This window comes from Microbacterium wangchenii, assembly GCF_004564355.1.
Lineage (GTDB): Bacteria > Actinomycetota > Actinomycetes > Actinomycetales > Microbacteriaceae > Microbacterium > Microbacterium wangchenii.
In genome coordinates this window covers 902,507-1,016,521 of record NZ_CP038266.1, presented here as the reverse complement: position 1 = coordinate 1,016,521, position 114,015 = coordinate 902,507, and the positions used below count along the sequence as shown (strand labels likewise).

The 114,015-nt window shown below is 71.3% G+C and carries 103 protein-coding genes and 2 riboswitches (2 of these 105 only partly in view); of the genes, 68 read left to right on the top strand and 35 right to left on the bottom strand.

All coding sequences use genetic code 11. From position 1 onward, the window contains the following. Both E4K62_RS04745 and E4K62_RS04740 read left to right on the top strand, forming a co-directional pair. On the top strand, positions 1-369 hold the 3' portion of the coding sequence (locus tag E4K62_RS04745) for a Maf family protein (RefSeq protein ID WP_135064207.1). It extends 288 nt beyond the left edge of the window; the window shows 369 of its 657 coding nt (coding positions 289-657); its start codon lies beyond the left edge, outside the window; its stop codon occupies positions 367-369. Positions 370-447: 78 nt separating this feature from the next. Next, a complete protein-coding gene (locus E4K62_RS04740) occupies positions 448-2,214 on the top strand; it encodes an acetyl/propionyl/methylcrotonyl-CoA carboxylase subunit alpha (RefSeq protein WP_135064205.1) in 1,767 nt (588 codons plus the stop codon). 49 nt (positions 2,215-2,263) lie between these two features. On the opposite strand, the gene E4K62_RS04735 is transcribed toward E4K62_RS04740, so the two are convergent. Beyond that, a complete protein-coding gene (locus E4K62_RS04735; protein WP_374108135.1) occupies positions 2,264-3,715 on the bottom strand; it encodes an NAD(P)H-quinone dehydrogenase in 1,452 nt (483 codons plus the stop codon). Between the two features lie 76 nt (positions 3,716-3,791). On the opposite strand from E4K62_RS04735, the gene E4K62_RS04730 reads away from it, so the two are divergent. Genes E4K62_RS04730 through E4K62_RS04720 form a run of 3 tightly spaced genes read left to right on the top strand, consistent with a single transcriptional unit; the run spans position 3,792 to position 6,920 of the window. Then, positions 3,792-4,625: a purine-nucleoside phosphorylase gene (locus tag E4K62_RS04730; protein ID WP_135064200.1), complete on the top strand. Its 834-nt coding sequence runs from the start codon at positions 3,792-3,794 to the stop codon at positions 4,623-4,625. Continuing rightward, positions 4,622-6,319: a phospho-sugar mutase gene (locus E4K62_RS04725; RefSeq protein ID WP_135064198.1), complete on the top strand. Its 1,698-nt coding sequence runs from the start codon at positions 4,622-4,624 to the stop codon at positions 6,317-6,319. The genes E4K62_RS04730 and E4K62_RS04725 overlap by 4 nt, the downstream gene beginning before the upstream one ends. Before the next feature lie 10 nt (positions 6,320-6,329). Then, a complete protein-coding gene (locus E4K62_RS04720; RefSeq protein ID WP_135064196.1) occupies positions 6,330-6,920 on the top strand; it encodes a GNAT family N-acetyltransferase in 591 nt (196 codons plus the stop codon). Between the two features lie 21 nt (positions 6,921-6,941). Here E4K62_RS04720 and E4K62_RS04715 read toward each other — a convergent pair whose 3' ends face one another. After that, a complete protein-coding gene (locus E4K62_RS04715) occupies positions 6,942-8,867 on the bottom strand; it encodes a BglG family transcription antiterminator (RefSeq protein ID WP_135070914.1) in 1,926 nt (641 codons plus the stop codon). A 195-nt stretch (positions 8,868-9,062) separates the two neighbouring features. On the opposite strand from E4K62_RS04715, the gene E4K62_RS04710 reads away from it, so the two are divergent. From E4K62_RS04710 to E4K62_RS04675, 8 genes are all read left to right on the top strand, one after another. Further along, positions 9,063-9,404: a PTS sugar transporter subunit IIB gene (locus E4K62_RS04710; RefSeq protein ID WP_135064193.1), complete on the top strand. Its 342-nt coding sequence runs from the start codon at positions 9,063-9,065 to the stop codon at positions 9,402-9,404. Between the two features lie 19 nt (positions 9,405-9,423). Next, a complete protein-coding gene (locus E4K62_RS04705) occupies positions 9,424-9,699 on the top strand; it encodes an HPr family phosphocarrier protein (protein ID WP_135064190.1) in 276 nt (91 codons plus the stop codon). Positions 9,700-9,712: 13 nt separating this feature from the next. Beyond that, positions 9,713-11,404 (top strand): phosphoenolpyruvate--protein phosphotransferase, encoded by a 1,692-nt coding sequence (gene ptsP / locus E4K62_RS04700; RefSeq protein ID WP_135064187.1) that lies wholly within the window; start codon positions 9,713-9,715, stop codon positions 11,402-11,404. After that, entirely contained in the window at positions 11,401-13,011 is a 1,611-nt protein-coding gene (locus tag E4K62_RS04695) for a PTS mannitol transporter subunit IIBC (RefSeq protein WP_167747738.1), read from the top strand. The genes ptsP and E4K62_RS04695 overlap by 4 nt, the downstream gene beginning before the upstream one ends. Positions 13,012-13,121: 110 nt before the next feature. Next, complete coding sequence (locus tag E4K62_RS04690; protein ID WP_135064184.1) at positions 13,122-13,559, top strand: PTS mannitol transporter subunit IIA; 438 nt, start codon at positions 13,122-13,124, stop codon at positions 13,557-13,559. Beyond that, positions 13,556-14,713: a mannitol-1-phosphate 5-dehydrogenase gene (locus E4K62_RS04685; protein ID WP_135064181.1), complete on the top strand. Its 1,158-nt coding sequence runs from the start codon at positions 13,556-13,558 to the stop codon at positions 14,711-14,713. The genes E4K62_RS04690 and E4K62_RS04685 overlap by 4 nt, the downstream gene beginning before the upstream one ends. Then, a complete protein-coding gene (locus tag E4K62_RS04680; protein ID WP_135064178.1) occupies positions 14,710-15,477 on the top strand; it encodes an alpha/beta hydrolase in 768 nt (255 codons plus the stop codon). Before E4K62_RS04685 ends, E4K62_RS04680 begins: the two co-directional genes overlap by 4 nt. A gap of 389 nt (positions 15,478-15,866) precedes the next feature. Next, complete coding sequence (locus tag E4K62_RS04675; RefSeq protein ID WP_187270393.1) at positions 15,867-16,784, top strand: type IV toxin-antitoxin system AbiEi family antitoxin domain-containing protein; 918 nt, start codon at positions 15,867-15,869, stop codon at positions 16,782-16,784. Between the two features lie 99 nt (positions 16,785-16,883). Here the strand turns inward: E4K62_RS04675 and E4K62_RS04670 are convergent, their stop codons facing one another. The 8 genes from E4K62_RS04670 to E4K62_RS04635 all read right to left on the bottom strand — a co-directional run bounded on the left by E4K62_RS04670 (position 16,884) and on the right by E4K62_RS04635 (position 26,265). Beyond that, on the bottom strand, positions 16,884-18,005 hold the full coding sequence (locus E4K62_RS04670) for an adenosine deaminase (RefSeq protein WP_135064175.1): 1,122 nt from the start codon (positions 18,003-18,005) through the stop codon (positions 16,884-16,886). A 22-nt stretch (positions 18,006-18,027) separates the two neighbouring features. Further along, on the bottom strand, positions 18,028-19,338 hold the full coding sequence (locus E4K62_RS04665; protein WP_135064172.1) for a thymidine phosphorylase: 1,311 nt from the start codon (positions 19,336-19,338) through the stop codon (positions 18,028-18,030). Continuing rightward, positions 19,335-19,757, bottom strand: a complete 423-nt coding sequence (locus E4K62_RS04660) for a cytidine deaminase (RefSeq protein ID WP_135064169.1) — start codon at positions 19,755-19,757, stop codon at positions 19,335-19,337. The genes E4K62_RS04665 and E4K62_RS04660 overlap by 4 nt, the downstream gene beginning before the upstream one ends. Before the next feature lies 1 nt (position 19,758). Further along, positions 19,759-21,042, bottom strand: a complete 1,284-nt coding sequence (locus E4K62_RS04655) for an ABC transporter permease (RefSeq protein WP_135064166.1) — start codon at positions 21,040-21,042, stop codon at positions 19,759-19,761. After that, a complete protein-coding gene (locus E4K62_RS04650; protein WP_135064163.1) occupies positions 21,039-22,301 on the bottom strand; it encodes an ABC transporter permease in 1,263 nt (420 codons plus the stop codon). Before E4K62_RS04650 ends, E4K62_RS04655 begins: the two co-directional genes overlap by 4 nt. Beyond that, positions 22,298-23,794: an ABC transporter ATP-binding protein gene (locus E4K62_RS04645; RefSeq protein ID WP_135064160.1), complete on the bottom strand. Its 1,497-nt coding sequence runs from the start codon at positions 23,792-23,794 to the stop codon at positions 22,298-22,300. Before E4K62_RS04645 ends, E4K62_RS04650 begins: the two co-directional genes overlap by 4 nt. A 90-nt stretch (positions 23,795-23,884) precedes the next feature. Next, positions 23,885-24,961: a BMP family lipoprotein gene (locus tag E4K62_RS04640; protein ID WP_167747737.1), complete on the bottom strand. Its 1,077-nt coding sequence runs from the start codon at positions 24,959-24,961 to the stop codon at positions 23,885-23,887. A gap of 185 nt (positions 24,962-25,146) precedes the next feature. Beyond that, positions 25,147-26,265 (bottom strand): mannose-1-phosphate guanylyltransferase, encoded by a 1,119-nt coding sequence (locus E4K62_RS04635; protein WP_135064154.1) that lies wholly within the window; start codon positions 26,263-26,265, stop codon positions 25,147-25,149. A gap of 237 nt (positions 26,266-26,502) precedes the next feature. Between E4K62_RS04635 and sdhC the strand changes: the two genes are divergently transcribed. The 15 genes from sdhC (at position 26,503) to E4K62_RS04560 (ending at position 40,955) form a co-directional block, all read left to right on the top strand. After that, entirely contained in the window at positions 26,503-26,937 is a 435-nt protein-coding gene (sdhC, locus tag E4K62_RS04630) for a succinate dehydrogenase, cytochrome b556 subunit (RefSeq protein ID WP_135064151.1), read from the top strand. Further along, on the top strand, positions 26,937-27,383 hold the full coding sequence (locus E4K62_RS04625; protein ID WP_135064148.1) for a succinate dehydrogenase hydrophobic membrane anchor subunit: 447 nt from the start codon (positions 26,937-26,939) through the stop codon (positions 27,381-27,383). The genes sdhC and E4K62_RS04625 overlap by 1 nt, the downstream gene beginning before the upstream one ends. A 32-nt stretch (positions 27,384-27,415) precedes the next feature. Continuing rightward, positions 27,416-29,224, top strand: coding sequence for a succinate dehydrogenase flavoprotein subunit (sdhA, locus tag E4K62_RS04620; RefSeq protein ID WP_187270394.1), 1,809 nt, complete (start codon positions 27,416-27,418; stop codon positions 29,222-29,224). Between the two features lies 1 nt (position 29,225). Then, a complete protein-coding gene (locus E4K62_RS04615; RefSeq protein WP_135064145.1) occupies positions 29,226-30,017 on the top strand; it encodes a succinate dehydrogenase iron-sulfur subunit in 792 nt (263 codons plus the stop codon). Positions 30,018-30,168: 151 nt separating this feature from the next. Then, positions 30,169-31,344 (top strand): YihY/virulence factor BrkB family protein, encoded by a 1,176-nt coding sequence (locus tag E4K62_RS04610; RefSeq protein WP_135064142.1) that lies wholly within the window; start codon positions 30,169-30,171, stop codon positions 31,342-31,344. A 123-nt stretch (positions 31,345-31,467) separates the two neighbouring features. Further along, positions 31,468-32,316 carry an exodeoxyribonuclease III gene (locus E4K62_RS04605; RefSeq protein ID WP_135064140.1) on the top strand — a complete coding sequence of 283 codons (849 nt, stop codon included), beginning with the start codon at positions 31,468-31,470 and terminating at the stop codon, positions 32,314-32,316. A gap of 341 nt (positions 32,317-32,657) precedes the next feature. Further along, the gene (trpS, locus tag E4K62_RS04600) at positions 32,658-33,662 is read left to right on the top strand and encodes a tryptophan--tRNA ligase (protein WP_135064137.1); all 1,005 of its coding nucleotides are present in this window, start codon (positions 32,658-32,660) and stop codon (positions 33,660-33,662) included. A 129-nt stretch (positions 33,663-33,791) separates the two neighbouring features. Next, positions 33,792-34,355, top strand: coding sequence for a GNAT family N-acetyltransferase (locus E4K62_RS04595; RefSeq protein ID WP_135064134.1), 564 nt, complete (start codon positions 33,792-33,794; stop codon positions 34,353-34,355). 27 nt (positions 34,356-34,382) lie between these two features. Continuing rightward, positions 34,383-35,246: an Fpg/Nei family DNA glycosylase gene (locus E4K62_RS04590; RefSeq protein WP_135064131.1), complete on the top strand. Its 864-nt coding sequence runs from the start codon at positions 34,383-34,385 to the stop codon at positions 35,244-35,246. A gap of 60 nt (positions 35,247-35,306) precedes the next feature. After that, a riboswitch (FMN riboswitch) is annotated at positions 35,307-35,462 on the top strand. A gap of 53 nt (positions 35,463-35,515) precedes the next feature. Continuing rightward, positions 35,516-36,556, top strand: a complete 1,041-nt coding sequence (gene ribD, locus E4K62_RS04585; protein ID WP_135064128.1) for a bifunctional diaminohydroxyphosphoribosylaminopyrimidine deaminase/5-amino-6-(5-phosphoribosylamino)uracil reductase RibD — start codon at positions 35,516-35,518, stop codon at positions 36,554-36,556. Then, on the top strand, positions 36,556-37,185 hold the full coding sequence (locus tag E4K62_RS04580; RefSeq protein WP_135064125.1) for a riboflavin synthase: 630 nt from the start codon (positions 36,556-36,558) through the stop codon (positions 37,183-37,185). Before ribD ends, E4K62_RS04580 begins: the two co-directional genes overlap by 1 nt. Further along, a complete protein-coding gene (gene ribA / locus E4K62_RS04575; protein WP_135064122.1) occupies positions 37,182-38,462 on the top strand; it encodes a GTP cyclohydrolase II in 1,281 nt (426 codons plus the stop codon). The genes E4K62_RS04580 and ribA overlap by 4 nt, the downstream gene beginning before the upstream one ends. After that, positions 38,459-38,932, top strand: a complete 474-nt coding sequence (gene ribH, locus E4K62_RS04570) for a 6,7-dimethyl-8-ribityllumazine synthase (RefSeq protein WP_135064119.1) — start codon at positions 38,459-38,461, stop codon at positions 38,930-38,932. Before ribA ends, ribH begins: the two co-directional genes overlap by 4 nt. Positions 38,933-39,004: 72 nt before the next feature. After that, positions 39,005-39,355 carry a Fe-S protein gene (locus E4K62_RS04565; protein ID WP_135064116.1) on the top strand — a complete coding sequence of 117 codons (351 nt, stop codon included), beginning with the start codon at positions 39,005-39,007 and terminating at the stop codon, positions 39,353-39,355. 154 nt (positions 39,356-39,509) lie between these two features. Beyond that, positions 39,510-40,955, top strand: coding sequence for an MFS transporter (locus tag E4K62_RS04560; RefSeq protein ID WP_135064113.1), 1,446 nt, complete (start codon positions 39,510-39,512; stop codon positions 40,953-40,955). Positions 40,956-41,473: 518 nt separating this feature from the next. On the opposite strand, the gene E4K62_RS04555 is transcribed toward E4K62_RS04560, so the two are convergent. The 3 genes from E4K62_RS04555 to E4K62_RS04545 are packed head-to-tail and all read right to left on the bottom strand — an operon-like array spanning position 41,474 to position 44,087. Further along, positions 41,474-42,298, bottom strand: coding sequence for an ABC transporter permease (locus E4K62_RS04555; protein WP_135064110.1), 825 nt, complete (start codon positions 42,296-42,298; stop codon positions 41,474-41,476). Further along, positions 42,295-43,149 (bottom strand): ABC transporter permease, encoded by an 855-nt coding sequence (locus E4K62_RS04550; protein WP_135064107.1) that lies wholly within the window; start codon positions 43,147-43,149, stop codon positions 42,295-42,297. Before E4K62_RS04550 ends, E4K62_RS04555 begins: the two co-directional genes overlap by 4 nt. After that, on the bottom strand, positions 43,146-44,087 hold the full coding sequence (locus E4K62_RS04545) for an ABC transporter ATP-binding protein (RefSeq protein WP_135064104.1): 942 nt from the start codon (positions 44,085-44,087) through the stop codon (positions 43,146-43,148). Before E4K62_RS04545 ends, E4K62_RS04550 begins: the two co-directional genes overlap by 4 nt. A 114-nt stretch (positions 44,088-44,201) precedes the next feature. Between E4K62_RS04545 and E4K62_RS04540 the strand changes: the two genes are divergently transcribed. After that, complete coding sequence (locus E4K62_RS04540) at positions 44,202-44,417, top strand: AsnC family protein (protein ID WP_135064101.1); 216 nt, start codon at positions 44,202-44,204, stop codon at positions 44,415-44,417. Positions 44,418-44,440: 23 nt separating this feature from the next. Next, positions 44,441-46,327 (top strand): ABC transporter ATP-binding protein, encoded by a 1,887-nt coding sequence (locus tag E4K62_RS04535; RefSeq protein ID WP_135064098.1) that lies wholly within the window; start codon positions 44,441-44,443, stop codon positions 46,325-46,327. 102 nt (positions 46,328-46,429) lie between these two features. Here E4K62_RS04535 and E4K62_RS04530 read toward each other — a convergent pair whose 3' ends face one another. Next, a complete protein-coding gene (locus tag E4K62_RS04530) occupies positions 46,430-48,316 on the bottom strand; it encodes a phosphoenolpyruvate carboxykinase (GTP) (protein ID WP_135064095.1) in 1,887 nt (628 codons plus the stop codon). 117 nt (positions 48,317-48,433) lie between these two features. Between E4K62_RS04530 and E4K62_RS04525 the strand changes: the two genes are divergently transcribed. Next, on the top strand, positions 48,434-49,876 hold the full coding sequence (locus E4K62_RS04525) for an XRE family transcriptional regulator (protein ID WP_135064092.1): 1,443 nt from the start codon (positions 48,434-48,436) through the stop codon (positions 49,874-49,876). 8 nt (positions 49,877-49,884) lie between these two features. Here the strand turns inward: E4K62_RS04525 and E4K62_RS04520 are convergent, their stop codons facing one another. The 3 genes from E4K62_RS04520 to E4K62_RS04510 form a co-directional block, all read right to left on the bottom strand. Next, on the bottom strand, positions 49,885-50,169 hold the full coding sequence (locus E4K62_RS04520) for a hypothetical protein (protein ID WP_135064089.1): 285 nt from the start codon (positions 50,167-50,169) through the stop codon (positions 49,885-49,887). Positions 50,170-50,258: 89 nt separating this feature from the next. Continuing rightward, the gene (locus E4K62_RS04515; RefSeq protein ID WP_135064086.1) at positions 50,259-51,338 is read right to left on the bottom strand and encodes a winged helix DNA-binding domain-containing protein; all 1,080 of its coding nucleotides are present in this window, start codon (positions 51,336-51,338) and stop codon (positions 50,259-50,261) included. A gap of 66 nt (positions 51,339-51,404) precedes the next feature. Continuing rightward, positions 51,405-53,321: an FAD-binding monooxygenase gene (locus E4K62_RS04510; RefSeq protein ID WP_135064084.1), complete on the bottom strand. Its 1,917-nt coding sequence runs from the start codon at positions 53,319-53,321 to the stop codon at positions 51,405-51,407. Positions 53,322-53,467: 146 nt separating this feature from the next. On the opposite strand from E4K62_RS04510, the gene E4K62_RS04505 reads away from it, so the two are divergent. Continuing rightward, positions 53,468-54,175 carry an IclR family transcriptional regulator gene (locus E4K62_RS04505; RefSeq protein WP_135064081.1) on the top strand — a complete coding sequence of 236 codons (708 nt, stop codon included), beginning with the start codon at positions 53,468-53,470 and terminating at the stop codon, positions 54,173-54,175. A 398-nt stretch (positions 54,176-54,573) separates the two neighbouring features. On the opposite strand, the gene E4K62_RS04500 is transcribed toward E4K62_RS04505, so the two are convergent. Beyond that, complete coding sequence (locus E4K62_RS04500) at positions 54,574-55,860, bottom strand: multidrug effflux MFS transporter (protein WP_135064078.1); 1,287 nt, start codon at positions 55,858-55,860, stop codon at positions 54,574-54,576. 164 nt (positions 55,861-56,024) lie between these two features. Here E4K62_RS04500 and E4K62_RS04495 point away from each other — a divergent pair, with 164 nt between their 5' ends. The 9 genes from E4K62_RS04495 (at position 56,025) to E4K62_RS04455 (ending at position 65,147) form a co-directional block, all read left to right on the top strand. Then, positions 56,025-56,987: an AraC-like ligand-binding domain-containing protein gene (locus tag E4K62_RS04495; protein WP_167747736.1), complete on the top strand. Its 963-nt coding sequence runs from the start codon at positions 56,025-56,027 to the stop codon at positions 56,985-56,987. 136 nt (positions 56,988-57,123) lie between these two features. Beyond that, positions 57,124-57,558, top strand: coding sequence for a carboxymuconolactone decarboxylase family protein (locus E4K62_RS04490; protein WP_240742818.1), 435 nt, complete (start codon positions 57,124-57,126; stop codon positions 57,556-57,558). Beyond that, positions 57,555-58,952, top strand: a complete 1,398-nt coding sequence (locus E4K62_RS04485; RefSeq protein WP_135064072.1) for an aldehyde dehydrogenase family protein — start codon at positions 57,555-57,557, stop codon at positions 58,950-58,952. Before E4K62_RS04490 ends, E4K62_RS04485 begins: the two co-directional genes overlap by 4 nt. A gap of 7 nt (positions 58,953-58,959) precedes the next feature. After that, positions 58,960-59,877 carry a fumarylacetoacetate hydrolase family protein gene (locus E4K62_RS04480; RefSeq protein ID WP_135064069.1) on the top strand — a complete coding sequence of 306 codons (918 nt, stop codon included), beginning with the start codon at positions 58,960-58,962 and terminating at the stop codon, positions 59,875-59,877. Next, positions 59,874-60,323, top strand: a complete 450-nt coding sequence (locus tag E4K62_RS04475) for a nuclear transport factor 2 family protein (protein ID WP_135064066.1) — start codon at positions 59,874-59,876, stop codon at positions 60,321-60,323. Before E4K62_RS04480 ends, E4K62_RS04475 begins: the two co-directional genes overlap by 4 nt. Before the next feature lie 11 nt (positions 60,324-60,334). Further along, positions 60,335-61,288 carry a VOC family protein gene (locus tag E4K62_RS04470; RefSeq protein ID WP_167747735.1) on the top strand — a complete coding sequence of 318 codons (954 nt, stop codon included), beginning with the start codon at positions 60,335-60,337 and terminating at the stop codon, positions 61,286-61,288. Further along, positions 61,275-62,249 carry a ketopantoate reductase family protein gene (locus E4K62_RS04465; protein WP_135064060.1) on the top strand — a complete coding sequence of 325 codons (975 nt, stop codon included), beginning with the start codon at positions 61,275-61,277 and terminating at the stop codon, positions 62,247-62,249. The genes E4K62_RS04470 and E4K62_RS04465 overlap by 14 nt, the downstream gene beginning before the upstream one ends. Beyond that, positions 62,246-63,505, top strand: coding sequence for an alpha-hydroxy acid oxidase (locus tag E4K62_RS04460; RefSeq protein WP_205805881.1), 1,260 nt, complete (start codon positions 62,246-62,248; stop codon positions 63,503-63,505). The genes E4K62_RS04465 and E4K62_RS04460 overlap by 4 nt, the downstream gene beginning before the upstream one ends. Further along, positions 63,498-65,147, top strand: a complete 1,650-nt coding sequence (locus E4K62_RS04455; protein ID WP_205805880.1) for a thiamine pyrophosphate-binding protein — start codon at positions 63,498-63,500, stop codon at positions 65,145-65,147. The genes E4K62_RS04460 and E4K62_RS04455 overlap by 8 nt, the downstream gene beginning before the upstream one ends. A 13-nt stretch (positions 65,148-65,160) precedes the next feature. Here E4K62_RS04455 and E4K62_RS04450 read toward each other — a convergent pair whose 3' ends face one another. Further along, positions 65,161-65,622 (bottom strand): DUF3237 domain-containing protein, encoded by a 462-nt coding sequence (locus tag E4K62_RS04450; protein WP_135064057.1) that lies wholly within the window; start codon positions 65,620-65,622, stop codon positions 65,161-65,163. A gap of 36 nt (positions 65,623-65,658) precedes the next feature. Then, positions 65,659-66,552, bottom strand: a complete 894-nt coding sequence (locus E4K62_RS04445) for an NAD(P)-dependent oxidoreductase (protein WP_135064054.1) — start codon at positions 66,550-66,552, stop codon at positions 65,659-65,661. Positions 66,553-66,715: 163 nt separating this feature from the next. Between E4K62_RS04445 and E4K62_RS04440 the strand changes: the two genes are divergently transcribed. The 11 genes from E4K62_RS04440 to E4K62_RS04390 all read left to right on the top strand — a co-directional run bounded on the left by E4K62_RS04440 (position 66,716) and on the right by E4K62_RS04390 (position 77,167). Continuing rightward, positions 66,716-67,027 (top strand): EthD family reductase, encoded by a 312-nt coding sequence (locus E4K62_RS04440; protein ID WP_135064051.1) that lies wholly within the window; start codon positions 66,716-66,718, stop codon positions 67,025-67,027. Beyond that, positions 67,024-67,821, top strand: a complete 798-nt coding sequence (locus tag E4K62_RS04435; protein WP_240742817.1) for an SDR family oxidoreductase — start codon at positions 67,024-67,026, stop codon at positions 67,819-67,821. Before E4K62_RS04440 ends, E4K62_RS04435 begins: the two co-directional genes overlap by 4 nt. Positions 67,822-67,854: 33 nt before the next feature. Next, the gene (locus E4K62_RS04430) at positions 67,855-69,573 is read left to right on the top strand and encodes a dihydroxy-acid dehydratase (RefSeq protein WP_135064048.1); all 1,719 of its coding nucleotides are present in this window, start codon (positions 67,855-67,857) and stop codon (positions 69,571-69,573) included. Beyond that, complete coding sequence (locus E4K62_RS04425; protein WP_135064045.1) at positions 69,570-70,457, top strand: NAD(P)-dependent oxidoreductase; 888 nt, start codon at positions 69,570-69,572, stop codon at positions 70,455-70,457. Before E4K62_RS04430 ends, E4K62_RS04425 begins: the two co-directional genes overlap by 4 nt. 10 nt (positions 70,458-70,467) lie before the next feature. After that, entirely contained in the window at positions 70,468-71,466 is a 999-nt protein-coding gene (locus tag E4K62_RS04420; protein WP_240742816.1) for a thiamine pyrophosphate-dependent enzyme, read from the top strand. Beyond that, complete coding sequence (locus E4K62_RS04415) at positions 71,463-72,488, top strand: alpha-ketoacid dehydrogenase subunit beta (RefSeq protein WP_135064042.1); 1,026 nt, start codon at positions 71,463-71,465, stop codon at positions 72,486-72,488. The genes E4K62_RS04420 and E4K62_RS04415 overlap by 4 nt, the downstream gene beginning before the upstream one ends. Next, positions 72,481-72,813: a biotin/lipoyl-containing protein gene (locus tag E4K62_RS04410; protein WP_135064039.1), complete on the top strand. Its 333-nt coding sequence runs from the start codon at positions 72,481-72,483 to the stop codon at positions 72,811-72,813. The genes E4K62_RS04415 and E4K62_RS04410 overlap by 8 nt, the downstream gene beginning before the upstream one ends. Continuing rightward, the gene (locus E4K62_RS04405) at positions 72,813-73,565 is read left to right on the top strand and encodes an alpha/beta fold hydrolase (RefSeq protein WP_135064036.1); all 753 of its coding nucleotides are present in this window, start codon (positions 72,813-72,815) and stop codon (positions 73,563-73,565) included. The genes E4K62_RS04410 and E4K62_RS04405 overlap by 1 nt, the downstream gene beginning before the upstream one ends. A gap of 100 nt (positions 73,566-73,665) precedes the next feature. Continuing rightward, positions 73,666-74,331, top strand: coding sequence for a TRAP transporter small permease (locus tag E4K62_RS04400; protein WP_135064033.1), 666 nt, complete (start codon positions 73,666-73,668; stop codon positions 74,329-74,331). Beyond that, positions 74,328-75,875 (top strand): TRAP transporter large permease, encoded by a 1,548-nt coding sequence (locus E4K62_RS04395; protein WP_135064031.1) that lies wholly within the window; start codon positions 74,328-74,330, stop codon positions 75,873-75,875. The genes E4K62_RS04400 and E4K62_RS04395 overlap by 4 nt, the downstream gene beginning before the upstream one ends. Positions 75,876-75,955: 80 nt before the next feature. Then, positions 75,956-77,167, top strand: coding sequence for a TRAP transporter substrate-binding protein (locus E4K62_RS04390; RefSeq protein ID WP_135064029.1), 1,212 nt, complete (start codon positions 75,956-75,958; stop codon positions 77,165-77,167). A 52-nt stretch (positions 77,168-77,219) separates the two neighbouring features. On the opposite strand, the gene E4K62_RS04385 is transcribed toward E4K62_RS04390, so the two are convergent. From E4K62_RS04385 to E4K62_RS04380, 3 genes are all read right to left on the bottom strand, one after another. Beyond that, a complete protein-coding gene (locus tag E4K62_RS04385; RefSeq protein WP_135064026.1) occupies positions 77,220-79,214 on the bottom strand; it encodes an acetoacetate--CoA ligase in 1,995 nt (664 codons plus the stop codon). A gap of 63 nt (positions 79,215-79,277) precedes the next feature. Further along, positions 79,278-79,403 carry a hypothetical protein gene (locus E4K62_RS18975; RefSeq protein ID WP_261799175.1) on the bottom strand — a complete coding sequence of 42 codons (126 nt, stop codon included), beginning with the start codon at positions 79,401-79,403 and terminating at the stop codon, positions 79,278-79,280. Between the two features lie 62 nt (positions 79,404-79,465). Next, positions 79,466-80,938, bottom strand: a complete 1,473-nt coding sequence (locus E4K62_RS04380) for an NAD-dependent succinate-semialdehyde dehydrogenase (RefSeq protein WP_135064024.1) — start codon at positions 80,936-80,938, stop codon at positions 79,466-79,468. A 256-nt stretch (positions 80,939-81,194) separates the two neighbouring features. Here E4K62_RS04380 and E4K62_RS04375 point away from each other — a divergent pair, with 256 nt between their 5' ends. Continuing rightward, the gene (locus E4K62_RS04375; protein WP_135064021.1) at positions 81,195-82,844 is read left to right on the top strand and encodes a thiamine pyrophosphate-binding protein; all 1,650 of its coding nucleotides are present in this window, start codon (positions 81,195-81,197) and stop codon (positions 82,842-82,844) included. Positions 82,845-82,856: 12 nt separating this feature from the next. On the opposite strand, the gene E4K62_RS04370 is transcribed toward E4K62_RS04375, so the two are convergent. After that, positions 82,857-84,248: an MFS transporter gene (locus E4K62_RS04370; RefSeq protein ID WP_135064018.1), complete on the bottom strand. Its 1,392-nt coding sequence runs from the start codon at positions 84,246-84,248 to the stop codon at positions 82,857-82,859. Positions 84,249-84,372: 124 nt separating this feature from the next. Between E4K62_RS04370 and E4K62_RS04365 the strand changes: the two genes are divergently transcribed. From E4K62_RS04365 to E4K62_RS04340, 6 genes are all read left to right on the top strand, one after another. Beyond that, positions 84,373-85,842 carry a fumarylacetoacetate hydrolase family protein gene (locus E4K62_RS04365; RefSeq protein ID WP_135064015.1) on the top strand — a complete coding sequence of 490 codons (1,470 nt, stop codon included), beginning with the start codon at positions 84,373-84,375 and terminating at the stop codon, positions 85,840-85,842. Next, positions 85,839-86,555: a GntR family transcriptional regulator gene (locus E4K62_RS04360; protein WP_240742815.1), complete on the top strand. Its 717-nt coding sequence runs from the start codon at positions 85,839-85,841 to the stop codon at positions 86,553-86,555. The genes E4K62_RS04365 and E4K62_RS04360 overlap by 4 nt, the downstream gene beginning before the upstream one ends. Positions 86,556-86,568: 13 nt before the next feature. Further along, positions 86,569-88,086, top strand: coding sequence for a 5-carboxymethyl-2-hydroxymuconate semialdehyde dehydrogenase (gene hpaE, locus E4K62_RS04355; protein ID WP_135064009.1), 1,518 nt, complete (start codon positions 86,569-86,571; stop codon positions 88,084-88,086). A gap of 25 nt (positions 88,087-88,111) precedes the next feature. Then, complete coding sequence (gene hpaD / locus E4K62_RS04350) at positions 88,112-89,278, top strand: 3,4-dihydroxyphenylacetate 2,3-dioxygenase (RefSeq protein ID WP_135064006.1); 1,167 nt, start codon at positions 88,112-88,114, stop codon at positions 89,276-89,278. Between the two features lie 302 nt (positions 89,279-89,580). Then, positions 89,581-90,366 carry a fumarylacetoacetate hydrolase family protein gene (locus tag E4K62_RS04345; protein ID WP_135064003.1) on the top strand — a complete coding sequence of 262 codons (786 nt, stop codon included), beginning with the start codon at positions 89,581-89,583 and terminating at the stop codon, positions 90,364-90,366. Beyond that, positions 90,351-91,130, top strand: a complete 780-nt coding sequence (locus tag E4K62_RS04340; RefSeq protein ID WP_135064000.1) for an HpcH/HpaI aldolase family protein — start codon at positions 90,351-90,353, stop codon at positions 91,128-91,130. Before E4K62_RS04345 ends, E4K62_RS04340 begins: the two co-directional genes overlap by 16 nt. A gap of 39 nt (positions 91,131-91,169) precedes the next feature. On the opposite strand, the gene E4K62_RS04335 is transcribed toward E4K62_RS04340, so the two are convergent. Beyond that, positions 91,170-93,746 (bottom strand): CaiB/BaiF CoA transferase family protein, encoded by a 2,577-nt coding sequence (locus E4K62_RS04335; RefSeq protein WP_135063997.1) that lies wholly within the window; start codon positions 93,744-93,746, stop codon positions 91,170-91,172. Between the two features lie 260 nt (positions 93,747-94,006). On the opposite strand from E4K62_RS04335, the gene E4K62_RS04330 reads away from it, so the two are divergent. From E4K62_RS04330 to E4K62_RS04315, 4 genes are all read left to right on the top strand, one after another. Continuing rightward, positions 94,007-95,152 carry a thiolase family protein gene (locus tag E4K62_RS04330; RefSeq protein ID WP_135063993.1) on the top strand — a complete coding sequence of 382 codons (1,146 nt, stop codon included), beginning with the start codon at positions 94,007-94,009 and terminating at the stop codon, positions 95,150-95,152. Beyond that, positions 95,149-95,556, top strand: a complete 408-nt coding sequence (locus E4K62_RS04325; RefSeq protein WP_135063990.1) for a Zn-ribbon domain-containing OB-fold protein — start codon at positions 95,149-95,151, stop codon at positions 95,554-95,556. The genes E4K62_RS04330 and E4K62_RS04325 overlap by 4 nt, the downstream gene beginning before the upstream one ends. Positions 95,557-95,585: 29 nt before the next feature. Next, positions 95,586-96,887 carry an MFS transporter gene (locus E4K62_RS04320; protein WP_167747734.1) on the top strand — a complete coding sequence of 434 codons (1,302 nt, stop codon included), beginning with the start codon at positions 95,586-95,588 and terminating at the stop codon, positions 96,885-96,887. A gap of 84 nt (positions 96,888-96,971) precedes the next feature. Further along, complete coding sequence (locus E4K62_RS04315; protein WP_205805879.1) at positions 96,972-98,708, top strand: GAF domain-containing protein; 1,737 nt, start codon at positions 96,972-96,974, stop codon at positions 98,706-98,708. Between the two features lie 379 nt (positions 98,709-99,087). Here E4K62_RS04315 and E4K62_RS04310 read toward each other — a convergent pair whose 3' ends face one another. From E4K62_RS04310 to E4K62_RS04300, 3 genes are read right to left on the bottom strand one after another with little or no spacing between them, the layout of a single operon-like run. Next, positions 99,088-99,726, bottom strand: a complete 639-nt coding sequence (locus E4K62_RS04310) for a pyridoxine/pyridoxamine 5'-phosphate oxidase (RefSeq protein WP_135063982.1) — start codon at positions 99,724-99,726, stop codon at positions 99,088-99,090. Further along, positions 99,719-100,516 (bottom strand): creatininase family protein, encoded by a 798-nt coding sequence (locus E4K62_RS04305; protein WP_135063979.1) that lies wholly within the window; start codon positions 100,514-100,516, stop codon positions 99,719-99,721. Before E4K62_RS04305 ends, E4K62_RS04310 begins: the two co-directional genes overlap by 8 nt. Then, a complete protein-coding gene (locus tag E4K62_RS04300; RefSeq protein ID WP_135063976.1) occupies positions 100,513-101,829 on the bottom strand; it encodes an FAD-binding oxidoreductase in 1,317 nt (438 codons plus the stop codon). The genes E4K62_RS04305 and E4K62_RS04300 overlap by 4 nt, the downstream gene beginning before the upstream one ends. Before the next feature lie 88 nt (positions 101,830-101,917). Between E4K62_RS04300 and E4K62_RS04295 the strand changes: the two genes are divergently transcribed. After that, positions 101,918-102,517 (top strand): helix-turn-helix domain-containing protein, encoded by a 600-nt coding sequence (locus E4K62_RS04295; protein ID WP_240742814.1) that lies wholly within the window; start codon positions 101,918-101,920, stop codon positions 102,515-102,517. Positions 102,518-102,584: 67 nt separating this feature from the next. On the opposite strand, the gene E4K62_RS04290 is transcribed toward E4K62_RS04295, so the two are convergent. The 4 genes from E4K62_RS04290 to E4K62_RS04275 all read right to left on the bottom strand — a co-directional run bounded on the left by E4K62_RS04290 (position 102,585) and on the right by E4K62_RS04275 (position 106,811). Further along, positions 102,585-103,781: a substrate-binding domain-containing protein gene (locus E4K62_RS04290; protein ID WP_205805878.1), complete on the bottom strand. Its 1,197-nt coding sequence runs from the start codon at positions 103,779-103,781 to the stop codon at positions 102,585-102,587. Positions 103,782-103,829: 48 nt separating this feature from the next. Then, entirely contained in the window at positions 103,830-104,702 is an 873-nt protein-coding gene (locus tag E4K62_RS04285; RefSeq protein ID WP_135063970.1) for an ABC transporter permease, read from the bottom strand. Further along, complete coding sequence (locus E4K62_RS04280; protein WP_135063967.1) at positions 104,699-105,475, bottom strand: ABC transporter ATP-binding protein; 777 nt, start codon at positions 105,473-105,475, stop codon at positions 104,699-104,701. Before E4K62_RS04280 ends, E4K62_RS04285 begins: the two co-directional genes overlap by 4 nt. Positions 105,476-105,554: 79 nt before the next feature. Then, positions 105,555-106,811: an amidohydrolase family protein gene (locus tag E4K62_RS04275; protein ID WP_135063964.1), complete on the bottom strand. Its 1,257-nt coding sequence runs from the start codon at positions 106,809-106,811 to the stop codon at positions 105,555-105,557. Positions 106,812-107,019: 208 nt separating this feature from the next. On the opposite strand from E4K62_RS04275, the gene E4K62_RS04270 reads away from it, so the two are divergent. Next, positions 107,020-108,006, top strand: a complete 987-nt coding sequence (locus tag E4K62_RS04270; RefSeq protein WP_135063961.1) for a PDR/VanB family oxidoreductase — start codon at positions 107,020-107,022, stop codon at positions 108,004-108,006. Here the strand turns inward: E4K62_RS04270 and E4K62_RS04265 are convergent. Next, on the bottom strand, positions 107,995-109,323 hold the full coding sequence (locus E4K62_RS04265) for an amidohydrolase family protein (protein ID WP_135063959.1): 1,329 nt from the start codon (positions 109,321-109,323) through the stop codon (positions 107,995-107,997). The genes E4K62_RS04270 and E4K62_RS04265 overlap by 12 nt on opposite strands. A 55-nt stretch (positions 109,324-109,378) precedes the next feature. Between E4K62_RS04265 and E4K62_RS04260 the strand changes: the two genes are divergently transcribed. Further along, the gene (locus tag E4K62_RS04260) at positions 109,379-110,176 is read left to right on the top strand and encodes a transglutaminase-like domain-containing protein (RefSeq protein ID WP_135063956.1); all 798 of its coding nucleotides are present in this window, start codon (positions 109,379-109,381) and stop codon (positions 110,174-110,176) included. Positions 110,177-110,213: 37 nt separating this feature from the next. After that, positions 110,214-110,858 (top strand): hypothetical protein, encoded by a 645-nt coding sequence (locus tag E4K62_RS04255; protein ID WP_135063953.1) that lies wholly within the window; start codon positions 110,214-110,216, stop codon positions 110,856-110,858. A gap of 105 nt (positions 110,859-110,963) precedes the next feature. Here E4K62_RS04255 and E4K62_RS04250 read toward each other — a convergent pair whose 3' ends face one another. Beyond that, positions 110,964-111,845, bottom strand: a complete 882-nt coding sequence (locus tag E4K62_RS04250; RefSeq protein ID WP_135063950.1) for a bifunctional methylenetetrahydrofolate dehydrogenase/methenyltetrahydrofolate cyclohydrolase — start codon at positions 111,843-111,845, stop codon at positions 110,964-110,966. A gap of 180 nt (positions 111,846-112,025) precedes the next feature. Further along, the gene (gene glyA, locus E4K62_RS04245; RefSeq protein WP_135063948.1) at positions 112,026-113,300 is read right to left on the bottom strand and encodes a serine hydroxymethyltransferase; all 1,275 of its coding nucleotides are present in this window, start codon (positions 113,298-113,300) and stop codon (positions 112,026-112,028) included. Between the two features lie 39 nt (positions 113,301-113,339). Then, positions 113,340-113,425: riboswitch (ZMP/ZTP riboswitch) on the bottom strand. A 93-nt stretch (positions 113,426-113,518) separates the two neighbouring features. Here glyA and E4K62_RS04240 point away from each other — a divergent pair. Then, positions 113,519-114,015, top strand: the start of a protein-coding gene (locus E4K62_RS04240) for a beta-N-acetylhexosaminidase (RefSeq protein ID WP_135063945.1). It continues 1,009 nt past the right edge of the window; 497 of the gene's 1,506 nt are visible here — the first part of the coding sequence; it begins with the start codon at positions 113,519-113,521; its stop codon lies off the right edge, out of view.

The following is a 114,015-nucleotide window of genomic DNA, read 5'->3' as shown; positions in this document are numbered from 1 at the left end:
TACACCGCGGATGCGGCGGCCGTACGGTGGCAGGCGATGCGGGGCCGCACGGGCGTGCTGCACTCCGGGCACAGCGTCATCCGTCTGTCCCCCGACACGCCGGCGGCGGAGGCGCACGCGGTGGCCGAGGCCGCCGTGAGCTTCCGCGCCGACGTCACCGACGACGAGATCGCGGCGTATGTGGCCACCGGCGAGCCCCTGCACGTCGCGGGCGCCTTCACCGTCGACAGCCTCGGCGGGGCGTTCATCGAGCGGGTCGAGGGCGACCCTTCGACGGTCGTCGGGATGTCGCTGTCCACGGTGCGCGGGCTCATCCGCGACCTCGGCGGGGAGTGGACCGCGCTGTGGAACCGTGCGACCCCTTCGTAGACTCCCCCACACGTTCTTCGCCGTTTCTTGTGCAGGTGGCGCAAAAGCGCACCGCGGGCCGTGAGTAGGCTGACACCCATGCCGGAAATCGCCAAGGTGCTGGTCGCGAACCGCGGCGAGATCGCAGTCCGAGTCATCCGCGCCGCCCGCGACTCCGGTCGCGCCAGTGTGGCGGTGTACGCCGACCAGGACCGCGACGCCCTCCACGCCCGCCTCGCCGACGAGGCGTACGCCCTCTCCGGAGCCACGAGCGCCGAGACCTATCTGTCCATTGAGAAGATCCTCTCGATCGCGCGACGCTCCGGCGCCGACGCCGTGCACCCCGGTTACGGATTCCTCGCCGAGAACGCCGGCTTCGCCCGCGCCGTCATCGCGGCGGGGCTGACCTGGATCGGCCCGTCGCCGGAGGCCATCGAGGCGCTCGGCGACAAGGTCACCGCGCGCCATGTCGCCGAGAAGGTCGGCGCCCCGCTCGCCCCCGGCACGCCCGGTCCCGTCGCCGGCGCCGACGAGGTCGTCGCCTTCGCCGAGCGGGTCGGACTCCCCATCGCCATCAAGGCCGCCTTCGGCGGCGGCGGACGCGGCCTGAAGGTCGCCCGCACGCTGGAAGAGGTGCCCGAGCAGTTCGAGTCGGCCACCCGCGAGGCGGTCACCGCCTTCGGGCGCGGCGAGTGCTTCGTGGAGAAGTACCTCGACCGCCCGCGGCACGTGGAGACCCAGTGCCTCGCGGATGCGGCGGGCAACGTCGTGGTCGTCTCCACGCGCGACTGCTCGTTGCAGCGCCGGCACCAGAAGCTCGTCGAGGAGGCCCCCGCGCCGTTCCTCACCGCGGAGCAGAACGAGATCCTCTACACCGCGTCCAAGGCGATCCTGCGCGAAGTGGGCTACGTCGGCGCCGGCACGTGCGAATTCCTCATCGGCGCCGACGGGACGATCTCCTTCCTCGAGGTGAACACGCGGCTGCAGGTCGAGCACCCCGTGTCGGAGGAGGTCACCGGCATCGATCTCGTGCGCGAGCAGTTCCGCCTCGCCGAGGGCGCGGAACTGGGCTACGGCGACCCCGAGCCGGTCGGCCACTCGATCGAGTTCCGCATCAACGGCGAAGACCCCGGGCGCGGCTTCCTCCCCCAGGCCGGCCCCATCCACGTCTTCAAGACCTTCGGCGGACCCGGCATCCGACTGGATTCCGGGGTGACCGCCGGTGACACCGTGTCGGGGTCGTTCGACTCCCTGCTGGCGAAGATCATCGTCACCGGCCGCGACCGCGCGCAGGCGCTGGAGCGGGCGCGCCGGGCGCTGGACGAGTTCGAAGTCGCCGGGCTCCCCACCGTGCTCCCCTTCCACCGCCGTGTCGTGCGCGACCCCGCCTTCACCGCCGAGGACGGCCGGTTCGGCGTGTTCACGCGCTGGATCGAGACCGAGTTCGACAACGACATCCCGCCGTGGGACGGCGAGCCCGAGCCCGTCACGGCCCCGCCGGCGCGTCATACGGTCGTCGTGGAGGTCGGGGGCAAGCGCCTCGAGGTGAACCTCCCCGAGCGCATCGCGACCGCCCCGCACGCGCCGGGCCGCCCCGCGGCGGTGCCGCCGTCACGACGTTCGCACGCCGCATCCGCCGTGACGGGAGCCACCGGCGACGCGGTGAAGGCGCCGATGCAGGCCACGATCGTCAAGGTCGCCGTCGAAGAGGGCCAGTCCGTCGTGCAGGGCGACCTGGTGGTGGTGCTGGAGGCGATGAAGATGGAGCAGCCCATCCAGGCGCACAAGGACGGCATCGTCGGCCTGATCGACGCCGCTCCCGGCACGACGGTGGCCGCCGGTCACCTCCTGCTGACGATCGCCTGACGTTCGCCTGACATCCGCCTCGCGGCGCCGCGACCGCGGATGCGGCGGCTCAGAGCTCCTCGGCGTCCTGACGGTCGACGATGTGCATCGCCCGCGTGGCGTCGGTGATGCTCCCCGACAGCGACGGGTAGACCGCGAACACGCGGGAGACCTGGTCGACCGTGAGGCGCCGCTCGACGGCGATGGCCAGCGGATAGATCAGCTCGGACGCGCGCGGGGCGACGATGACGCCGCCGATGACCGTTCCGCTGCCCTGACGTGCGATGACCTTGACGAATCCGTCGGTGATGCGCTGCATCTTCGCGCGCGGGTTGGCCGAGAGCGGCAGCTTGCGCACGACGCCGTTGATGCGGCCGTCGGCGATGTCCTGCTCGGTCCACCCGACGGTGGCGATCTCGGGGGCGGTGAAGATGTTCGCCGCGATCCGGCGGTGCTCCAGCGGGATCACGACATCGCCCAGCGCGTGGAAGACGGCCGTGCGCCCCTGCATCGAGGCCACCGATGCCAGCGGCACGAAAGTCGTGCAGTCGCCGGCGGCGTAGATGTTGGGCACCGACGTGCGGGCGACACGGTTGACCTGGATGTGCCCCGAATCGGTCAGCTGCACGCCGGCCTCCTCCAGGCCGATGCCGGCGGTGTTGGGCACGGCGCCCACGGCCAGGAGGCAGTGGCTGCCTTCCACGGTGCGGCCGTCCGAGAGGGTGACCACGACGCCGTCGCCGGTGTTCACGACGCTCTGCGCACGCGACTTGGACAGCACCGTCATCCCCCCGCGGCGGAAGACGTTCTCCAGCACCGCCGCGGCATCCGGGTCCTCCCCCGGCAGCACCTGGTCGCGGCTGGAGATCAGCGTCACCTGCGAGCCGAGGTTCATGTACGCCGACGCGAACTCCGCTCCCGTGACACCCGATCCCACGACGATGAGGTGCTTGGGGAGCGCCCGCATGTCGTACAGCTGCGTCCACGTCAGGATGCGTGTGCCGTCCGGCCGCGCGGAGGGCAGCTCGCGCGGCGACGCCCCCACCGACACCACCAGCGTGTCGGCCTCGACGCGGTCGAAGTCGGTGCCGCCGGCCTCGTTGGAGACGATCACCGCCGAATCGCCGTCCAGGCGCCCGTGCCCGGAGATGACACGCACGCCGGCCTCCACGAGCGCCGACCGCATGTCCTCGGACTGCTGCCGTGCCAGGGAGAGCACGCGCCGGTTGACGGCGGCCATGTTCACCGCCACCTGCGGCGTCAGCGGCCGTCCGTCGCCGTCCTTGGCGAACACCTGCACGCCCAGATCGCTCGCTCCCGCGATGGCGACGGCGGCGTCCGCGGTCGCGATGAGGGTCTTGGAAGGCACGACGTCGGTGATGACGGCGGCACCGCCGATCCCCTGCCGTTCGACGACGGTGACCTCCGCGCCGAGCTGCGCGGCTGCCAGCGCCGCCTCGTAGCCGCCGGGTCCGCCACCGAGGATGGCGACGCTCTGGGTGCGCTCGAAGCTGAGGGACATGGCATCCATTCTGTCTGGTCTGCGGCCCCGTCCCGTCCGTGTGGCACAGCGGTGCGCTCGTTCCTAGAGTGGGGGGATGCCACACACAGCGGGGAACCCCCTCGACGACCCCACCGCCGATCCGTTCGAGATCGCCGCACGCGCCGCCGCCGACATCGCCCGCCACACCGGTGTCGAGCGCCACGACATCGCCGTGACGCTCGGAAGCGGATGGGGCCGGGCCGCCGATCTGCTCGGCGAGACCGTCGCCACCGTCCCCGCCGACGAGGTCACCGGCTTCAGCAGGCCCGCCCTCGCGGGCCACGTCGGCACGCTGCGCAGCGTCCGCACGCCCGCGGGCCGCTCCGTGCTCGTGATCGGCGCCCGCACGCACTTCTACGAGGGCCACGGGGTCCGCCGCGTCGTGCACAGCGTGCGCACGGCGGCGGCCACCGGCGCCGGCACCATGGTGCTCACCAACGGCGCCGGCGGCATCCGCGAGACGTGGCGCCCCGGCCAGCCCGTGCTCATCAGCGACCACATCAACCTCACGGCGGCCTCGCCGCTGGAGGGCGCCACCTTCATCGACCTCACCGACCTGTACTCGCCGCGCCTGCGCGAACTCGCCCGGACGATCGATCCCACCCTCGACGAGGGGGTGTACTGCCAGTTCCGCGGGCCGCACTACGAAACGCCCGCCGAGGTGCAGATGGCCAAGACCATCGGCGGTCACATCGTGGGCATGTCCACGGCGCTGGAGGCCATCGCCGCGCGCGAGGCCGGCATGGAGATCCTCGGCATGTCGCTCGTGACGAACCTCGCCGCCGGCATCCAGACCACGCCTCTCAGCCACGAAGAGGTGCTCGAGGCGGGCCGGGAGGCCGAGCCGGTGATCTCCTCCCTGCTCGCCCGCATCATCGAGGCGCTGTGAACGGCGTCCCGCAGGAGCCGCTCGCCGCCGCGCGGGCGTGGCTCGCTCAGGATCCCGACCCGCAGACGCGCGCCGAGCTGAGCGACCTGCTCACCCGCGCGGAGGCGGAGAACGCCGCTGCCGCCTCGGAGCTGGTGGACCGGTTCTCGCGCCGGCTGGCGTTCGGGACGGCGGGGCTTCGCGGAGCCCTCGGGGCAGGCCCCACCCGCATGAACCGGGTGCTCGTGGCGCAGGCCGCCGCGGGTCTGGCCGCCTACGTCCGCGAGCGGTCGGCGCCCGGCGAGACGCCCGTCGTGGTGGTCGGCTACGACGGCCGCCGCAACTCCGACGTGTTCGCCCGCGACTCCGCCGAGATCTTCGCCGGTGCGGGCCTGCACGCCGTGCTGCTGCCGCGGATGCTGCCGACCCCGGTGCTCGCCTTCGCCGTGCGCCACCTCGGCGCCGCCGCCGGCGTCATGGTGACCGCCAGCCACAACCCCCCGCAGGACAACGGGTACAAGGTGTACCTCGGCGGCGCCGACGACGGCGCGCAGATCGTCTCCCCCGCTGACGCCGAGATCGCCGCGCACATCCAGGCCGTCGCCGATCGCGGTGACATCGGTGCGATCCCGCGCTCGGTGGGGTACGCCAACGCGGCCGAGGAGGTCGTCGACGCCTACGTCGCCGCCACCGCCGCCGTCGCGCCGGCACCCCCTGGGGCGGCCGGGCTGAACTGGGTGTACACGGCCATGCACGGCGTGGGGTGGGAGACCCTGCGGGCCATCCTCGCGGCAGCGGGCTACCCCGAGCCGACCGTCGTGGCCGAGCAGATCGAGCCCGATGGAGCGTTCCCCACCGTGGCCTTCCCCAACCCCGAGGAGCCGGGTGCGATGGACCTGGCGTTCCAGACGGCACGGGCGGTGGGAGCCGAGCTCGTCCTGGCCAACGATCCCGACGCCGACCGGATGGCCGTCGCCATTCCCGACGCCTCCGCCGAGGGCGGCTGGCGCCGGCTGAGCGGCAACGAGGTGGGGCTGCTGCTCGGGCGCCGCGCCGCGCGGGCCGCGGCGGGCACCGCGGGCGCCTCGCTGGCGTGCTCGCTGGTGTCCTCCCCCGGACTGCAGGCCATCGCCGAGCGCTACGGGCTGGATTTCCACGCGACGCTGACCGGTTTCAAGTGGATCTCCCGCGCGCCCGGCATGGTCTACGGCTTCGAGGAGGCCCTCGGCTACCTCGTCAACCCCGGGACGGTGCGCGACAAGGACGGGATCTCCGCCGTCGTGGCCCTGCTCGACCTCGCCGCCCGGGCGCGCGCAGAGGGCTCCGACCTGCAAGGGCAGCTGGACGACCTGCGCGAGGAGTTCGGCGCGTTCGCGAGCGACCAGATCTCCATCCGGGTCTCGGACGTATCGGAGATCGCCGCCATGATGGCGTCGCTGCGCGCCGACCCGCCCGCGCACGTGGGCGACAGCACCGTCGCACGCATCGACGACCTGCTCACCGGCGTCGACGGGCTGCCCCCGGGCGACGTGCTGCGCATGTGGCTCGACGACGGCGCGCGCCTGATCGTCCGCCCCAGTGGCACCGAGCCCAAGCTCAAGATGTACCTCGACGTGCACGGGTCGTCCGAGGAGGAGGCCGGTGCACGACTGACCGCCCTCGCCGACGGCGCGCGGGCGCTGCTGGAGGAGCGCCGGCAGCGGCCGCCGTCGTAGGATCTGCGGCATGGATCTGGCCGACCCGGTGGTGCTGGAGAACGCGCACGTGCGGCTGGAGCCGCTGACCCCTGCCCACGCCGACGACCTCGCCGCCGCCGCGCGGGGCCTCGAGCACGCGTGGTACACCACGATCCCCGCACCGGATGCGGTCGCCGACGACATCGCGCGGCGCCTGCGGTGGCGGGACGAGGGCGTCATGAACCCGTGGGCGGTGGTGCACGAGGGCGTCGCCGTGGGCGAGACCACCTTCTGCAACATCGACCAGGCCAACCGGCACGTCGAGATCGGCCACACGTGGCTGGGCCTGCCGGTCCAGCGCACGGCCGTGAACACGGCCGCCAAGCTCCTGCTGCTGACGCACGCCTTCCAGGCGTGCGATGCGATCGCCGTGGAGTTCCGCACGCACTGGCACAACCGGCAGTCCCGCGCCGCGATCGAGCGACTCGGCGCGAAGCAGGACGGCGTCCTGCGCAACCACCGCGTGGGCGCGGACGGGATCCTGCGCGACACGGTGGTGTACTCCATCCTCCCCGGGGAGTGGCCCGCCGTGCGCCGCGGGCTCCAGGCGCGCCTGGATCGGGGCGACGCGTCGGCCTGACGCGCGCAGCGGGGCGCCGGCTCAGCCGTCGATCACGGCGACGAGCTCGTCGAGGAACGCCGTGAAATCCGTGGCGCGCCGCACGATGCGCTGCACGCTGTCGCGCTCGGAGAACACCTCGACGAACTGCTCGAACACCGTCTGGAACGCCTCGCGATCCGCCTCGGAGAAGGCCACGAACGCGACCACCTGCACGCGCCCCTCCCCCCACGGGATCGAGGGGTCGGCGATGCCGATCGCGATCTGCGTGCGGGATGCGGTCATGCCGATGGCGTGCGGGACGGCGAGGGCATCCGTGAACGCCGTCGACGACAGCCGCTCGCGCTCGATGGCGCGCTGGACGTAGTCGTGGTCGATGACGCCCTGCCGCACGAGCATGCCCCCGAGCTGACGGATGACCCCGGCCTCTCCCCCGTCCGGCTCCAGGCCCCGCACGAAGGCGGAGGAGTCGAAGTAGCGCTCCAGCTCGCCGCGGAGCCGCCGCAGACGCCGGCCGCGACGGATGCGCGCGGCGGCGGCCTGCACGCGGTCGATGTCGGAGTCGGTGAGGAACGGCTGGATCCGCACGATGCGCTCCCCCGGTTCCGGCGGGTCGATCGTGGTGAGGATCAGGTCGGTGTCGATCGCCGACCAGTCCGGATCCACGCGCGTCTCGACCCCGACGACCTCGATCGCCTGACCCAGGGAGCGGTCGACGCTCGAGCGCAGCAGCTCGTGCAGCTCGTAGTACCCCGGGCACACGATGGTCGCCGTCAGGAGCGTTTCCTCGCGCCGACTGCGCTCCAGGCGACCGCCCACGTGCATCGCGATGTAGGCGATCTCGTCGTCGACGATGGGGATGCCCAGGCTCTCGTGCAGCTGGCTGGCGATGAACACGGCCACTTCGAAGATCATCGGATAGGTCGATTTCAGCGACCGCGTCAGCGGATTGCGCGACCACGCCTGCGCGTGGGAGCGGTGCAGGAGGTTCTGCACGTGCAGGGCCAGGCGCAGGATGAACCCCTCGTGCGCGATGTCGACGAGGAATTCGGATGCCGCGCGCTCGACCACCGTGCGCACCGCGCTCTCCACGCGCGGATCCAGCCGCGTGCGCGCGTCATCCGCGGCGGGTGCCCCGGGGGCCACGACGCGCGTGAGGACGAGCGTCGCCAGATGCTGCTGGTCCCCGGCGCCCAGACGCACGCCCAGGTGCCTCTGGGCGAGCCGGTCCAGGAGCTCGGCGACCTGCGCGTGCGCGGGGGGCATCTCCCCCGCCGTGCCGTCCATGGCGCGATCGCGGGCGATGCGGTCGGCGGCGATGGCGATGTGCATCACGACGTCGCCGATGCCGTACTCGTTGACGTAGTAGCCCAGTGCCGTCAGCTCCGCGGCCAGATCGGCCTTGAACGGCCCGAACGCCTCCGCCCCCACCGACCCTTCGCCCAGCGTCCGGCGCAGCGCCTCCAGATCGAAGGAGCCGGCATCCATCTCGTCGTGCGCCAGTCGGCTGAGCAGGCGTCGCTGGGCCATCTCCGTTCCCCGCAGCCGCGCGATCGACGCCGAGCGCTCCAGCGTCAGTTCCGTCCCGCCCAGCAGCCCCCGCACGCGGGCGAGGTCGGCCTCCAGCGTTGCCGGGCTCACGTGCAGCGCGTCGGCGGTCTCGAACACGTCGATGCCCTCGGCACGGCCCAGCAGCGCGCGCACGAGCGTGTGGAGCCGGTCGCGCGGAGTCCCCGCATCCGCGGCGGGCCCCGCACGCAGAGCCGCCGCCGCATCCGGCCCGGCCCGGTAGCCGAGAGGACCGGACTCCACCGCCGTCCCCCCGCCGGCGCGCGCGTTCAGCGCCGTGACGTACGAGCGGATGCTGCGCGGGGTGACCCCCAGCAGATCGGCGAGCGCGGCGGCCGTCGCCCACCGTCCGTCGCGCAGAAGCAGGCTCAGAAGCCGGTCCTGACGGGCTCGCGTCATGGCGTCGCCGTCCTCGCTGCCGTCACGATCGTCCTCCACGGCCGGGTACGGGGCCGTCACCAGTCAATCATGGCGCCGCACGCGCCGAGCAGGGTCGGAGGCCCCGGCTCGATCCGTCGTTCCGGGGGGTGGGAAAGGGACCTGGTTGTCCGGCCCGCGCCGACGAAGAACAATGGCCGGGGAGGAGGCTGGTCGATGAGGATCCTGGTGATCTGCGGAGCGGGTGCGTCGAGCACGTTCGTGGCTCAGCGCGTGCGCCGCGCCGCCCACGAGCAGGGTCTGCCGTACTCGGCGGTCGCCGGGACCACCGGTTCGCTCGCGATCGACCTGGACTCCGCCGACATCGTCCTGGTGGGCCCGCACCTGGCTGCCGAACGCGAGCGGATCGAACGCAGCGCCGCCGCCCTCGACGTCGCCGTGGCAGTCCTCCCCGACGACGTCTTCAGCGACCTCACGGGAGAGCGCACCCTCGACCTCGTGCGCGCGACCCTCGCCGACCGAGCCGACCCCCTCTCCACCACGGAAACGAACGCGTAAACGCGAGAAAGCAGGAAGCATGCCCTCCCTCACCCGCACGGTGCGGATCGGATCGTCCCACGGACTGCACGCCCGCCCGGCGAAGATGTTCGCCCAGGCGGCCAAGGACTCCGGCATCCCCGTCACGATCGCCAAGGACTCTGGCGCCCCCGTGAACGCCGCGAGCATCCTGGGGGTCATCGCCCTGGGCATCGAACAGGGCGATTACGTCACCCTCACCGCCGACGGCGAGGGTGCCGAGGCCACGCTGGACACGCTGGCCGACCTGCTCAGCACCGACCATGACGCACAGTGAGGGGACCGCGGAGATGACCGAGCTTCGTGGCGTGGGGATCGGACTGGGCGTCGCCCAGGGCCCCGTGGCACGCATGGCCGAGCCCTTCCCCCCACCCGAGGACGTCGCCAGCACGCGGTCCGCCGAGGACGAGGGGGCGCGCGTCCGCGACGCGGTGAGCGCGGTGGCCCGAGAGCTCGAGGAGCGCGGTGCCCAGGCCGGTGGCGCGGCGCGCGACGTGCTCGAAGCGCAGGCGATGATGGCCGAGGACCCCGCCCTCCTCACCGAGGTGGACACGCGCGTGGCCGACGGCAAGACCGGCGAGCGGGCGGTGTGGGAGGCGTTCGCGTCGTTCCGCGACCAGCTCACGGCACTCGGCGGCTACCTCGGCGAGCGCGCCGCCGACCTGGACGACGTCGCCCAGCGCGTCATCGCGCGCCTGCGCGGCGTTCCCGCTCCCGGCATCCCCGACCCGGGGCACCCGTTCGTGCTCGTCGCGAAAGACCTCGCCCCCGCCGACACCGCGCTGCTGAACCTCGACATGGTGCTCGCGTTGGTGACCACCGAGGGCGGGCCGACCTCGCACACGGCGATCCTCGCGCGGGAGAAGAACATCGTCGCCGTCGTGGGGGCCGCCGACGCGGGTTCCCTCGCCGACGGCACGGTCGTGATCGTCGACGCCGCCGCGGGAGTCGTCACGGTCGCCCCGAGCCAGGAGGAATTGGACCGCGCGGAGAACCGCGCCGCCGAGCGCGCGTCCGCGGCGGCCGCCCCGGTCACCCCCGGAGCCCTCGCCGACGGGACCGCCGTGCCGCTGCTGGCGAACCTCGGCAAGCCGCAGGACGCCGTCCAGGCCGTCGAGCTGGGCGCGGAGGGCGTGGGCCTGTTCCGCACCGAGTTCCTCTTCCTCAGCGCCAACGCCGCCCCCACGGTGGCCGAGCAGCGCGACGCGTACACGCGCCTGCTCTCCGCGTTCCCCGGGAAGAAGGTCGTCGTGCGGGTGCTGGACGCCGGCGCCGACAAGCCGCTGCCGTTCCTCAACGACTCGCACGAGGAGAACCCCGCGCTGGGCCTGCGGGGTCTGCGGGCGCTGCGGGCCAGTGAGGACATCCTGCGCGAGCAGCTGACCGCGCTGGCCGAGGCGGATGCCGCCACCCGCGCGACGCCGGAAGGCCCCGCCGACCTGTGGGTCATGGCGCCGATGGTCTCCACGGTCGAGGAGACCGAGTACTTCGTCGCCCTGGCGCGGGAGTACGGGGTCAAGACGGCCGGGGTCATGGTGGAGGTGCCCTCCTCGGCGCTGCTGGCCGACCGCATCCTCGCCCACGCCGATTTCGCCTCCATCGGCACGAACGACCTCACGCAGTACACCCTCGCCGCCGACCGCCTCCTCGGCTCCGTCGCGGCGTTCCAGGACCCGTGGCATCCGGCCGTCCTGCGCCTCGTGCGCGAAGTCGGGGACGCCGGCGCCGCCCTGGGAAAGCCCGTGGGGATCTGCGGTGAGGCGGCAGCCGATCCGCTCCTGGCCGTCGTCCTGGTGGGCCTGGGCGCGACCACGCTGTCCATGGCGCCCACGGCTCTCGCCGACGTGCGCGCCAGCCTGCTCTCCCACACCCTCGACGACGCCCGCCGCGTCGCCGAGGCCGCCTTGGCCGCAGACGGCGCGGCCTCCGCTCGCGAGGCGGCACGAGCCGCCTCCGCTTCACAGAAAGTGACACAGCCATGACAACGGCGTCCGCACCCGCGACGCGTTCAGGAGGCGGCGCGCGCGTCGCCGTCCAGCGCTTCGGCACCTTCCTCTCCGGCATGATCATGCCGCTGATCCCCGCGCTCATCGCGTGGGGCATCTTCACGGCCTTCTTCATCGAGAAGGGCTGGACGCCCAACGCGCAGCTCGCCACGATCGTGGGGCCCTTCATCCACTACCTGCTGCCGATCCTGATCGCCTACCTCGGCGGTCACATCGTGTACGGCGTGCGCGGCGGCGTGGTCGGCTCCATCGCGACATTCGGCGTCATCGCCGGCTCGGACTACCTGATCGCCCAGATCAACGAGACCCTCCCCGCCGACAACCAGCTCGGCGAGATCAACATGTTCATCGGCGCGATGATCATGGCGCCCATCGCCGCGTGGACGATGAAGCAGCTCGACAAGCTGTGGGACGGCAAGATCCGTGCCGGCTTCGAGATGCTGGTCAACATGTTCTCGGCCGGGATCTGGGGCTTCGCGATGGCGATCCTCGGGTTCTACCCGCTGGCATGGCTCATCAACGGCCTCATGGACGTGCTCGGCGCGGCGGTGGGCTGGCTCGTCGAGACCAACCTCCTGCCACTGACGAGCGTGCTCATCGAGCCGGCGAAGGTGTTCTTCCTCAACAACGCCATCAACCACGGCGTGCTCACTCCGCTGGGCATCGAGCAGGCGTCGCAGGACGGCTCGTCGATCCTGTTCCTCCTCGAGGCCAACCCCGGCCCCGGCGTGGGCCTCCTGCTGGCCTTCACGTTCTTCGGCATCGGCGCCGCGCGCGCGTCGGCACCCGGAGCCGCGATCATCCAGTTCTTCGGCGGCATCCACGAGGTGTACTTCCCGTACGCGCTCATGAAGCCGGTGCTCATCGTCGCCCTCATCGCCGGCGGCGCCACCGGCGTCACCACCAACATGCTGCTGGGCGGTGCGCTGCGCGCGCCCGCGGCGCCGGGAAGCATCGTCGCGGTGGTGGCGCAGACCGCCAACGGATCGTACTTCGCCGTCATCCTCTCGGTCGTACTGTCGGCCGCGGTGACGTTCCTGATCGCGTCGGTGATCCTGCGGGCCTCGCGCAAGCGCGACCTGCTGGCCGAGGCCGACCAGTTCTCCGAGGCGGTGTCCAAGACCGCCGCGAACAAGGGCAAGTCCTCCGCCGCACTGGACGCGCTGCGCGCCTCCGACGGCAAGGACCGCGCCACCGTGCGCAGCGCCGAGGACGCCGTGGACCGGCTCGAGACCGAGGAGGGCACCGGCGGACAGCTCGACGGCGGTCGCGTCGTGACCACCAAGCCGGTGCGCAACATCGTGTTCGCGTGCGACGCGGGCATGGGCTCCTCCGCGATGGGCGCAAGCGTGCTGCGCAACAAGATCAAGAAGGCCGGAGTGGCCGACGTCACGGTCGTGAACAAGGCGATCGCGAACCTCGATGACTCCGCCGACCTGGTGATCACGCAGAACCAGCTCACCGACCGGGCACGCCGGCAGAGCCCGGATGCGATCCATGTGTCGGTGGACAACTTCATGAACTCCCCGAAGTACGACGAGGTGGTCGAGCTCGTGCGCGACCAGCACGACGAGTCCCACTGACACGACAGCCGCGGGGCCGGGCCGGCGTGATGCCCCCGGCCCCACGGCCTTTCCGTCCGCGCTCCCGGCTGGGAGGGTGGGATCACGACGATCAATCGAAAGGCAGGACCATGACACGGGAAGTCCTCGGAATCGGGCAGGTGCGCATCCACTCCGGCAGTGCCACGCGGGAGGAGGCGATGAAGGAGGCCGCCGACATCCTCGAGGCCGCGGGCGCCGTCACGAGCGGCTACTTCGACGCCATGCAGCAGCGCGAGGAGACCGTCTCGACCTACATGGGCAACGAGCTGGCCATCCCCCACGGCACCAACGAGACCAAGCAGACCATCCTGGAGTCGGGACTGTCGGTCGTGCGCTACGACGGCGGCGTGGATTGGGGCGGCGAGCCGGTGACGTTCGTCGTGGGCATCGCCGGCAAGGGCGATGAGCACCTGGAGATCCTCTCCCAGATCGCCATCCTGTTCTCCGACGAGGACGAGGTGGAGCGGCTGAAGAAGGCGCAGACCCCCGAGGAGCTGTACACGGCGCTCTCGGCGGTCAACCAGTGAGCACCGCCGTCCACTTCGGCGCCGGCAACATCGGGCGCGGATTCGTCGGGCTGCTGCTGCACCAGGGCGGGTACGACCTCGTCTTCGCCGACGTGTCCGAGCCTCTCGTGGACGCCATCAACGCCGCATCCGAGTACACCGTCCACGAGGTGGGCGAGGGCGGCGTCGACACGGTCGTCACCGGCTTCCGGGCCATCAACAGCGCCACGGATGCGCCGGCGCTCGTCGAGGCGATCGCTTCGGCCGACATCGTGACGACGGCCGTCGGACCCACGATCCTGAGGTTCGTCGCGCCGCACATCGTGGCAGGTCTGGGGCTGCGCGACCCCGCCGCGGCGCCGCTGAAGGTCATGGCGTGCGAGAACGCGATCGGGGCCACCGACACCCTGCGGGAGGAGATGGCCGCCGCGGCCGGCGACGCGTGGGACGCCGTCTCCGCACGCGCCGTGTTCGCCAACACGGCCGTTGACCGCATCGTCCCCGCCCAGGAGCCCGGCGGCGGCATCGACGTGACCGTCGAGCCGTTCTACGAGTGGGCGATCGAACGCGGCCCCTTCGGCGACGAGCCGCCCCACATCCCCGGCGCGCACTTCGTCGACGACCTCGCGCCCTACATCGAACGCAAGCTCTTCACGGTCAACACCGGGCACGCCGCGACGGCGTACTTCGGCGCCGCGGCCGGCATCGAGCGGATCTCCGACGCCCTCGCCGAACCCGCCATCGCCGGCAAGGTCGACGCGGCGCTGCGGGAGACCTCCGAGCTGCTCATCCGCAAGCACGACCTCGATCCGGCCGCCCAGCACGAGTACCGGGAGACGATCCTGCGGCGTTTCCGCAATCCCGCGCTCCCGGACACCGTGTGGCGCGTCGGACGGCAGCCGCTGCGCAAGCTCTCCCGCCACGAGCGGTTCGTCGGGCCTGCCGCCGAGGCGATCGAACACGGGCTCCCCGTCGACGCCCTCGTCGCGGCCATGGCGGCAGCGCTCGCCTTCGACGACCCCGAGGACGCCCAGGCCGTGGACATGCAGCGGATGCTGCGCGAGCTGCCGGCGGCGGAGTTCACCGAGGCCGTCACGGGCCTCGAGCCGCAGCATCCGCTGTTCCCCCGCATCCAGCGCATCGTGGAATCCCGCCAGGCCGAGATCCCTTCGTGACGGCGGGCGGCTCCCCCGCGTCTCCGCGACGCCGCGGCCGGCGCATCCTCGCGTGGGTTCTGGGGGCCGTCGGGGGCGTTGCCGTGCTGTCGCTGGCAGGCGTCGTCATCTGGAGTCAGGTCGGGGTGTACCGCGCCGAGCCCCGGCCGGTCGCCGACGTGCGGGCGGACTCCGCGATCGCGGTGACCGACGGCGCGGCCGGGATCGTGCTGGCTCCAGCAGGCGGCGGGAGCGGCGACGGGCTCGTCTTCATCCCCGGCGCGAAGGTCGATCCGTGGGCGTACGCCCCGACCCTCGCCGGGGCGGTGGCCGAGGAGGGGCTCACGGTCGTCATCACGCGGCCGTGGCTGGGCGTCGCGTTCTTCGACCCGCGGGCGCTGTCGGCGTTCACCGAGCTCGCCCCCGACGTGTCGTCGTGGGCGGTGGGTGGGCACTCGCTGGGCGGAGTGCGCGCGTGTCAGCTCGCGACGGAGGCGGACGCTCTGGTGCTCTTCGCCTCGTACTGCGCGGCCGACCTCAGCGGCAGCGGGCTTCCGGTGCTGAGCATCTCCGGGTCGGAAGACGGCCTCTCCACGCCCGAGAAGATCGCCGACGCCGCGGCGACCCTCCCCTCCGGCACGGTGTTCGTGGAGATCCCGGGCGCCTCGCATTCCTCCTTCGGCGCCTACGGGCCGCAGGACGGCGACGGCACGCCGGCCGTCTCCGACGCCACGATGGCCGCTGCGCTCACCGCCGCCCTCTCCGCCTTCCTCCCCGTCCCCTGACGCCTCCTCCCTCCGCCGCCCTCCTCTGCCTCTCGGCCTCCGCACTTCCCGAACTCCTCAATTCCGGCGCGGATCGGCCCGATCCGGCCTTTCCGCACCCCCTGCGGGCGCGGATGTGAGGAGTTCGGCACGGGGCGAGCCGCGTCACCCCCCCGTCCGCCTCCGCGCGCCGCGCCCCCGCGCGACTGCGTCGACGTCTCGACGCATCCCGAACTCCTCAGATTCGCGGGCGAAGAGACCGATACGGTCCTTCTCCGCCCGCCTCCCACCCGTTCTTGAGGAGTTCGGGAAGTGGCGGGGACTCCTCCCCAGGTACGGTTCGAGCGCCCTCATCCACGAATGCGTGCCGTCCCCCACCCCGAAGGGCGTCGCCGCGGTTGGTTGGGGGGATGACGACAGCAGATCCCGAGGTGGTGCCGGTCCTCGCGGCGCGGTTCTGGCGGACAGCGGAGCTGCGGGCCGCCGGCTGGACCAAGGTGCAGCTCCGTGCGATGGTCGACCTCGGTCGCCTGATCCGGGTGCGCCAAGGTCGCTACGCTCCCGGCGATCTGCCCGCCCCGCTCCTGGAGGCAGCACGCCTGGGCGGGCGGCTGGACTGCGTCACTCTGCTCGCCCTCCTCGGCGTGTTCGTCCGTTCCGTCGCGACGCTGCACGTGCAGTTCGACAACGGCGCGAGCCGGCTCCCACCTCGCCCCGTCGAGGCGGTGCCGCACTGGCGTCCCTCCACCGGGGCATCGCACACCCTCGCCGCCGACATCATCGAGGCCCTCGCCCAGGCCGTACGGTGCCAGGCTCCCCGGGATGCCGTCGCCACCCTCGACTCCGCGTGGCATCTCGGTGTGGTGGATGAGGCCGACATCGCCGGCATCTTCGCCCGGTTGCCCCTCCGCTATCGGGCCCTCCGCGGCCTCCTGGACAAACGGAGCGAATCCGGTCCGGAGACCCTGATGCGCCTCCTCCTCCGGGCGCTCGGATGCCGCGTCGACGTGCAGGTGCGGATCCCCACGGTGGGCCGGGTCGACCTCGTGATCGACGGCTGGCTCATCGTCGAGTGCGACAGTCGCGCCTATCACGAAGGGTGGGAGGCGCAACGGCGCGATCGTCGCCGCGACCTGGCCGCCGCGGCGCTCGGCTACACCACCGTGCGCCCCGTCGCCGAGGACATCCTGTTCCGGTACGAGGACGTCGTCGCCGCGATGAAGGCAGTCCTCGCGGCTCGGGACGCCTCCGGCTTCCCCGAACTCCTCAAGACTTCGCGCCGCCGCGGGGAAAACCGGCCGAACCGGCGGTGGATGCGTCGCCATTGAGGAGTTCGGGCGAGAGCGGCAGCAGCGGGCAGCAGCGGGCCGGCAGCGCGGGCCGGCCGCACCCGCACCGGCCCGACCGGCCGCAGCCACCGGGCCGGGTCAGCGGCGGCGGGCGAAGGCGTCGGAGATGATGTCGATCAGCTCCTCGCGCTCCTCGATCGGCAGGAACGAGGCGGCAGCGGCGTTCAGCTGGAAGGCCTCCACGTCATCCAGCCCGTAGTCGAAGGCCTCCGCGAGCAGCGCGAGCTCGCGCGTGAGCGACGTGCGACTCATCGTGCGGTTGTCGACGTTGACCGTCACCGCGAATCCGAGCTGGTACAGCAGGTCGAACGGGTGGTCCTCCAGCGTCGTTCCCCACGCCGCGACGGCACCGGTCTGCAGATTCGACGACGGCGACAGCTCCAGCGCGATCTCACGGTCGCGCACCCACCGCGCGAGCTCGCCGAGGTGCACTCGCACCTCGTCGCCCTCACGGTCGATGACGTCGAGGTCCTCCGCGATGCGCACGCCGTGCCCGAGCCGCAGGGCGCGGCCGTCCAGCAGCGCCGAACGGATGCTGTCGAGCCCGGCGCCTTCGCCGGCGTGCACCGTCACGGGGAAGAACTCCTCCGCGAGGTGGTCGAACGCCGCCCGGTGGCGGGCCGGGAGGAAGCCGTCCTCGGGCCCGGCGATGTCGAACCCGACGACGCCGCGGTCGCGCCAGTCCACCGCGAGGCGTGCGATCTCCAGTGACCGGTCGGTGTGACGCATCGCGGTGAGCAGCTGGCTGACGCGGATGTCGCGGCCGGCGTCCTGCGCGGCGTCCTCACCCTCTTCGATGCCCTCCTGCACGGCCTCGACGGCCTCCTCGAGGGTGAGCCCGCCGGTCACGTGCTGTTCGGGTGCCCACCGGACCTCGCCGTAGATGACGCCGTCTGCGGCGAGATCCTCGACGAATTCGCGCGCGACGCGCGTGAGCGCCGCGCGGGACTGGGTGACCCCGACGGTCACCTCGAAGGTCCTCAGGTATTCCTCGAGCGAGCCGGAATCGCCCTGCTCGGCGAACCAGTCGGCGAGGCCGTCGACGTCGGATGCGGGCAGTTCGAGCCCTGCGGCATCGGCGAGGTCGAGCACGGTCGCGGGACGCACGCCGCCGTCGAGGTGGTCGTGCAGCGACACCTTGGGCAGCGCGCGCAGCGACCGCCCCTGGATGCGGGTGTCGCCGTCGGGATCGATAGCCATGGGTTCCTCCGGGGGGCGGTGGTCAAGCGGTGATGCGTTCGCGGACGCGGGGGGCGGGCTCGAGGGGGTCGTCGCCGATGCTCCACGCATCCGTGAGCGCGTCCAGGGCACGGCCGAAGCGCGCGCCGTCGTCGGCGAGCAGCGTGAACAGCGGCTGCCCCGGGGTGACGGTGTCGCCGGGCTGGACGTGCAGGTCGATGCCCGCCGCGTGGATGACCGGGTCCTGCGCACGCGCTCGGCCCGCACCCAGCCGCCAGGCGGCGATGCCGAAGGGGAGGGCGTCGACGCGGGTCAGGACCCCGCCGCGATCGGCGGTGACGGTGTGGGTCTCGCGCGGCTGCGGGAGGGCCGCATCCGGGTCGCCGTCCTGGGCGCGGATCATCCGGCGCCACACGTCCATCGCACGTCCGTGGGCCAGCGCCTTCTCCACGTCGGCGTCGGGGCGGCCGGCGAGGGCGAGCATCTCGCGCGCCAGGGCGACCGTCAGCTCGACCACGTCGGCAGGGCCGCCGCCGGCGAGCACCTCGACCGATTCGCGCACCTCGTTGGCGTTGCCGATCGTACGGCCCAGCGGCGTGCTCATGTCGGTGAGGAGGGCCGTGGTGGCAACGCCCGAATCGGTGCCCAGCGCGACCATCGTGCGGGCGAGCTCCCGCGCCCGGTCGGGATCGGGGATGAAGGCGCCGGAGCCGAATTTGACATCCAGCACGAGCGCGTCGGTGCCCTCGGCGATCTTCTTCGACATGATGCTGGAAGCGATCAGCGGAATGGCCTCGACGGTGCCGGTGACATCCCGCAGCGCGTAGAGCTTCTTGTCGGCGGGCGCGAGGCCCGACCCGGCGGCGCAGATCACGGCGCCCACGTCGGCCAGCTGCGCGAGGATCTCGTCGTTGGACAGCGCGGCGCGCCAGCCGGGGATCGACTCGAGCTTGTCCAGGGTTCCACCGGTGTGCCCCAGTCCGCGCCCGGACAGCTGCGGCACGGCCACGCCGAAACTGGCGACCAGCGGAGCCAGGGGCAGGGTGATCTTGTCGCCCACGCCGCCGGTGGAGTGCTTGTCGACGGTGGGCTTGCCCAGGGAGGAGAAGTCCATGCGCTCCCCCGAGGCGATCATCGCGTCGGTCATCACACGGATCTCGTCGCGGTCCATGCCGTTCAGCAGCACCGCCATCGTGAACGCCGACATCTGCGGGTCGGTGACGTACCCGCGCGTGTAGGCGTCGATCATCCAGCGCAGCGCGGGCTCGGGCACCGTCCCGCCGTCGCGCTTGGCGCGGATGACGTCGATGGCGTCGTGCGGCTCCACCGGGGCGGATGCTGCCGGATCGGTCATCTCCCGGCGTCCTCGCTGCGCGTCTGCCGGACGTCGAGGTCACGCGGCCCGAACGCGTCGGGCAGCACCTCGTCGATCGTGCGGATGCCCGATACCGTCTCCAGCAGCATCCCCGGGATGGCGTGCTCGAACAGCAGCTGCCGGCACCGGCCGCACGGCATGATGGTCTGCCCCTCGCCGTTGACGCACACGAAGGCCACCAGCTGGCCGCCGCCGGACATGTGCAGGTCGGACACGAGCCCGCATTCGGCGCACAGGCCCACGCCGTACGAGGCGTTCTCCACGTTGCAGCCCGAGACGATGCGACCGTCGCTGACGAGCGCGGCGGCACCGACCTTGTAGCGCGAGTAGGGGGCGTAGGCCCGCTGCATGGCGTCGGTCGCGGCCGAACGCAGCTCGTCCCAGTGGATGTCGGTCACGTCACTCCTTGATGTACGGTTTGCCGGCGGCCCTGGGGCCGATGACCCGGCCGGCCACGATCGCCACGGCCACGATGGTCACCACATAGGGCACCATCTCGATGATGTCGGTGGGAACCTGGGATCCGGCCTGACCGGCCCAGATGCGGAAGTTGCTCGCGAACCCGAACAGCAGCGCCGCGATCGCCGCGCCCCACGGGTTCCACCGCCCGAGGATGACGGCGGCCAGCGCGATGAACCCCTGGCCTGCGCTCATCTCCCGGACGAAGGCGCCCACGGAGCCGATCGTGAGGGTGGCCCCGCCGAGGCCCGCGACCAGGCCCGCCACGGTCACCGTCCAGAATCGCCAGCGGTTGACGTTGATGCCGACCGTGTCCGCCGCCAGGGGGTGCTCCCCGAGGGCGCGGATGCGCAGGCCCCACGTGGTGCGGAAGAGCACGAACCACGCCAGCGGCACCAGCAGGAACATGATGTAGGTCGTCAGGCGCTGCTCGAACAGCACCGGTCCGAGAACGGGGATCTCGGACAGGAGCGGGATGGCGATGCGCGGCAGCGTGCCGGGGTCGTTCAGCGTGGCGGAGTTGGGTGACAGCACCGCCGAGTAGAGGAAGTTGGTCACCGCGGTGACCAGGCCGATGAGCACGACGCCGACGACCACCTGATCGACGAGGTAGCTGATGGCGAACCAGGCGAGCACCATCGCGATGAGGGCGCCGGAGACCATCGCCGCCACCAGCGCCAGGATCTGGTTGCCGGTGGCCGAGGCCACCATGGCCGCGGTGCACGCGCCCGCCAGCAGCTGGCCCTCGATCGCGATGTTCACGATGCCGACGCGTTCGCCGATGACACCGGCGATCGCCCCGAACACCAGCGGCGTGGACAGGGCGATCGTGCCGGTGAGGAGGAAGATCACCGGCACCGAGCCGCCCGCGCCCACCCACGACACGAGCGCGACGAGGAACGCCAGGCCCACGATGAGGGTCACCCACACCGGCACCTTGCGGCGGCGCGCCGCGAGCCAGAACGCGAACGCCGCCGCGGCCACGGCCAGCACGCCGGTCACCAGCCCCATCACGCGCGCGGAGGCGACGAAGGGGTCGAGCTGGACGGCGTCGCCGCGGCTGGACCACGTGAACGACACCGACTCGTCGGTTCCGAGGAGGCCGAAGAAGACCAGTGTGATGAGGGCGAGGGCGCCGAGGAGGATCGGCGTTCGCCACGCGCGCGGGGCGAGGGAGGCCGTGTGCGGCGCGGCGGCGGGGGCGACGGGCGCGGTCGTGGTCACTGTCCCGCCTCCTTCGCCTCGAGCTGCGGTTTGCGGCCGGTGTTCAGCTCTGTGACCTCGCGGGGCACCGGCAGGAACCGGAAGATCGCCCGCACGAGCGGCGGCGCGGCGATGAACAGCACGATGAGCCCCTGGATGACGCCGAGGATCTCGGGGGCCACGTCGGCCAGCTGCATGGTGGGGCCAGCGGCCCGCAGCATCCCGAACAGGAGCCCGGCCAGCAGCACGCCGCCGGCACGCGAGCCGCCGAGCAGCGCCACGGTGATGGCGTCGAAGCCGATGCCGGCGTCGATGGTCGGGCCGAAGTTGCCGTCGCGGCCGAGGGCCTGGTTGAGCCCCGCCACCCCGATGAACATGCCCGACAGCACCATCGCGACGATGTACATGCGCTTGACGTCGACGCCGGCGGTGCGGGCCGCATCGGGGTTCAGCCCCACCATCCGCAACCGGAAGCCGAGCGACGAGCGCTCCATGAGCCACCAGAACACTCCCACGGCCACGATGCACAGCACGAAGCTCCACCGCAGGTCGAACTCCGCGAAGATCCGCGGGAAGACGGCGGTGGGATCCGGCGGCCGGGTGGTGGGGTTGTTGCCGGAGTCCATGTCGTGCAGCACCGGCGTGCGCATCAGGAAGGTCGCCAGCGACACCGCGATGTAGTTCATCATGATCGTCACGATGACCTCGTGGGCACCGGTGGCCGCCTTGAGGAACCCGGCGATGCCGGCCCAGATCGCGGCACCGACGAGCCCGAAGAGGATCGCCACGACGAGGTGCAGTCCGTAGGGCAGGTGCAGCTGGAACGACGCCCACGCCGCCCAGATCGCGGCGATGACCATCTGGCCCTGGCCGCCGATGTTGAACAGGCCCGCACGGAAGGTCAGCGCCACACCCAGCCCCGCCGCGATGAGCGGGCCGGCGAAGCGCAGCGATTCCAGCAGCGGACGGATCGCCGACTCCGCCGAGGACGCCGTGTAGTTGTAGATCGAGCCGCGGAACAGCGCCGCATACGCGTCGCCGATCGCCTGGCCGGCCGCCTGGAGGAAGTCGGTGGGGCGGGAGAAGAAGTACGGCAGCGTGCGCCCGACGTCTTGGTTGGTGACGACGATCAGCACCGAGGCGACCACCAGCGAGAGCACGATCGCCGCCGCGGTGCGGACGATTCCGCCCGAGGCGATGTCGTGCAGCACGTCGCCCAGGGAGGGGCGGGTGCGCGGGGGCTGCTCGGTCGCCGCCGGGTCCGTCTGCGCCTGGCTCATTCGTGCACTCCTGCCATGAGGCGGCCGAGGCGCTCACGCGGGGCGTCGGCGGGGACGATGTCGATGATCGCGCCGCGGTACATGACCGCGATCCGGTCGGCGAGGGCGACCACCTCGTCCAGCTCGGTGGAGATGATCAGCACGGGGATGCCCGAGTCGCGGATCTGCACGATGCGCTCGTGGATGAACTCGATGGACCCCACATCCACCCCCCGCGTGGGCTGGGAGGCCACGAAGAGCTTGAGGTCGCGCCCCAGTTCGCGGGCCAGCACCACCTTCTGCTGGTTGCCGCCGGACAGGCGCCCGACCAGGACGTCGCGGTGCGGCGTGCGGATGTCGAATTCGGCGATCGCCTCGTCGGCGAACCGGTCGCGGTGGGCGAAGTCGATGGCCGGGCCCTTCGTGAACGGGCCGGCGAAGGAGCGGTCGAGCATGAGGTTCTCGGCGACCGTGAACTCGGCGACGAGCCCGTCGACCTTGCGGTCTTCCGGGACGAATCCCACACCGCTGTCCAGCACGTGACGCACGTGCGCGGAGGAGAGCTCCTGACCGTCGAGGCGGATGCTGCCCTGCACGCGGTCGCGCAGGCCCACGAGGGCCTCGGTGAGCTCGGTCTGGCCGTTGCCCTGCACGCCGGCCACGGCCAGCACCTCGCCGGCGCGGATCGTGAACGACACGTCGTCGAGCAGGCGTTCGCCGGCCGGACCGAAGACGGTGAGGTTCTCCACCACGAGGGCCTCGGCGCCCAGCCGGGGCGGGTCCTTGTGCACGGTGAGCTCGACGGCGCGCCCGACCATGAGGGCGGCGAGCTCGTCGTTGGTGGCGGTGGGGGCGGCTTCGCCCACCACCCGGCCGAGCCGGATGACGGTGATCGTGTCGGCGACGGCGCGCACTTCGCGGAGCTTGTGGGTGATGAAGACGATGGAGGTGCCGCCGTCGGCGAGGCGGCGCATCGTCGCCATCAGCTCGTCGGTCTCCTGCGGGGTGAGGACGGCGGTGGGCTCGTCCAGGACGAGCACGCGAGCATCACGGGCGAGGGCCTTGATGATCTCCACGCGCTGCTGAGCACCGACGGGCAGGTCGCCGACGACCGCATCCGGGTCGATGTCGAACCCGAACCGGTCGGAGATCTCCCGCACGAGAGCCCGTGCCGCCGGCAGGTCCAGGACCCCGCCGCGGCTGGGCTCATGGCCGAGGATCACGTTCTCTGCCACGGTGAAGACGGGGATCAGCATGAAGTGCTGATGCACCATCCCGATGCCGGCGGCCATCGCCTGGCCGGGCCCGGAGAAGTGCTGCGGGACGTCGTCCAGGAGGATCTCGCCCTCATCGGGCTGATAGAGACCGAACAGCACGTTCATGAGGGTCGACTTGCCGGCGCCATTCTCCCCCAGCAGGGCGTGGATCTGCCCTGACTCGACGGTGAGGTCGACGGCGTCGTTGGCCACGAGCGGTCCGAACCGCTTCGTGATCCCGCGGAGCTCGAGTTTCATGGTGCGACCCATCCTGCCGGAACCGGCGTGAAACGGCACACGCCGAGGCGGACTCTGCCGCCCCGGCGTGTGCCAGGGTGTGACGAGGGGTCAGGCGCCCGCGAGCGGGTCGATCGTCCCGTCGATGATGGCCTGCTTGAGCTCGTCGAGCTTGTCCTTCAGCTCCTGCGGGATCTCGCTGTCGAAGTCGCCGAAGCCGCTCAGGGCGGTGCCGTCGTTCTCCAGCGTGCCGACGTAGGGCTCCGCGGTGAACTCGTCGCTCTCGATGATGGCGGTGATGACGTCCAGCACGGGCTGGGTCATGCGCTTCTCCACCGAGGTGAGGGTGATGTCGGCGAGCTCGGGCTGCGTGACGGCGATGTCCTTGTCCACGCCCAGCATGACGCCGGTGCCGGCCTCACGGATGGCCTCCGCCGTGGCGGTGAACAGCGTGCCCGCGACGGGGAAGAGGACGTCCGCGCCGGCGGCGAGCTGACCCTCGGAGAAGGTCTTGGCGACGCCGGTGTTGGAGAAGTCGCCGACGAAGTCGCCGGTGCCGGTGGCCGGATCCCAGCCCACGATGGTGATCGGGGTGCCGGTCTCCTGCTCGTAGTACTTCGCGCCGTTGTAGTACCCGGTCATGAACGAGGTGACCGACTCGATGTCGTCACCGCCGTAGGTGCCGATGGTCTTCGTGGTGGAGTACGCCGCCGCGAGGTAGCCGGCGAGGAAGCTGGACTCCTGCATCGCGTAGGTGATGGGCTTGAGGTTCTCCTGGCCCTGGTTCCATCCGTCGATCCACACGAAGCGCGCTTCGGGGTTGTCGTCCGCGACGTCGAAGATGACGTCGTTGATGGAGAAGTTGAAGCCCACCGCGAAGGTCACGTCGCAGCCGGCTTCCACCATCTGCGTGAGGTTCGGGGTGAAGTCCTCGTTGCTGGCCGACTCCGCGTCGGCGATCTTGATGCCGAGCTCCGACTCCGCGTCGAGCAGGCCCTGGTAGGCGGCTTCGTTGAAGCTCTTGTCGTTCCAGCTGCCCTCGTCGGAGACGGCGCAGGCGAGGAAGTCGGTGCTTTCCGCGCCGGCGTCGCCTTCCTCAGGCGCGGGCGCGCATGCCGAGAGCAGAAGGCCGGCGGCTCCGATGAACGCCATCGCGGCGGCCGTCCGCTTGGGGGTGAATGCAGACACTGCAGTCCTCTCTGAGATGTCCGGGCGCGCAAACATCAGGCCCCCGGTCGGGATACCCAGAACGTTACGTCGCGAGACGCGCGACCACACACTCTGATAGGCGCGCGCGCCAGAAGAGTTACAGATTTGCGATCGTTTCGAAACCTGGCCGCCGCATTCGGCCGGTCGACGGGTCCGCGACGGCGTCAGAGCACGTCACCGCGGCCGGTGAGCTTCAGCGCGTCGACGACGCCCTTGACCCGCTGCGCGTGCTCGCTCGTGGTGACCAGGAGCGCGTCGGCGGTGTCGACCACGACGATGTCCTGCACGCCGATGAGGCTGATGATGCGTTCGGTCTGCGACACCACGATGCCGCTGGAGGCATCGGCGAGCACCCGCGCGTGGCTGCCCAGGATCGCCAGCTCGTTCTTGCCGCCGTGGGAGTTGAGCTTGGCCAGGCTCGCGAAATCGCCCACGTCGTCCCAGTCGAAGTGACCGGGGATGACCGCGAGGCGGCCTTTCTCGGCCGACGGCTCGGCGACGGCGTAGTCGATCGCGATCTTCTTCAGATCCGGCCACACCCGATCGACCACCGGACCGCGGCGCTCGCGGTCGTCCCAGGCCTCGGCGAGCTCGAGGAGACCCGCGTGCAGCTCGGGCTCGTTGGCGGCCAGCTCCGCCAGGAGCACGTCGGCGCGGCTGATGAACATGCCGGCATTCCACAGGTACGCACGGTCGGCGTAGTAGGTGCGCGCGGTCTCCAGGTCGGGCTTCTCCACGAACCGCTCGACCAGCGCCGCCTCGGGCGCTCCGTCGACGTCCAGCTCACCGTCCTTGCGGATGTAGCCGAAGCCGACGGAGGGCTCGGTGGGCTGGATGCCGATCGTGCAGATGTATCCCGCGCGGGCCACGGCGACGGCCTGCTGGACGGCGAACTCGAAGGTGCGCGTCCCGCGGATGACGTGGTCTGCGGCGAAGGATCCGATGATCACGTCCGGCTCACGGCGATGCAGGATCGCCGCGGCCAGCCCGATGGCCGCCGACGAGTCGCGCGGCTCGGATTCGAGGAACACGTTGTGGTCGGGGATGCCGGGCAGTTCGCGCTCCACGGCGGCGCGGTGGGCACGCCCGGTGACCACGGCGATCCGGTCGGGGCCGGCCAGCGGCTCCAGGCGGTTCCACGTGTCGCGCAGGAGCGTCTGGCCCGACCCGGTCAGGTCGTGCAGGAACTTCGGGGCCTCGGCTCGCGACAGCGGCCACAGGCGGCTGCCGATCCCTCCGGCGGGAATCACGGCGTAGAAGTCGTCGATGGGCTGCTGAGGCATGCGAACAGGCTAGCCGTGCCGGTTCGCCGCGCCGTGTCATCCACGTGACGGCGCCGTGACGGAGCATCCGCGGGTCGTGCGCGGGTATCTCGACATCGAGATAGTTAGGCCTGCCTAATCCCCGTGATTATGCCCCCGGTCGTAGGATGATCGAGCGCCCGTGTGTCGCAGGAGCTTCCCGCTCCGCGGGGCTACGGACCACCCCCGCCAAGCCGTGTTCGATCAGGGAGGACGCTCGTGCCTGAACCAGCGCGCGTGACGCTATCGGTGGCCGAGACCACCTCGAAGGTTCCGCGGGGCACTCTGTACCGCGGCCGAGAAGGCATGTGGTCGTGGGTCCTGCACCGCATCACCGGCGTCGCCATCTTCTTCTTCCTCCTCGTGCACATCCTGGACACGGCGCTCATCCGCGTCTCCCCCGAGGCGTACGACGCGGTCATCGGAACGTACAAGAACCCGATCATGGGCATCGGCGAGGTCGCCCTCGTCGGGGCGATCGCGTACCACGCGTTCAACGGCCTGCGCATCATCCTGGTGGACTTCTGGGGCTGGGCGACCCGCCACCAGCGCCAGCTGTGGTGGATCGTGCTGGGCGTGTGGCTCGTCACGATGCTCGCCTTCACGCCGCGTCACCTGATCAACGTGTTCGCCGACTTCGGAGGGGCGCACTGATGACCGCTCAGCTGGCCTCGACCATCCCCGCACCGCGCACGCGCAACAAGGGCTCGAACCTGGAGAAGTGGGGCTGGGTCTACATGCGCGCCTCCGGCGTGCTGCTGATCGTCCTCATCTTCGGTCACCTGTTCGTCAACCTCATGACCGGTGACGGCATCCACCAGATCGACTTCGCCTTCGTCGTCGGCAAGTTCGCCTCGCCGTTCTGGCAGTGGTGGGATGTGCTGATGCTGTGGCTGGCCCTCATCCACGGCGCCAACGGCATGCGCACGATCGTCAACGACTACGTCACCTCCCCCACCGTCCGCCGCGTGCTCGTGTGGGCGCTGTGGCTGTCGTCCGGATTCCTGATCCTGCTCGGCACGCTCGTGGTCTTCACCTTCGACCCCTGCATCGGCGTCACCGAGTCCAGCTCCCTGTGGGCCATGTGCCAGGGCGCCTGACCCTCCGACTGAAGAACGAGAGCATCCAACCCGTGAGCATCCCCAGCACCGCCGATTCCGTCGTCCGCGACGGCGTGCACTACCACCAGTTCGACATCGTGATCGTGGGCGCCGGCGGCGCCGGCATGCGCGCGGCGATCGAGGCCGGGCCCGGCGCGAAGACGGCCGTCATCTCCAAGCTCTACCCGACGCGCTCGCACACCGGCGCGGCACAGGGCGGCATGGCCGCCGCCCTCGCCAACGTCGAAGAGGACTCGTGGGAGTGGCACACGTTCGACACCGTCAAGGGCGGCGACTACCTCGTCGACCAGGATGCGGCGGAGATCCTCGCCAAGGAGGCCATCGACGCGGTCATCGACCTGGAGAACATGGGTCTGCCGTTCAACCGCACCCCCGAGGGCAAGATCGACCAGCGCCGCTTCGGCGGGCACACCGCCGACCACGGCAAGACCCCCGTGCGCCGCGCGTGCTACGCCGCCGACCGCACCGGCCACATGATCCTGCAGACGCTGTTCCAGAACTGCGTCAAGCTGGGCATCAACTTCTTCAACGAGTTCTACGTCCTGGACCTCATCACGGTGAAGGACGCCGCCGGCGCCACGCAGGTCGCCGGCGTCGTCGCGTACGACCTGGCCACGGGCGAGCTGCACGTCTTCCAGTCCAAGGCCGTCATCTTCGCCACCGGCGGCTTCGGCAAGATCTTCAAGACCACCTCCAACGCGCACACCCTCACCGGTGACGGCGTCGGCATCGTGTGGCGCAAGGGCCTGCCGCTGGAGGACATGGAGTTCTTCCAGTTCCACCCGACCGGTCTCGCCGGTCTCGGCATCCTCCTCACCGAGGGTGCCCGCGGCGAAGGCGCGATCCTCCGCAACGCCAGCGGCGAGCGGTTCATGGAGCGCTACGCCCCCACGATCAAGGACCTCGCGCCGCGTGACATCGTGGCCCGCTGCATGGTGCAGGAGGTGGCCGAGGGCCGCGGCGCAGGACCCCACCGCGACTACGTGCTGCTGGACTGCACGCACCTGGGCGCCGAGGTGCTGGAGACCAAGCTCCCCGACATCACCGAGTTCGCCCGCACGTACCTGGGCGTTGACCCCGTCGTCGAGCCCGTTCCGGTCATGCCGACCGCGCACTACGCGATGGGTGGCATCCCCACCAACGTCGAGGCGGAGGTGCTCGCCGACAACACCACCGTCGTGCCGGGCCTGTACGCCGCCGGCGAGTGCGCGTGCGTGTCGGTGCACGGCTCGAACCGCCTGGGCACCAACTCGCTGCTGGACATCAACGTCTTCGGCAAGCGTGCCGGCCGCAACGCCGTGAAGTACGTCCAGACCGCCGACTTCGTGCCGCTGCCGGAGGACCCGGCGAAGGAGGTGCGCGGCATGATCGAGGGCCTGCGCGCCAACCCCGGCACCGAGCGGATCGCCGTGCTGCGCAAGGCGCTGCAGGACGAGATGGACAAGGGCGCGCAGGTGTTCCGCACCGAGGAGTCGCTCGCCCACGTGCTCGATGTCATCGCCGACCTGCGTGAGCGGTACCTCAACGTGCACGTCGATGACAAGGGCAAGCGCTACAACACCGATCTGCTCGAGGCTGTGGAGCTCGGCTTTCTCCTCGACCTCGCCGAGGTGGTCGTCTACGCCGCGCAGAACCGCAAGGAGAGCCGCGGCGGCCACATGCGCGACGACTACCCCAAGCGCGACGACGAGAACTACATGAAGCACACGATGGCCTACCTCACGGGCGACCCGCACTCGTCGCATCCCGCCGACCACATCGAACTCGGCTGGAAACCCGTGGTCATCACGCGATACCAGCCGATGGAGAGGAAGTACTGAGATGGCCACCGCCACCGCCACCATCGACGTCGCCAACGATCCGCAGAGCGTCGAGCAGGCACCCGAGCCCACCGGCATCCAGTCGTTCCTGGTGACCTTCAACATCCGCCGCTTCGACCCGGAGGTCGACAGCGAGCCGCGCTGGGTCGACTACGACGTGGAGCTGTACTCCACCGACCGCGTGCTCGACGCCCTGCACAAGATCAAGTGGGAGGTCGACGGCTCGCTGTCGTTCCGCCGCTCGTGCGCGCACGGTATCTGCGGCTCGGACGCCATGCGCATCAACGGCCGCAACCGCCTCGCGTGCAAGACCCTCATCAAAGACCTCGACATTTCGCAGCCGATCTACGTCGAGGCCATCAAGGGCCTGCCGCTGGAGAAGGACCTCATCGTCGACATGGAGCCGTTCTTCGCCTCCTACCGCGAGGTGCAGCCCTTCCTCATCGCGGGCTCCAAGCCCGAACCGGGCAAGGAACGCGTCCAGTCGATCGTGGACCGCGAGGTGTTCGACGACACCACCAAGTGCATCCTGTGCGCCGCGTGCACCTCGTCGTGCCCCGTGTTCTGGACCGACGGACAGTACTTCGGCCCGGCCGCGATCGTCAACGCGCACCGCTTCATCTTCGATTCGCGCGATGACGCCGCCGAGGTGCGCCTGGACATCCTCAACGACAAGGAAGGCGTGTGGCGCTGCCGCACGACCTTCAACTGCACGGAGGCGTGCCCCCGCGGCATCGAGGTCACCAAGGCGATCGCCGAGGTGAAGCAGGCGGTCCTCAGCGGCAAGCGCTGACCTTCACGTGGACGCCGGCCGGGCTCGCCCGGCCGGCGTCGGCGTTCCCGGTGGCGTGCGGCGTCGGCGTCCCTGCGGCGTGTGGCATCGGCGTTCCCAGCGGCGTACCGGGACCCCGGGCGCATCCGATGCCGCTCGCTATCCTGGCAGCGTGACCGACTCGTCCGCCGCATCCGCCGGCGCGGACCCCGCGCCCCTCCCGGGCTCCCTGCGGCAGCGTTTCGACCAGCCGCTGGAACGGGCCACGGCGATCACACGGCGGACGCTGGAGTGGTTCCCCATCCGGGTGTGGCGGCATTTCCTGCAGCACAACGGCTTCCTGCTGGCCGCGGGCATCTCCTATCAGTCGCTGTTCGCGATCTTCGGGGTCATCTACCTCGCCTTCGCGGCCGTCGGGGCGTGGCTGGGCGGCAGCTCCGATGCCATCCGGGCACTGATCGACATCATCAACGGCTACATCCCCGACCTCATCAGCGACTCCGGACTGGTCAAGCCCGAGCAGGTGCGGTCGGTCGCCACCGGCAGCACCGGACTCCTGACGGTCACCGGCGCCGTCGCGGCGGTCGTGGTCGTCTGGACGGCGATCGGATTCGTCACCTACACGCGCCGCGCGGTGCGCGACACGTTCGGGCTGCCGTTCGATCGCCGCAACTACCTGCTGCTCAAGGCGCGCGACTTCCTGGCGGCCACCCTGTTCGGTCTGGCTCTGCTGCTGGGCGCGGGCCTCGGTTCGATCACCACCGGCGCGGTGGACCTCCTGTTCCAGCTGGTCGGCTGGGACGACTACGGCGCATGGTCGGCCGTGCTCACCCGCGCCGTGTCGCTGGTGGTGGCGTTCGGTCTCAACACCCTCGCCCTCGCGTCGCTGTTCCGCTTCCTCACCGGGGCGTCGCTGCGCTGGCAGCGCATCTGGCCGGGCGCGCTGCTGGGCGCCGCGGCCATCGTCGTGCTGCAGCTGGGTGCGGGCCTCCTCCTCGTCTACACCCCGGCCAACCCCCTCCTGGCGACGTTCGCGGTCTTCATCGGATTCCTCCTGTGGTTCCGCCTCAACGGCATCGTGCTCCTCGTGTCGGCCGCGTGGATCGCGGTGGCCGCGGCCGACCGGTTCGAGAGCATCGAGAGCGAGGCGGATGCCCGCGCCACCGAGCGCGCGGCGCTCGTGATCGCCGCCCGGGTGCGGGTGCGCGAGGCCGAGCGTGCGGCCGCGGACGCACCGTGGTACGCCCGGCGCGCGGCGCGACGGCGCGTGGCCCAGGCGGAGGCCGAACTGCGGGAGGCCGAGCGCAACGCCCCCGCCGTGCCGGACTCCGCCCTGCCCTGGGATTGAGCCGCGCCGCCGTGTGCGCTCGGCCGCGGAGCGGTCGGCCGCGGGCTGCTCGGGCGCGGGCACTCGGTACCATCCGCTCGGCGTCGAGACTCGGTGTCGGGGGGCGCGGCTAGGCTCGTCGTCGTGCCTCGTCGCGTCCGCATCGTCTCCATCAATGTCAACGGCATCCGCGCCGCCGCCCGCAAGGGCATGAACGAATGGCTCGCCGAAGCCGGCGCCGACATCCTCGCCCTCCAGGAGGTGCGGGCCACCACGGCCGAGCTGCAGGCCGCCCTCCCCGGGTGGGAGGTCGTCCACGACGAGGCGCTGGCCAAGGGGCGCGCGGGCGTCGCCATCGCGAGCCGCCTCCCGCACGCCCGGATGAGCACGGTCCTGGGGCCCGAGCCCCTCGATTCGGCGGGGCGGTGGATCGAGGCCGACTTCGACATCGACGGCGAGAGCCTCGCCGTCGTCAGCGCCTACGTGCCCACCGGTGAGGCCGAGACGCCGCGGCAGGACGCCAAGTGGGCGTTCCTGGACGCGATGGAGCGGCGCATGCCGCAGTTGGCGGCGGAGCATCCGCTGGCCCTGATCATGGGCGACCTCAACGTCGGCCATCAGACCTTCGACATCCGCAATTGGAAGGGAAACGTCAAGAAGGCCGGCTTCCTCCCGCGGGAACGCGCCTACTTCGACCGCTTCCTCGGAGACGCCGGGGCCGATGTGACCGGCGCCGACGGCACGACCGGGACGGGCCTGGGCTGGGTGGACGTCGGCCGTCGCTTCGCCGGCGACGTCGACGGCCCGTACACGTGGTGGTCGATGCGGGGCCGCGCGTTCGACAACGACACCGGCTGGCGCATCGACTATCACCTCGCGACCCCCGCCCTGGCTGAGCGCGTGGTGGACTACCGCGTGGTGCGCGCTGCCTCGTGGGACACCCGGTGGAGCGACCACGCCCCCGTCATCGCCGACTACACCCTCGGCCACTGACCCTCCGCCGCCGCGGTCGCTGACCCATCCCGACCCGGCGCGCCGCGCGGTCCGCTGATCCGCCCGGTCCGCTGGCCGCCGCTGCCGAAACTCCTCAATCTCGCCGTTTCCGCCGCCGGTTCGGCGGCTTTCGGCCGCCCTCCCCGCCGTTCTTGAGGAGTTCGGGCGACTGCGACTGCTGTACGGGGCGCAGGCACCGGGGAGGTCAGCCGGGGAGCGAGCATCCCCGGTGCGCCTGGGGCGCGGCCATCTCGGGCGAGCGGGCGGGCGGGAGCGGGAGGGCGGGAGCGGGGCGGGACGGACGTACCGGGGGCGACACCTGCCGCGACTAGAATCGGCGGGTGACCAAGCCCCGCCTGTACTCCGGCATGCAGCCATCCGCCGACTCGCTCCACATCGGCAACTACATCGGCGCGCTCATGCAGTGGCGGGACCTGCAGGACTCCTACGACGCGTTCTTCTCCGTCGTCGATCTGCACGCGCTGACGCAGCCGAACGCCCCGGGCGAGCTCCGGGAGAAGACGCGACGCACCGCGGCGCAGTACATCGCCGCCGGGATCGAGCCGTCGCGTTCGACGCTGTACGTGCAGTCGCACGTCCCCGCTCACACCGAACTCGCGTGGATCCTGTCCACCCTCACCGGCTTCGGCGAGGCCGGGCGGATGACGCAGTTCAAGGACAAATCGACGCGGTACGGCGCCGACGCGACCAACGTGGGGCTGTTCACCTACCCGGTTCTCATGGCCGCCGACATCCTGCTGTACCAGACCGACGTGGTTCCCGTCGGCGACGACCAGAAGCAGCACATCGAGCTGACCCGCGACCTGGCCGAACGGTTCAACTCCCGCTACGGCGAGGCCTTCACCGTGCCGACGCCGGTGATCCAGCGCGACACCGCACGCATCTACGACCTGCAGAACCCCTCGGCCAAGATGTCGAAGTCCGCCGAATCGGATGCGGGAGTCCTCGGGCTGCTGGATGACCCGTCGGTGACGGCGAAGAAGATCATGCGCGCCGTGACCGACAGCGAAGGCAGCGTGCGCTTCGACCGCGAGGCCAAGCCCGGGGTGTCGAACCTGCTCGTCATCTACGCCGCCCTCACCGGCCGACAGATCGCCGCCCTGGAGGACGAGTACGCCGGCCGCGGCTACGGCGACTTCAAGAAGGATCTCGCACAGGTCGTGGTGGACGAGTTCACCCCCGTGCGCGACCGCGCCCTGGCGATGCTCGACGATCCCGCCGAACTGGACCGGGTGCTCGCCGCGAACGCCGAGCGTGCCGCCGCCGTCGCCGACCGGACCCTCGCCGACGTCTACGACCGCATCGGACTGCTCCGCCGCGTGTGATCCGCGTCGGCGTGTGAGCGCGCGTCTCCCAGAAAGGTGGCGCGCCGCCGCCGTGTGAGCGCGTCCACACGTGACGCGGCAGCGCACCCGCGCGCGACCTGCCGGCCGATGCGGCGGTAGGGTGCCCGCATGGAGCCCGTGGAGCTGCGCACGCCGCGAACCGAGCTGTCGCCGCCGACGCGCCACGACGTGCCGGCGATCTTCCAGGCGTGCCAGGATGCCGACATCCAGCGCTACACGGCGGTGCCCTCGCCGTACCTGCTCGAGCACGCCGAGGCCTTCGTCGACGCGGTGCCCGGCCGCTGGGCCGATGGCATCGAGGCCACGTGGGCGATCCGCCTCGACGACCGCCTCGTGGGCATGCTGGGGATGCACCGCCTCACGACCGGCTCCCCCGAGATCGGGTACTGGATGACGCGCGGCGCGCGGGGACGGGGCCTGCTCACCGAGGCCGCCGCCGCGGTGGTGGAGTGGGCCCTGGCGCCGGACGGCCTGGGCGCCGCACGCCTGGAGTGGCGCGCCGTCGTGGGCAACCGGGCGTCGGCCCGGGTGGCGCGCGCACTGGGCTTCCGCTACGAAGGGACCCTCCGCCACGCGCTGGTGAACTCCTTCGGACGTGACGACGCGTGGATCGCGGGCCTCCTCCCCGGCGATGACCGCACCCCGCAGCCGTGGAGCGTTCTCGGAGACTGAGGCCGCGATCCGTGGCAGGATGACCGCATGCCGGAGATGCCCGAGGTGCAGGGGCTCGCCGACTTCCTCCGGGGACGAGTCGTCGGCCGCACCATCACACGCGCGACGGTCACCGCCATCGCGGCGCTGAAGACCTACGACCCGCCGATCACCGCTCTCACCGGCACCACGGTGTCCGATGTGCAGCGGCACGGGAAGTTCCTCGATGTGGCCACCGACGGCGGCGTCCACCTCGTCTTCCACCTCGCCAAAGCGGGATGGCTGCGCTGGTACGACGCGCTCCCGGCCACGGTGATCAAGCCCGGCAAGACCCCTATCGCCCTGCGCGTCGGCTTCGACGACGGCTCGGGGTTCGACCTGACCGAGGCCGGCACGAAGAAGTCGCTCGCCGTCTACGCGGTCCGCGATCCGGCCGAGGTCCCCGGCATCGCACGTCTGGGGCCCGACCCGCTCGACCCGGGCTTCACGCGCGACGACCTGGCCCGGCTCCTGGCCGGGCGCCGCACGCAGATCAAGGGCGTGCTGCGCGACCAGTCGATCATCGCCGGGGTCGGCAACGCCTATTCGGACGAGATCCTCCATGTCGCGAAGATGTCTCCCTACGCCCTGGCCTCCACCCTCGAAGACTCCGACATCGACCGCCTGTTCGAGGCGATGACGGCAACCCTCGCCGATGCCGTGGCCGCAGCATCCGGCAAGCCGCCGGCCGACCTGAAGGACGCCAAGCGTCGCGGCATGCGCGTCCACGGCCGGCGCGGTGAAGCCTGCCCGGTGTGCGGCGACGAGGTGCGCAGCGTGTTCTTCGCCGACAACTCCCTCGAGTACTGCGCGACGTGCCAGACCGGCGGGAAGATCCTCGCCGACCGGCGGCTGTCGCGCCTGCTGAAGTGAGCGGGCGAGACGGATCGGGAATGATCCTGGTGTCGGCGCGTTGACTAGTATCGAGTTATCAACGTGCTCCGGGGTCGGTGAGAATCCGAACCGGCGGTGACAGTCCGCGAGCCCGAGTGTCCGCCTAGCGGGGACGAAGGCCGATCCGGTGGAAATCCGGAACCGACGGTGATGCGACGGTCCTCCGTCGCGAGTCCGGATGGGAGGCAGCACGGTCGGCGCGACGCGCCGCCCTGCCGCAGCGACCCCGGACCGACCGGAGGATCGACATGGCGGATGCCGCGGAACGCGAGGCGATGGCGCGAGCTCTCGAGCTCGCCGCGCGCGGCCCGGTGGGGGCCAACCCCCAGGTAGGCGCGGTCATCCTCTCCCCCGACGGCGAGGTGCTCGCCGAGGGCTGGCACCGCGGAGCAGGCACAGCGCACGCCGAGGTCGACGCACTCTCGAAGCTGCCGGTGGGGCGCGCCCGCGGGGCGACGGCCGTCGTGACGCTGGAGCCGTGCAACCACACCGGACGCACCGGACCGTGCGCGGTCGCCCTCCTGGAGGCCGGAATCGGCCGCGTCGTGTACGCCCTCGACGACCCCAACGCGGTGTCCTCCGGCGGCGCCGAACGCCTTCGCGCAGCCGGCGTGTCCGTGGAGAGCGGCGTCGACGCGGACCGCGTGCGCGAGCTCCTCGACGGCTGGCTCACCGTTCAGCGCCTCGGACGTCCCTTCGTGACCGTCAAGTGGGCGCAGAGCCTCGACGGGCGCGCGGCAGCCCCCGACGGCACGAGCCAGTGGATCACCGGGCCCGCCGCACGCGCCGACGTCCACCGCCGCCGCGCCGAGGCGGACGCGATCGTCGTGGGCACCGGCACTGTCCTCGCCGACGATCCCGCGCTCACCGCCCGTCGCCCCGACGGCGCCCTGCACGAGAAGCAGCCGCTCCCCGTCGTGCTCGGCGACCGTCCGGTGCCCCCTGACGCAGCGCTCCGCCGCCATCCGCGACAGCTCATCCAGCGGCCGGGGAAGGACCTGCCCGCCGTGCTCGCCGAACTGCGCACACTCGGCGCGCAGCGCGTCTTCGTCGAGGGCGGCCCCACCATCGCCAGCGCGTTCCTGCGCGAAGGCCTCGTCGACGAGGTGCTCGCCTACGTCGCCCCCACCCTCATCGGCTCCGGCGCCGACGGCACCGACCGTCCGGCTCTCGGCCGCCTCGGCGTCGACACGATCACCCAGCAGCGCCGCCTGGTCGTCTCCTCCGTCGAGACGCTCGGCGACGACCTGCTGATCACCGCGCATCCCGCCATCGAAGGAGCACTCTGATGTTCACCGGAATCGTCGAAGAACTCGGCACCCTCACCGCAGTCGAACCGTCCGGTGACGGCGTGCGTCTGACCGTACGGGCACCCGGTGCGGTCACGGATGCCGGGCACGGCGACTCGATCGCCGTCAGCGGCGTGTGCCTCACGGTCGTGGACCAGGGCCCGGACTGGTTCACCGCCGACGTCATGCAGCAGACGCTCGAGATGTCCACTCTGGCCGGCGCCGCACCAGGGCGCACCGTCAACATCGAGCGCGCCACCCCCGCGCACGGTCGCCTGGGCGGCCACATCGTGCAGGGCCACATCGACGGCACCGGCACCGTCGTGGACGTGCGGCCCGGCGAGCGCTGGCAGGTCGTGCGCGTCGCCGTGCCCGCGCACCTCGCGCCGCTCATCGTGGACAAGGGCTCCATCGCCATCGACGGCGTCTCCCTCACCGTCAGCGCCGTGAGCGAGCCCGACGCCGACCAGCCGTGGCTGGAGGTGTCGCTCATCCCCGAGACCCTCGCCGCGACCACCCTGGGCGGAGCATCCGTCGGCGATGCCGTGAACCTGGAGACCGACATCCTCGCCCGTCACGTCCAGCGACTCCTCGCTTTTCCCACACCCACCGAAGGAGGCTCCCGATGAGCCTTGCCACCATCCCCCAGGCCCTGGACTCCCTGCGAGCCGGCCGCCCCGTCATCGTCGCGGACGATGAGGATCGCGAGAACGAGGGCGACGTCATCCTCTCGGCCGAGCTCGCCACCCCCGAATGGATCGCGTGGACCGTGCGCTGGTCCAGCGGATTCATCTGCGCGCCCATGCCCGGCGAGTGGGCCGACCGCCTCGACCTGCCGCCCATGGTCGCGGTGAACCAGGATGCGCGCGGCACCGCGTACACCGTGAGCGTCGACGCCGCCGACCGCAACAGCACCGGCATCAGCGCCTCCGACCGCGCCCACACGCTCAACGTGCTGGCCGATCCCGGCGCGGGCCCCGCCAGCCTCATCCGTCCCGGCCACGTCCTCCCGCTGCGGGCGGTGGACGGCGGCGTGCGCGAGCGCAGCGGACACACCGAGGCGGCCGTGGAACTCATGCGCCTCGCGGGGCTCCAGCCGGTCGGAGCGATCGCGGAGGTCGTCGCCGAGGACGGGAGCATGATGCGTCTGCCCGGCCTCATCGAGCTCGGGGCGCGGGACGAGGTCCCCGTCATCACGATCGAGCAGCTGATCGCCTACCTGGATGAGGAGGAGCCGGTCGCCGCCACGACGGCGGGCGAGCGCCACACGCGGCGGGTCAGCCTTCGCGCGGAGGCGCACGTGCCCACCTCCCACGGCGCGTTCCGCTTCCTGGCGTACAAGGACCGCGTCACCGGCACCGACCATGTCGCCGTCGTCTCGGGAGATCTCACCGAGGACGCACCGCTCGTGCGCGTGCACTCGGAGTGCCTCACGGGAGAGGCGTTCGGCTCGCTGAAGTGCGAATGCGGCCCTCAGCTGGACGCCGCGCTGGACGCGATCGACGAGGACGGCGGCGTCGTGGTCTACATGCGCGGACACGAGGGCCGCGGCATCGGCCTCATCAACAAGCTCCGGGCGTACAGCCTGCAGGAGCAGGGCCTGGACACCGTCGACGCCAACCTCGCGCTGGGACTCCCCGCCGACGCGCGCGATTACGCCGCCGCGGCCGGGATCCTCGCCGACCTCGGGGTGAGCCGCGTGCGCCTGCTGACCAACAACACCGACAAGGTCGCGCAGCTGCGCGAACTCGGGCTGGAGGTCGTGGAGCAGGTGCCGCTGCTGGTGGGGGTCGGACCGAACAACCACCAGTACCTCGAGACCAAGCGCGACCGCATGGGGCACATCATCGCGGAGGCCGACCTGACCGAAGCGCTGCAGCAGATGAAGGAAGGGGCCGAGGCATGAGCGGCAAGGGATCGCCGGAGACCGGCAGCATCGACGGGAGCGGACTGGACGTCGTCGTGATCGCGGGCACGTGGCACGAGGTCATCACCGACGGACTGATCGCCGGCGCCCGTCGCGTGCTCGACGCATCCGGTGCGTCCTGGCGACTGGTGCGCGTGCCCGGCTCGTTCGAGCTTCCCGTCGCCGCGCAGGTCGCGCTGGAATCCGGAGCCGACGCGGTGGTGGCCCTCGGGGTCATCATCCGCGGCGGGACCCCGCACTTCGAGTACGTGTCGTCGGCCGCGACCGACGGACTGACCAGCGTCGCGCTGAACACCGGGCGCCCGGTCGGGTTCGGCGTGCTGACCCTCGACGACGAGCAGCAGGGGCTGGATCGTGCCGGCCTCCCCGGCTCGAAGGAGGACAAGGGCGCCGAGGCTGCCGAAGCCGCGCTGCGTACCGCCCTCGTCCTGCGGGATCTTCGCGGCTGACGGCCTCCTTCCGGGGGTGCTTGGGCGACGCCCCGCTGGCGCGGCACCGCGGATGACCCTACGGTTACCGGCATGGAGATCCTCCGTTCCGTCGTCGTCCTGCTCCACCTCGTCGGCTTCGCCGTCCTGTTCGGCGCGTGGGTGACCGAAGCGGTGTCACGCCGCATCCGGTTCACGCGCGTCATGGACTGGGGTCTGACCATCGCGGGCGTGGCAGGGCTCATCCTCGCCGCGCCGTGGGGCATCGACTACGAGTTGAACTACGTCAAGCTGGGGATCAAGTTCGCCATCCTGGTGGTGATCGGCGCCCTGCTGGGCATCGGATCGGCGCGCCAGCGACGCACCGGGTCCCTTCCCCCGGTGATGTTCTGGCTCGTCGGCATCCTCACCCTCGCCAACGCGGCCATCGCCGTGCTGTGGTGAGCCCGCGCGTAGACTTGATCGGTCGTGCCGGCGATCCTCCGCACGCACTCGGTGACCCTGTGTCGAGCCCGGGCGCACCACCCCGCGCCGGTGCCTTGACCCACCGCCGTGATGTCGCACAACGACGGCTCCCGCGCCTCCCCGACAGGTACCCATGACCACCGCCAATCCCCCCGCCCCCGCCCCGGCCAACCCGCGCTCGCGCGTCATCACCGCGAGCCTCGTCGGCACGACGATCGAGTTCTACGACTTCTACGTCTACGCCACCGCCGCGGTGCTCGTCTTCCCGATCCTCTTCTTCCCCACCGGTAACGAGACCACCTCGCTGCTGTCGTCGTTCGCCGTGTTCGGCGCCGCGATGGTCGCCCGTCCCATCGGGGCGGTCGTCTTCGGACACTTCGGCGACCGGTTCGGACGCAAAGCCACCCTCGTCGCCTCCCTCCTCACCATGGGCATCGCGACGTTCCTGATCGGCCTGCTGCCCACCAACAACGACATCGGATGGTGGGCTGCGCTCATCCTCCTGTTCCTCCGCCTCGCACAGGGCTTCGCGCTCGGCGGGGAGTGGTCCGGCGCCGCCCTGGTGGCCACCGAGAACGCCCCCCGCGGCAAGCGTGCGTGGTACGGCACTTTCCCGCAGCTGGGCGCCCCGATCGGGTTCATCATCGCCAACACCGTGTTCCTGGTGATCAACTTCGCGCTGCCGCACCCCGACGGTCCCGCGCAGCGATCCGAGGAGTTCCTCGCATGGGGATGGCGCGTGCCGTTCCTGTTCTCGGCCGTCATGGTCATCATCGGCCTGTGGGTGCGCCTCAAGCTCGTCGAATCCGACACCTTCGCGCGCGCCGAGAAGACCGGAGCCATCCGCAAGTTCCCCCTCGGCGAGGTCGTGCGCCGGCACTGGCGCCAGCTGCTGCTGGGCACGTTCATCATGCTCGCCACGTACGTGCTGTTCTACCTGATGACCAGCTTCACGCTCTCGTACGGCACGAAGGCCACCACCGAGGGGGCACGCGCGGCCGCCGAGGCGGCCGGGCAGCCCTTCGACGCGGCGGCCTACGTCCCCGGGCTCGGGTTCGGCTACACCGACTTCGTCATCATGCAGATCATCGGCGTGGTCTTCTTCGGTATCTTCACGCTGCTGTCGGGCCCCGTCGCCGACGCCATCGGACGCCGCAAGCTCCTGCTGTGGGTGACCGCCGCGATCGCCGTGTGCGGCGTGATGTTCAACGTCTTCCTCATGCCGCAGCTGGATCCGCAGTTCACCGGCGCCCTGACCCAGGCCTTCCTCGTCCTCGGTTTCCTGCTGATGGGGCTCACGTTCGGGCCGATGGGCGCGGTGCTGCCCGAACTGTTCCCCACCAACGTGCGCTACACCGGCTCGGCGATCTCGTACAACGTGTCGTCGATCCTCGGCGCCGCCGTGGCCCCGCTGATCTCCGTCGCGCTGTGGGCTGCCGCCGACGGGCAGCCGTGGCTGGTCGGGCTGTATCTGACGGGTTCGGCGATCCTGACGTTCATCGCGCTCGTGCTCTCCAAGGAGACGAAGGACGTCGACTACGACGAGAACATCGGTCTGGGCGCCACCGGCTCGCTCTGACGTGCGCGGGCGGATGCCGCGGGGCCTCGCTCCGCGGCATCCGCCCGCCGCCCCGGGGTCCTGCCGCTGCCACCCCGCCGCGCCGCCGCCGCTGTCCTGTCGCGGCCACCAGCTTCCCGAACTCCTCAAGACCACGCCGGACGGCGCCGATCTGGGCCGGTTTCGGCCCATTCGTCCGCGTTCTTGAGGAGTTCGGGAGGCCGGAGGACCTACGGCCGACCAGTCCGGAACGCGGCGCAGGCCTCCGCTCCGCGGATCCGTCTGCGGCTTCACCCCCGGCGCAGCCACCCGCCGCCCACCTCGCCGTCGGAACCCGGCCGCCACCCACTCGCCCGAACTCCTCAAATCCGGCGCCGATACCGCCGGTTCGGGCCCTCGGAGCCGCGCGAGCCCGCGGTTTTGAGGAGTTCGGAAACGCAGGGCACACCGAAACACCCACGCGTCACAGCCTCCGCCGCCGCCGACGCGCCCCGGGCCCAACGCCACCGCCGCCGCCGCCGCGGCCGGCCGGCCGGGCGTCAGTCCAGGAAGAGGGCGCGCAGCCGCTTGGTCGTGAAGACCAGGCCGATGCCGATCATGACGACGTAGTACAGCACGTGCCACAGCATGCCGGCGCTCAGCGCCCCGGTCGTCAGCCCCCGGATGAGCTCGACCCCGTGCCACAGCGGGAGCGCCTGCACGATCACCTGCACGGGCTCGGGGTACACCGTGATCGGGTAGAAGGTGGCCGAGAACAGGAACATCGGCAGCAGGACGAAGTTGATCCAGTCCATGTGCTGGAACGTCTTCATGTAGCTCGTGATCGCCATGCCGACGCTGGCGAACCCGAAGGCGATCAGCAGCACGGCCGGCAGGGCGAGGATCGCGGTGGGCGCCAGGTTCAGCCCGAGCACCTGCATGATGATCATGAAGCCGGTGGCGTACAGCAGCCCACGCAGCAGGGCGTACAGGATCTCACCGAGCGCGACATCCAGCGGACCCAGCGAGGTCGACAGCATCCCCTCGTAGAGCCGGCCGTAGTTGAGCTTGAAGAAGACGTTCCACGTCGAGTCGTAGATCGCCCCGTTCATCGCCGACACCGCCAGCAGCGCGGGTGCGATGAAGGCGGCGTAGGGGACGTCCAGGCCGGCGGAGGTCTGCACGTCGCCGACGAGGGAACCGAGCCCGATACCCATCGAGGCGAGGAAGAAGACCGGTTCGAAGAATCCCGACAGCACGACGATCCAGCTCGACGAGCGCGCGGCGAGGAGTCCGCGCTGCACGACGGCCTGCGGATTCCCCGCCCACAGCGCCCGCACGCCGCCGCGGCGGCGGGTGGTGTCGGATGCGGCGGCGAGGGTCACTTCGCCAGCCTCCGTTCGAAGATGCGCCGGCCGAGCAGGTAGCCCACCGCCGCGAGCACCAGCAGATACGCCAGGTGGACGCCGGCGGCCGCCCCGTCCACCGGACCGTACGTGAGCATCCGGCCCAGCTCGGACGCATGCCACAGCGGCGAGATCCACCCGATCCACTGCAGCCACCCCGGCAGCGTCTCCAGCGGGTAGAAGGTGCCCGAGAACAGGAACATCGGCATGAAGATGAACCGCTGCACGAGGGCGAACTGGCCCTTGTCGTCTTCGATGGATGCCGCGTACGCCATCAGCGGGATGCCAAAGCTCACGCCCGCGAGCACGCCCACCGGGATCGCGATCCAGCCGAGAGAAGGATCGGGCACGGCGCCGAACACCCAGATGAACAGGTAGTACGCGGCGACGGCGATGAACATGCGGGCCGTCGCGCCGAGGATGACGCCGTTGGCGATCTGCGGCGACGACAGCGGGGAGGCGTTGAAGCCGTAGAAGTACCTGCGCCACTTGAACCCCGCCATGACCGGGTAGGTGAACTCCTCGGAGGCGACCGAGATCGCGGCCGTCATGAGCAGGGCGGGCGCGATGAAGACGAGGTAGGGCACCGCCCGACCGCCGTCGTCGATGTCGGTCTGGATGAGGGCGGCAAGCCCCAGCCCGAGTCCCAGCAGATACAGGATCGGCTGCCCGAGTGCGCCCACGACGATCGTCCAGCCGTAGGCCCGCATCGCGCGCACCATGTGCTCGGTGACGTACCACGATCCGCGCGCGCGCGGCTTGCGCCCCCACTCCAGCGCCTCGGCGCGCAGCTCGTCCAGCGAGGGGTGGGTGCGGGTCGCGTCGCTCATTCGATCAGCGACCTTCCGGTCAGGCGCAGGAAGACGTCCTCCAGGCTCGAGCGGCGCACCAGCGAGGTGATCGGCTGCAGGCCCAGCCCGGTGATGCGTTCGAGGGCGGCTTCGCCGTCGCCGGCGTAGACGAGCACCCGGTCGGGCAGCACCTCCACGCGGTCGCCGATCCCCTGCACCTGCGCGGCGACCTGCTCGTTGCGGTCGGATCCGAAGCGCACCTCGAGCACCTCCCGGCTGGAGTGCTCGCGGATGAGGGAGGCCGGAGTGCCCTCGGCCATGATGCGGCCCTTGTCCACCACGATGATCCGATCGCACAGCTGCTCGGCCTCATCCATGTAGTGCGTCGTCAGTACGAGCGTCGTGCCGCGCTCCTTGAGGCGGAACAGGCGGTCCCACAGCACGTGGCGCGCCTGCGGATCCAGACCCGTCGTCGGCTCGTCCAGCAGCAGGATGCGCGGGTCGTTGATGAGGCCGCGGGCGATCGTGAGGCGCCGCTTCATGCCGCCGGAGAGCTGATCCACCTTGCTCTTGGCCTTGTCCTCCAGCGCCGCGAAGGCGAGCAGCTCGTCGGCCTTCTGCGCGCACACCTTGCCGGGCAAGCCGAAATAGCGCCCGTAGATGTAGAGGTTCTCGCGGGCGTTGAGCTCGCCGTCGAGGTTGTCCTGCTGCGGCACGACGCCCAGGCGCGAGCGGATCTCCGGACCGTACGCGTCGGGGTCCAGGCCCAGGATGCTGAGGTCTCCGCCTGTGCGGGTGGACACGGCGCCGATCATCTTCATGGTCGTGGACTTGCCCGCGCCGTTGGGTCCGAGAAGTCCGAAGGACTCTCCGGGGGCGACGTCGAAGGACAGCCCGTCGACGGCGAGGAAGTCGGGCTTGCCCTTCGTCCGGTAGGCCTTCACGAGGTCGCGGGCATGGATCACCGGTTCTGGCACCGGACCACCCTAGCCACGCGCTCCGACATCCGCACGAGACATCCGCACACGTCAACGTATGTTGACCTCCCGTCCCGCGTCAACTATTGTTGACCAACGACGAGAGGAGCGCTCATGAGCGGAGACGGCATCCGGACCGCCATCGGGGCGATGCCCGAACCCGAGCCGATCCGCGAACTGCGGCGCCTCGCCGAGGTGCGCCGAGAGCTCGCCCGCGCCGAAGAGGTGCAGGTCCGTCGCGCTCGCAACCAGGGATTCTCCTGGCAAGCCATCGCCGGAGCCCTCGGCGTGAGCAAGCAGGCCGTGCACAAGAAGTACGGTCGAAAGTGACCCCCACCCGATCGAGGAAACCCATGTCGACCTCATCCCCCGCCCGCGCGCGCCGCGGGCGTCGCGCCCAGCCCGAAGGCCCGCGCGCCACCCTCGGCCAGCTGCTGCCGTTCATCTTCGAGCACAAGCGCGTGCTCGTCGTCGTGGCCGTCCTCAGCGTCCTCGGCGCCGTCGCCACCCTCGCCCAGCCGCTGCTGGTGGGCGAAGTGATCTCGCGGGTGCAGGACGGCTCGGACCTCGGGAGCCTCATCTGGATCCTCGTCGGTTTCGTCGTGGCCGCCTCCGTCATCTCCGGCTACCAGCACTACCTCCTGCAGCGCACCGGCACCGCGGTGGTCTATTCGAGCCGGCGCCGCCTGATCGCCCGCATCCTGCACCTGCCGATCAGCGAGTTCGACGCGCGCCGCACCGGCGACCTCGTCTCGCGCGTGGGCACCGACACGACGCTTCTGTACGCCGTGCTCACCCAGGGTCTCGCCGATGCCGTGGGCAACGTCCTCATCTTCGTGGGCGCGCTCATCGCGATGGCGGTCATCGACATCGTCCTCCTCGCGCTCATCGTCCTGGTGATCGGTGTGTCGGTGCTGGTGGTGGTGCTCCTGAGCGGGCGGATCCGCACCGCCTCCACCGAGCAGCAAGTGAAGGTCGGCGAGCTCGCCTCCGCCGTGGAGCGCGCGGTGGGATCGATCCGCACGGTGCGCGCCTCCGGAGCGACCGAACGCGAGACCGAATCGGTCACGGGCCTGGCCGGCGAGGCGTACGCCGTGGGCGTGCGGATCGCGAAGGTCTCCGCGCTCGTGGTGCCCATCGCGAGCGTCGCGCTGCAGGTGTCGCTGCTGGTCGTGCTGGGCGTCGGCGGATTCCGCGTGGCCTCCGGCGCGATCGAGATCGCGAGCCTGGTGACCTTCATCATGTTCCTGTTCATGCTGATCGCGCCGCTGGGCTCGACGTTCGGGGCGATCACCTCGGTCAGCCAGGCCCTCGGCGCCCTCGGCCGCATCCAGGAGATCCTCGAGCTGCCCACCGAGACCGCGTCCGACCAGCCGGATGCCACGGCCGCGTCCGATCCGGGAGCCCCCGCCATCGCGTTCCGCGACGTGCGCTTCCGCTACCCCGAGCACGTCGTGCAGGCGCGCGAGGCCGCCGCCAAGGAGGCGCGCGCGGTGCTGGAGGGTGCGCACCTCGAACGGGCGGCGGACGAGGTCGCCGCAGCGGAGGACGAGGCCGACCGCGACGTGCTGCGCGGGGTGTCCTTCGACGTGCCGCGGGGTGCCAGGGTCGCGCTGGTCGGGCCCTCGGGAGCGGGCAAGAGCACCGTGCTCTCCCTCATCGAGCGGTTCTACGATCCCACCGGCGGCGCGATCCTCATCGACGGCGTCGACGCCCGGCGCCTGGACCGCGACACGCTCCGCGCGCGCTTCGGGTACGTCGAGCAGGACGCCCCGACCCTCGCCGGCACGATCGCCGACAACCTGCGCCTGGCCTCCCCCGAGGCGACGGATGCCGACTGCGAGCGCGTGCTGCGTGCGGTGAACCTCGGCGACGTGCTCGAGCGCGATCCGCTGGGCCTGCACGCCCCCGTGGGCGAGGCCGGCGTCATGCTCTCGGGCGGCGAGCGTCAGCGTCTCGCGATCGCGCGCGCACTCCTGGCCGCTCCCCCGATCCTGCTGCTGGATGAGTCCACGTCGTCCCTGGACGGCGTGAACGAGCAGCGGATGCGGGAGGCCATCGACGCCGTCGCGGCGGGCCGCACGCTCCTGGTGATCGCCCACCGCCTGTCCACGGTCGTCGACAGCGACCTCATCGTGGTGCTCGACCACGGCCGCGTCGTGGGCCAGGGCACGCACTCGGAGCTCGTCGCATCCACGCCCCTGTATCGCGAGCTCGCCCGCCACCAGCTGCTCGTCTGAACGCCGCGGCGTGAGACATCACATCCCGGCCGAGACACCACGCGTCGCGTGGTGTCTCGGCCGGGATGTGGTGTTTCGAGCGGGCAGGGGGCGGCAGGGGCGTCAGGCGCGGGTCTGCTTCAGGCGGTAGCGCAGGGAGGCCAGCTCCGCGTTGAGGGCGGCGGGGATGCGGCCGCCGAAGGTCGCGTAGAACTCCTCGGTCAGGTCGGCCTCCTGCAGCCACGAGTCGGTGTCGACGGCGAACAGCTCCTGCAGGTCGGCCTCGGGCACATCGATGCCGTCGAGGTTGAGGTCCTCGGCGCGCGGGATGCGGCCGATGGGCGTCTCCACCGCCCCGGCCTGACCCTCGATGCGGCGGATGATCCAGTCGATCACACGGGCGTTCTCACCGAAGCCCGGCCACAGGAACCGGCCGTCGGCGCCCTTGCGGAACCAGTTGACCTGGAAAATGCGCGGCGCACGGTCGAACCGCAGCTGCTGGCCGACCTTCAGCCAGTGGGCGAAGTAGTCCGCCATGTTGTAGCCGCAGAACGGCAGCATGGCGAAGGGATCGCGGCGCAGCTCCCCGACGGTCCCCTCGGCGGCGGCGGTCTTCTCCGACGAGATCGTGGAGCCCAGGAACACCCCGTGCGTCCAGTCGGTGGCCTCCACCACGAGCGGGACGTTGGTGGCGCGGCGCCCGCCGAACAGGATGACATCCAGCGGCACACCCTGGGGCGCGTCCCAGTCGGCGGCGATCTGCGGGCACTGGGCCGCCGCGACGGTGAAGCGGGAGTTGGGGTGCGCGGCGGGGCGGCCGGACTCCGGCGTCCAGGGGTTCCCCTCCCAGTCGGTCAGGTGCGGCGGGGCGTCATCGGTCAGACCCTCCCACCACACATCGCCGTCGGGGCGCAGCGCGACGTTGGTGAAGATGGTGTTGCCCCACATCGTCTCCACCGCCGCGACGTTGGTGGACTCCCCCGTCCCGGGGGCCACGCCGAAGAAGCCGGCCTCGGGGTTGATGGCCCACAGGCGCCCGTCCTCGCCGGGGCGGATCCACGCGATGTCGTCGCCGAGGGTCTCCACGCGCCAGCCGGGGATCGTGGGGCGGAGCATGGCGAGGTTGGTCTTGCCGCACGCCGAGGGGAACGCGGCCGCGACGTGGTACGCGCGGCCGGCAGGATCGATCACGCGGATGAGGAGCATGTGCTCGGCGAGCCACCCCTCGTCGCGGCCGATGACCGAGGCGATGCGCAGCGCGAAGCACTTCTTCGCCAGGATGGCGTTGCCGCCGTAGCCGGAGCCGAACGACCACACCTCGAGGGTGTCGGGGAAGTGCACGATGTACTTCTCGTCGTTGCACGGCCACGCCGCATCCGTCTGCCCCGGTGCCAGGGGCGCCCCCACCGAGTGGACGGTCCTGACCCACGGGTCGCCGTCGGCGATGCGCTGCAGCGCCTCGGTGCCCACGCGCGTCATGATGCCGATCGAGGTGACCGCGTAGGCGCTGTCGGTGATCTGGACGCCCAGGTGCGACAGCGGTCCGCCCACGGCGCCCATCGAGAAGGGCACGACGTACATCGTGCGGCCACGCATCGACCCGGCGAAGACGCCGTCCAGGGTCGTGCGGATCTCGCTCGGGGCGATCCAGTTGTTGGTGGGCCCGGCGTCCTCCTCCAGCTCGGAGGCGATGAAGGTCCGCGACTCCAGGCGAGCCACGTCGCCGGGGTGCGAGCGCGCCAGGTACGACCCCGGACGCCACTCCGGATTGAGCTTGAGCAGCGTTCCCTCGTCCACGAGCTGACGCAGGAGCGCATCGTTCTCGGCGCGGGAGCCGTCGACCCAGTGGATGCTGTCAGGCTGGGTCAGCGCGGCGATCTCATCGACCCATGCGGCCAGGGCCTCCATGCCCGGGCCGCGCACGTCGGGCCGCGCGCCGAATCGGCGCATCGGCGCCTCGGGGGTGGCGATGCGGGCGGGGCGGCGGGTGGGGATGTCGGCGAGAGCCATCGGTGCTCCTTGGTCGGCGTTCAGAACGGGAGGCTTCCTCCACTCTGGCGCGAGATCACCCGGTCTTTCCACACATCTGCGCGTCAAAACTTCCGATTCTTTCGCTAGGCTCAAGGAATGCCTCCTGCTGCGATCGAACTCGCGACGCTCGGCCACCGCATCCGGCACCACCGGCTGGCGGCGGGCTACACCCTGGACGAACTGGGTGCCCTGACCGGCGTCGCGGGCAGCCAGCTGAGCCTCATCGAGAACGGCAAACGCGAGCCCAAACTCTCCCTCCTGCAGGAGATCGCCCGCGCGACGGGCACAGAGGTCGCCGACCTGCTCTCGGCCGAGCCACCGAACCGCCGCGCCGCCTTGGAGATCGAGCTCGAACGCGCGCAGGCCGGCTCGGTGTTCCGGCAGCTGGGCATCCCGCCCGTCAAGGTGACCAAGGGCGTCAGCGACGAGACGCTCGAATCGATCCTCGGCCTGCACCGTGAGCTGCAGCGGCGCGAGCGGGAGGCGATCGCCACGCCCGAGGAGGCGCGGCGCGCCAACACCGAGCAGCGCCTGCGGATGCGCGAGCGGGGCAACTACCTCCCCGACATCGAACGGCTCGCCGAGAAGCAGCTGAAGGCCGCCGGCCACGTCACCGGCGCCCTCACCCACCGCACGGTGAGCATCATGGCCGAGCAGCTGGGGTTCGAGCTCATCTACGTCAACGACCTGCCCCACTCGGCGCGCTCGGTGACCGACCTGGAGAACGGCCGCATCTACCTGCCGCCCGCCTCCATCCCCGGCGGCCACGGCCTCCGCTCGATGGCGCTGCAGGCGATGGCCCACCGCCTGCTCGGGCACGAGCGCCCGAACGACTACGCCGATTTCCTGCAGCAACGACTGGAGATCAACTACTACGCCGCGTGCTGCCTCATGCCCGAGACGACGTCGGTCGCGTTCCTGCGGCAGGCCAAGAAAGACCGCAACCTCGCCGTCGAAGACTTCCGCGACGCGTTCGGGGTCACCCACGAGGCCGCCGGCATGCGCCTGACCAACCTCGCCACCGAGCACCTCGGCATCCGCCTGCACTTCCTGCGCGTGGACGGATCGGGCGCGATCTCCCGCGTGTATGAGAACGACGACCTGCCGCTGCCGGTGGATGTGACCGGTTCCGTGGAGGGACAGGTGGCGTGCCGCCGGTTCTCGGCACGACGCGCCTTCTCGGAGCAGAACCGCACCACCGAGCACTACCAGTACACCGACACCCCCGCCGGCACCTTCTGGTGCTCGACCCAGACCGGCTCCACCTCGGAGGGGGATTTCTCCATCACCGTGGGTGTGCCCTTCGACGACGCCAAGTGGTTCCGAGGGCGTGAGACGCAGGAGCGCGCCGAGTCGCGCTGCCCCGAGGAGTCGTGCTGCCGCCGCCCGCCCGCCGACGTCGCGGCGCGCTGGGCGGGGAAGGCGTGGCCGAGCGCCCGAGTGCACCGGCACATGTTCTCCCCCCTCCCCCGTGGCGATTTCCCGGGCGTCGACGACACCGAGGTGTTCGCGTTCCTGGAGCGCCACGCCGGGAGCTGACGGCGCGGTCAGCCGGCGGCGCCGGCGGCCTGCCTCTCGGCGGCCGAGTTCGGCGTCCAGGCGAACCAGCCGTCGTCGGTGGCGACGGCCGTCCACTCCCCGCACACGTACGCCTCCGTGACCGCGTACACGTCGGGGCTGTCGTCGAAGGCCCACGCCGCGGCGCTCATGCGGTGCCCGGGCGTGCACAGCTCCGGGTCCAGCGCACTGCCGCTGACGAACTGCACGACGGCGTCGGGATCCTTGCGCGTCGAGGTGCGCGTGCGGATGTCCGCCGCGTCGGCGGGATCCACTGCGCCCCCGGCCCGAGCGCCTCCCTGGCGTCGGCCGCCTCGTCGTACGCGTCGTCGGCGAAGTGGTGGACGAGGTCGTTGATGATCCCTCAGCCCGGGCGCCCCACGAACGCCGCGTACCGCTCCAGCGCAGCAGCCACCTCCGCGGCATCCGCGTCGGCGAACAGCTCCGGCTCGGGATGCTCCGCATGACGGTCCACCGCGAGGGAATGCGTCCACACCCCGACCACCCGCCCGCGGTCGACGAGGATCGGACGCACGATGCCGTTCTTGGCCGGGCCCACCGCGGCGAGGAACTCCGGCGCGCAGGCCCGGGTGCGGTCGGCGTAGGAGATGTAGTACTCCTCGAACGGCGGCAGGGCGAGGACGGGGGGCGCGGATGCGGCGCGCCGCGGCGGGGCGTGGGCGGCGACATGGAGCGGGTCGGTTCCGTCCTCGACCGCGACGACGCGCTCCCCCGCCGCCGCCATCGCCTGCCGCGCCGTCCCCAGCGGCAGGCCCGCCCACCACGCCAGGTCTCGCGCGCCGGCCGGAGCGTGCGCCGCGACGAAACGCGCTGCCAGCTCCGCGAGCGGATCGGCCGGGAGGTACGGGTCTCGGATCCAGTCCTCAGCGAGCACGAGGTACTGCTCGCGTGAGGGTCCGCCCTCCCGGGACACCACGGGTCCCCACACGATCACGCCGCGCAGCGCGAGCACGTGCAGCACATGGATGCCCCGCTGCCCCGCGGGGTCGATGCCGCCGGCGGCGAGCATCGCGAGGAACTCCGCGCGCGTGAGGCGGGAGCCCCCGGCCAGCGCCGCGCGCGTGAGCGCTTCCGCACGGGCGAAGTCGTCCGCATCCAGCGCCAGCTCGCGGTGGCGCGGGGCGGCCTGGCGGAACTGCCGCTCGCCGGTGAGGGACAGCATCCACGCCAGGTCCTCCGCGGGCAGGATGTGCAGCGTCCCGCGCAGAGGCCAGGCCCGGACCAGCTCGCCCCGCTCGAACGCCGCGTCGACCTCGCCCAGCGTGACCGCCCCGCGACTGCGGACGGCGAGCGCCCAGCGGCCGCCCCAGAACTCCTGCGCCTGCACGGCCAGCATGTGCCGCGCCGCGTCCACCGGCGAGGCGGCGGGCGCCGCGAGCCGGTGCGCGCGGAGCCGGTGGGCGAGAAGGTCGAGGGCGGCCATGGTGCCAGTGTGCCCGCCGTCGCGGACATCTCGCGTCCTCGACGGCGGGCACGCAGGCGCCGCGAGCTACACCGCCGCGGGTGCCGGCGCCCGGTCCTGCGCGAGCATGTTGCCGGCGAAGAAGCGCGCAAGCTCTTCCGTCGCCGTCAGGGGCAGCACGTGCGCGACGTACTGGTCGGGGCGGACGACCACGACGCATCCGCCACGATCGATGCCGCGCTCCTCGAAGATGTCGCCGGCGTCGGGGTCGATGCCGTAGACCTTCTCGTAGTCGGTCACCGCGAACGGGCCGACCTTCGGCAGGAAGATACGCGGGACGCGGTCGAGCTCGACGCCGTCGAGGGGCTGCTGGTAGACGACCTTGACGTCGAAGACGCTGTCGATGTCCGCGCCGGCAGGCGTGAACCGCGCCACCGGGGACTCCGGCGACGTCGCGAGCCACTGCGCCCACTCGGCCAGGGCCGAGGGCTCCCCCGCCGGCGAGGCGTCGGCGAACGCGTACAGGCGCCACCGTCCGTCGGCGCGATGGTGGTGGCCCAAGTGCACGGGGTTCGCGTCGGAGATGCGCATCGCGCGGGCGGATCGGAAGCGCTTGCCGATCGGGAAGCCGGTCGCGAGCTCCTGGTGCTCGCCGGTGCCGACGAGGATCGAGGGCTCGTACTGCGTCATGAACCCGGCGGGGAACTCCGCGGTGTCGACGTAGAACTTCGCCAGCGCGTCGGGGCTTTCGAACTCCTCCGGCTTGCGGGCCATCATCGACGACCACTCGCGGTCGAAGTCGATGAGGTTCTGCGCGATCACCTGACGCTCGCCGGAGTAGGTGCTCAGCAGCGATGCGGGGCTCCGGCCCTCGAGCACCTGTGCGAGCTTCCAGCCGAGGTTGAACCCGTCCTGCATCGACACGTTCATGCCCTGCCCGGCCTTGGCGCTGTGGGTGTGGCACGCGTCGCCGCAGATGAACACGCGCGGGTCGCGCTGCCCGGTGAGCTCGGCCGGCACGTCGTCGAACCTGTCGGTGACGCGGTGGCCGACCTCGTACACGCTGTGCCACGCGACGTCGCGCACCTCGAGCGTGTACGGGCTCATGATGCGGTTCGCCTTCGCGACGATCTGCTCGAACGAGGTCTTGCGCACCGCGCCGTTGTCGTCCTCGGGCACTTCGCCGAGGTCGACGTACATGCGGAAGAGGTGCCCGCCCTCCCGGGGGATCAGCAGGATGCTGCCGTCGCTGGAGGACTGGATCGCGCACTTCGTGCGGATGTCGGGGAAGTCCGTCTCTGCCAGCACGTCCATGACGCCCCACGCGTGCAGCGCCTGGGCCCCCACGTGCTTGCGCCCGATCGCCTCGCGCACGCGGCTGCGGGCTCCGTCGCATCCGACGACGTACTTCGCGTGGACGACGCGTTCGACACCGTCCTGCGACCCGGCCGTCCCGCGCAGCGTCACGGCGACGGGATACTCGCCCTCGCCGACCTCGAGCCCGACGAACTCCCATCCGTAATCCGGACGCACGCGCGCCGGTCCGTGAGCGGCGTACTCGGCGAAGTAGTCCAGCACGCGCGCCTGGTTGACGATGAGGTGCTTGAACTCGCTGATGCCGTGCGCATCGTCCTTCGTGCGCTGGCCGCGCACGATGCGGGCGGGATCCCGCGGATCGGGCGCCCAGAAGTTCATCGCGGTCAGCCAATACGCCTCGGCCACGATCCGCTCGGCGAATCCGAAGGCCTGGAAGGTCTCCACGCTGCGGGCCTGGATGCCGTCGGCCTGGCCGATCTCCAGACGCCCCGGGCGCCGCTCCACCAGTCGCGTGGTGATCGAGGGGAACATCGACAGCTGCGCGGCCAGCAGCATCCCCGCAGGGCCGGAGCCGACGATGAGCACGTCGGTGACGTCGGGGAGGTCGTCGGGCCGGTTCAGGCCGGTCCCGGCCGCCGGCAGGACGCGCGGGTCTCCCGAGACGTACCCGTGATGGTGGAACTGCATCGTCGTCGATTCCTTCCCTGACAGCGTCGTCGAGGTCGCACCTCGAGGGGCTTGTTCGATTATCGAATACGTGATTCGATTATGGATCACGTCAGGATACCGCGGCCGGTGCACGGCGTACACCCCGCCCCAACGGAAGGATCGTCATGCCCGCCTCCCCTCCCGCCCCGCCGTCGCAGACCCTGAGCCGCGGCGTGCGCATCCTGGAGGCGCTGGCCGAAGCGCCCGGGGCGCTGACGACGGACGAGATCGCCCGCGAGATCGCCGTCCACCGGTCGATCGCGTACCGGCTGATCCGCACGCTCGAGGAGCACGGCCTCGTCGAGCGCGACGACACCGGACGTGTCGCCCTCGGGGTGCGGCTGTCGGCGCTGGCGGCGGGGGTGTCGCGCGACCTGGTGTCCGGCGCCCTCCCCGAACTGACCGCGGTCGCCAACGAGCTGCGCATGACCGCGTTCGTGGGCGTCATCGACGGCAGCGAGTGCGTCACCCTGACCTCGGTGGAGCCGCAGACGGCGGTGGCCTCGATGGCGCAGCGCCCCGGTGCCCACCATCCCCTGTCCGCCGGCGCGACCGGCAAGGCGCTCCTGTCGATGCTGCCGGAGGGCGAGTGGCCCGTCCCCCCGACCCCCGCGCTCGTCGCCGAGGTTGCGGCCATCCGCGAGCGCGGCTACGGCGTCAGCTCGGACGAGGTGATCCCCACCGTCCGCGCGGTCGCCGTTCCCGTGCGGCTGCGGGGCGGACGCCCCGTCGCGCTGGCGGTCATCTACGTCGGCGAGGTCGACGACACGGCCGCGATCGCCCGCCGACTGCAGCGCTCGGCCGACGCCCTGCGCGCAGCGACCGGAGGCTGACGGCCGGCACTGCTGCTTCCCGGCCCTGCTGCATCCAGGCCCCGGTGCTTCCCGAACTCCTCAAGACCGGTCCGGAGGCGGCCGCTCCCGGCCGGAATCGGGCTGCGACGGCAGAGTTCCGAGGAGTTCGGGAATGCGGAGAGGCAGACCACAGCCGAATCCGACCCCAGGCGCGGGCTCGGACCTGGGATGAGCGCATCGGATGGCGTGCGGCGCATCTCGGCCGCTGCCCTCCCACCACCGCTTCCCGAACTCCTCAAGACCGGGGCAGAACCGACACCCAGGGCTGGATCCGCGGTGCTTCCAGGCCGGTCTTGAGGAGTTCGGGAAGGCGGCCGGGAGCCGCCACCGCCCCGCGCATAGAGCGCCGCAGCTGTCAGCCTGGTCGGCGCCACACCCTACGCGGGCTCGGTGAGATCCGGCTCCGAGTCCCCAGCGTCCCGTGTGCGCGGCGCCCGGCGCGCCGACATCGCCGCGACTCCGACCAGTCCCAGGGTCACGATCGTCGCCGCGGCCTGGGCGATGCCGAGGACCACGCCGGAGGTCTCCACGACGCTCACGACGATCGCGGGAACGACCGAACCGAGCGCGAGTTGCGAGCCGCCGGCGATCGCGGCGGCGGTTCCGGCGCCTTTCGCGAACGGCTGCAGAGCCAGCCCGATCGCGAGCGGCATGCAGATGCCGGCCGCGAAGACCGTGAACCACATGCCCGCATCCAGCACCCACAGGGGGCTGCGCAGCGCCGAGCTGAACGCCACCGTGAGGGCGGCGGCGAGGTTCAGCAGGAGGGCCAGAACGAGCACCCGGATGCCGCCGAGGCGGCGACTGAGCCATGGGCCCACCTGCGCTCCCAGGAGGACACCGACCGCGTTGAACGCGAACAGCATCGAGTACCCCACGACGTCCATACCGCGCTCGCGCTGGAGCACGATCGGCACGGAGCTGAGATAGAGGATCATCGAGGTCGACGCGCCCACGAGGATCAGGACGCTCGTGACGAACTGCCGGTTGCGCAACGGGGCGATCCACGCCTCCCGTCTCTCGGTCGACGCGCCGCGCACGCGCAGTTCAGGCCGCAGCGTCTCGGGGATGCCGACGGCGCTGGCGACGGCGAGCAGCACGCCGATCGTCATGAGCAGGAGGAACGTCGAGCGCCAGCTGCCGACGCTGAGCACGAACCCGCCGACGAGGGGGCCGATCACCGGAGCGATGCCGAAGACGACGGCGAGGATGCCGAAGACGCGCGTGAGCTCGGCGCCGGAGTACAGATCGCGCGCGATCGCCCGGCCCACCACGATGCCGGCCGCCCCGGCGAAGCCCATCAGGACGCGACCGGCCAGGAGCACGCCGATGTTCGGTGCGAAGGAGCACAGGAGCGCCGCGACGGCGAATCCGACCGAGCCGAGGATGACGGGCCCCCGGCGCCCGACGCGGTCGCTGATGGGTCCCCACGCGAACTGCCCGACCCCCAGGCCGACGTTGTACGCCATGAGGGTGAGCTGGACCAGGCCCGTCTCGGTGCCGAGGTCGTCGATCACCTGCGGCAGCCCCGGCGTGTACATGTCGGTGCCGAGCGGTCCGCCGGCCACGAGCACGCCCAGGAGGGCGAGGACGGCGAACCGGCGGCGGCGCGACCACGTGCGCACATCCAGCCGCCGCGGCCTGGCGCCCCCCACCGAGTCCATCGCACCTGTCTACCGGCATCCGGCGGTGCCGGGCGAATCGCATCGGCTCGGGCACGAATGCTGGCGGCCGTCGGCCGGGCGGAGTTATGCTCCCCCTCGAGGTGCTCATCGGCGAGCCTGCTCAGGAACGCGTGGGCCCTCTTTCGTCTTGCGGGGAGAACACAATGGCGCGCGCTTCCACCACCGAGTACACCGGCGTCGAGACGGCGACCGCGCGATCCATCGGCGAATGGCGGGAGGTCGCGGGCAGCCGCTTCGTGCCGCTGCACGTGATCGGCGGCCCCGGTTTCACCGGCAGCATCCGCTGGCGCATCGTGGAGGGCACGTGCCTGAGCGAGATCGCGGCGAGCGCGCATCGGGTGCTGCGCACCCCCGCGCTGATCTCCCCCGACGACCCCAAGCACTACAAGATCACCCTGCAGGTGGAGGGCACGGGGCTCGTCGCCCAGGACGGGCGGCAGAGCGTCCTGCGCCCGGGCGACCTGGCGATCTACGACACCAGCAGGCCGTACACGCTGGAATTCAGCGGCGACGTGCACTGCCTCGTGATGGCGTTCCCGCAGGACGCGTTCGACGTCCCGGAGTCCCTCATCCGCCGCATCACCGCGGTGCGGCTGTCCGGCGACTCCGGAGTGGGGGCGCTGATCTCGCCGTTCATGCGTCACCTCTCCGAGAACCTCGACACCCTGGACGGGGTCGCCGGGATGCGGATCCTGCACAGCTCACTGGACCTGCTGACCGCCCTGGTCTACGCGCAGCTGTCCGAGGACCAGGACCACTGGGGCCAGACGCGCCAGGTCGAGATGCGCCGGCTCAAGCTGTACATCGACGCGCACCTGCACGAACCCGACCTCAACGCCGTCGAGGTGGCCAAGGCCCACTACATGTCCGTCCGGCAGCTGCAATACCTCTTCCGGGGAGAGGACCTCACCGTCTCGGGCTACATCCGCTCGCGGCGACTGGAACACTGCCGCATGGCGCTGAGCGATCCCGCCCAGGCGTCGCTGTCGATCCTCGAGATCGCCCAGCGCTGGGGCTTCCCCGACGCCAGCCACTTCAGCAAGGTGTTCCGGGCGACCTACGGCATCACCCCGCGCGAGCTGCGGATGGCGCGCCTGGGCGACTGATCGATCCTGCGCCGATGCGGCAGTCGCGTGCACCGCGCGACCAGCGGCCGCAGCCCCCGCGGACGAGACTCGAGTGGTCCGACGGTGCCTTCTCGCTCTCGGATGAGACGACCTGAACCGACCAGGAGGCGACACGGTGGTCATCCGCGACGAACTGTACGACATCGGCATCCGGCAGCGCCGCGCGATGTTCGGCCCCCAGGGCGCCGAGGGCCGCGTCGACACGACGACCGACCTCAACGACAAACTCGAGGACTTCGTCACCCGCTTCACCTTCGGCGACGTGTGGCAGCGGCCGGGGCTCTCCCTCGCCGCCCGCAGCGAGGTGACGTTCGCGATGCTCCTGGCCAGCGGGAAGGAGCACGAACTGCGCGTGCACACCGAAGGCGCCCTGGAGAACGGCGTCTCACCGGTCGCACTGCGCGAGATCGTGCTGCAGGGGCTGCTGTACTGCGGCATCCCCGCCGCGGTGCTGGGGGTGCGCGTGCTCCGCGAGGTGTTCGACGCGCGCGGCATCGGCGACGTCCTCGACGGCGAAGCCGAGGCGACACGCAGAAAGGAGCCATCATGACGACACTGCTGGAAGACATCTCGGTGACGGCGCAGGAGGGTCGCGCGGTGCCGGATGCGGCCACCGGCGAGCCCATCGGCTACGTCGCGGCGCGCACCCGAGCCGACCTCGACGACGCCGTCGCGACCGCGCGGGCGGCGCAGCCCGCGTGGGCGGCCCTCGGCCACGCGGAGCGCAGCCGGCTCCTGCACGCGTCCGCCGACGAGATCGACGCACACGCCGAGGAGCTCGCGCAGATCATCGCGAAAGAGCAGGGCAAGCCCCTCAACGGCCTCGGCGCCCGCTTCGAAGCCGCCGGCTGCGCCGCCTGGATCCGCGCCGCCGCCGACCTGCCGCTGGAACCAGAGGTGATCTTCGAGGGCGAGGGCACTCGGAGCGAGCTGCACTACGTGCCGCTGGGGGTCGTCGGCGCGATCAGCCCGTGGAACTGGCCGGCGCTCATCGCGATCTGGCAGATCGCGCCGTCGCTGCGGATGGGCAACGCCGTGGTGGCCAAGCCGAGCGAGTACACGCCGCTCAGCGTGATGGCGGTGGCGGAGCTGATGAACCGGCAGCTTCCTCCCGGCGTCCTCACCGTGGTGCCCGGCGACCGCGAGGTGGGCGCGGCGATCGCCGCCCATCCCGGCATCGACAAGATCATGTTCACCGGGTCCACGCGCACCGGGCGGGAGATCGTCAAGAGCTCCGCGCACAACCTCGCGCGCCTGACCCTCGAGCTCGGCGGGAACGACGCGGGCATCGTCCTGCCGGGGGCGGATGTGAAGGCCCTCGGCGAGAAGCTCTTCTGGGGAGCGTTCATCAACTCCGGTCAGACCTGCGCCGCCCTCAAGCGCCTCTACGTGCACGACTCCCTCTACGACGAGGTCGTCGACGAGCTCGCCCGCCTGGCCGAGGCGGCACCGCTGGGGCCGGGCATGGACGAGCGCAGCGCGCTGGGCCCGCTCTCCACCCGGCAGCAGTTCGACATCGTGTCGGGCCTCGTCGAGGACGCGCGTGACCGCGGGGCGCGCATCGTCACGGGAGGAGAGGCGGCGCCCGACCTCGGCGCCCACTTCTACCGCGCGACGATCGTCGCCGACATCGACGACGACGCCCTGCTGGTCTCTGAGGAGCAGTTCGGGCCGGTCCTCCCGATCGTGCGCTACACCGACCTCGACGACGTCATCGCGCGCGCCAACGCCTCCGATCAGGCCCTGGGCGCATCGGTGTGGGGCGACCCGGAGCAGGCGCGGCTCATCGCCGAGCGGATCCAGAGCGGCACCGTCTGGATCAACCAGCACGGCACGATCAATCCCGTGGTGCCCTTCGGCGGGACGAAGGGGTCGGGATACGGACTGGAGTTCGGCGTGCACGGCCTCAAGGCCGTGGCCGGCACCAAAGTGATCACCGTCTGACCGCCCGATGAGATTCGGGACGATCGAGGACGGCGCCGCCACGACGGTGGTCGTCCAGGCCTCGCCGGAAGAGGCGGCGGCGATGCCGTACCCCGACCTGGACGTCATGCTCGCAGTCCCCGAGGCCCAGTGGCGCGCCGCAGCGGCCGCCGCGCTGGCATCCGGCGACGTCCGGCCCGTCGCATCGCTGTCGTGGCTGCCGCCGGTGCGCCGCCCCGGGAAGGTGCTGTGCGTCGCGCTGAACAACAGCGCCAATCCCGACCGGATCATGCGCGGTCCGTCCACGCCGGCGATGTTCGTGAAGCCGTCCTCCTCGCTCGTCGGGCACGGCCGACCGATCGTGGTCAAGGAGGCGTACGGGCGGGTGCACCCCGAACCCGAGCTCGCGGTCGTGATCGGGCGAGGTGGGGCCGACATCGCCGTCGAGGATGCCCTCGCGCACGTGTTCGGCTACACGATCATCAACGACCTGACCTCCCCGACCATGCGGGACGCCGACACCTTCCACTACCGCGCGATCCACCCCGACCCCGACAGCGCCGACGGCATCCGGTACGTCGACAGCTGGGTGAGCTATCCGGCGCGATACAAGGGCTCCGACACCTTCGGACCGCTCGGCCCGTGGGTGAGCACGCGCGATGAGATCCCGGATCCGCACGCCCTGCGGATCACGTGCACCCATGACGGCGCCCTCGTCACCGACGACAACACGGCCAACCTGCGATTCTCCGTCGCCGAGGTCATCTCCTTCGCCTCGGAGTACCTGACCCTCGAGGCCGGCGATGTCATCGCGATGGGCACGGCCCTGAAGCGCTCCGCGCGCGGCGGCGCGGTGCAGAACGTCGACCTGGCCCGCCTGGGCGGGGTCATCGAGGTCTCGATCCAGGGGATCGGCACACTGTCGAACCCCGTCCAGCGGCGATGACGCCGCTGGACGCCGAGGCGCGGGCCTCGATCGGTGACCTCAACGCGCGCTTCGCGTGGGCGCTGGACCTGCACGACTTCGATGCGCTGCGCACGATCCTGGCCGAGGACGTGCACTACATCAGCATCGGGCGGGAATTCCACGACGCCGAGGCGGTCATCGCCTCCTTCCGTGCGCGGACGGGGGCGCGTACGACGCGCCACGGGCTCGGCAACCTGCTGCTCGAACCCGCCGGAGGCGACGAGGTGAGAGGCCGCTCGAGCTGGCACACCTTCGCTAGCAACGACGACCCGCCTCCCCCGGGCGTCCCGGTGTTCATGGTGGCCGATTTCTCCGACCTCTACCGCCGCACCGCGCTGGGATGGCGCATCGCCGAGCGGATCATCACGCCCGTGTTCCGCGATCCCGCGCTCGCCCCCGCGGCAGCGATCCCCCATCCGTCCTGAAGGAGTGCCGCGTGCCCGACTCGCCCCGCCATGAACTCGCCCACCTGGGCCACCATGCACTGCTGACCCCCACGCTCGAGGAGACGCTGGCGTACTTCGTCGACCTGCTCGGGATGGACGAGGTCGAGGAGCGCGACGGGTCGCACTACCTGCGGGCCTTCGGGGATTACGAGCGGTGGAGTCTGAAGCTCACCCCCTCCGAGCAGGCCGGTCTGGAGTACGCCTCCTGGCGGACCGCGAGCGCCGACGCCCTCGAGCGGCGCGTCGCGTGGCTGGAGGAGAACGGGCACGGCGGGGCGTGGGTGCCGCAGGATCTGGGCGACGGCCGCGAGTACGAGTTCGCCGACCCGGACGGGCACGTCTTCCGGCTCTACTTCGACACCGAGGGCTATGTCGCCCCTGAGGGCAAGCGCCCCGTCATCCCGGTGAACTTCCAGGCCTACGCCGGCCGGGGCGCGAGCGTGCGGCACGTCGATCATCTCAACCTGCTGGCCCGCGACGTGCGCGCCAACCGCCGGTTCTGGGAGCAGGGCTTCGGGCTGCGGACGTACGAGATCATCCAGCTGCCCGATGGGGCCGAGGCGGGCGCGTGGATGAGCGCGACCATCCAGGGGCACGAACTCATCTACACCCAGGAGCGCACCAGCGGGTCGGCGCGGCTGCACCACTTCGCCTACCTCGTCGACACCCGCGAGGAGGTGCTGCGCGCCGCGGAGATCTTCGCCGATGCGCGCATCCACATCGAGGCGGGCCCGTCGCGCCACACCGCGATCCAGGGGTTCTACCTCTACACGCGCGAACCCGGCGGCAACCGCATCGAGGTCGCCAACGGCGGCTACCTCGTCTTCGCCCCCGACCGCGAACCGTACGTGTGGACGGCGGAGGAATGGGCGACCAAGCCGGGGTGGGGGGCACCCATCCCACCCGAGTTCCACGTCTACGGCACGCCGGATGTCGCCAGGTGACCGGGGCGCGCCCGCGCCGGGGACGGCGTCGGGTGCGGGGAGCGTCGCATCCGTCGTCGTCGCGGGTGCCGGCGCGATGGGTCGCCTGTTCGCCGCCCGCCTGACCGAGACGGGAACGGCCGTGACGCTCGTGGACGTGGATGCGGATCTGCTGCGGGCGCTGTCGGAGCGCGGCGTCCGCCTGGAGGACGACGCGGGCGTGCGCGAGGTCCCGGTGCCGGCGTGCCGCGCCGAGGACCTCAGCGGCGCGGCGGATCTGTACATCATCTTCACCAAGGGCATGCACACGCGCCCCGCCGTCGCCTCCATCGCCCGCTTCGCCGGCACCGGCGCCCGCGTGCTGACGCTGCAGAACGGGCTGGGCAACCCGGAGACCATCGCGGAGGTCTTCCCCGCCGACCGGATCGTCACGGGGGTGGCCGCCCTGCCCGCGGACGCGGAGGGCCTCACCGGGGTGCGCTCGCTGGGCGGAGGGCATCTGGAGCTCGGCGCGTTCCACGCCGCCGGGGCGGCGGCGGTGGACCCGGTCGCCGCCGTCCTGGCCTCCGCCGGATTCGACGCGCGGGCCACTTCCGACATCGACGCGGCCGTGTGGGAGAAGGTCGCCTTCAACACCGCTCTCAACGTTCTGGCCGCCCTCACCGGGGCGGCCAACGCCGGGATGGACATCCCGCCGGGGCGGCGCCTCATCGCCCGCGTCGTCGACGAGGTCGTCGCCGTGGCCCACGCCCACGGCGTGGGCGTGGACGCCGCACGCATCCACGCCGCCACCCAGCACGCCCTCACCGTGCACGGGGAGCATCGCGCATCGATGCTGCAGGACGTCGCAGCCGGCCGCGCGGCCGAGGTCGAATCGATCCCGGGCGCCGTCATCGAGCGGGCCCGGGCTGCCGGCGTGCCCGTGCCGGCGCTGGAAGCGCTCACCGACGCGCTGCGGGTCGTGGTGGCAGGAAGCCGATGACCGGGACCTGGCGGGCGTCGATCGCCCACGCCGTGCGGATGGTGCGGCTGCGCGGCGGGCTGCCGCGCCGGTCCGTGCGCTCCGCGGTGGACGTCGCCGAGCTGCGCGAGCGGGCTCGACGGCGCCTTCCCGGGCCGGTCTTCGACTACCTCGACGGCGGCGCCGGCGACGAGGTGGCCGCGCGACGCAACGGGGACGCCTTCGCCGGGGTGCGGCTCGTCTCCCGCATCCTGCGCGACGTCAGCACCGTCGACACGAGCGTCGACATGCTGGGGCGGCGGGCGGACTCGCCCCTGATCCTCGGCCCGGTCGGGCTCACGCGCGTCTTCCACCCGGAGGGCGAGGCTGCGGTGGCGCGCGTGGCGGCCGCGCACGGGATCCCGGCGGCGCTGTCCACCATGGCCTCGACCGCGCCGGAGGCGATCGCCCGGGCGGCGCCGTCGCTGGATCGCTGGTTCCAGCTCTACCTGTGGCGCGATCGAGACGCCGCGCGCGCCATCATCGAGCGGGCCCGCCGGGCCGGTTTCCGGGTGCTGATGCTCACCGTCGACGTGCCGGTGGCGGGAGAGCGACTGCGCGACGTGCGAGCGGGGCTGCAGTTCCCGCCGAGTGTCCCCCTGCGCACGGCGGTGGGCTTCGCGCGGCATCCGCGATGGGTGTGGCGCGTCCTGACCACCGAGCCGATCGACTTCGCCACCGGCGGCGCCGCGCGCACGGATTTCGTCGCGCAGACCAACGCTCTCCTGGACCCGGCGGTGACCTTCCGCGACCTGGAGTGGCTCCGGGGTCTGTGGGACGGCCCGATCGTGGTGAAGGGCGTGCTCTCGCCCGAGGACGCCGTGGCCCTGCGCGCGCACGGGGTGGACGGCCTCGTGGTGTCCAATCACGGCGGGCGGCAGCTGGAGGGCGCGATCGCCCCGATCGAGGCGCTGCCGGCGATCCGCCGCGCGGTCGGGCCGGAGATGTTCGTGGCCGTGGACGGCGGCATCCGATCCGGCGCGCACGTCGCGGCGGCGCTCGCCCTCGGAGCCGACGCGGCGCTGGTGGGCCGCGCCTACCTGTACGGATTGGCCGCCGGCGGCGAGGCCGGCGTGGACCACGCGCTGGGCATCGTCGAGGCGGGACTGCGACGGACGCTCGCGCTGCTGGGCGCCGCGTCCCCCGCGGAGGTCACGGCGGAGATGGTGCGGGTGGAGACGGCTCTTCGCGTGCCGTCGCACATCGGACTCAAGAGATCGGAGAAGAACCATGAGTGAGCGGTTGAGTGTGGCGGACGCGGTGGGCCGGACGCTGGCGGAGCTGGGGGTGGCGTACGCCTTCGGCGTGGTGGGAAGCGGCAACCTCCGGGTGACGAACGCCCTGGTGGACGGCGGGGTGCCCTACGTCGGCGCGCGGCACGAGATGGGCGCCGCCTGCATGGCGGACGCGTACTCCCGCGCGACCGGACAGGTCTCGGTGCTGTCGGTGCACCAGGGCTGCGGCCTCACGAACGCGCTGACCGGCATCGCCGAGTCGGCCAAGGCGCACACGCCGGTCCTCGTGCTCTCCGGCGATACCGCCGCGGGCGATGTCCGCTCGAACTTCTTCATCGACCAGGATGCCGCCGCGGCCGCCGTGGGGGCGATCCCGATGCGCATCCACTCCGCACGCACCGCGACCGCCGATGCCGCGCGCGCCTACCGCGTCGCGCTGTACGAGCGCGCCACGGTCGTACTGTCGATGCCGATCGACCTCCAGGACGAAGATGCCCCCGATCCGGCGGCGCCCGAACCGGTGGCCGCCCCCACGCCGGCGGGGCCGTCGCCGGAATCGGTCGCCGCGATGGTGCGGATGCTGTCGCACTCCGAGCGACCCGTCGTGGTCGCCGGGCGCGGCGCGCACGGTGCTCGCGAGCCGCTCCGGGCCCTCGCGGAGGCGACCGGTGCCCTCCTGGTCACCTCCGCCGCCGGACGCGGGCTGTTCGTGGGCGACGAGTGGGCCCTGGACATCATGGGCGGTTTCGCCACCGAGGGTGCGGCCGACCTCATCCGCGACGCGGACCTCCTCCTGGCCTTCGGCGTGGCGCTGAACGACTGGACCACGCGCGGCGGCGACCTCACGCGGCACGCGGCCATCGTCCAGGTGGACGACCGCGCGGAGGCGATCGGCGCCCACCGCCCGGTCGCCCTCGGGGTGATCGGGGATGCCGCGGCGGTGGCGGAGGCGGTGACGGCCGACGTTCGCCGCACCGGCGCGCCGCGCACCCGGTATCGCACTCCCGAGGTCCGCGAGCGCGTCGCCGCCGCGCGGTACTGGTCGGATCAGCCCGTCGACCCTGAGCGGGTCGACGGCCGGGTCGATCCCGCCGAGGCGATCAATGCCCTCGATCGGATGCTGCCTCTGGAGCGGCTCGTCATCACCGACGGGGGCAACGTCAACTGCTACGCGGGCGCGCACCTCCGGGTGCCCGACGTGCGCGGCTACAGCATCCCCCTGGCGTTCCAGTCGATCGGTCTCGGCCTGGCCAGCGCGATCGGCATCGGCTGCTCCCAGCCCGAGCGCCTGCCCGTGCTCGGCACCGGCGACGGCGCGTTCCTCATGACGTCGGTGGAGCTGGAGACCGCGGTGCGCCTGGGGATGCGGATGGTGATCATCGTGTTCAACGACTCCGCCTACGGCGCCGAGGTGCACCTGTTCCCGGACGAGGTCCCCCGGATGGGTCTGATCCGGTTCCCCGACACCGACATCGCCGCCATCGCGCGCGGCTACGGGTGCGACGCCATGACGGTGACCAGCCTGGCCGATCTGGACGAGGTCGCGACGTGGCTCGAGGACGACTCGGTGCGACGTCCGCTCGTGATCGACGCCAAGATCACCGGTGTCGCCTCATGGATGATGGCGCGCGACAGCGGTCACTGACCGGGGCGCGGACTCAGGTCACGCGGTACGCGCGGTAGCGGACGGCGTCCGCCTCGCGGATGGCGGAGGCGACGAAGACGGACTGCTGGAGGTGCTGCAGCCGCGGTGCCTCTGTCTCGACGTACACGGCCACGCGGAAGTAGTAGCGACTGGGATCCACCGCTTCGCCCCGCAGGAGAGCTTCCAGCGTGGCGGGGTCGCCGCTGCGCACGCCGGCGGTGCGCAGGTGCACGTACTCCCCGTCGGCCGTCCGCGCCGTGTAGCGCGTGTCGATGTCGACCGATCCGTCCTCGCGGAGGATCTGCCAGTCGGCGCCGCCGGGGAGGATCTCGGCGTCGAAGAGCCCGCGGATCGTGCCGCCGGCCACCGGGATGATGCGGCGATGCCCGGCGCGGGTCATGCCGTGATCCTGCAGGGGGCCCAGTGCGGCGTCGACGTCGAAGGCCGGCTCCAGGCCGGGCACCGAAGGCTCCATTGACTGCTCCGTTTCGCGATCGGTGAGGGCGCGGGGTCAGCGGCTCTCGCCGCTCCAGTGCCGGTAGGCCTCGGTGTGGTCCACACCGCCGAGCGCATCCAGGGCTTCCCCGAAGGCCGCCGTGACAGCTTCGCACACGGGCGCGTCGCGACCGAGGCCGCGCTGGAGTTCGCGCGCGATGCGGATGTCCTTGGTGATCAGGGGCAGCGCGAAACCGCTGGCGTACCGCTCTTCCACGACGTGCGGACCGAAGACGTGCGTGGAGGAGAAGCTCTGCCCCGTCGAGTCGTTGAGGATGTCGACCATGAGCTGCGGATCCAGGCCGAACTGCCGTCCGGCGATCAGCGCCTCCGATGTGGCGGCGAACGCGGCGCCGGCGACGAAGTTGTTCAGCGCCTTCATCGCATCGCCGGTCCCCAGGGCGCCGGTCCGGTACACCGATCTGCTCATCGGCTCCACGACGCGTTCGGCGAGGGCCGCCGCCTCCTCGTCGTCGGCGCCCATCATGATCGCCAGCGTCCCCTTGGCCGCGCGCGGGACGCCTCCGGAGACGGGGGCGTCGACGAGGCGCACGCCGAAGGCGGCGAGCGCGCGACCGGTCTCGACGGTCTCGGCGGGATCGGATGAGCTCATGTCGACGATCACCGTGCCCTCGCGCAGGGGGATCGCCAGCGCCCCGTCGTCGTCGAGGAAGACCGAGCGGACGATCGCACTGGTGGGCAGCATCGTGACGAGAACGTCGCAGGCGGCCAGGTCGGCGGGGTCCAGGACGGCGGCGACACCCAGTTCCGCGGCCACCGTGCGCGTGCGCTCGGGGTCGGCGTCATGGACCCGCAGGTCGAAACCGGCACCGGCGAGGTTGCGCGACATGGGCGTGCCCATCATCCCCAGTCCGACGAAGCCCACCACGAGCGTCCTGTTCTCCACCATCGCCGCGTGCTCCGATCCACTTCGTTCGCTTTCGCACAAGTCTGGGGCGGCGCGCGCAGGCGGACTGGTCCACCGGCGCACATCTGTGCCTCCTCCGTGCAGTCCGGGTGTCGGTCGGCGCTGCCCGGGCCACGATGGAGGGGTTCCCGTCGAAAGGTCCGACATGCACAAGCTCGTCGTGCTGTATCCGCAGCCGCCCGACCCCGCCGGCTTCGAGAGCTACTACCGGAGCACGCACCTGCCGTTGGCCTCGCGGATGCCCGGCATGCTCGACCACCGCTTCTCCACCGCCATCAGCGCCCAGGGCGAAGCCAGCCCCTACTTCGCGGTGTACGAGGCCGACTTCCCCGACCGCGCGACCATGGCCGCCGCGCTGTCGTCACCGGAGGGCCGGGCGGTCGCGGCCGACGTGCCGAACTACGCTCCCGAGGGCACGCTCGTCCTCGACTACGAGACCGAGACGCCGCCGGAATGAGCGCAGGCAGCACCGCGGGCCCGGTCGGAGGCGACGGGATGCAGCACCTCCCGCGCCGCGTGATCGTCACCGGTGCCGCCGGCGGTATCGGTGCTCGCGTCGTGGAGGCCTTCGTCCGCCGCGGCGACACCGTGTGGGGGTGCGACCTCGGCGACGCGGCGGCGAACCACGATCCCGGTGTCACGATGCGCGAGTGCGACATCTCCGACCGCTCCGCCGCGCGCGCGTTCGTCGCCGAAGCCGTCTCGGCCATGGGCGGCCTCGACGTCCTCGTCGACAACGTCGGCATCGGCGGGCCCACCGCGCCGATCGAGGACATCTCCGCAGCCGACTGGCGGCACGTTCTGGCGGTCAATCTCGACGGCACGTTCTGGATCACCCAGGCCGCCGTCCCCGCGATCACCGAGTCCGGACGCGGCGCCATCGTCGTGATGTCCTCCCTGGCCGGCCGCGTCGGATACCCGCAGCGGCTCGCCTACGCCACCAGCAAGTGGGGCCTGGTCGGATTCGCCAAGACCCTGGCCCTCGAGCTCGGCTCCGCCGATGTCACCGTCAACGCCGTGCTCCCCGGCGCTGTCGCCGGCGGCCGCATGGAAGAGGTCCTCGCCGGGCGGGTGCGCACGAGTGGGCGGACGCTCGCGCAGGAGCGGGAGGCGGCGCTGGCCAATCAGTCCCTCAAGCGCTTCGTCACCGCGGAGGAGGTGGCCGAACTGATCGCGTTCCTCACCTCGGATGCGGCGCGCTCGATCAGCGGCCAGGCGTTCCCCATCGACGGCGATTCCAAGGGTGCGTGATCCCGCCGGCGGGTGAACGGGGAGAGGACGAGGATGTCGCAGGAGCACATACACCGGCTGGACGGGCGGATCTTCGGCGACCCGGGCGCCGACGGCATGGTGCACCGCGCGTTCCTCCGCGCGGAGGGTTACACGGCCGAGGAGGTCCGGCGCCATCCGGTCATCGGCATCTGCACGAGCTGGAGCGAGCTGAACCCGTGCAACTCGGGCTTCCGCGACCTCGCCGCGGCCGTCAAGCGGGGCGTGGAAGCCGCGGGCGGGCTCGCGCTGGAATTCCCCACCATCTCGATCAGCGAGCCGTTCAGCCGCCCCTCCTCGATGTACCTGCGCAACCTGCTCGCGATGGACGTCGAGGAGACGATCCTCGCGTCGCCGATCGACGGCGTCGTGCTGCTGGGCGGATGCGACAAGACCGTCCCCGGCGTGCTCATGGGCGCCATCAGCGCCGGCACGCCTGCGGTGCTGGTCACCGCCGGCCCGCGGCCGGTCGCGTGCTGGCAGGGCGAGCCGACGACCGTCGACGCCCAGTGGGACGTCATCGATCAGCGCCGCGTGGGCGCCCTCAGCGACGAGGACTGGGCCGCGTTCGAGGGCGTCATCCACTCCGGCCCCGGCACGTGCAACGTGATGGGCACCGCGACGACCATGGCGGCGATCGGCGAGCTGCTCGGCTTCGCCCTGCCCGGCTCGGCGCTGGCACCCGCGGCCGCGCCCGAGCGCGACGCCATCGCCGAGGAGAGCGGCCGGCTCATCGTCGACGTCGTCTCACGCGGCGTCCGTCCGCGATCACGGATCACGATGGAATCGCTGGAGAACGCGGTGCGCGTCACGTGCGCGCTCGGCGGCTCGACGAACGCGCTCATCCATCTGGAGGCTCTCGCGGGCAGGGCCGGACTGCGCATCGGACACGAGCGGCTTCGTGAGTGGTCGAGGTCGACGCCGTTCATCACCGACGTCAAACCGAACGGCAAGGCGCTGCTCAGCGACCTCGACGCCGCCGGTGGCATCCCGGCGGTCGCGGCGCGGATCCGCCATCTGCTGCACGAGCACGTGGCCACCGCGGAGGGCCGCACGTGGGGCGAGGTGTTCGACGGCCTGGCACCCGCGTCCGTCGACGGACCGATCGCCGATGCCGCCGAGCCGCTCACGCCCGACGGCGGGATCAGCGTGCTGCGGGGGTCGCTCGCGCCCGGCGGCGCCGTGATGAAGCTCGCCGGCGCCGCGGCGAGCGCGCGCCGGCATCGCGGCAGGGCGGTCGTCTTCGACGGTGTCGCCGACATGTGGTCCAGGATCGACCGCGATGACCTCGACGTCGACGCCGACTCGGTTCTGGTCCTGCGCGGGGTCGGGGTGAAGGGCGGGCCGGGCATCCCGGAGGTGGGACACGTGCCGATCCCCGCCAAGCTCGTGCGCGCGGGGGTCACCGACATGCTCCGGGTGACGGATGCGCGCATGAGCGGAACCTCCAGCGGCAGCGTCGTCCTGCACGTCTCCCCGGAGGCCGCCGTCGGCGGGCCCCTGGCGCTGGTGCGGGACGGTGATGAGATCGAACTGGACACGCACGCGGGACGGCTCGACCTGCTCGTGCCCGCCGAAGAGCTCGCCGCCCGCGCCCCGGTGACCGGAGGCGTCGCGCCGCCGCGGCGGGGCTGGGGCAGTCTGTACGCCCGGCACGCGCTCCAGCCCGACGAGGGCTGCGATTTCGACTTCCTCGTCGACGAGGACCTCCGCGGACGGGAGGTTCCGTCATGACGCGGATCGGCTTCACCGGCGTGGGCGCGATGGGCGCGCCGATGGTCCGGAACCTCCTCGCCGCCGGGCACGAGGTGACGGTGTGGGCCCGGTCTCCGGCGAAGCTGGCGCCCGTGCTCGAGGCGGGCGCCGTGCCCGCCCGGAATCTCGCGGAGGTCGCCGCCCAGGACGTGGTCCTCGGCTGCCTCCTGGACGGCCCGGCGATCGAAGAGGTGTACCTCGGCGGACTGCTCCCCCACGCCAGGGCCGGTCAGCTCTTCGCCGACCACGGGACCTACGCCCCGCACGTGGCGGAGCGCGTGGCCGCCGCCTTCGCCGAGCGGGGCGCGTCCTACCTCGATGCGCCCGTCTCAGGCGGGCCGATGGGCGCTGCCGCGGGAACCCTCGTGTGCGCGGTGGGGGGAGATCCGGCCGGGGTGGAGCAGCTGCGCCCCATCGCGCAGGCGTACACCGCGCGGATCGCGCACCTCGGCGGACCCGGCCGCGGCCTGGCCCTGAAGCTCATCAACAACTTCCTGGTCTCGATCAACTTCGTCGCCGCCGCCGAGACGGCCTGGCTCATCGAACGCCTCGACCTCGATCCGGACGCGGCCCAGGCGATCCTCTACGGCGGCCTCGCCGACGGCGCGACGCTCCGGCAGGGACTGACCAAGGCGCTCGCCCACGACGACGACGCCGGCGGGATGCCCCTCGGTGGGCTCGTGGAGGTGCAGCGCAACATCGCCGAGCTCCTCGGTGGCATGGAGTTCCGCTCGGGCCTGTTCCCCTACGCGCAGGAGGTGTTCGCTGCCGCGTCGCGGAGCGAGTTCGCTCGCCATCCGTCGGCGCTGACGCGCTGGCTCCCCGGCGCTCCGCCCACAGATCCATCGTCGTCCGAACAGTGAGGGAACCGCCGTGACCGAACCCACCCGCGAGCAGGAGCGGGAGATGTACCGCTTCGTCGTGCGGGCGCGCGCGCTCGACGTCGAGCTCGTCCGCTGGCACCGCCAGGGGATCATCCCCGGTTTCCCGCCCTCGATCGGTCACGAGGCCACGCAGGTGGGAGCGGCGGCGGCCATCGACACCGACCGCGACTTCGTGTTCCCGATGTACCGCGAACTGGGTCTCGCCCTCGCCCTGGGGGTGGACATGCCGGCCTACCTCGCCAACCACAACGGCGACTGGAACGGCGGATCGTTCGACCCGGTCGCTGCCCACGTCACCCCCATCCAGGCGGTGGTCGGCTCCAACGGCCCGCACGCGGTCGGATGGGCGCTGGGTCAGAGGATCGACGGATGCGACGGCGTCGCCCTCGCCTGCATCGGCGACGGCGGCACCAGCCAGGGCGACACGCACGAGGCGATGAACTTCGCCGGCGTGTGGAAGCTCCCCGTGGTCTTCCTCGTCACCAACAACCAGTGGGCGATCTCCGTCCCCGTCTCCCAGCAGGTCGCCGGCGGCTCCATCGCCGCGCGAGCGGCCGGATACGGCTTCCCCGGGGTCGCCGTCGACGGAAACGATGTGCTCGCCGTGCGCGCGGCGGTGACCGACGCGGTGGAGCGTGCCCGGCACGGCGGCGGGCCGACGCTGATCGAGTCGAAGATCTACCGCCGCGGACCGCACGCGACCTCCGACGACCCCGGCCGGTACCGCACCCTGGACGACGAGCGCCGCGACGCCGGGGACGACCCCGTGATCCGCTACCGCCGCAGCGTCCTGGAGCGGGGGGTGATCGAGGAGTCCGATGTCGCCGAGGTGGACGCCGAAGCCGCCCGGTGGCTGGAAGGCATCCGCATCCACCTGACCACGCTCCCGCCTCGCGGCGGCGAGGAGCTCTTCGCCGACGTCTACGAGGAGCTCACCGACGACCTCCTCGAGCAGCGCGCCGCGTGGGAAGAGAGCACTCGCGCATGACCACCACGATGCGGCCCGATCCGGACGGCGCAGCCTCCACCGTGCAGACCCTCTCCGTGCAGCAGGCCCTCAATCGCGCGCTCGCGGACGAGCTGGAGGCCGATCCGCGCGTCCTGGTCTTCGGGGAGGACGTCGGCGTGCTCGGTGGCGTCTTCCGCGTCACCGATGGCCTGCAGGCCCGCTTCGGGTCGGTCCGCGTCTTCGACACTCCGCTGGCCGAATCGGCCATCCTGGGCACCGCGGTGGGCCTGGCGATCGCCGGGTTCCGGCCGGTCCCCGAGGTGCAGTTCGACGGCTTCGCCTATCCGGCGTTCGACCAGATCGTCTCCCAGGTCGCCCGCTACCGCTACCGCAGCCGGGGACGGCTGCCCATGCCGATCACGTTGCGCGTCCCCAGCTACGGCGGCATCAGGGCCCCCGAGCTGCACGGCGAGAGCACGGAGGCGTTCTGGGCGCACGTCGCGGGCCTGAAAGTGGTCAGTCCCGCAGGCGCGCACGATGCCTACCACCTGCTTCGGGCCTCGATCCGCTGTCCCGACCCGGTGATCTTCCTCGAACCGAAATCGCGGTACTGGCAGAAGGGGCCGGTCGACTTCGGGAACTCCGGCGGCGCTGAGGGAGCGAGGATCGTCCGTCCCGGCAGGCACGTGACGATCCTCAGCTGGGGCGCGATGGTCGATCGGTCGCTGAAGGCGGCCGAGATCGCCGCGGAGGACGGCGTGGAGGCGGAGGTCGTCGACCTTCGGTGGCTCTCCCCCATCGACACCGCGACCATCGTGGAGTCGGTCGGTCGCACCCGCCGGGCGGTGGTGGTGCATGAAGCGGCCCGCACGGCGGGCCTCGGCGCCGAGGTCGCCACGCGCATCTCGGAGCGGCTCTTCGACACGCTGCGCGCGCCGGTGCAGCGCGTGACCGGCTACGACGTGCCGACCCCCTCCGGCGCCCTCGAGGACGAGCAGATCCCGAGTGTCCATCGCATCCTGCTGGGGATGCAGCGAGTACTGGAGTACCGACGTGGCTGAACTGTCCTTCCCGCTTCCCGACCTCGGCGAGGGTCTGGAGGATGCGGTCATCCTGGAGTGGCACGTCGGGATCGGCGATCTCGTCGAGCGCAACGACGTCCTGGTCGAGGTGGAGACGACGAAATCGGCCGTGGAGCTCCCCTCGCCCACCTCCGGCGTCGTCTCCCGCCTCGGCGCGGAGGAGGGCGAAACGGTGCGCGTGGGCGACGCGCTGATCACCTTCGAGGTGCCGGAGGAGAGCGCCGGGATCGTGGGGAGGATCCCCGCCGTCGACGCTGACGTGCCGGTCAAGCGCGTCAAGCTGCGCCCGCCCGAGGACGACTGATGCCGACGGTTCTGACGGGGGACGCGGCCATCTCGTGGGAGGAGATCGGCTCCGCGGACGGCCGGCCTGTTCTCGTCGTGCATGGATTCGCGTCGAATGGTGCACAGAATTGGCGACGAACTGGGTGGGAAAACGCGCTCGCCGGCGCCGGCCTCCGGGGGATCGCCGTCGACCTGCGCGGTCACGGCAGCAGTGCCCGGCCGGCCGGACCCGGCAACTACCGCCTGGACCTGTTCGTGTCCGACCTCGTCGCCGTGCTGGATGCCGTCGGCGCCGAGGAGGTCGGGTATCTCGGCTATTCGCTCGGTTCGCGCCTGGGATGGACCCTCGCCATGGCGCAGCCGCGACGGATCCGGCGGCTCGTCCTCGGCGGCTTCGGACCCACGTCCCCGCTCGCCGACATCGACCTGAAGGCCGCGCGCGCCGCTGTTTTCCGCGGCACCCCGATCCTCCACGGCCCGACCGCGGCTCTCGTTCAGCAGGTATCCCTCGTGCCGGGCAATGACGTCGGGGTGCTCCTGGACGTCGTGGAAGGAGTCGGCCGGGACGCGGCCGCCATCCTCCCCGCGGACCCCGCGCCCGCCGCGCCGATGTGCATCGTCAACGGCGACCGTGACATCGTCGCCGCCGGCGGGGAGGCGCTCGCCCGCGCCGTCGGCGCGGACTTCGTGCCGGTGGCGGGGCGCTCGCACACGAGCGCGGTCTCGTCCCGCACGTTCAAGGAAGCGGCGACGGCGTGGTTGACGCGCTGATGCGGACCTTCCGGGAACCGTCGCGACGCGTGCACCGTTCGTGTACCGTCAGCCTCCGTGACGCCAGGGGACCTCTCCTGGTGACGAGGAGGGCTCGAAGGTGAGTGCACCCGGTTTGAAGGACGACCCGATCCGCGTCGTGGAGAACGCCGTGATCTGGGTGGCTGCCGTCTCGGCCATGATCGCGACACTGGCGACACTGGGCATCGTCGCCGCCTTCGTGGGCTCGGTGGTCGCCAGATGGCTGGGCGATCCGTTCGATGTGACCAACCTCGTGAGCGGACTGCTCGTGACCGCGACGTTCGCGGGTATGGCGTGGACCACCGTGCGCGGCGAGCAGGTGTCCGTGCAGGTCGTCACCGAACGGCTCGGGCCGAAGGCGAACCGCGTGCTGGACATCGTCATCTGGTCCCTCGCCAGCGGCTACCTCCTGTGGCTGCTCTGGGCGTCGGTGGACCGCGCGATCACCCGCACGTGGCCGGTTCCCGAGACCGTCGTCGACGGCGTCGGCCTCGCCCCGCTGTGGCCGTGGCGCTGGGTCTTCGCCGCCGCACTGATCCCCTTCTTCCTGGTCGTGATCCTCAACCTGGTGCGGTCGGTTCTCGGCCGGCGACCCTACGACGACGTCATGCAGTTCGACGACGCCCCGCCGAGCGACCCCACCGCCCTCAGCGACCGCGACGCGCTGCGCGCGGCGAGCCTGGCCGAGCACGAACAGCAGATCGACCAGACCCCGGCACGCGGCTCGGAGGGAGGCGCACGATGATCGATTCCACCGTCGCCATCTGGCTCACGCTCGCGCTGATGTTCCTCCTCCTGGCCATCCGCGTGCCGATCGGCTTCGCGCTCGGCATCTCCGGCGCCCTCGGGCTGATGATGGTCAAATCGCCCACCGTCGCGGTCTCCGTGATGGTCAACGAGACCTTCCAGAACTCCTACAGCTTCACCCTCACGATCATCCCGATGTTCATGCTCGTCGGCCTCTTCGCCGTGCGGGCGCGCATCGCCGAGTACGCCCTGGAGATCGCCGCCTACTTCACGCGGCGCCTGCCCGGAGGCCTCGGCGTGGCCACCGTGATCGCGGCGGCGGGGTTCTCCGCGGTGTCGGGCTCGTCGATCGCGAAGGTCGCGACGATGTCCAAGCTGGCCGTGCCCGAGATGCGACGCCACGGGTACCCCGCGGGCCTGGCCACCGGCATGGTCGCCGTCGCCGGCACCGTGGGCATCCTGATCCCGCCGAGCACGTTCATCGTCATCTACGCCGTCATCACGAACACGTCGGTGGCGCCCATGCTCGTGGCCGGCCTCATCCCCGTGGCCATCTCCTTCCTCGGCTACGTCGTGTACATCATGGCCATCGGGGCGCGCCGGGTGGGCGTGGACAAGCTGCGCAAGCCGGAGGACCTCAACTTCATCGCCTCCTACGAGTCGCTGCAGCGGGAGACTCGGGCCCGCGCGCAGGCCGAGGGCAACACGCGGCGCACCGACACCGGCACGCTGACGATGAGCATCGGGCTCAGCGCGAAGACGAAGGACTGGCGGAACCTCCCCTGGCGCGGGGTCGTGTACGTCGTGGTGCTGGCCACGGTCATCATCGGCGGCATCTTCTCCGGCCTGTTCACCCCCACCGAGTCGGCGGCGTTCGGAGCGGTGATCTCGGTCATCATCCTCATCATCGAGCGGCGCAAGCTGGGGGCGAAGGGCCTGGGGCTCCAGATCCGCGACTCGCTGCTGGACACCGCAGCGACGACGTCGATGGTGTTCTTCATCATCTTCGGCTCGGTGATCTTCTCGAGGTTCTTCGTGCACGCCGGTGTCACGCAGGGGATCAAGGATGCCGTCGGCGAATGGGAGCTGGACCCGAAGATCCTGATGGCGATCCTGCTGATCTGCCTCATCCCGCTGGGGATGTTCCTCGAGGAGATGTCGTTGCTGCTGCTGAGCGTGCCGATCATCCACCCCATCGGGATGGCGCTGGCCACCGACTTCTTCCCCAACGCCCCGACGCAGGCCGCCGCCGAGCTCCTCATGAGCATCTGGCTCGGGATCCTCATCATCAAACTGATGGAGATCGGGATGGTGATGCCACCCGTGGGCATCAACTCCTTCGTGGCCGCCGGCGTGGCGAAGGTTCGCAGCGGCACCGTCTTCGTCGGCATCCTGCCGTTCATCGTGGTCGACCTGGTCGTCCTGGTGATCCTGTACCTGTGGCCGGAGCTGACCCTGTGGCTGCCGTCCTTCGTGTCCGACGCCGTCAACGCCGCCTTCCACGGCACGCCGGCGGAGATCCCCACCATTCCCGCGCCCTGACCTGAGGGTCGCTCCCGTTCCCGACCATTCCGAGGAAACCCGCACCGTCCCGATCACACTGAACACCGAGGAGAACACCGATGTTTTCACGCAACCAACGACGACTGGCCACGGCCGTCGCGGCCGCAGCGACGGCGGTGGCCGTCCTGGCGGGCTGCAGCGGCTCGCCGGCCCCCAGCTCCGGCGGCGAGGGCGGCGGCGACTATGCCGAGGGCGAATGGGAGGTCACGATCACCTCGGTCGCCGCCGACCAGTCCGTCCTCCGCCCCGCCCAGGAGTGGTACATGGATCAGGTCGAGGAGCGCACCGACGGCGCGATCACGTTCAACCGCACCACCGCGAACGAGATCTGTGCGCAGGCCGACCAGTACGCGTGCATCGAGGACGGCAGCGCCCAGCTGCTGGTCACGGTGCCCAACTACCAGCCGTCGATCTTCGTGCCGAACTCCCTGCCCGAGATCACGTTCGGCCCGACGAACTCCGCGGCGATCACCGCGGCGATGGCCGAGCTGACCGAGACCAACGAGGACGTCAAGGCGTTCCTGGACGCGAAGAACCTGTACTCGGTGTCGACGTGGTCCGTCGGCAACATCCTGGTCGGGTCCAACACGCCGCTGGAAGGACCGGCCGACCTCGAGGGTCTGACGATGCGCACCGCCGGCACCATCGCGGCGCCCAACTTCGCCGCCGCCGGTGTCGTCCCCACACAGGTGACCGCCGACGAGGCGTACAACTCCTTCTCCACCGGCCTCGTCAGCGCGGCCGCCGGCGCCATGGACTTCGTCGTGGCGTGGAAGCTCGGTGAGGTCCTCAAGCACTGGGTCGACACCGGCCAGGGCGTGTACTCCGAGTTCGCCATGTACTGGGCGAAGGACTACTACGACGAGTTCCCCGACGACATCAAGGCGACCCTGGAGGAGGTCGCGGACGAGCTGAACTCGGGCGCGGAGATCGAGGTGTGGAAGAACGGCTACGACAGCGCCGACGGCACCCACTTCGTCGGGACCGACGAGCAGTGCGAGATGATCTCGTCCATCCCCAACGTCGAGACGCTCACGGCATGGGATGAGGAGACCGTGGCCGAGTTCGAGGAGCTCGGCGCGCTCGTGGACGGCGAGACCTACACCAACGAGGAACTCTGGGTGCGCAACGCCACCGCCGCGGGCCTGACCAACGCGGAGGGCGTCCTGGAGGACTACTGGACCCTGATCGAGAAGTACGAGGCGGAGTACGACGACCCGGCCCTCTCGATCGACCCGGTGACCTCGTGCATCGAGAGCTTCAACGGCTAGACGCCACAGCCGGTCGGAGGCCGTCGCCCCTCGGGGCGGCGGCCTCCGGTCATCACGGGGTGGATGCGTCCAGGACCGGTGCCGATCGGGTCCGGGCGAACTCCGCGAACCATTCCAGTGCGCCGGCATCGGCCACGGCCCCCAGCTGAGCGACCTCCGCGAGGGGGCGGCCCTGCAGGAGCCGCTTGACCGGCACCTCCAGCTTCTTCCCCGTGCGGTTCAGCGGAATCGCCGGGACGGCGTGGATCTCGTCCGGGACATGGCGCGGCGACAGTTCGCTGCGCAGCATCCGCGCGAACGATGCCCGCCGCTCGTCGTCCAGCGACGCCCCGCCCGCCATCTGCACGAACAGCAGCAGCCGGCCGGTCTCGGCGTCTTCGCCCTCACCCTCCAGGAACACCACGAGGGCGTCCTCGGCGTCGGGTGCGGCGTCGATCACGCGGTAGAACTCGCTCGTCCCTAGGCGCACGCCGCCACGGTTCAGCGTCGCGTCCGAGCGCCCGGTGATCTGACACGAGCCGTCGGCGTGGAAGACCGCCCAGTCGCCGTGCCGCCAGATGCCGGGGTACGAGGAGAAGTACGCCTCGTGCATGCGCGACCCGTCGTCATCGCCCCAGAACCCGACCGGCATCGACGGCATGGGCCGGCGGATCACCAGCTCCCCGGGGGAATCCAGCACCGCCTCGCCGTTCTCGTCGAACGCGGCGGCGGCCACACCCAGCGCGGAGCCGGAGATCTGCCCGTCGTACACCGGGAGCAGCGGCGCGCCCTGCACGATGCCGCTGCACACGTCGGTACCGCCGGATCCGACGTTGAGGAGGACGCGGTCTCCGAACTGCTCATGCACCCAGCGGTAGCCGTCGCGGGGCAGCGGGCTGCCCACGGCGCACAGCTGCCGCAACCGGGGGAAGGAGAACTCGGTGCGGGGGTCGACCCCCGCGGCCCGGCTTCCGCGGATGTACGCCGGGCTCATGCCCAGGACGTCGGGGTTCGTCTCCTCCGCGACACGCCACAGCTCGCGGGTGTCGGGGAAGGTGGGGTCGCCGTCGTACAGCACGACGGACGCGCCCACCAGGAGCACGGAGGGAAGGGTGTTCCACACCATCCACGCGGTCGTGGAGTACCACATCAGGCGATCGCCCTCCCGCAGCCCCCAGCTCAGACCGTGGTTCTTGAGATGCTCGAGCAGGATCCCGCCGTGGCAATGAGTGATGGCCTTGGGCTTGCCGGTGGTGCCCGAAGTGAAGATGACGAAGAGCGGGTGGTCGAAGGGGACGTGCTCGAACGTGACGTCGTCCGCGCCGCCGTCGCCGAAGTCGTCGTACCGGATCGCGTCGGGCAGGACGTAGGTGGGATAGGCCACCTCGACGACCTGCTCGAGGCTCCCGATCGCCGCCGTGATCTCCGCCACCTCGGCCGTCCGGTCGATGCTCTTGCGCCCGTACCGATAGCCGCCGACGGCGAACAGCACCTTCGGCTCGATGATGCTCAGCCGGTCGATGGCACTGGAGGCGCCGAACTCCGGCGCGCACGTCGCCCACACCGCGCCCAGGCTCACCACGGCCAGTTCGATGGCGATCGTCTCCGGGATGTTCGGCAGGTACGCCGCCACCCGGTCACCCAGGCCCACCCCTGCTTCGACGAGGCCGGTGCGCACGCGCCCCACCTCCGCCCGCAGGTCGTCGACGGTCCACTCCTGCGGGGGCCGGGTCTGGGAGTACGCGACGAAAGCGCAGCGAGTGCCGTCGCCGCGGAGCACGTGCTCGGCGTAGTTCAGCCGTGCGCCGGGGAACCACACGGCGCCGGGCATGCGCTCCTCGGCGAGCACGGCCGTGTACGGCGTGCTCGAGTGCACGCCGTAGAACTGCCAGACCGACTCCCAGAACCCGTCGAGATCCGTGATCGACCAGTCGTACAGGTCGCGATAGCCGTCGAGGCGGATGCCGCGGTGCTCGGCGATCCAATCGATGAAGCTCTGCAGGACCGACTCCGACTGCAGGTCGGCCGGCAGTTCGTACAGGACCGGGGCGACCGGGTAGGCACTCATGCCGTGAACCATACCGCGGGGGTCGCGGCGACGCGGATCCATTTCCGCCGCGCGAAACGCGGGTCAGAACGGCAGCGCGAGCAGCACGACGGCGCCGACGACCGCGACGGCCATGACCGCCGCGCTCCCCCACCACCACAGGGAGCGCCCGGCGAAGGGCCCGCTTGCCCTGTCGTGCCTGCGCGTCATCGGTCCAGTATGCCTCCGGCGGCCGCCGGGCGGATGCCCCCGCATCCGCCCCGCCCCGTCGCTCAGGCGAACGGGTTGGCCGTGAGCGTGTACTTGGTCTGCAGGTACTCGTGGATGCCCTCGGCGCCGCCCTCGCGCCCGAGGCCGGAGAGCTTCCACCCGCCGAAGGGCGCGGCGGCGTTGGATACGACGCCGACGTTCAGCCCCATCATCCCCGTCTCCAGGCGCTCGATCATGCGCTGCCCGCGGGCGAGGTTCTCGGTGAAGACGTAGGACACCAGACCGTACTCGGTGTCGTTGGCGATGCGCACGGCATCGTCCTCGGTGTCGAACGGCACGATCGCGAGGACAGGACCGAAGATCTCCTCGCGGAGGATCTCGCTGCCCGGCTGCACGTCGGCGACGACGGTGGGCTGGTAGAAGGTGCCGGGGCCGTCCACGGCCGCGCCGCCGACGGTGACCGTGGCGCCGCGCTGGACGGCGTCACCGACCAGCTGCGTGGCCTTCGCGACCGCGCGGTCATCGATGAGCGGGCCGATCTGCACGCCGTCCTCGGTGCCGCGCCCGATGCGCATGCCCTGCACGCGCTCGGTGACGCGGCGCGTGAACTCCTCGACGACCGAGCGGTGCACGATGAAGCGGTTGGCCGCCGTGCAGGCCTGGCCGATGTTGCGGAACTTCGCCTGCATCGCGCCCTCGACGGCCTTGTCCAGGTCCGCGTCGTCGAACACGACGAACGGCGCGTTGCCCCCGAGCTCCATCGACGTGCGCAGCACGCCCTCGGCGGCCTGCTGCAGCAGACGCTGGCCCACGGGGGTGGATCCGGTGAACGAGAGCTTCCGCAGGCGCGGGTCGCGGATGATGCGCTCGGACACCGGTCCGGTCGTGGAGGTCGTGATGACGTTGACGACGCCGGCGGGGACGCCCGCCTCCTCGAGCAGCTTGACGAAGAACAGGGTCGTCAGCGGCGTGAGCGAGGCCGGCTTGATCACGACGGTGCACCCCGCGGCGAGGGCGGGGGCGATCTTGCGCGTGGCCATCGCGAGCGGGAAGTTCCACGGCGTGATGAGGAAGCACGGACCCACCGGGTGCTGCGTGACGATCATGCGGCCGGTGCCCTCGGGGTTGGCGCCGTAGCGGCCCTGGACGTGCGCGGCCTCCTCGCTGAACCACCGCAGGAACTCCCCGCCGTAGGCCACCTCGCCGCGCGCCTCGGCGAGCGGTTTGCCCATCTCGAGCGTCATCAGCAGCGCGATGTCCTCGCGGCGGGCCTGCAGCAGGTCGAAGGCGCGCCGCAGGATCTCGGCGCGCTCGCGCACGGGTGTCGCCGCCCAGGCCGGGAAGGACTCCGCGGCGGCGTCCATGGCCGCGGCGCCGTCGGCGACCGAGGCGTCGGCGATCGAGCGGATGACGTCGCCGGTGGCGGGGTCGGCGACGTCGAGCGTCTTGCCCCCCTCCGCCGCGCGCCACTGCCCCGCGATATACAGGCCGTCAGGGACCGATGCCAGCAGTTCTTCCTCGCGCGACACGCTCATGTTCCGTCCTCCTCGATCGATACCTTCCCCTCCATTGTGGCCACCAGCACGCATCGCCATCGATATACACCGCGTACAGCCTCGCGCGTGCGATGGACGGCGCGTCGAGGCGCCGCGCGCATCCGGTGACCGTCCTATACTTGCCACCGTCCGGCGACTCCCCCGCGCCGGTGCCCGGAAAAGGGGCACGCAGCCGCTCGGCCAGCGCGCGAGACACATACGGCCCACCCCGTCCCCCGTCTCGAAAGGCTTCGCCATGCCCTCCGTCTCCGCCCACGTCGCCGCCACGCTCTCGCGCTCTCTCGACACCGTGTTCGGCGTGATGGGCAACGGCAACGCCTATTTCCTCGACGCTCTCGAGCGCGACACCGCGGCTCGTTTCGTCGCGGTGCGCCACGAGGCGGCGGGGGTCGCGGCGGCGGATGCATACTTCCGCGCGTCGGGGCGGATCGCCGCGGCGACCGCGACCTACGGCGCCGGCTTCACCAACACCCTCACCGCGCTGGCCGAAGCCGTGCAGGCCCGCACGCCGCTCGTCCTCCTGGTCGGCGACGAGCCGACCTCGGGCCTGCGGCCGTGGGGCGTGGACCAGATCGCCCTGGCCGACGGCGTCGGCGCCCGCACGTACACCGTGGGGCACCGGGATGCCGCGGCCACCGTCGCGATCGCCATCGAGCACGCCCACACGTATCGCGTCCCCGTGGTCCTCGCGATCCCGTACGACCTCGCCACGCGCGACGCCGGCCCCGTCCCCGCCACGGCCGATCCGGTGCCCGACCCGCAGCTGCCGCCGCGCACCCCGTTCGCCGAGGCCGTCCTCGACGGGATCGTCGAGGCGCTCGCCGGCGCCCGCCGCCCCGTCCTCCTCGGCGGCCGCGGCGCGTGGCTGGCCAGCGCCGGGGCGGTGCTCGGCGACCTGGCCGAGGCGACGGGGGCGCTCACGGCGAGCACGGCGCTCGGGCGGGGGCTCTTCCCCGACGCGCGCTTCGACCTCGGCGTCGCCGGCGGCTTCGGCGCACCCGGCGCGATGGCGCTCGTGCGGGAGGCCGACGTGGCGGTGGTCTTCGGCGCCGCGCTGAACCAGTTCACGATGCGCTTCGGCGAGCTCTTCGCCCCCGGCGCGCGCGTCTTCCAGGTGGACGTGGCGCCCACCGCGACGCATCCGAACGTCGGGGGCTATGTCCGCGGTGACGCCGCCGAGGTCGCCGGCGAGATCCTGCGGCGCCTTCGTGCGCGCGGCGCGCGCCCCTCGGACTGGCGCCACAGCGTCGACGTGGCGGCGGCACGCCAGCAGGAGCCGGGGGCCGGGACCGGACCGGATGGCCGCCTGGATCCCCGGTCGGCGGCGCTGCGCCTGGCCGAGCTGCTCCCCGAGGACCGCGTGATCGTCTCGGACGGCGGGCACTTCCTGGGCTGGTCGAACATGTACTGGCCCGTGGCATCCCCCGACCGCATGATCATGGTCGGCACCGCCTATCAGTCGATCGGGCTGGGCTTTCCCAGCGTCCCCGGCGCCGCCGTGGCGCGCCCCGAGTCGACGATCGTGCTCACGACCGGCGACGGCGGCGGCCTCATGGCCCTCGCCGACCTGGAGACCGCCGTGCGGGTGGCCGCCGGCCGGGGCATCGCGGTCGTGTGGAACGACGCGCAGTACGGCGCCGAGGTGAACAACTACGGCGTGAAGGGTCTCGCCCTCGATCCGATGCTCATCCCCGAGGTGGACTTCGCCGCCGTCGCGCGCGGCTTCGGCGCGGAGGGCGTCGTCGTACGCACCGTCGCCGACCTGGATGCGGTGGCCGAATGGACGGCCCGCTCCCCCGAGGAGCGCCCGTTCCTGCTGCTGGACCTGCGCGTCAGCGGCGCGGTGATCGCCCCGTTCTGGCAGGAGATCGCCCACGCCGGCTGACGCCGCCCCGGATCAGGCCTTGGCTGCGCCGTAGATCGGGCTGCGGGCCTGCAGCTCCTCGTGGTCGGGACCCAGCGGGATGCCGCTGCGGTCGCGCAGGAGCAGCGTGGCAATCAGCCCCAGCAGGGTCATCCCGGCGAGGTACCACGTGACCGCGTCGGTCGATCCGGTCGATTGCACGAGCGCCTGCGCGATCGTCGGAGCGAACGCACCGCCGAGGATCGCACCGATGGCGTAGGAGATCGACACTCCGGAGAACCGGATCGAAGCGGGGAAGAGCTCGGCGTACAGCGCCGCCTGCGGGCCGTACGTGAAGCCCAGGCCGGCCGTGAGCACGACCAGCCCGAGGGTCAGCAGGCCGATGCTGCCGGTGTTCACGAGCGGGAAGAGCAGCACGACGCCCACCAGCTGCGCGATCCACCCGATGATGTACGTGTTGCGGCGGCCGAGTCGGTCTCCCGCCCATCCCGCGATCCACGTGAACACGAGCCACGACACGGCGGAGATGGTGACGGCGCCCAGGACATCGGCGGTGGGCAGGCCCACGGGACCCTCCGGGTCGGTGGCGTAGCGCTGGATGTAGCCGCCCGTGGTCATGTAGCCGACGGCGTTGTTCCCGGCGAAGACCATCGCCGCGATGATCACGAGCAGCGCGTGCTTGCGGAACAGCTGCACGATCGGCATGCGTGTCTGCTCCTTGCGCTCGGAGAGCTCGAGGAACACCGGGCTCTCCTCCACACGGCGGCGCACGTAGTGGCCGATCAGGATCAGGACGAACGACAGCAGGAACGGGATGCGCCAGCCCCACTCCAGGAACGCGTCCCCGGGGGCGATGATGGCCATGAGCCCGAGCATGCCGCTGGCCAGCAGGAGCCCGAGCGGCACTCCGAGCTGCGGCGATGCGCCGAACAGGCTGCGGCGGGTCTTCGGGGCGTGCTCGACGGCCATCAGCACCGCGCCGCCCCACTCGCCGCCGGCAGAGATGCCCTGCAGGATGCGCAGCACGATGAGGAGGATCGGCGCAGCGATCCCGATCGCCTGGTAGGTGGGGAGCAGACCGACGAGCGTCGTGGCCACGCCCATCAGGACGAGCGTGAGCATGAGCACGAGACGGCGGCCGTACTTGTCGCCGAGGTGGCCGGCCAGGAAGGCGCCGAGGGGGCGGAAGAGGAAGCTGATGCCCACGGTGATGAACGACAGGATCTGCGCGAAGCCCTCGCCGGCGGGGGCGAAGAACAGCTGCCCGAAGACGAGGCCGGCCGCCGAGGCGTAGAGGAAGAAGTCGTACCACTCCACCGTTGTCCCCACGACCGTGGCGAACACGACGCGGCGCCGGTCGGTGGGGCTGGAGATGGTTCCGGTGGAGGTGAAGCCCTCGGGGCCGGTGGGGACGGGTCTGCTCATGTCGGAACTCCTTCGGACGCCGCTGTCGGGGGGAAGACGTCTGTGTCGGGATGCGGCGGCATCTTGCCCGCCTGGCATGAATGATATACGATTTGAGATACGACGCAAGAGCGAAGGAGCTCGGATGACCCCGACGGACCTGAACGATCCCCGCATCCCTGCCCTGGCCCGCCGCCCCGGCAAGATCATCGCGGTGCACCTGGCCTACGCATCCCGGGCCGACCAGCGCGGGCGCCGCCCCGCACACCCCTCCTACTTCTTCAAGCCGGCCAGCTCCCTGGCCCCCACCGGCGCGAGCATCGAGCGCCCGCACGGCACCGAGCTGCTCGCCTTCGAGGGCGAGATCGCCCTGATCATCGGCGAGCCCGCGCGCCGCGTGCGCGCGGAGGAGGCGTGGGACCACGTCGCCGCCGTCACGGCCGCCAACGACTTCGGCCTGTACGATCTGCGCGAGAACGACAAGGGCTCCAACGTCCGCTCAAAAGGCGGCGACGGGTACACCCCCATCGGGCCGGGCCTGCTCGACGCCCGCGACGTCGACCCGGCCGGGCTGCGCCTGCGCACGTGGGTCAACGGCGACCTCGTGCAGGACGACACCACGGCCGGGCTCATCTTCTCCCTCCCCCAGATGGTCGCCGACCTCTCGCAGCACTTCACGCTGGAAACCGGCGACGTCATCCTCACCGGCACGCCGGCCGGCTCCAGCGTCGTCGTCCCCGGCGACCGCGTCGAGGTCGAGGTCAGCGCCGGCGACGCCTCGACCGGGCGCCTGGAGACCACCGTCGTGCAGGGGGCGCACGCGTTCGACGCGTCACTGGGGTCCCTCCCCGCCGTCAACGACACCCAGCGCGCGGAGGCGTGGGGTTCGCGGGAAGCGGCCGGCCTGCCCGCAGCCCCCGTCCTCTCCCCCGAGCTGCGCGACAAGCTCACGCGCGTCCCCGTCGCGGGCCTGTCACAGCAGCTGCGCAAGCGCGGGCTGAACAACGTCACGATCGACGGCGTGCGTCCGATGCATCCGGGCAGCAAGCTCGTCGGCACGGCGCGCACGCTGCGCTTCGTCCCCGGCCGCGAAGACCTCTTCGCCGCCCGCGGCGGGGGGTACAACGCGCAGAAGCGCGCCTTCGACTCCGTCGGCGAGGGCGAGGTCATCGTCATCGAGGCCCGCGGCGAGACCGGCTCCGGCACGCTCGGCGACATCCTGGCCCTGCGCGCCCAGGCCCGCGGGGCGGCAGGCATCGTCACCGACGGCGGCGTGCGCGACTACGACGCCGTCGCCGAGATCGGGCTGCCCGTCTTCTCCCGCGGGGCCCACCCCGCCGTCCTCGGCCGCAGGCACGTGCCGTGGGATGTCGACGTGGCGATCGGATGCGGCGGCACGACGGTCGAGCCCGGCGACATCATCGTCGGCGACGGCGACGGCGTTCTCGTGATCCCCCCGGCCCTGGCCGAGGAAGTGGCAGACGCCGCCCTCGCGCAGGAGGAGGAGGACGCGTGGATCGCCGCTCAGGTGAAGGCGGGGCATCCCGTCGACGGCCTGTTCCCGATGAACGCCGAATGGCGCGCGCGCTACGACGCGGAGCGGAGCGGCCGGTGACCCTGCGACAGGATCCCGAGGCGGACGCCCACGCGCCGGACACGTCGCGCAGCAAGTCGCAGCAGGCCTACTCCTGGATCAAGGAGCGGATCACCGGACAGCAGTTCACCGCCGGCTACCGCCTCGTCCTCGGGTCGATCGCCGGCGAATTGGGGATGAGCGTCGTCCCCGTCCGCGAGGCGATCCGCCAGCTCGAGGCGGAAGGCCTCGTCACCTTCGAGCGCAACATCGGCGCGCGCGTGTCGATGGTCGACGACTCGCAGTACCGCTTCAGCATGCAGGCCCTCAGCATCCTCGAGGGTGCCGCCACCGCGCTGTCGGCCCGCGCCCTCACGGTCGACGACGTCCGCCGCGCGCGCGCCATCAACGAGCAGATGATCCGCACCCTCGAGAACTTCGACCCGCGCGCGTTCACGAGCCTCAACCAGGAGTTCCACGCGACGCTGTTCGAGCGGTGCGCGAACCCGCGCATGCTCGACCTGGTCCGCGCCGAGTGGGCGCGCCTCGGGCATCTGCGCGAGTCGACCTTCAGCTTCGTGCCCGGCCGCGCCGCCGAGTCGGTGCGCGAGCACGAGAACATCCTCGCCCTCATCGAGGCGGGGGCACCCCTCGCCGACATCGAGCACGCCTCCCGCCGGCACCGCTCGGCCACCCTCGACGCCTATCTGACCCACGAGCACCCCGGCGAGGCCCTCGGCCTCCCGACGTCCTGAACAGGAGAACGCCATGACCGACCCGCGCCACATCCCCACCGACCTGCCCACGCGCATCCAGCACTACATCGACGGTCAGTTCGTCGACTCCGTCGAGGGCGGCACGTTCGACGTGCTCGACCCGGTGACCAACGAGACCTACCTGCAGGCCGCGGCCGGCACCAAGGCCGACGTCGACCTCGCCGTCGCCGCCGCGCGGCGCGCGTTCGCCGAGGGGCCGTGGCCGCGGATGCTGCCGCGTGAGCGCGCCCGCATCCTGCACCGCATCGCCGACCTCGTCGAGTCGCGCGACGCGCGCCTGGCGGAGCTGGAGTCCTTCGACTCCGGACTGCCGATCACGCAGGCCCTGGGGCAGGCGCGGCGGGCGGCGGAGAACTTCCGCTTCTTCGCCGACCTGATCGTGGCGCAGACCGACGACGCGTTCAAGGTGCCGGGGCGCCAGATGAACTACGTCAACCGCAAGCCGATCGGCGTCGCCGGCCTCATCACGCCGTGGAACACGCCCTTCATGCTCGAGTCGTGGAAGCTCGGCCCGGCTCTCGCCACCGGCAACACCGTCGTGCTGAAGCCCGCCGAGTTCACGCCGCTGTCCGCCTCGCTGTGGGCGGGGATCTTCGAGGAGGCCGGGCTCCCGCAGGGTGTGTTCAACCTCGTCAACGGCCTGGGCGAAGACGCCGGCGACGCACTCGTGAAGCACCCCGACGTGCCGCTGATCTCCTTCACGGGCGAGAGCCGCACGGGACAGATCATCTTCGGCAACGCCGCGCCGTACCTCAAGGGCCTGTCCATGGAGCTGGGCGGCAAGTCGCCGGCGATCGTGTTCGCCGACGCCGACCTGGAGGCTGCGATCGACGCGACGATCTTCGGGGTGTTCTCCCTCAACGGCGAGCGCTGCACCGCAGGCAGCCGCATCCTCGTCCAGCGAGACGTGTACGACGAGTTCGTCGAGCGCTACGCGGCACAGGCCGAGCGCGTCGTCGTCGGCGACCCGCAGGACCCGGCCACCGAGGTCGGGGCGCTCGTGCACCCCGAGCACTACGACAAGGTCATGAGCTACATCGAGATCGGCAAGACCGAGGCGCGCCTGGTCGCCGGCGGCGGTCGCCCGGAGGGCTTCCCCACGGGCAACTACGTCGCCCCGACGGTGTTCGCCGACGTCGCCCCCGACGCGCGCATCTTCCAGGAGGAGATCTTCGGCCCGGTCGTGGCGATCACGCCGTTCGACACCGACGAGGAGGCCCTCGCCCTGGCCAACGGCGTGAAGTACGGCCTCGCCGCCTACGTGTGGACGAACGACCTCAAGCGCGCGCACAACTTCGCGCAGGCCATCGAGGCGGGCATGGTGTGGCTGAACTCCAACAACGTCCGCGACCTGCGGACCCCGTTCGGCGGAGTGAAGGCCTCCGGCCTGGGGCACGAGGGCGGCTACCGCTCGATCGACTTCTACACCGACCAGCAGGCCGTGCACATCACCCTCGGCGCGGTGCACAACCCCACCTTCGGCAAGACCGACGCCGCCGCATCCCACTGACCCTCCCGATCCGCAAGGAAGCGACATGTCCCACCGCGACGATATGACCCTCACCTCCTCCGGCTTCTACGTGTCGCAGGAGGCGCCCATCGCCACCGACAACCCCATCCCCACCCCCTCGGCGCCGGCGCCCGACATCCTGCGCTGCGCGTACATGGAGCTCGTCGTGACCGATCTGGCCGCCTCGCGGCAGTTCTACGTCGACGTACTGGGCCTGTACGTCACGGAGGAGGACGGCGAGGCGATCTACCTGCGCTCGACGGAGGAGTTCATCCACCACAACCTCGTGCTCCGGCAGGGTCCGGTGGCCGCCGTCGCGGCGTTCTCCTACCGCGTGCGCACGCCGGAAGACCTGGACAAGGCCGTCGCCTTCTACTCCGAGCTCGGCTGCCGTGTCGAGCGTCGCGAAGGCGGCTTCACCAAGGGCATCGGCGACTCGGTGCGCGTGGAGGATCCGCTCGGCTTCCCGTACGAGTTCTTCTACGCGACCGATCACGTCGAGCGTCTCGCGTGGCGGTACGACCTCCACATCCCCGGTGAGCTCGTGCGACTGGACCACTTCAACCAGGTGACCCCCGACGTCCCGCGCGCGGTGAAGTTCATGCAGGACCTGGGCTTCCGCGTGACCGAGGACATCCAGGACGAGGAGGGCACCGTCTACGCGGCGTGGATGCGCCGCAAGCCCACCGTGCACGACACCGCTATGACCGGCGGCGACGGGCCGCGCATGCACCACGTCGCCTTCGCCACGCACGAGAAGCACAACATCCTCGCGATCTGCGACAAGCTCGGCGCCCTGCGCCGCTCGGACGCGATCGAGCGCGGCCCCGGCCGCCACGGCGTCTCGAACGCGTTCTACCTGTACCTGCGCGACCCCGACGGGCACCGCGTGGAGATCTACACGCAGGACTACTACACCGGCGACCCGGACAACCCCGTCATCACGTGGGACGTGCACGACAACCAGCGCCGCGACTGGTGGGGCAACCCCGTCGTGCCGTCGTGGTACACCGAGGCATCGCTCGTGCTCGACCTCGACGGCAACCCGAAGGAGGTCGTCGCCCGCACCGACACGTCGGAGATGGCCGTCACCATCGGCGCCGACGGGTTCTCCTACACGCGCCGCGACGAGGGCGAGGAGTCGATGCCGGAGTACAAGCAGGGCGAGTACAAGCTCGGCCACCAGCTCTGACCCCGGCCCGCCGCCCGGACTCCTCAAGATCGGCCCGGCCGGGCCCGCCCGGCGGGTTTCGGCCGGATCCGGCCCCGGAATTGCGGAGTTCGGAAAGCCGGCGGCCCGACCGGGCTGCTCCCCCGGCGGAGCCGCCTCCCCCGGCGGAGCCGCCTCCCCCGGCGGAGCCGCCTCCCTGCCACCCGAACTCCTCAAGATCGGACCCGGCCGGGCCCGCCCGGCGGGTTTCGGCCGGATCCGGCCCCGGAATTGCGGAGTTCGGGAATCGGGGCTCGCTAGTCTGACAACGAAGGAGACCACCCATGCTCGACGCAGAGACCATCGCCGCGATCGCGGCCGAGCTCGCCGAGGCCGACCGCACGCACGGTGTCATCCCGCGCATCACCGCGCGGTACCCCGAGGCCACGGTGGAGGACTCCTACGCGATCCAGCGGATGTGGCGCGACGCTCGCGTAGCCGACGGCCGGCGCCTCGTCGGCCGGAAGATCGGCCTGACCTCGAAGGTCATGCAGGCGGCCACGGGCATCAGTGAGCCGGACTACGGCGTCATGTTCGACGACACCGTGTGGGAGAACGGCTCGGTGCTGCGGCACGCGGACTACTCCAATGTGCGCATCGAGGTCGAGCTCGCGTTCGTGCTGGCGCATCCGCTCGAGGGCCCGGCGTGCACGCTGTTCGACGTCCTGCGCGCGACGGAGTACGTCGTCCCCGCCCTCGAGGTGCTCAACTCCCACATCGAGCTCGAGGGCCGCACGATCGTCGACACCATCGCCGACAACGCCGCCTACGGGGGCATGATCCTCGGCGGCAACCCCACGGCACCGGATGCGGTGGACCTGCGCTGGGTGTCGGCGCTGCTGTACCGCAACGAGACGATCGAGGAGAGCGGGGTCGCCGCGGCGGTGCTGAACCACCCCGCTGCCGGCGTCGCGTGGCTCGCGAACAAGCTCGCCCAGCACGGCGACCGGCTGGAGGCGGGCGAGGTCATCCTCGCTGGCTCCTTCACCCGGCCCATGTGGGTGCACCCGGGCGACACCGTCCTGGCCGACTACGGACCGATGGGGACCATCGCATGCCGCTTTCTCTGACCCCGACCTTCCGCGACGCCCTCGCCGCCGCCGACCGCCCGCTCGCAGGCATATGGGTGTGCTCGGGCAGCCCCCTCGTGGCCGAGATCTGCGCGGGCGGCGGATTGGACTGGCTCCTGATCGACATGGAGCATTCCCCCAACGGACTGGAGGGCGTGCTGGCGCAATTGCAGGCGATCGCTGCCTACCCGGTGACCCCGGTGGTGCGGGTGCCGTCCGGCGACGTGGTCGCCATCAAACAGGTGCTTGACCTCGGGGCCCAGAACATCCTGGTTCCGATGGTGTCCTCGCCCGAGCAGGCGCGCGAGCTGGTCGCGGCGGTGCGCTACCCGCCGCGCGGCGTCCGCGGCGTGGGCTCGGCGCTGGCCCGCTCCGGTCGCTGGAACCGCGTCGACGGGTACCTCCAGGACGCCGACGCGCACGTGTCGCTGTTCGTGCAGGTCGAGAACGTCGAGGGCGTCGCCGCGGCGGCCGAGATCGCCGCCGTCGACGGCGTGGACGGCGTGTTCGTCGGCCCGAGCGACCTCGCCGCCTCGATGGGGCTGCTGGGGCAGCAGACGCATCCGGATGTCGTGGCCGCCGTCCACCGTGCCTTCGACGCCGTGCGCGCGGCAGGAACGGCGGTGGGGGTCAATGCGTTTGATCCGGCGGCCGCCGAGGCTTATGCCGACGCCGGCGCAGCCTTTCTCCTTGTAGGGTCGGACGTCTCCCTTCTCGCGCGCGGCGCGGAGGCGTTCGCCGAGCGATGGTCGCGGGACGCCTGATGCGGTGGCGCACCGGACCGTCTCCGCACTGCTGTGCGCTCACACCACGGCACGCTGCTGTAGCTCGGCCACGTCGGCGGGCGACATCCCCAGGATCCGGGTGAGCACGTCGTCGGTGTCCTCGCCGTAACACGGCGAATGCCGATCCTTCAGTCCACCGATGTGTACGGGCGTGGCGCTGAAGGTCACAGGGAAGTCCTTCGCGGGCCACGCACCGAACTCCGAGTGGACGAGTTCGACGAGCCAGCGACGCTGGCGCAGTTGCGGGTCGAGCTCGACCTTGTCGTGCGCGTCCTGAGTCACGCCGGCGGGTACCCCGCGCGCCTGGAGTGCGTGCATCAGCTCGTAGCGGTCCCACTGCCGCGTGCACGTCTGCAGCAGCGCATCCAGCTCATCCTGGTTCTCCAGACGCCCCGCCAGGGTCGCGAATCGATCGACGCCGGCCCACTCGGGAGAACCGAGCACCTCCACAAGGCTGCGCCAGTGACCCTCGGTGAACGCCGCGATGGCCACCCACCGATCCTCTCCATCGGCACGGTACGCCCCGTGGGGCGCCGCCTGCTTGTACGGCGAGCGGTTGCCGTACCGGCTCCACGAACGCCCGTTCGCGGTGAAATCGAGCAAGGCCGAGCCCTGGAGGTAGATGCCGGTCTCCACCTGCGAAGAGTCGATCCAGCAGCCGCGGCCGGTCATGTCGCGGTGGTACAACGCCGCCAGCATCGCGGTGGCCATGTTGTAGGCGCCGAACCAGTCGAGGTAGGAGTATCCGATGCCTGCCGGGGGCCACGGTCGAGGGAACCCCGACATCTCGGTCAGGCCCGAGAACGCCTGTGCCGTGGGCCCGAAAGCCTTGGCGCCGCCGTAGGTGCCGCGCTGGCCCAAACCCGACTGCTGGACGTAGATGATCCGGGGATTGAGTTCACGCAGACGCTCGTAGCCGAGCCCCATCCGATCCATCGTCCCCGGCGAGTATCCCTCCACGACCATGTCCGCGGTCCGGATAAGGTCCTCGAGCACGGCCCTTCCCTCCTGGGATTTCAGGTCGAGGGACAGGCCAAGCTTGCCGGTGTTGATCTCGTTGAAGTTCGCGGATTGGTTGACGCTCTTCTGCTGCGGGTACCGCATCGGTGCCGTCGCCGCGTCGCGCTCTGCGCGATCGGGGTAGGGCATGCCGGCGAACCGCATGCCGTCCAGCCGCGACATGTGCTCCACCTTGATGACCTCCGCACCCATGGCGGCGAGGAACCGACCGGCCCCGGCCGAGGCCAGCATCCAGCTCAGATCGACGATGCGGACGCCGGCCAACGGCAGCGGAGCACCGTGCACGCTGGCGCCGACGGTGTCGGGGGGCGCGGCACGGTGCGGGCCGGAGACCGGCCGTCGGGCTGCGCTCGCGTTGGACCAGTCCGCCGCCACTTCGTCGGTATGCTCCCCCAGCAGCGGCGGGCGCCGGTCCAGGCGCCACGACACCTGCTCGCTGTACCACCGGGCACCAACATAAGTGAAAGTCCGTCCCAACTCCGGATGCTCCACCTCGGTGTAGGTGTGCCGCATCCGCCAGTGTTCGTCGTCGAGGTTCTCCTCCGGCGCGCGCACAGGCGCCCAGGTGAGACCTTTCGCGAGCATCTCCCGCCACAGGTCGGCGTCGAACCGTGACCGGGCGATGAGCTTGTCCATCCGGTCCGCGATCAGGTCGGCGTGCGCCACCCGGTACGCGGGTTCTTCCCACTGCGGGTCGTCCAGGTCGCCCTGCATGCCGTATTCCCGCAGGGTCGCGATGTCGGCGGGCCAGCTGTCGGGGAAGTTCTTGACGTAGGTGGTGTAGGGCATCACGTAGCGGCCGTCCTTGGTAGGGGCGATCGCGCGGGTCGTCAGAACCGGCGACGCGTGGCGCCCGGTCTGCCGCATGTACGGAATCCGCAACGCCACCCACATGGGGTGGTCACTCTCTGTGCAGGTCGCGCTGGCCTGGTGCACGGATTCGCTCAGGTACTGCCCGCGGCCGCTGACCATCCGGTGGCATGCCGCGGCGATGATCGACATCACCATCTGCTCGCCGGCAATGTGATAAGCGTGCCACATCTGCGGCGCGATGGGCGGGGTGTCGTAGCGCCCTCGCGGATCGGGATCGTATCCCGAGTTCATCATCATGCCGCCGAGAGCGAGATGTATCAGGTCGCTGCCCTGATACTCGACCCACGGGCCATCCTCGCCGAAGTGCGTGATCTTCGCGTAGATAAGTCCGGGGTTCACCTCCGCGAGCGCCGCTGGGCCGAGTCCGCGCTGCTCGAGATACCCGCGAGGGCGGGTGTCGAGGATGACATCCGCGTCGGCGGCCAGCCGACGAAAGGCGTCGACGCCGGAGGCGGTGTCCACGTCGATCACCACGCTGCGCTTGCCGTGATTGTAATGCCAGAAGTGAAGACTCCGGTCGCCGTGCGCAACGTCGTCGAGGAATGGTCCATACCCCCGGGTCACCTCCCCTTCCGGGGGCTCCACCTTGACGACGTCGGCCCCGAGGCCCGCGAGCAGCTTGCCCGCGTACTCCCCCAGTTCGTCGGCCACCTCGAGGACGCGCAGTCCCTGCAAGTACGTGTTATCGGTCGCTGCGGGCACGGGTACTCCTTCGTATCGGTCCGTTTCCCATCTGAACGGCGCCCGGAAGGAAAGTCATTGTGGTCGTCCCCAACAGCCAGGCCCTTCCTTCGGGATCAGCACGAACATGGGCCGGGCGCGTTGTGGCGCTGTCGGCGCGACGGATACAAAGAAGCACCAGCCGGGCGGAACGATCCGCCTCACCACCCCCAGCGCAGCAGGAAGGTGAACCCGTGGCACTATGGGCCCAGACGAGAACGCCGGCCATCTCCGGCTTGGGGATGACCGAGATTGGCAAGGTGTTCGGCCAGACGGCGGCGGAGTTCGCCACCACGGCGGTCGTGCGCGCGGCGGCCGATGCCGGCGTCGCTGTGGGCGACATCGACGGCATGCTGGTGAGCAGCGGGATCCATGAACGGATCGGCCTGCGGATCGCGGAGGACCTCGGTATGCGCGATCTCCGGATGCTGGCCGAGGTGAACTCCTTCGGAGCGACGGCGACCGCGATGGTGCAGCAGGCGTCCTTGGCGATTCTGAGCGGGGCGGCCACGACGGTCGCGTGCGTGTTCGCCGATGCGCCGCTGGTGCAAGACCGGGGGTCTGCCGGCGCGTACAGCGGGTTCACCGCCGCCGGTACTGCCGGATATGCGCTCGCGTCGGGAGTGAACTCCGCCACCGCGATGTACGCCCTCGGGGCGCGGCGTCACATGGAGACCTACGGCACCACCAAGGAGCAGCTGGGAGCGGTCGCGGTATCCACGCGCGCATGGGCGACGAGGAATCCGCTCGCACAGCACCGGACACCGCTGAGCCTCGAGCAATACCTCTCGGCGCGCATGATCACCGATCCCCTCGGGCTCTACGACTGCTGTCTGGTGTCCAACGGGGGCATCGCCGTGATCGTCACCTCGGCCGAACGGGCGGCGGACGGGCCGCATGCCGCCGTGAACGTTGTCGCGTGGGCGCAGAGCCACCTGGCCCAGTCGATGGAGCGCGGCGGCGATTTCGGCATCCGCACCGGCGCTGCCGAGGCGGCTCCACGCCTGTTCGCGATGGCGGGTATCGATCGCTCCGACGTCACCGTCGCCGAGCTCTACGACTGCTTCACCTACACCACGCTCGTCACCCTCGAGGATTACGGGTTCTGCCAGAAGGGCGAGGGAGGCCCTTTCGTCGAAAGCGGCGCCATCGCGCCTGGGGGCAGCCTCCCGGTGAACACAGGCGGTGGCGAGCTGTCGAGCTACTACATGTGGGGCATGACGCCGCTGTCGGAGGGGATCATCCAGTGCCGCGGCGAGGGCGGTGAGCGCCAGGTGGCCGACCATGACGTCGTGCTGGTCACCGGCAACGGCGGATTCTTCGAACACCACGGCGGGTTGATCCTGAGCCCTGTCGCAACCCTGCGTGCCGAGGCGGTGGCGGCATGACATCTCCGATTGCGCGGTTCCCGGTGGAGCGCGACGAGGCCTCCGCACGCTTCTTCGACGCTACGCGCGACGGCCGCTTCCTACTTCGTCGGGCCGGGGACGGGACCTACTTCGGTCCCGGCGTCCGGTCGGACCCGCGCGACCCCGCCGCGCCGCTGGTGTGGAGCGAGGCCAGCGGGCGGGGAAAGCTCGTGGCCTGGATCGTGGGGCGCGCCCGCCCCGACGACTCCGGCTCTCAGGCCGTCGTTTCTCTCGGGGGCCTCATCGCCCTGGACGAGGGCCCGTGGATCCTCGCCCCTCTGGAGTGCGACGATCTCACCGAGCTGCGCGCGGGGACACGCGTGGCAGCCACGTACCCGATGCCCACCCGAGGAGAGGTCCTCCCGGTCTTCATCACAACATGACACCCGATCCGCACATCAATGGAGATGAAATGAATCAAGTACTCACCAAGACCCCCAACGAATGGCGCGCGGGCTGGAAACCTGCGGTCGCCGCTGCCGTCGGGTGGGGGACGGCGGGCGTGATGATCACGAACACGTCGTCGTTGTTCATCGAACCGATCATCGCCGACACCGGCTGGACGTCCTCGCAGGTTCTCCTCTCACCGATCATGGGTGTCGTCACCGCGATCTCCACTCCGTTCGTGGGCAAGGCCGTGCAGCGATTCGGGCCGAAGCGCGTCGTGTTGTTCGGCCTGATCGGTCTGGTGGCCTCAATCGGCATCTTCGTCTCCCTCCCTCTGATCCTGCCGGTCTACTACGGATTCGGCCTGGTCGCGGGCGCCTTCGTCGCCGCCGTGTCGATGGTGCCGTGGAACCGCACCGTGGTCAGCTGGTTCCGCAAGAGCGCCGGAAAGGCACTGTCGCTCATGGGCCTGACCGCGGGAGTGTCGGTGGCGATCCTGTCGCCCATCCTCGTCTCGGTCATCGGTCAGTGGGGCTGGCGCGCGGGCTACCTCGTGATCGCCGGCATCCTCCTGGTGATTACCGTGCCGGTGTCGCTGTGGGGCATCCGGATCCGCAAGGACGTCCAGGCCGACCCCACCGAGACGACGGAGAACACGGCGATTCTGATCGAGGCGGTCGACCAGCAGGAGCCGCTGACCACCCTGCGCAGCGCTGTGCGCAACGGCGACGTGTGGGCCCTCGGCATCGCCTTCGCCTTCATGGTGATGCCCGTGGGCGGCTTCCTCGCCAACATGTTCCCCGTGCTGACCACGGGTGGCCTGGATCCCGCGTCCGCCGCCACGATCCTGTCGATGTTCTTCGTCGCCGCCGCGCTCGGCCGCGTCGTCTCCGGCCTCCTGCTCGATGTCCTGCCCCGCTACGTTGTGGCCGTCGTCTTCCTGGGTCTGGGATTCGTAGGCGCCCTGCTGCTGGGACTGGGAAGCCCCCTCAGCTTCGGCATGGCGCTCGTGGGCATCATCGCCTTCGCCGCGGTCGCCGGCGGAGAGACGGAGATGATGGGCTACTTCATCCTCCGCGAACTGGGCGAGCGCAGTTTCGCGATCGCCTTCTCCGTCATCGTCGTGATCTTCAGCGTCTGCTCCATCGGGGCGCCGTACGTGTTCAGCCTGTTCCGCGACACAACCGGCAGCTACACCGGAGCGCTCATCGTGGCTGCGGTCATCTTCGCTATCGGTGCGGCGGTGTTCATCTGGCGCGCAGCGGCGATCCGCAACCGCATCCCGCTGGGTCTGGTGAAGGACTCCGCAGTGGCGGTCGAAGGGTAGCGGCGCCGGAGCATTCGACTTAGGGTCAGGAGGGCGACGATGGAGCGCTCTCCTGAGCCTGTCGCTCGGGGGCGAGACATCGTGATGGAGCAGATCCAGGCCGACCGTTCAGCGGTCGGAGCGGATGTGGAGTGGCTGCGCACATTCGCGGCGCTGGCGCGCCAGCTGAACGAGTGCGAGGACATCTCCTCGTTCTTCCAGCACGTTGCGTATTCCGCGGCGCGCGTCACCGGATGCCGCTCGGCACTGGTCATCTGGGGAGACGGTGCCACCACGGTCACCGGGAGCTACGGGCTACCGGCGAACTATCTCGAACACGGCATCGAAGAGTCCGAGCTGAGCAGCTACTGGACACCGGTGACCGAAGCCTGGCGGTACGGCGCGCCCGTGAGGATCGAGGACATCACCGCCGAGCCGCGCCTGGCGTACTGGCATCACGTCGCCCGCAAGAGCGGGGTGCGCTCCATGGCGACCTTTCCGCTGAGCACACGGGGCAAGGTCCTCGGCGTGCTCAGTCTGTATTTCGCTGAGCCGCACAGCTTCGGGGCGGTGGAGATGGACGCGGCGGCCGCCGTCGCCGACTTCGCCGCTGCCGCCATCAGGGCCTCCATCCTGCAGACCGAACGCGCGGCCCAGCTCGAGACGCTCGAGCGCAACCTCCAGGACCGGCTCCGGCTCGAGCACTTCCATCAGGCGTTGACGCGGGCCTCTCTCTCTCGCGCCGGGTTGGAGTCCCTCGTGTCCGCGGCAGCGACGGCCGCGGACACGGCGATCGTCGTCCGAGACACTGCCGGGCGGAGCATCGCCCAAGCCGCACCGCCGCATGCCGAGAGCTGGCTGCCGCTGCTCGCCGGCCGCGGCGAGGGCTGCGCACCACGCGGCATGGTGGTGCTCGATCGCGCGCTGACCGTGCAAGCGGCCCAACTGGGTGAGCTGCGCATTCTTGCGGTCGATGCGGACGACACGAGCATCCAGGTGCTCGGATATCTCGGCGTGGCGCTGGAACGAGAACTGGCCGTGATGGCCGAAAGCGACCAGACCCGCGAACGGGTGCTGGAAGACCTGCTCGAGCGACTCCTCGCGGCCGAGGGCGCCAGCGAGGTCGAGGCCGTCAGGAGGCTCTTCAGCGGCCACGACTTCGCGCTGGAGTTCCCTGTGCACGTCGCCGTGTCGTCGCTGGATGCCGTGGACGGCGACGCCGAGGTCGCATCGCGCATCGCGCAGTCGGTCCGGCCGGTTCTCGGACGCCCGACAGCCTTCGTCTCGCGCTTGGGTCGCCGACTGGTCGCCCTGCAGTCCGTCGCGGCGGGAGCATCTCCCCTCGGCGACGCGCTGGCCCTGTCACTACAATCGCAGCGGGGCACCTGGACCACGGTCAAGTTCGACCATGTCGAGGATCTCGCCGACCTCCAGGGCGTCATCGGCGTCGCCGGGAAACTGCTGGATCTCGCGGCGCGCCGGCGCGGTTCAGCTCGCCTCATCGACGGGGGGAAGATCGGCCTGTCCCACGTGCTCCTGGAAGCTGCGGCTTCGGCTACCCTGGCGCGCTTCCTGACGAGCGTGATGGGCCCACTGCGCCTGCACGACGCCCGCCATGGCTCCGAACTGGTGAAGACCTTAAGGGCGCTCGCCGCGAGCGACTTCCGGCACCGGGAGGCTGCCGCGAGCCTGTTCATCCACGCGAATACGCTGGGATACCGCATCGGGAAGATCGGGCAGCTGATCGATCGAGACCTCCGTCAGACTTCGGCCATGGCGGAGGTGCACATCGTGTGCGTGCTTGACCAGATCCTGTCCGACGACGGGGACGAGGTGGCGTAGCGGCTCCATCGGGTCGGATGTCACCGAGCCGGCGGACCTCGTCTTCGCGACTCGTCCTACGCGGGCTCTGAGGAGGAGGAGCGGTGCGCCTCGGAGAGGGGTCAGACGTAGGAGGGCTCCACCGAGCCGGCGCCCTCCCAGCGGGCACGAGCCGGTGAGCGGCGCGTCCTGACGACGGTGCCGGTTGGTCCCGGAGGTGGACCCGACCGTGGTGCTGCAGCACCTGCGGTCCTGGAGCGAGCGGACTTGGTCACCGCTCGCAGGGGGGACCGGAACGTCACCTGATGCTGGCCTCGCTTCCCATCAAGCGGATCACGACCGTCGCATCAGCGACTACGCCCAGGGGGCGGTCGCACTGGCCCACGGGTTGAGCTGTCGCTCAGCCCGCCAATAGGTGCCGCGTCCAGCCGTCGGCGGAGCGCACGAACTCGAGCCTGCGGCTGGCGGCATCCGGATGCGACGTCCAGAACAGGTAGCGGTGGGGGCGGACGGCGAACCCCACCCACCCGGCCGGCTGCTCGGGCTTCGGATGCGCCGCACGGAATCGGGCCCACTCCGCCTCGCGCTCGGCGAGACTCCGCGCGGCGAAGTCGGCCGTGTTCTGCCACGCGAGCTGGCGCAGGTAGGGCGAGCGGAGCTCGTATGCTCGCGCGATCTCGGCGTCGCCGGCCCGCTCGGCGATCCCCTGCACTACCATCTGCCTGGTGAACGCCGGCCACAGAAGCGTCAGCGCCACCCGCGGGTTCGCGGCGAGGTCAGCGACCTTGCGGCTCTCCGCATCGGTGTGGAAATAGAGCCGCTCACCGTCGAACTCCGTCAGCAGCACGGTGCGGGCGCGGGGATACCCATCCTCGTCGATCGTGGACAGCGTCATCGGCATCCGGTCCTCGTCCGGCTCGGGAAGCCAGGAGGCGGCGAGCGCGGCCGGATCGGCGGGCGGCGCATCGCCCTGTACCGGATCGGTCGTCACGTCGATCACGGGGGCAGACACCGTCAACTGCCGCTCATTCTCAGCCATAGACGAATCCGTCGATCTCGGCGAGCGCGTCGGCGACGAACGCGACGCCGCGCTCGAACAGCTCGCGCCCGTGGGCGGCGTTGGCTCCGGTGGGGTCGCCGATCACGCCCGTGGGCCCGAAGTCGTCGCTGGTCCAGCCGAACATCACCGGCTTGGCGTTGAATCCGATGTGCCGCAGCCCGGCGATCCGCTCCGGCACGTTGCGCGGGGGCAGGTCCGGGGAGACGAGGCCCGGCGCGAGGTGCATCACGACGGAGGTCTCGGCGAAGCCGGCGTGGATGCCCTGCCCGAGTTCGTCGGGGCGCCCCTCGAGTCCGTCGCCGGCGCCGCCGGCGCCCGCCGACATCGAGAACGAGCGCAGCCCGAAGCGGCGGCGCAGCTCGCGGTTGAGCCAGCCCAGCAGCATGACGTTGCCGCCGTGGCCGTTGACGAAGACCACCGTGCGCGCGCGGGTGAGGGCGATCGAGCGCCCGATCTCCACGAGCTGCTCCAGGAGTGTCGTGCCTTCCAGCCACACGGTTCCCGGGGCCCAGTAGTGCTCGTCGGACTTGCCGTACGACACCGTCGGCAGCAGCCACACGTCCAGCCCCGATGCGGCGGCACGCGTCACGGCGGCGAATGCCACGGCCTCCGCGATCAGCGCGTCCGTCCGCAGCGGCAGGTGCGGGCCGTGGTGCTCGATGGCGCCGACGGGGACGACCGCGATCGAGCGCTCGGACAGCGCCGCGTCCAGGGCGGGACCGGACAGGTCGGCCCACGACCGGGTCGCGGGCGCGGACGGGTCGCTCACCGGATGGCGCCCTTCGTGGGCCCGGCGTACGCGGGGTTCAGCTTGCCCGGGTTCAGGAGGCCGTCCGGGTCGGTCTCCGCCGCGCGTGCCACGGTCTCGGCGAGGCGGAAGTCCACGTTCCACTGGTGCGGGTTGTGCACGCCGACCCCCAGCGCGGTGAGCGCGTCGATGCCGTCGTACACCGCCTCGGGGCTCTCGTAGACGCCGGCGAGCATACCGATGGGGACGGTGTGGCCGGCCTCGATGTGCAGCATCCCGCCCGGGTAGACGGCGTGCACCTCGTCGATGCGCTCCACGAGGGCGTCGCCGGACACCTCGACGTGGAAGTACACGCCCGGCTCGGATTTCTGCAGCCACTCGATGGGGTGGTTGTAGCTGAGCACGGAGATCGCCGCCGAGACCTGCGGCCCTTCGCGGACGTCCTCCACGCGGCCGCCGGCGCCCTCGATGAGTGCCCGCGCGGCCGCCACCGTGGCCGGGTCGGCGATCATCCGCAGGGAGCTGCGCCCCGCCGGGAAGGCGGGGTCGGCGGGCAGCTGCGCCGTGATGTGCGGCGTGTCCGCGGAGACGAGGCGGGGTGCCGGCTGCAGGCGGCCGAGCTCGCGCAGAACCGACAGCGCCCCGGGGAAGTCGGGGAACGACGCGTACACGCCACGCCAGTCCTGCAGCGGCTCCAGCCGTACCGAGGCGCGCGCGATGATGCCGGCCGTGCCGTAGTTGTGGACGAAAGCGAGGGCCTCGTCCCCTTCCACGTGCACGAGCTCGCCGCCGGATGCGGGCGTGGCGACGTCGAGCGCGACGACGAAGCCCATGTGGTTCGCGCCGTGCGCGATCGTCCCGGTGCCGCCGGATCCCCCCGCCAGGAAGCCGCCGATCGTGGAGTGCACCGTGGAGGGGTACATCCACAGCTGCTGACCGGTGGCGCGGGCGGCCTGCTCGAGGGTCGCCATGGGGGTGCCGGCATCCGCGGTGATGACTCCGTCGGACACCTCGATGACGCTGCGGGCGCGCGAGGTGTCGAGCACGAGTCCGCCCAGGAGCGGGAGGGCCTGGCCGTAGTTGCCGGTGCCTTTCCCGCGCGGGGTGATCGCCACGCCGTGGCGGGCGGCGACCCCCACGACGGCGCCGATCTCCGCGGCGGTCGTGGGGAAGGCCACGAGATCGGCGATCCCCAGCGGCAGCAGTTCGGCGATGATCGGCGACATCCGCGCGCCGTCCACCGACGCCTTCTCCCGCTGACGCAGGTCGCTGCTGACCCCGCGGGGTCCGAGGAGCGCCGTCAGCTCCGCTTCCAGTGGGTCACGACCGTCCATGTTCGTCCTTCCTCGTTGCCGGATGGGGTCTCCCGCGTCCGAGCGGGAGCCGCGCGCGCCTGGGGGCGCCGGCGGGTACGCTGCAGCAGTGGCCGAATCGCGACGGAGACGCCCGGGCGGGCCGGCCAGTCCCGACGAGGCCGCGCGCGCCCTGGGCGCACGCATCCGGGCCCTGCGTCAGGAGCGCGGCATGACGCTGGCCCAGGCGGCTGCCCAGGCGGAGCTGTCCCACTCGTTCCTCAGCCAGGTGGAGCGCGGACTCGAGCGGCTCAGCATGGCGTCGCTGTTCCGGATCGCGCGCACCCTCGGCACGACGCAGCAGGCGCTGCTCACCGACGACGCGCCGCCCCGGCGCCGCGGTGGGCACCACGTCGTGCGCGCCGGTGCCGGCTCGCCGCTGGATTCCGGCGGCGGACCGGTGAAGGTCCTCGGCCCCGCCGGCGCGCCGCCCTTCCTGCCGATGATCTTCAGCGGCAGCTTCGACGACGGCATCTGGTGGGAGCACGACGAGGAGGAGTTCGTCTACGTGCTGGAGGGCGCGCTGACCGTCGTACTGGAGGAGGAGGAGATCCCCCTCGCCGCCGGTGACTCCATCCACTATCAGGGTGGCGTCCGCCATCTGTGGCGCACGTCCCCGGGCACGACCTGCCGGGCGCTCGTGGTCAAGGAGTTCCGGCACCCCGAGTGAGTGCGCGGCGGTCGGCCTCGTCATGCGGTGTCCCCTTCGGATGCGTCGGCTGGATCGATCGGCAGGGTCACTCCATCGAGATGTCCATGTCGATGAACTCGTTCGTGTAGAGCGACTCGGCGGAGATCTGCTCCGCGTCCGACGCGCTGATGCTGCCGGATTCGACGAGGATCGGCACGAAGTCGGCGACGATGGACTCCATGCGCTCGGGATCGAGGTGCCCGAACACGCCGGTCGCGGGGTCGTCGGTGACGATCCCGAGCGCCTTCTGCTGCTCGACGGAGTAGTCCGCGACGCCCTGCGAGTACGTCCACCCGGTCTGGTAGGCCTCCACGAGCTCGAGGATCAGCGCGACGGTGTCGTCGGGTTCGGCGAGGAAGTCGATCTGCGCCTGCTGCATGATCGGCACGAGCTTGGCGAGGCAGTCGCCGTACTCCTCGATCGTCTCCGGGCGCACGGCCAGCGGCTCGGGGTAGATGGAGTATCCGAGTTCGGAGAGCAGCTGATAGCCGACCGGCTTGGCCCACTCCGAGATTTCCTCCTCGTAGATGTAAGGCTCGGCCGTCACGAACCCCTGCTGCAGGATCGTGGGGTCGGACACGAACCGCTGCGGGGTGCCCTCGTAGCTGAGATCCATCTGGGACGCCTCGATGATGCCCTTGGACACCAGAAGGGTCGGGATGACGTCGCCGGCGGTCACGACGGGTGCCCCGCCGGCAGCGGCCTCGGGGATCGTGCTCGCCCCGTCGTGGCTCTCCGGATCCCACATCAGGATCTGCGGGCTCCACGTCAGCTGTGAGGTCACGGCCACGGTGGGCTGATCCGCCGCGGCGACGATGGCGACATCCGAGTTCACCGCGCCGATGAGGATCTCGGGGTCGAGGTACATGAGCGCCGGCACGGGCTGGAAGTTGACGTTGGGTCCGCCTGGGCGCACCTCGATGTCGACGCCGGTGTCCACGCCCTGCGCGATGAGGGAGCCGCTGACCGACTTCGCCTCGGCGTCGATGACGTAGTCCTCGCCGACCAGGGAGTACATGGCGCCGTGCTCGGCCTCGGGCTGCCAGTCCTGCTGCATGACGACGGTCTCGGGGCAGCTGTCGGTCAGATCCAGCGCGCCGCCGGCGTCAGCGGGCGCGGCGGTGTTGACGGCGGCGGGCTGGCTCTCCGGGCTGCCGCAGCCGGCGAGGGCGACGGTGACGGCGACGAGGGTGCCGGAGGTCACCAGCAGACGGGTGATGCGCGCACGGGCGGATGTGGACACGGGTTCTCCTCTGAGGACGGGTCGGGTGAGGGCGGAGGAATGCGGGGATCAGCGCGGCTTGAGGCCGAACAGGCGCCCGACGATCACTCGGTCCAGCGCGGCGAACACCGAGAAGACCAGGACGCCGAACAGGGCGGTGAAGATGATCGCGAGGAACAGCGGCTCCATGTTCAGCCGCAGCGTGTACGTCCGCAGCAGCCCGCCGATACCCTGGCTGCCCTGCTGGAAGAAGAAGTCCCCGACGATGGCGCCGATGACCGACAGTCCGGCGGCGTTGCGCAGGCCGGTGAAGATCGACGGGATCGCCGCGGGCAGCTGCAGCTTCCACAGCCGCGCCCAGCGGGACGCGCGGTTGAGGGTGAACAGGTCGTGCGCCGATGCCTCGGCCGACTGCAGTCCGAACAGCGTGTTGGAGATCATCGGGAAGACCGCGATGATGACGCACACGACGATCCGGGCGGGGATCCCGTAGCCCATCCAGATGCCGATGAGGGGTGTCAGGGCGAGGATGGGGATCGTCTGCAGGATCACCGCGTACGGGTAGAGCACGCGCTCGGCCAGGCGCCACTGCGACATCAGGATCGCCCATCCCATGCCGACGGCCACCGCGATCGCCAGCCCGATGAGGGCGACCATCGTCGTCTGGCCCAAAGCGGCGAGCATCGGCGCGATGACCTGCGGATTGCCGAGGCTCTCGGCGAACACGGCGTGCGGCGGTGGGAGCAGGAACCGCCGGCTCGGGGCGAGCAGGAGGTAGGAGACGGCGTACCAGAGCACGAGGATGCCGAGGATCGCCAGGACGATCGGCAGCGCGCGTCCACCCGCGCGGACGGCTGCGCCCCCACGCACAGGGCGGGCGGGCGCCGGCCCGGCGGTCACGGCGGGCTCCGGCCGGGCGGCGGTGAGGACGTCGTCGCTCATGCGTGACCCTCCAGAGTCTTCGACAGGTGACCGGCGATGCGGCCGAACTCCGGTTCGTAGCGCAGCTCCGGCGGTCGCGGATACGACCACGGGAGCGGGATGTCCTCGACGATGCGTCCGGGGCGACCGCTCATGACGATGACCCGGCTGGAGAGGTACACCGCCTCCGAGATCGAGTGGGTGATGAACATCGCGGCGAACTGCTTGAGCTGGAACAGCCGCTGCAGCTCGGTCTGCATCTTCAGGCGCGTGATCTCGTCCAGGGCCCCGAACGGTTCGTCGAAGAGGGCCAGGCCCGGTTCGGCGACGAGGGCTCGCGCGATCGACACGCGCATGCGCATGCCGCCGGACAGGGCGCGGGGATGCTGCGGCTCGAACCCCGCCAGCCCGACGAGGTCGAGCGCCTCCGCCGCGCGACGGCGCCGCTCGGCCGCCGGCACGCCGGCGAGCTCTCCGACGAGCTCCACGTTCTTCTGCGCCGACCGCCACTCCAGCAGCGTCGGATCCTGGAAGACGAAGCTCGTGACGTCAGCGCTGTTGTCGACGGTGCCCGCCGACGCACCTTCGAGGCCCGAGGCGAGCCGCAGCAGTGTGGACTTGCCGCATCCCGACGGTCCGACGACCGAGACGAACTCCCCGCGCGAGACCGACAGCGACACGCCCGCCAGCGCGCGGGTCCCGGTGGCGAAGTCTTTCGTGACGTCGTCGAAGCGGAGGGTGGGCGCAGTGGCGGTGGCGAGGGCCTGCGGTGCCATGGTCGTTGCAGTGCTCATGCATGCCTCCTGGAGGGAAGGGGGTGGGTCCGCGTTCGGACGGGGATTGGGGCGCGGGGGGACGCGACGGCGTGGGCGGTCATGCGGCCTCCCCCACGAGCGCATCCTGGGCGACCGTGTCGATCGCGGTGCGGCGCACCGCCACGACCCTCCCGGCGCGGATGACGATGCGATCGGGGGCGTGCTCGGCGACCGCCTCGGCGACCGAGGAGGCCCGCACCAGCAGCACGTCGGCGGCGTCCCCTGGCCGTCCGTCGGCCGGCGCCAGCCCGAAGACGCGCCGGCCGCCGGCGGCGGCGACCTCCCACGCGCGTGCGGGCGAGAGATGACCGGCCAGGACGAGCGCCCCGACGACCGGCACCATGTCGCCGTTGCCGAGGGGGTTGAACGGATCCTGCACGTTGTCGCCGCCCGCCGCCACCTCAACGCCCGCCGCGAGCAGCGACGCGAGCGGGGGGATGGCGCGCGGGGTGGCGACGGGATGGCGCCAGCCCTGCAGATACAGGTTCGTCAGCGGGTTGGTGATGATGCTGACGCGCGCCTGGGCGACGGCATCGAGGATCGTCGTCAGCCGCCCCGGGCTTTGCACCGCCAGGCTCACGCAGTGCCCCGCAGACCGCGGCCGCTCGGCCGGCCAGTGCCGGGTGCCGCGTGCCAGGGTGAGCAGATCCGTGGACCGCGCATCGAGCGTCTCGTCGGTGTGGAGGTCGACGCCGATGCCGGCTTCCTCCGCGAGCCGCAGCGCACGGGCGACCTCGCCGGCGGAGTCGGGTGAGAGGTGCGGCGCCGCCCCCACGAGGTCGGCGCCCAGCGCGATCCCGTCGCGGACGAGTCCGTCGTCGCGGTCATGACCGTGCATCGCGACGACCTGCAGGTCGACGAGGCCGCGGAACTCCTCGCGGAGTTCGACGAGGGCACGGATGCCGCGGAGCGGGTCGGGGCCCTCGTGGTAGTTGGCGTGCGAGCGGATCGCGAGGACGCCGGCGCTCAGTGCGGCGCGCAGCTGACGACGCCCGTTGGCCTTCATCTGCTCGAAGCCGAGGGTGCGGCCGAATCCGCTCCAGCACGCGACGGCGTCTTCGAGCGACCCTTCCGGGCGCCCCGCCGCCTCCCACGTGTACGCCTTGTCCAGGTGGGCGTGCAGGTCGCACAGGGGAGGCATCGCGATCCACCCCGCCGCATCCACGACCTCGCCGGCGGCCGGCGGGTTCCCGGGTGAGGCGACGACGTCGCCGTCGAAGGCGAGGGTCCCCGTCGCGCCGGCGCTCGTCCAGACGTCACGCAACTGCGCGACCGTCGAACCGGGGGTGAGCTGGTCCGGGTGAACCGGGATCATCGGTCCCCTTCCGTCGAGCGTGTTGGTCTGGCCAACATGGTGACCTCATTGAACGCCCCGGCTGTTTCCGCCGCGCACCCCTGCTGTTGCGTGCCTGTTACGACTCGCCGCGCTGCGTGACGACTCCGCGACGACACCCCGCGCGGGTCCGGACGCGGCCGCGACGGGGGTTAGCCTGAGCCGCGAAGACGAACCCACCGGAGCACACGTGAGCTACTTCAGCGATGTCGAACGCGACCTGGTCGTCGCCGCCCGCACCGAGATCGCCGCCGGCGTCGTCGCGCTGGATCTCGTCGCGCACAACGGGCGCGACCTGCCGGCATGGACCCCCGGCGCGCACGTCGACGTCATCCTCCCCTCCCCCGCCGGCGCCGAGCGGGTGGAGCGCCAGTACTCGCTGTGCGGCGATCCCGCCGACCGGTCCACGTGGCGCATCGCCGTGCTCCGGGAAGACGCCGGCCGCGGCGGATCGGTGCGCCTGCACGAGGAGGTGCGGGTGGGCGAGCGCGTGCGCGTGCGCGGGCCGCGCAGCCACTTCGACTTCGCGATCACCCCCGGCACGCGCTACCGCTTCGTCGCGGGCGGCATCGGCATCACCCCCATCCGCGCCATGGCCGAGGCGGCGGCAGAGGCCGGGGCCGAATGGACGCTCGATTACGCCGGCCGCGGGCGCGAGACGATGGCCTTCGTCCGCGAGCTGAGCGAACGACACCCCGACCGCGTCCGCGTGCATGCGGCCGACGAGGGCATGCGGCTGGATGTGGCCGCCGTGTGCGCCGAGGCGGATGCGGCGACCGCGGTGTACGTGTGCGGTCCGGCCCGCCTCATCGCGGCGGCGGAGGCCGCGATGCCGGCGGAGCGGCAGGCGGCGCTGCACGTCGAGCGGTTCGAGGCGAAGGAGTTCGGGCCGCCGGTGTGGCCGGGCCCGTTCCAGGTCGAACTCGCCCTCAGCGGCGAGACCGTGACCGTCGCGCCCGGGCAGTCGGTGCTCGAGGCGATCGAGGAGCAGTCCCCCGCCACGATGGTGCTCTCCAGCTGCCGGCGCGGGACGTGCGGCACGTGCGAGGCGCCCGTGCTGGAAGGCGCGGTCGAGCACCGCGACTCCGTGCTGACACCGCTCGAGCAGGCCGAGGACACCGTCATGATGGTGTGCGTCTCGCGCGCGGCGTGCCCCGCCCTCGTGCTAGACCTCTGACGCGGCCAGCCGCGCCCCCAGGGCACCGGCGAGGTCGTCCTCGTCCGCACTCACGAGCCGGTAGTCGCGCACCACGACCCGACCGCCGACGAGAACGTGGCGGGGACGACGGCCCGGCGAGGCCCACAGCAGCCCGGCGACCGGATCGGCGACACCGGCATCCGCGACGCCGCGGCGGTCCCACACGCACGCGTCACCGCGCGCCCCGTCACGCAGGTGACCGAGGTCGCTGCGGCCGAGGCCGGTCGCGCCCCCCTCCGTCGCCATGCCGAGCACCGTGCGCGCCGGCAGGGGCGGTCCCACCAGGGCCGACACCTGCATCGCCAGCCGCGCGTCGGCCAGCAGATGCCCGGCGTCGTTGGACCCTCCCCCCGACGTGCCGAGGCCCACGGGGATGCCGGCGGCCAGCAGCTCCGCCACCGGGGCGACACCCCACCCCATCGGCACGTCGCATCCGGGCGCGTGCGTCGCGGAGACGCCCGCCTCGGCCAGCCGCCGGATCTCCTCCGGGGTGACGTCGCACAGGTGGGCGATGGTGACATCTTCGGCGAGCCAGCCCCACTCGGCCAGGAGGTCCAGCGGACGCCGGCCGTACCGCTCGAGCGCGATCTCGGTGTCCACCTGCTCGTTGGCCTGCGTCCGGCGGCGCAGCCCGTGGCGGGCGGCCACCTCCCCCAGCGCACGGAAGGTCGCCGCGGGGTCGGAGTGCACGCCGGCCGGCCCCACCGCGAGCTGCAGCATCCCGTCATCCGTGACGCCACCGGTGTGCCCGGGGGCCAGCAGGGCGCTCGCGATCGCGTCCGCGCCGGCGGCGGCTTCGCCGGGGTCGTCCCGCGCCGAGCCGCGCACGAAGACCAGGCGCGCCCCGAGGGTGTGCGCCGTCGCGGCGACCGCCCGGGCGATCGCCACGGCGTCGGCGACCGGATCGCTCGAGGCCTGCGGCCAGTTGAGGTGATGGTCGGCGACGGTGGTCACTCCGCACAGGAGCGACTCGGCGATCCCGACGCCCGCCGTCGCCGCCGCGAGCGACGCGTCGATGCCGGCGGCGGCATATGCCGCCGCCATCGTCGGCAGCCACTCGCGCATCGGGACGCCCCGCGTGCCGGGGAGGGTGCGGAATCCGGATTGGAGCAGGTGGTGGTGGGCGTTCACGAGCCCCGGCGTCACGACGCAGCCCGACACGTCGAGCGTCTCGCCGCCCGCGGCGCCCGCCGCTTGCGCGGGCACCACGCGCCCTTCGTCGTCGAGAACGAGCTTCCCGTTGCGCTCCGTACGGGCGTCGATCAGAATCCGGTCGGCGCCGTGCAGGGTGAGCATGCTCCGTTCCTACCAGAGCGGAGCCGCGTGCACGGATCCGTGCCACGCTGGCATCATGCAGCGGGATGTCGCCAGCACCATCGTCCTGGACGTGACCGAAGCGGCCGACCTCGTGTTCGCGGTCGCCGTCTCCTCCGTGTACCCCTCCGCCACCGAGCGGCTCGTGGCGTCACTGGACGGCGCGGAAGTGGATGTCGAGGAGCTACCGGACGCGCACGGCACGCGCCTGCACCGCATCCGGTGCGGAACGGGGCGGCTGGAGGTGTCGTACACCGCGCGCGTCGACGAGCCCGCCGGCGATCTGCCGACCTCACCGACCGACCTCCTCGTGTACACGCGGCCCAGCCGCTACGCCGAGTCCGACGCCCTGGGCCCCACCGCGTGGGCCGAGTTCTCCGGCATCCACGACCCGGCCGAGCTGCTCGCGGCGGTGTCGTCATGGGTGGGGACCGAGCTCGCGTACATGTCGGGGGCGAGTCTGCCCACCGACGGCGCGGTGCGGACCCTCCTGAACCGGCGGGGAGTGTGCCGCGACTTCGCGCACCTGTGCGTCGCGCTGCTGCGTGCGCGCGACGTCCCGGCGCGCGTGGTGTCGGTCTACGCGCCGGGTCTGGCGCCGATGGACTTCCACGCCGTCGCCGAGGCGTGGGTGGACGGCGCGTGGCAGGTCGTGGACGCCACGACCCTCGCGCCGCGCTCGTCGCTCGTGCGGATCGCGACGGGGCGCGACGCGGCCGACACCGCCTTCCTCACGATCGTGGGGGGTCGCGCGACGCTCACCGACATCACCGTGACGGCGGTGGTGGACGCTCTCCCGAGCGATGACGTCACCCGGTTGGTGCAGCTGCGCTGACCGCGACGGCCGCCGCATCCTGTGTCAGGCTGGGAGCATGAGGGCCTGGATCATCCGCTTCGCTTCGCTGTACGTGTTCGACGTCGTCGTGCTGCTGGTCATCGGCGCGCTCGTGCCGGGCGTGCGCGTCGGCCTGGCCGCGCTGTGGGCCGGGGCCGTGCTCGCGGCTGCGACGATCTGGCTGAAGCCGCTGATCCACCGCTGGTTCCGCTCGATGGCGGCACGGTCGGCTGCGCAGCGGTCGTGGCTGGCTGAGAAGCTCGTGCAGTACGTCGTCGTGCTGGGCGTCGCCGCGATCATCTGGGTCCTGCTCGTACTCTTCACGGGCGTGAATGTGCGCGGCTTCGTGTTCGGCTGGTTCGTGCCGCCGATCTTCCTGCTGATCGCGTGGGCGATCTACGACCTCGTCGACGACCGCATCGAGGCCCGCGCGGCGGAGCTGTACGACCGTGCCACCGCCGGCCGTCGCGCCACGACCGGCCCCGACGTCCGCGGCTCGGTGCCGCCTGTGCCGCCGGCTCCCGGCGGCTTCGCCCCGCCCGCCCCCGGGTCGGCCGGGTTCACCCCGCCGCCCGCGCCCGGGTCCGCCGCATCCGGGTCCGCCGCATCCGGGTCCGCCGCATCCGCCCGCCGCAACGACGGTCTCACCGACGAGCAGCGCCGCATGCTCGACGACCTCTGACCCCCACACCCACCGCGAGACTTCAGCGCACCGGCGAGACCGCGGCTTTATGTCGCGGTCTCGCCGGTGGCGTGCAGTCTCGCGGAGGGGCGGGGGCGGCGCGGGTCAGGATGCGGCGCGCTCGGCGGCCTCCACGACGTTGGTCATGAGCAGGGCCACGGTCATCGGGCCCACGCCGCCGGGGTTGGGCGAGAGCCATCCGGCGACCTCGGCGACATCCGGGGCGACATCGCCGTAGACGCGGCTCTTGCCCGTCTCGGGATCGGTCTCGCGCGTGACGCCGACGTCGAGCACGGCGGCTCCCGGCTTGACGTCCTCGGCTCGCACGATGTGCTTGACGCCCGCGGCGGCCACGATGACGTCGGCCTGGCGGAGGTGGTGCGACAGGTCGGCGGTGCCGGTGTGGGTGAGGGTCACGGTGGCGTTGATCTCGCGCCGCGTGAGCAGCAGCCCGATGGAGCGGCCGATCGTGACGCCGCGGCCGACGACCACGACGTCCTTGCCGGACAGGTCGTAGCCGTTGCGCTGCAGCAGCTCGATGACGCCGCGGGGCGTGCACGGCAGCGGCGTCGTGATGGGGCCGTTGACGTTGAGCACGAGGCGCCCGAGGTTGGTGGGGTGCAGCCCGTCGGCGTCCTTCGCGGGATCGATCCGCTCGAGGATCGCGTCGGTGTCCAGGTGCTTGGGCAGCGGCAGCTGCACGATGTACCCGTGGCACGCGGGATCGGCGTTGAGCGCGTCGATCGCGGCCTCGACCTCTTCCTGCGTCGACTCGGCGGGAAGCTCCACCTGGATCGAGTTCATGCCGATGGCCTCGGAGTCGCGGTGCTTCATCCCCACGTACAGCTGCGAGGCGGGATCGGCCCCCACGAGCACCGTGGCGATCCCGGGGGTCATCCCGCGTTCCTTGAGCGCTGCGACACGCTCGGCCAGTTCGGTCTTGATCTGCGCTGCGGCGGCTTTGCCGTCCAGTCGTACAGCCGTCATCCGTAATCCTCTCTGATTGGTCCGCGGCTCCGCGAGACTGCTTGCCGCTGACGAGACCTTGACATCATGTCGCGGTCTGGCCGGTGACGTGCAGTCTCGCGGATGGCGCGGGGCGCGGTGCGCGGGGTGGGGTGGGGCGGGTGGTGCGGGTAGGGCGGGCGCGCCGGGTCCTGGGCGGGGTCAGGCCGACAGGCCGGGGTACAGCGGGAACGCGGCGGTCAGGGCGGCCACGCGCATCCGCAGCGCCTCGACGTCGGCGCCGGGCAGGAGCGCCTGCGCGAGGACGTCGGCGACCTCGGTGAACTCGGCGTCGCCGAAGCCGCGCGTCGCGAGGGCGGGCGTGCCGATCCGCAGCCCCGAGGTCACCATCGGCGGCCGCGGGTCGTGCGGGACGGCGTTGCGGTTGACCGTGATGTGGATCTCGTGCAACAGGTCTTCGGCCTGCTTGCCGTCGATCTCGGCGTCCCGGAGGTCGACGAGCACGAGGTGCACGTCGGTGCCGCCCGAGCGCACCGAGATGCCGGCGGCCGCGACATCCGGCTGCGACAGGCGCTCGGCGATGATCGCGGCGCCGCGGATGGTGCGCTCCTGACGCTCCCGAAACTCCGGCGTCGCGGCGAGCTTGAACGCCGTCGCCTTGGCCGCGATCACGTGCATGAGCGGGCCACCCTGCTGGCCGGGGAAGACCGCGGTGTTGATCTTCTTCGCCAGCTCGGGGTCGTTGGTGAGGATGAAGCCCGACCGCGGCCCGCCGATCGTCTTGTGCACCGTGGAGGACACCACGTGCGCGTGCGGCACGGGGTTGGGGTGCAGGCCCGCGGCCACGAGGCCGGCGAAGTGCGCCATGTCGACCCACAGCAGCGCGCCCACCTCGTCGGCGATCTCCCGGAACCGCGCGAAGTCGAGCTGGCGGGGGTAGGCCGACCACCCGGCGATGATGACCTTCGGCTGATGCTCGACGGCCAGGCGGTGCACCTCGTCCATGTCGATGAGGGATGTCCCGGTGTCGACGCCGTACGCGACGATGTTGTACAGCCGGCCGGAGAAGTTGATCTTCATGCCGTGCGTGAGGTGGCCGCCCTGGTCCAGCGACAGACCCAGGAGCGTGTCGCCGGGGCGGGCGATCGCGTGCAGCACGGCGGCGTTGGCGGTGGCGCCCGAGTGCGGCTGCACGTTGGCGAACTCCGCGCCGAACAGCGCCTTGGCGCGGGCGATCGCGAGCTCCTCGGCGACGTCGACCTCTTCGCAGCCGCCGTAGTAGCGGCGCCCGGGGTAGCCCTCTGCGTACTTGTTCGTCAGCACGGAGCCCTGCGACTGCAGCACCGAGACGGGCACGAAGTTCTCGGATGCGATCATCTCGAGGTATCCGCGCTGGCGGTCGAGCTCGCGCTCGAGAACCTGGGCGATCTCCGGATCGACTTCGGCAAGGGGGGCGTTGAAATACGGGTCGGACACGGGAGTCTCCTCGACGTCGGCTGCGGAATGGGAAAGTCCTACATCGGCCCAGGCGTGCGGTCGAATGCCGTCGTTCGGTCGCTCCCCGGTGGTTCCCCACCTCAACGCCAGTTGCGACCAGCCCAGCGTACCGCCTCGGGGATACAGTGGGGAAACGCCGCACTGCCACCGGCGTCAGACGCAAGCCGAGGCCGCCCCGCCGGCCGCGAAGGAGCATCGTGCCGACACCGACCGTGGTGCCGTTCCCCGCCGCCCTGCGCACGCGCGAGGGCGCCCCGTTCCCCCTCGCCGGCGCGACCGTCGCGGGGGATGCGGATGCGGCCGCCGAACTGTCCCGCCTCGTGCGGGCTCGCACGGGCATCGAGCCGGCCCGCGCGGCATCCGGCAGCATCCGCCTGCGCGTCGCCGCGGATGGGCCGGACGACCCGGCTGCGCCGGAGTCCTACGTCCTCACCGTCGAGGAGGCGTCGGTCACCGTCACGGGTGCGGATGCGGCGGGGCTGTTCTACGGCGTGCAGACCCTCGCCCAGCTGCTCCGTCAGCAGGAGGGCGCGTGGGTGCTCCCGCCGGTGGAGATCGAGGATGCCCCGCGGTTCGCCTACCGGGGCGTGATGCTGGATGTCGCACGCCACTTCTTCGGCGTCCAGGCGGTCATGTCGTTCATCGACCGCGCGGCCTCGCTCAAGTGCAACCACCTGCACCTGCACCTCACCGA

What these genes read in the sequence shown, in the direction of transcription:
- E4K62_RS04740 (WP_135064205.1), top strand. Translation starts at nt 448, where the DNA reads ATGCCGGAAATCGCCAAGGTGCTGGTCGCGAACCGCGGCGAGATCGCA.
- E4K62_RS04735 (WP_374108135.1), bottom strand. Translation starts at nt 3,715, where the DNA reads ATGTCCCTCAGCTTCGAGCGCACCCAGAGCGTCGCCATCCTCGGTGGC.
- E4K62_RS04730 (WP_135064200.1), top strand. Translation starts at nt 3,792, where the DNA reads ATGCCACACACAGCGGGGAACCCCCTCGACGACCCCACCGCCGATCCG.
- E4K62_RS04720 (WP_135064196.1), top strand. Translation starts at nt 6,330, where the DNA reads ATGGATCTGGCCGACCCGGTGGTGCTGGAGAACGCGCACGTGCGGCTG.
- E4K62_RS04715 (WP_135070914.1), bottom strand. Translation starts at nt 8,867, where the DNA reads ATGACGCGAGCCCGTCAGGACCGGCTTCTGAGCCTGCTTCTGCGCGAC.
- E4K62_RS04710 (WP_135064193.1), top strand. Translation starts at nt 9,063, where the DNA reads ATGAGGATCCTGGTGATCTGCGGAGCGGGTGCGTCGAGCACGTTCGTG.
- E4K62_RS04705 (WP_135064190.1), top strand. Translation starts at nt 9,424, where the DNA reads ATGCCCTCCCTCACCCGCACGGTGCGGATCGGATCGTCCCACGGACTG.
- ptsP (WP_135064187.1), top strand. Translation starts at nt 9,713, where the DNA reads ATGACCGAGCTTCGTGGCGTGGGGATCGGACTGGGCGTCGCCCAGGGC.
- E4K62_RS04695 (WP_167747738.1), top strand. Translation starts at nt 11,401, where the DNA reads ATGACAACGGCGTCCGCACCCGCGACGCGTTCAGGAGGCGGCGCGCGC.
- E4K62_RS04690 (WP_135064184.1), top strand. Translation starts at nt 13,122, where the DNA reads ATGACACGGGAAGTCCTCGGAATCGGGCAGGTGCGCATCCACTCCGGC.
- E4K62_RS04675 (WP_187270393.1), top strand. Translation starts at nt 15,867, where the DNA reads ATGACGACAGCAGATCCCGAGGTGGTGCCGGTCCTCGCGGCGCGGTTC.
- E4K62_RS04670 (WP_135064175.1), bottom strand. Translation starts at nt 18,005, where the DNA reads ATGGCTATCGATCCCGACGGCGACACCCGCATCCAGGGGCGGTCGCTG.
- E4K62_RS04665 (WP_135064172.1), bottom strand. Translation starts at nt 19,338, where the DNA reads ATGACCGATCCGGCAGCATCCGCCCCGGTGGAGCCGCACGACGCCATC.
- E4K62_RS04650 (WP_135064163.1), bottom strand. Translation starts at nt 22,301, where the DNA reads ATGAGCCAGGCGCAGACGGACCCGGCGGCGACCGAGCAGCCCCCGCGC.
- E4K62_RS04645 (WP_135064160.1), bottom strand. Translation starts at nt 23,794, where the DNA reads ATGAAACTCGAGCTCCGCGGGATCACGAAGCGGTTCGGACCGCTCGTG.
- E4K62_RS04635 (WP_135064154.1), bottom strand. Translation starts at nt 26,265, where the DNA reads ATGCCTCAGCAGCCCATCGACGACTTCTACGCCGTGATTCCCGCCGGA.
- E4K62_RS04625 (WP_135064148.1), top strand. Translation starts at nt 26,937, where the DNA reads ATGACCGCTCAGCTGGCCTCGACCATCCCCGCACCGCGCACGCGCAAC.
- E4K62_RS04615 (WP_135064145.1), top strand. Translation starts at nt 29,226, where the DNA reads ATGGCCACCGCCACCGCCACCATCGACGTCGCCAACGATCCGCAGAGC.
- E4K62_RS04595 (WP_135064134.1), top strand. Translation starts at nt 33,792, where the DNA reads ATGGAGCCCGTGGAGCTGCGCACGCCGCGAACCGAGCTGTCGCCGCCG.
- E4K62_RS04590 (WP_135064131.1), top strand. Translation starts at nt 34,383, where the DNA reads ATGCCGGAGATGCCCGAGGTGCAGGGGCTCGCCGACTTCCTCCGGGGA.
- ribD (WP_135064128.1), top strand. Translation starts at nt 35,516, where the DNA reads ATGGCGGATGCCGCGGAACGCGAGGCGATGGCGCGAGCTCTCGAGCTC.
- E4K62_RS04580 (WP_135064125.1), top strand. Translation starts at nt 36,556, where the DNA reads ATGTTCACCGGAATCGTCGAAGAACTCGGCACCCTCACCGCAGTCGAA.
- ribA (WP_135064122.1), top strand. Translation starts at nt 37,182, where the DNA reads ATGAGCCTTGCCACCATCCCCCAGGCCCTGGACTCCCTGCGAGCCGGC.
- ribH (WP_135064119.1), top strand. Translation starts at nt 38,459, where the DNA reads ATGAGCGGCAAGGGATCGCCGGAGACCGGCAGCATCGACGGGAGCGGA.
- E4K62_RS04565 (WP_135064116.1), top strand. Translation starts at nt 39,005, where the DNA reads ATGGAGATCCTCCGTTCCGTCGTCGTCCTGCTCCACCTCGTCGGCTTC.
- E4K62_RS04560 (WP_135064113.1), top strand. Translation starts at nt 39,510, where the DNA reads ATGACCACCGCCAATCCCCCCGCCCCCGCCCCGGCCAACCCGCGCTCG.
- E4K62_RS04550 (WP_135064107.1), bottom strand. Translation starts at nt 43,149, where the DNA reads ATGAGCGACGCGACCCGCACCCACCCCTCGCTGGACGAGCTGCGCGCC.
- E4K62_RS04540 (WP_135064101.1), top strand. Translation starts at nt 44,202, where the DNA reads ATGAGCGGAGACGGCATCCGGACCGCCATCGGGGCGATGCCCGAACCC.
- E4K62_RS04535 (WP_135064098.1), top strand. Translation starts at nt 44,441, where the DNA reads ATGTCGACCTCATCCCCCGCCCGCGCGCGCCGCGGGCGTCGCGCCCAG.
- E4K62_RS04530 (WP_135064095.1), bottom strand. Translation starts at nt 48,316, where the DNA reads ATGGCTCTCGCCGACATCCCCACCCGCCGCCCCGCCCGCATCGCCACC.
- E4K62_RS04525 (WP_135064092.1), top strand. Translation starts at nt 48,434, where the DNA reads ATGCCTCCTGCTGCGATCGAACTCGCGACGCTCGGCCACCGCATCCGG.
- E4K62_RS04515 (WP_135064086.1), bottom strand. Translation starts at nt 51,338, where the DNA reads ATGGCCGCCCTCGACCTTCTCGCCCACCGGCTCCGCGCGCACCGGCTC.
- E4K62_RS04510 (WP_135064084.1), bottom strand. Translation starts at nt 53,321, where the DNA reads ATGCAGTTCCACCATCACGGGTACGTCTCGGGAGACCCGCGCGTCCTG.
- E4K62_RS04505 (WP_135064081.1), top strand. Translation starts at nt 53,468, where the DNA reads ATGCCCGCCTCCCCTCCCGCCCCGCCGTCGCAGACCCTGAGCCGCGGC.
- E4K62_RS04500 (WP_135064078.1), bottom strand. Translation starts at nt 55,860, where the DNA reads ATGGACTCGGTGGGGGGCGCCAGGCCGCGGCGGCTGGATGTGCGCACG.
- E4K62_RS04495 (WP_167747736.1), top strand. Translation starts at nt 56,025, where the DNA reads ATGGCGCGCGCTTCCACCACCGAGTACACCGGCGTCGAGACGGCGACC.
- E4K62_RS04485 (WP_135064072.1), top strand. Translation starts at nt 57,555, where the DNA reads ATGACGACACTGCTGGAAGACATCTCGGTGACGGCGCAGGAGGGTCGC.
- E4K62_RS04480 (WP_135064069.1), top strand. Translation starts at nt 58,960, where the DNA reads ATGAGATTCGGGACGATCGAGGACGGCGCCGCCACGACGGTGGTCGTC.
- E4K62_RS04475 (WP_135064066.1), top strand. Translation starts at nt 59,874, where the DNA reads ATGACGCCGCTGGACGCCGAGGCGCGGGCCTCGATCGGTGACCTCAAC.
- E4K62_RS04465 (WP_135064060.1), top strand. Translation starts at nt 61,275, where the DNA reads ATGTCGCCAGGTGACCGGGGCGCGCCCGCGCCGGGGACGGCGTCGGGT.
- E4K62_RS04460 (WP_205805881.1), top strand. Translation starts at nt 62,246, where the DNA reads ATGACCGGGACCTGGCGGGCGTCGATCGCCCACGCCGTGCGGATGGTG.
- E4K62_RS04455 (WP_205805880.1), top strand. Translation starts at nt 63,498, where the DNA reads ATGAGTGAGCGGTTGAGTGTGGCGGACGCGGTGGGCCGGACGCTGGCG.
- E4K62_RS04450 (WP_135064057.1), bottom strand. Translation starts at nt 65,622, where the DNA reads ATGGAGCCTTCGGTGCCCGGCCTGGAGCCGGCCTTCGACGTCGACGCC.
- E4K62_RS04445 (WP_135064054.1), bottom strand. Translation starts at nt 66,552, where the DNA reads ATGGTGGAGAACAGGACGCTCGTGGTGGGCTTCGTCGGACTGGGGATG.
- E4K62_RS04440 (WP_135064051.1), top strand. Translation starts at nt 66,716, where the DNA reads ATGCACAAGCTCGTCGTGCTGTATCCGCAGCCGCCCGACCCCGCCGGC.
- E4K62_RS04435 (WP_240742817.1), top strand. Translation starts at nt 67,024, where the DNA reads ATGAGCGCAGGCAGCACCGCGGGCCCGGTCGGAGGCGACGGGATGCAG.
- E4K62_RS04430 (WP_135064048.1), top strand. Translation starts at nt 67,855, where the DNA reads ATGTCGCAGGAGCACATACACCGGCTGGACGGGCGGATCTTCGGCGAC.
- E4K62_RS04425 (WP_135064045.1), top strand. Translation starts at nt 69,570, where the DNA reads ATGACGCGGATCGGCTTCACCGGCGTGGGCGCGATGGGCGCGCCGATG.
- E4K62_RS04415 (WP_135064042.1), top strand. Translation starts at nt 71,463, where the DNA reads ATGACCACCACGATGCGGCCCGATCCGGACGGCGCAGCCTCCACCGTG.
- E4K62_RS04405 (WP_135064036.1), top strand. Translation starts at nt 72,813, where the DNA reads ATGCCGACGGTTCTGACGGGGGACGCGGCCATCTCGTGGGAGGAGATC.
- E4K62_RS04395 (WP_135064031.1), top strand. Translation starts at nt 74,328, where the DNA reads ATGATCGATTCCACCGTCGCCATCTGGCTCACGCTCGCGCTGATGTTC.
- E4K62_RS04390 (WP_135064029.1), top strand. Translation starts at nt 75,956, where the DNA reads ATGTTTTCACGCAACCAACGACGACTGGCCACGGCCGTCGCGGCCGCA.
- E4K62_RS04385 (WP_135064026.1), bottom strand. Translation starts at nt 79,214, where the DNA reads ATGAGTGCCTACCCGGTCGCCCCGGTCCTGTACGAACTGCCGGCCGAC.
- E4K62_RS18975 (WP_261799175.1), bottom strand. Translation starts at nt 79,403, where the DNA reads ATGACGCGCAGGCACGACAGGGCAAGCGGGCCCTTCGCCGGGCGCTCC.
- E4K62_RS04380 (WP_135064024.1), bottom strand. Translation starts at nt 80,938, where the DNA reads ATGAGCGTGTCGCGCGAGGAAGAACTGCTGGCATCGGTCCCTGACGGC.
- E4K62_RS04375 (WP_135064021.1), top strand. Translation starts at nt 81,195, where the DNA reads ATGCCCTCCGTCTCCGCCCACGTCGCCGCCACGCTCTCGCGCTCTCTC.
- E4K62_RS04370 (WP_135064018.1), bottom strand. Translation starts at nt 84,248, where the DNA reads ATGAGCAGACCCGTCCCCACCGGCCCCGAGGGCTTCACCTCCACCGGA.
- E4K62_RS04365 (WP_135064015.1), top strand. Translation starts at nt 84,373, where the DNA reads ATGACCCCGACGGACCTGAACGATCCCCGCATCCCTGCCCTGGCCCGC.
- hpaE (WP_135064009.1), top strand. Translation starts at nt 86,569, where the DNA reads ATGACCGACCCGCGCCACATCCCCACCGACCTGCCCACGCGCATCCAG.
- hpaD (WP_135064006.1), top strand. Translation starts at nt 88,112, where the DNA reads ATGTCCCACCGCGACGATATGACCCTCACCTCCTCCGGCTTCTACGTG.
- E4K62_RS04345 (WP_135064003.1), top strand. Translation starts at nt 89,581, where the DNA reads ATGCTCGACGCAGAGACCATCGCCGCGATCGCGGCCGAGCTCGCCGAG.
- E4K62_RS04340 (WP_135064000.1), top strand. Translation starts at nt 90,351, where the DNA reads ATGCCGCTTTCTCTGACCCCGACCTTCCGCGACGCCCTCGCCGCCGCC.
- E4K62_RS04330 (WP_135063993.1), top strand. Translation starts at nt 94,007, where the DNA reads ATGACCGAGATTGGCAAGGTGTTCGGCCAGACGGCGGCGGAGTTCGCC.
- E4K62_RS04325 (WP_135063990.1), top strand. Translation starts at nt 95,149, where the DNA reads ATGACATCTCCGATTGCGCGGTTCCCGGTGGAGCGCGACGAGGCCTCC.
- E4K62_RS04320 (WP_167747734.1), top strand. Translation starts at nt 95,586, where the DNA reads ATGAATCAAGTACTCACCAAGACCCCCAACGAATGGCGCGCGGGCTGG.
- E4K62_RS04315 (WP_205805879.1), top strand. Translation starts at nt 96,972, where the DNA reads ATGGAGCAGATCCAGGCCGACCGTTCAGCGGTCGGAGCGGATGTGGAG.
- E4K62_RS04310 (WP_135063982.1), bottom strand. Translation starts at nt 99,726, where the DNA reads ATGGCTGAGAATGAGCGGCAGTTGACGGTGTCTGCCCCCGTGATCGAC.
- E4K62_RS04300 (WP_135063976.1), bottom strand. Translation starts at nt 101,829, where the DNA reads ATGGACGGTCGTGACCCACTGGAAGCGGAGCTGACGGCGCTCCTCGGA.
- E4K62_RS04285 (WP_135063970.1), bottom strand. Translation starts at nt 104,702, where the DNA reads ATGAGCGACGACGTCCTCACCGCCGCCCGGCCGGAGCCCGCCGTGACC.
- E4K62_RS04280 (WP_135063967.1), bottom strand. Translation starts at nt 105,475, where the DNA reads ATGAGCACTGCAACGACCATGGCACCGCAGGCCCTCGCCACCGCCACT.
- E4K62_RS04275 (WP_135063964.1), bottom strand. Translation starts at nt 106,811, where the DNA reads ATGATCCCGGTTCACCCGGACCAGCTCACCCCCGGTTCGACGGTCGCG.
- E4K62_RS04265 (WP_135063959.1), bottom strand. Translation starts at nt 109,323, where the DNA reads ATGCTCACCCTGCACGGCGCCGACCGGATTCTGATCGACGCCCGTACG.
- E4K62_RS04260 (WP_135063956.1), top strand. Translation starts at nt 109,379, where the DNA reads ATGCAGCGGGATGTCGCCAGCACCATCGTCCTGGACGTGACCGAAGCG.
- E4K62_RS04255 (WP_135063953.1), top strand. Translation starts at nt 110,214, where the DNA reads ATGAGGGCCTGGATCATCCGCTTCGCTTCGCTGTACGTGTTCGACGTC.
- E4K62_RS04250 (WP_135063950.1), bottom strand. Translation starts at nt 111,845, where the DNA reads ATGACGGCTGTACGACTGGACGGCAAAGCCGCCGCAGCGCAGATCAAG.